Below are 100,195 nucleotides of genomic sequence, written 5' to 3' on the forward strand. Positions count from 1 at the left end.
CATATTACATGATACTTTATATCGTATACTGCATGGCTTCTTTTCGTATAGTCAACCATACTAATCACCTCTTTGATGAATAGTATGTCATTTTCCACAATATTTAAAAGGCTGAAAGCGTATACCGCCTAAAGGCGGTGGTTTTAGACCACGCGCATGGAAAATAAAGCTACAATCAAGCTCATAATAAGGTTCGCTTCAGCCACCCTCTAATAAACTTCTTCTGACTCTTATCTGCTTTACAGATAGAGATGTATCTTTCACCCTGTAAGATATTAAGTAATTGTAATAGCTCAAAACCATAAGCAGAGTTATTGACTCCCTTTAAGGTATTAGACCCAACAATTCCATCTACCTCAATCTCTTGCTCAGTTAATAGATTATAAGCCAACTGCAAATTACTAGTTGCCCTTTTGGGACCGATATGAACTGCCTGTTCAAAACATTCAATAGCAATATCTATAGCCTTAATCTTATGATAATTAAGATTAACCCAATAGTTTTGATAATAAATCCCTTTGGCTTGATCTAAGGTTAAATCCTTCATCTCCCCCTGATAACCACTCTCTCTAGCTATAGTTTCAGAGATTCCATATTTAGTCTTACCTCCTCGGTCATCCTTATCATCAGAGTATTTACCTTCAAATTGCAAAATTTTCTGAAAAGCCTTTTCAAAATTCTTATCCATTATCTGCCCCCCTCTTTATTAGGATATGATAGTATAGTTGAAAAATTATAATTATAGTTATTAAAATAAAAGCATCCTCGATATCGAGGATGCTTTTAAAGCTAAACTATTATATTATTTATATTATTAAAATTTATAGCCTACTCCCACTTCTAAGGTATGAAAATGATGATGGTCATCTTCAATAAAACCTAAAATCCCTGCTCTTAAATCAACCTTTGCATCTAAATTTATCTTTAATCCTAATTCATACATTAAAGATAAATCGCTTCTTCTTGCAGATAGATCAAACTCGTAAATTCCAGTAATATCACTATTAAACTGATGGGAACCATTGATTCCGATAAAAGGACTACTCTCAGTAACTCCACCTACTAAGGCAAAGTTTCCATCAAGTTCATACTTTACTCCTAACCTCGAAATTGGATCTCCCATTGTACCCATTAAAGCTAGCTTAGGGGTAAGACCATACTCACCACTTAATTTAAGTCCATGATCACTAACCAACATTCCTGTAATGACTCCATGATTTTGTCCAACCTGTGGACTAGTTAAAGCATAGCCAACACCAGCAAATCCTACTGTAAATACTGCTACTAAAATAACTGCAACTAATTTTTTAATTGTTAACATCCTCTCTAAGATTTAATTATAGTAAGTATAAATAAATGTAGTCTAGAAAATATCTACTATAATTATAACTCTTTTTATGAGAAAATGCTTAGGTAAATGGAGGTGTTTTTGAAAGATTTTATCTTAGATCCTTGACTGAATTTCTAATTATCAACTCTGGTTTTAAAAGCTTCTCTTTAACTACCTCTACACTATTAGTATTTAACTTATTTAAAATAAAGTTAACCGCCTCTTTTCCAAACAAAATCCCATCTTGATTAATAGTTGTTAACTTAGGACTAGTATACTGGGTTGCAGGCATATTATCAAAGCCTACTAAGGATATATCATCAGGAATTTTAAGACCTGCAGCTTTAAAGGTTCCCATGGCACCTAAAGCCATTGAATCATTAGCTGAAAGTATTGCTGTTGGCCTTTGCTTTAAACTTAAAACCTCTTGAGCAAGCCTCTCTCCACTCTCTTTAGTAAAGTCTCCTTCCCATACATAAGCAGGATTATATAGGTTTCTCTCTAGTAAATAGTCCTGATAAGCCCTAAATCTAATCTCAGATACCTCTGCTTCTTTAGTAGACTTAAAAAAACCAACCCTCTGATGCCCTAGCTCTGTCAAATAATCTAAAGCCTGATTAATACCTGTTGGGTTATCAGAGCTGATATAACCGATATTCTCTCCTTTAATCTTCAAATCTATAATAGCTACTGGAATATCTGCTTGTTTTATCTCTTCTAACTCTGGATCATTTAGAGCTAATCCAAAAAAGATAGCCCCCTCTACCCTTCTTTCCTTACAAAGCTTTAAATAGTTTACATTCTGATATAAACTACTAGTATTAGTAAACAAGAGGATATCATAACCTCTTTTATTGGCCTCCTCAGCAACCCCATCTAGTATCTCAATAGCAAAACTCTCTCTTAACCTAATCTTATCCCTACTTAAAATAAATACCCCTATCGTATTACTCTTATTCATCGATAGCCTTCTAGCTATGGGATTAGGATGATATTCCATCTCCTTAGCTACTCTTTTTATCTTGGCTTTAAGCTTATCACCTACACCCTTTCTATCATTTAATGCCTTAGATACAGTCCCTGGGGAAACCCCTAATTTATCAGCGATATCTCTAATCTTAACACCCATCTCTTCACCTCATTATTAAGGGTTTTATTGCTAATTTTATTATATAAGCTAATCTTTGTCAAATAATCTAGAGATAGGTAATAAATACTCAATTATAGTTATAGCTGTCTAATCACAAAGTTAAATTTAATGAACATATTATAATTAAATTTAACTATATATAACATGAAAAATAATTTAAATTAATTTAGCAACGAATTGACGCGAATCATACGAATATGAAATCTTTATCGGTTTCTATATAGCTTAATCATACTTCTAAACCAAATCTATTAACATCAACTCAGCACCTACTTCAGTACCTATATTCAGCTCAAATTCCTCTCTTATCCGTAGACTATCGCCTTTACTTAAGTTACAATCATTATTTATAATGACTTCTCCTTTAATCACAAATAAATAGAGCTTCCGCTTACTATCATGGCGATAAGTAATCGACTCACCTGCCTCGAAGGTAGCTAGATATAGATCAATATCCTGATTAATCTTGACCGTTCCCTCCTTATCATGACCTGAAATTACAGGTAAAAGTCGATTCAATTGATCCTCTTTAGCAAACTCATTCTGCTCCCAGCTAGGTTCTAGATCCTCTACTTCAGGTTCAAACCAGAGCTGTAAAAAATGTACATCTTCATCATCTGAATAATTGTACTCCAAATGTTCAATCCCTGTCCCTGCACTTATTCTCTGTACCCCTCCAGCTTCAACTATGCCATTGTTTCCCAGACTATCTTGATACCCCAACACTCCATCTATTACATAAGTAACGATCTCAAGATTATTATGGGGATGCATCTCAAAACCTTCTCCAGCCCTAATAATATCATCATTAAAAGCACATAAACTTCCAAAACATTCACTATTAGGGATAGTATAATTCCTAAATGAGAAGCTTAAATTACTCTCTATCCAATCCCGTTTGACCTTATAACGATTCTTTGCTGGAACTACTTCTATCATCAACCACCCCTCCTTTATTATTAATCTATCCCTTTTAGTAAATTTTCATTAATCAAGCTCTGCTTAATAATATAGCAGTAAATTATAACAAAATTAAATAAATTTCTATTTTACTGTTGACATCACCAAATATCCCCTATATAATCAGTATAAAGAAACTTAGAAATTCACATCGGAATACTCGGAATTAAAGTTTGTATGATGGAGGTTGATTATATGATTGAAATTAAGAATATCTATAAGAGCTTTAAACAAAAAGATGGCTCTGATTTGACAGTACTTAATAATATAGATTTTACTATCAAAGAAGGAGAATTCATCTCTTTATTAGGACCTTCTGGTTGTGGAAAATCCACTCTATTAAATATAGTGTCAGGCTTAGAGGAAGCAAATTCAGGAGAGATAATTATTGATGGTAGCCCTATTAAAGGTCCAGGTTCAGATCGAGGAGTAGTCTTTCAAGAAGCAGCCCTCTTTCCTTGGCTTAATGTTTTGGAGAATGTTAAATTTGGCTTAAAGAATAAAGGAATCTCAGAATCAGAAATCAATGAAACTGCATTAAAGTACATAAAGAAGGTACATCTAAGTAAATTTAAAGAATCTTATCCCCACCAGTTATCAGGAGGAATGAGACAAAGGGCTGCTATTGCTAGAGCCTTAGCAATGAATCCTAAGATATTATTGATGGATGAACCCTTTGGTGCTTTAGATGAACAGACTCGGATGATGCTCCATTATGAGTTACAAAAGATTTGGCTAGAGACTAGAAAGACGATCCTTTTTGTAACCCATAATATCAGAGAAGCTGTACAATTATCAGATAGAATCGTTGTCTTTGGTACACAGCCAGGTAGAATTAAGGAGATCTTTGAGGTCAAAGCAGCAAGACCTCGTAGCAAAAATAAGGGATATCTACTAGAGTTAGAAAATAGAATCTTAAATGTATTAAAAGAAGAGATAGAGAAAGTAATGAAGGAGGAGATGGGTGATGAATACCACTTTGAAGAGGGTTCTCTTCCTTGGGATCCTGATCGCGATATGGGAAGTCATATATAAGTTACAAATTTGGCCACCAATTCTCTTTCCATCACCACTGCAGGTTGGAGAAACATTATATCTAGGGATTATTGATGGCTCTTTTATCACCTCTTTAGGAGATAGCTTTAAGAGATTATTAATTGGCTATGGTTTTGCTTTAATTATCGGTACTCTTTTGGGACTGATTATAGCTTCTTCGAAATTAATGGAGGATACCTTGGGAAGTTTAGTCTTAGCTTTACAGAGTGTCCCTTCGATTGTCTGGCTTCCCTTAGCTATCTTATGGTTTGGAATGGGAGAAGCAGCAATCATCTTTGTGGTAGTCTTAGGTGGTACTTGGAATATGGTGATTAATGCCTCAACTGGAATCAAGAATGTCCGCCCACTTTTGCTTAAGGCTGCAAAAACTATGGGGATCACAGAGCACAATCTATTCTTTAAGGTCACCATTCCAGCAGCAATCCCCCATTTAATTACTGGAATGAGGCTATCTTGGGCCTTCTGTTGGCGAGCTTTGATGGCTGGAGAGCTATTAGGTAGTGGCAATGGATTGGGTCAGATTCTCATGTGGGGTCGAGAGATGGGGAATATGAGTATGGTAATTTCTATCATGATTATTATTGCTACTTTAGGTAGCTTAACTGATGGAATCATCTTCAAGCCTCTAGAAAATAAGGTACTAGAGCGTTGGGGACTAGCAAAGATATAGTAATGAGTGACGAATAACGATTAAAGAGTAAAAGAATTGATTACTACTGATTACTCGTCACTCATTACCGAATTTAAATAAGGAGGAAATAAAAATGAATAAAAAATTAATACTAATGTCAATTTTATTAATCGGTATTCTGGTAATTACCGGTTGTGGAAATAAAACTACAGATACAACTGCTGATGTTAAGGAGATTACTATCGGTTACTTCCCTAACCTAACCCATGCTCCTGGGATTGTCGGAGTAGCCAATGGAAGTTTTGAGAAGGAATTTGATGGAATCAAGATTAATGTTAAGACTTTTCCTAAGGGTTCATTATTTATGGATGCTATGGCTACTGGTCAAGTTGATATCGGTTATGTCGGTCCAGGTCCTGTATTAAATCGTTACTTACAAGGTTCAAAGGTTAAAGTCTTAGCCAGTGCCAGTGTTGCTGGTAATGTAGTTGTGGGTAATGGGGACAGTAAGATCTCCTTTCCTGCCGATTTAGCCAATAAGACCATTGCTACTCCTGGCTTTGCTTGCAGCCATGACCTTTTATTAAGAAGATTCTTATGGGATAACGAGTTAAAGATGGAGAAACGTGGTGGAAATATCAAGCATATTCTACAGAAACCCGCTACTATGATGGGACTCTTTAAGCAAGGACAGATTGATGCTGCTGCTGTCTCTGAACCTTGGGCTGCTGTGATGGAAGAGAAGATTGGTGCTAAAATCCTAGTAAATTGGGATGAGATGCCTTGGGGTGGTCAAATGCCAGCTACTGTCATCGCTACTACCGATGAATTTACCAACAATCACCCTGAATTAGTCAAAAAGTTCTTAAAGGTAAATGAAGAGGCAATTGACTTCATCGAGAATAATCGGGCAGAAAGCTTGAAGCTAATGCAACAAGAGATTAAGAGAATCACTAAACAAGAACTAGCTATCGACATCTTAGATAGAGCATTAACTAGAACCAAACTTACTTCTGCTATTGACCCTCAAATCATCCAAGAGTTTGCTAATATCTCTGGTGAATTGGGAGCAATCAAAGGAAGTACTGACATCACTGGTTTAGTTGATACCTCTTTTTTAGCAGAAATTGAATAATGGTGGATAGATAATAACGAGTAGTATCAACTACTCGTTATTATCTTGTTATATATGATGAATCTAGATTAAATAAAGATAATACTACACTCTTTATAGTTTACAGTGTACAGTTAGCAGCAGTTTACACGAAGAGTCTTATTTTTGGACTCGTAGGGACAGTTAATTTCTTTAAAATCGAAGAAAATTATTGTTTGAACGAAGCAAAAATTGAGCTGGAATTTAGAGTTTAATCAAATTTTAAATAAAGAATATAATTAATAATAATAATTAGTACTTTGGTTGCTGAGTGAGTTTAATTTTCTTCTTGATTGGATTTATCACGAAGGGTTCCCTACAGGTTTTTAATAAAAAAACCTTCCGTAATAAATTTAAGAATGAACCCGTAGGTTTGGTTACTTTTTCATCAAGGACGCCCCGTAGGCAGTAGTCTTGGGCTGAAAACGTAACCCGCCCTTAGGCGGAACCTAAGATTTTGTCTACTTTTATAAGGTAAAAACTGTCGCAATATATTTGAATAACAACATTTATATTGTATTAAAAAGAAAGGATGATCCCCATGAAAATCGCCAATAATATCATAGATTTAATAGGTAATACCCCTATCGTTAAATTAAATAGAATAGTTCCTAAAGATGCTGCTGATATTTATCTTAAATTAGAATATTTCAACCCTACTAGAAGTGTTAAAGCCCGCCCTGCTTATAATATGATTAAACAGGCTGAAATTGATGGTCTGCTCAAAGCTGGTGGAACTATCATCGAGCCTACTAGCGGAAATACTGGGATCGGTTTAGCAATGGTGGCAGCAGTTAAAGGCTATCAAGCCATCTTAGTAATGCCTGAATCAGCCTCACAAGAGAGAATCAACATGATGAGAGCCTATGGTGCTGAGGTTATCTTAACCCCTAGCGACCAAGGAATGACTGGTGCTGTTAAGGAAGCAGAAAGGCTATTAGACAAGATTAAAAACTCTTTTATGCCAAATCAATTTACTAACCCAGCCAACCCTGATGCCCATCGTCATACTACAGCTGTAGAGATAATTGAAGCCTTTGATGCTAAATTAGACATCTTTGTCAGTACTGCTGGAACTGGAGGAACAGTCTCTGGCACTGGTGAAGAGCTAAAAAAAGAGATAGATGATCTAAAAATCTATATTGTAGAATCAGAAAATTCCCCTGTTATCTCTGGTGGAGAATCAGGAAGCCATAAGATTCCTGGTACTGGGCCTGGGTTTATCCCCGAAACTCTCAATCGAAATATTTATAATCGGGTTTATCGGATTGATGATGAAGATGCTTTAGAGACAGCTCGACAGTTAGCAGCTAAGGAAGGAATCTTAGTTGGTCCCTCAGCAGGGGCAGCAGTCTGGACTGCCCTTCAAGCAGCTAAAGAACTTGGAAAAAACAAGACTATCTTAGCAATGGCTCCTGACACAGGCGAGAGATATTTAAGTACAGACTTATTTTAAAAGTTAAAATAGATTAAGAAGCCACCTTGAAGGTGGCTTCTTTCTTATCTTATATACCTAACTACTCAAGATGGTGTCTCCCTTTCTAAACATCCTCTTTAGTCAAATAAAGGAATTAAGAAGAAGAATAAAATTATTATCCAAATAAATTCATTATCACCATAGTCACCCATTACTTATCCCCCCTTTTTCTCTCAATTTAATATATCATATGAAGTAGATCCTAGTATTGTTAATTTATAATCTATTTTTTATATCTCCTCATAATCATATAAAGCAACTTGAAAGCACTCCTTCATATAAGTTAATTCTTAAAGTGGGATTAGATTGCTATCTCTAATTTAATAAAATAAACTTAATTTTCAATCACCAATTGTTTATTTCCTAAATATAATAATAATGTAATAATTATGCAGAAAGAAAGGAGGTACTATCTTGCATAGAGACCTAGCTCACTTAGTAACTACTATACAAGATTGTGAAATGGTCTGTGAGGATATGACCACTTATGTGATGAGAAGATCAGATTTTCGAAGCAGAATCAGACAGTTAGAGCTATTGAGAGATTGTGCAGACATCTGTGCCCTAACTGCCAAATTTATTGCTAGAGATAGCCATTTTGCCAGAGATATAGCTAAATTATGTGCAGATATCTGTATGGCTTGTAGCAGAGAGTGTGCTAAATTCCCTGATCAGCAATCACAATACTGTAGCGAAGTCTGTTATAACTGTGCCCAAGAGTGTAGAAGATTTGCTATGGAAAGAAGGGATAGATTTTATTCTCAGGATTAATCTATAAGTATCTATAGCCTACTGCCTCAATTGAGATAGTAGGCTATATTTTGTATAAATAGAGCAAGTTAATGATATTTTAATATAAAAAGAGAATAATAAAATAAAAAGATAATGGAGGAACTAAGATTGTTTCAAGATAAAAAATTATATCTAACTATAACACTAATAACTCTCCTTCTTGCCCTCTTAGCTTGTAGCAGAGAAGAAGAAAAGCCTCAAAAAATTATAGAAGAACAGAGAAATAATGATAAAATAAAAGTTAATCACAGAGATAAAGAAAACATTAAAAATCAACAAAAGTTAGCTGATTCTATTATAGTTAAGACTCCTAACTATACCTATACTATGCTAAAAAAGCAGCTAATAAAGCTAGAGCAGAACTATAATAATTACCTTCAACTCTCATCAATCGGTAAATCAGTACAAGGTAGAAAGCTTTATCTACTGAAAGTTGGTACTGGTAAAGAGAAGATTGGAGTTATAGGAGGGGTTCATGGCAGAGAAGGAATCACCTCTCTATTAACTCTCAAATTAGCTGAAGATTATATTAGAGCAATGATTAGAGGAGCAAAGATCAATAACTATAACCTAACAGAGATATTAAAAAAGACAAGCTTCTACTTCATCCCAATGTTAAACCCCGATGGAGTAGAGATAGCTATCAATGGAATTAAAAAATTAGATAATAAAGAGTTCTATCTAGTGGCAAATCAGAACAGCTCTGATTTTAAAAGATGGAAGGCAAATGCCCATGGTGTAGATTTAAATAAGCAGTTTAAAGCCAATTGGCAGAAACTTAAGGCAGAAAAAAGACCACATTTTGCGCACTACAAAGGACCTAGTCCAGAAAGTGAGCCTGAAAGTAAAGCCCTAGCTGAGTTGACCAGACAAGAAGAGTTTGATGCAGTGGTCGCCTTTCACAGTAGCGGAGATGTAATCTACTGGTATTATAATCAAGCAGAAGAATCTTATCAAAGAGATTATCAACTTGCTAAAGCCCTTAGTGCTAAAAATGGCTACAGGATAGTTAAAGCTAAGGAAAGCGATAAAGTAGCTGCAGGATATAAGGATTGGTTTATTAAGAAGTTTCATAGACCTGGCTTTACAATTGAGATTGGTTCAGAGATTAATGAAAAGCCCTTACCTAGCTATGAGCTAGCTAAGTACTTTCAAGAGAACAGAGAGGTACTATTAGAGTTAGCTTTGTTAATAAACACTAACTAATAATATCATTGAGGACTTATTTAATCACAAATAAGTTGCAGTTCTAGCTAAAATAATAGAAATAATTTTAATATCTTCTTTATCTTAAATATAAGCATTTAATTCTTATAAAAATAATTATTTTCAATTATAAAGAGGTAAACAAGTACAATTATCGAATATATTAAATAAACTGTATTGTATGGAGTTGATAAACTATGAAAAATAATAACATATTATTAGAAAGTGGAACTGGAGAGTTAGAAGTACTAAAGTTTAAGGTTAAAGGAGTATTTTATGCTATTAACGTAATTAAGGTTAAAGAGATTTTAAAGACTAACCTTGAATCTATTCAACCACTCCCATCACAGCCAAAAGCAGTTAGAGGAATAACTAATATTCGGGGCGAGGTTATCACCTTAATTGACTTAAGAGAATATTTAAATCAGGAAATACCTTACAACGCTAATGAAAGTGAGCTTCTAGTAATCTTAACTGAATTTAACAACATCAAACTCCTCTTTGCTGTAGACCAAGTAATCGGTATCTCTAGATTAAAATGGAGCGACATCCAAAAGCCAAACAATCTAATGGGCAACTTAGTCAATGGAATCATTAAATCCGACAATCAGCTAGTTAACTTTCTTGATTTTGAATCAATACTCACAAATATACAACCCAGCATGGTAATGAACACAAACAATTATAAAATCAATAGTACTTTAAAAGAGCAGAGGGAGAATATTACCTTAGCTATAGCAGATGATTCTCCAACGATTCGAGAAATCTTAAAAAAGACACTCTATGAAGCTGGCTATGAAGATTTAAAAATCTTTAATGATGGACAACAGTTATTAGACTATCTTTATGAACTCAAAGATAAAGGAGCAATTGTTTCTAACTATATCCAAGGGATAATAACCGATATAGAGATGCCTGAGATGGATGGACATACTCTTGTTAAACATATTAAAAATGATAAAACTTTAAGAGAGATTCCTACATTAATCTTCTCATCTTTAATTACTGGTGATTTAAGGCATAAAGGAGATGCTGTTGGAGTAGATGAACAGATCAGTAAGCCAGAGATTGAAAAGTTGATAAACATTTTAGATGATTTAATCTTATAAGAGAGAGTATTTACTGAGTTTAATTTTATCCATCTAATAAACTAAGAGCTATGACAATATTGTCATAGCTCTTAGTTTATCTTCTATTATTCAATTCCTACTACTTGATATCCTGCCTCTTCAACTGCTGCTGTCAACTTAGCATCAGCTACCTCTGCAGACAGCTCAACTATAGCTCTATTCTCATCAGCACTCACATCAGCTGATTTGACCTCATCCATTGCCTCTAATTCTTTTTGGACACGTCCTGAGCAATGTCCACAACTCATTCCTTCAATTCTAATAACCTTCTTCATAGATTTCTCCTCCTTAACAGTACTATCTTCTATATTTTTATTATCTTTAACAGTATCAATCCTATTTTGAGGTTTAAAGTTCTTTAACCTCAAAGCATTGGTCAATACTGATACTGAACTCATTGACATCGCTGCCGCTGCAATCATTGGATTGAGTAATGGTCCCCCAAAAAGGTGTAACAGACCAGCAGCAATTGGAATCCCTGCTGTATTATAAGCAAAAGCCCAGAATAGATTCTGCTTGATATTTCTAATTGTAGCTTTACTTAGCTGGATAGCTGTAACTACATCCATGATATCATCCTTCATCAAGACAATATCAGCACTCTCCATGGCTACATCGGTACCAGAACCGATTGCTAATCCTACATCTGCCTGGGCCAAAGCAGGTGCATCATTGATCCCATCACCAACCATGGCTACCTTCTTACCATTGTCTTGTAATTTCTTAACCTCGTTAGCTTTATCTTCAGGCAAAACTTCAGCTCGAACTATATCAATCCCAACCTCTTTAGCAATAGCATTTGCTGTCCGCTGATTATCACCTGTAATCATCGCAACCTCAATTCCCATCTGATGAAGGGTCTTGACTGCTGCTGCACTGCTCTTCTTAACTGTATCTGCAACAGCAATAATTCCAGCTAACTCCCCATCAATTGCCATAAACATTGGAGTCTTACCTTCATTGGCAAGTCTATTGGAATCCTCTTGTAAGGTAACTTCAATCCCTTTATCATCCATCAGCTTTATATTGCCAAGTAAGATAGCTTGATCATCTATCTCTACCTCAATTCCATGACCAGGAATCGCCATAAAGTTATCGAGCTTCTTAAACTCTAACCCTTTATCTTCTGCACCCTTAACGATAGCTTCCCCTAGTGGATGTTCAGAACCCTTCTCAGCTGAACCTGCTAACGTTAATAGCTCCTCTTCAGAATAGTTACTAGCTGCTACTATATCGGTAACCTTTGGCTTTCCTTCAGTAATAGTACCTGTCTTATCAAAAACTATTGTCTCTATCTTGTGAGCAGTTTCTAAAGGAACCCCACCTTTGATTAAGACTCCATTCTCTGCCCCTTTACCTGTACCGACCATAATTGCTGTTGGTGTTGCCAGACCTAAAGCACAGGGACAAGCAATTACCAATACCGAAATGAAGATAGTTAAAGCAAATACTGCTCCTGCTCCTGCTAAATACCAAGCAAGCCCTGCTAAAATAGCAATTCCAATTACTACAGGAACAAAGTATCCTGCAATTATATCTGCCATCTTAGCAATTGGAGCTTTGGAGCCTTGGGCCTCTTCTACTAACTTAATAATTTGGGCTAAGGCTGTATCCTTACCTACTTTAGTAGCCTTAAACTTAATAGTCCCATTCTTATTAAGCCCAGCACCAATTACCTTATCACCAACCTTCTTTTCGACAGGGATACTCTCTCCAGTTAACATTGATTCATCGACAGCAGTATGCCCCTCAACAATCGTACCATCTACAGGAATTTTCTCTCCTGGCTTGACCACGATAATATCTCCAACCTCCACCTCTTCAATAGGAATAGTCATCTCCTCACCATCATGGATAACTGTAGCTGTTTTAGCCTGTAAATCCATCAGCTTCTTAATCGCCTCTGAAGTCTTCCCTTTAGAGACTGCTTCTAAGTACTTACCAAGTAAAATTAAAGTAATGATTACTCCTGCACTTTCAAAGTATAGATTCATAGCATAACTATTATCTCCACTAGCTATTCTAAAGACAGCATAGATTCCATACAAAATAGCTGCTGAGGTACCAATAGCTATCAATGAATCCATATTAGGATGCCCTCTAAATAAGGATTTAAAGCCGACAGTATAGAACTTATAACCTGCTATCATTACTGGAATAGTTAAGAATAATTGTAGCAGAGCAAAATTCATTGGATGGACTGATGGCTCTAAAATCTCAGGAAGCGGTAAACCTATCATATGACCCATAGAGATATAAAATAGAGGTATTGTAAAGATAGCCGCAGCAATGAACTTCTTCCAAAGTGTCTCTATCTCCTGATTCTTTCTCTCTTTATCAGTATCTACTCGCTCACCTGCTTCAATCTCTAAGGGTTCATATCCTGCCTTAGTAATGGCACTTTTAATCTCAGAGATTCTAGTCTGATGGGGATTGTACTTAACTCTTGCTTTCTCTGTGGCAAAGTTGACGTTTACCTCTTCAATTCCTTCTAACTTCTTAATCCCCTTCTCTACAGCAGCAGCACAACTAGCACAAGTCATCCCACCAATTGGTATATTTATCTCTCGTAGTTCAATCTCATCATCAATACCATAACCAGCAGCTTTAACTGCTGCTTTAATATCTTCTAATCTAGCAGTTGAATCATCAAAAACCACATTTAGCTTTTCAGTAGCAAAGTTAACATTGGCTTCTTGCACACCAGCTACCTTGTTGACATTCTTCTCTACTGCAGCTGAACAGCTAGCACAGCTCATTCCTGTGACCTTAATTGTTTCTTGCTGCAATGCTTTTGTCTCTGACATCCTGACCCCTCCTTATATTTATTATCTCCTTATCTCTAAGAAAGTATTTTCCTTCTTATACCCCCTAAGGGTATTTCTTGATTAAAAGAATATCATATTCAAGCTTATCTGTCAAGGGGAGAGTGAGTATATTGTATAATAGATATGAAAGATAACCTACTTAATATTGAAAGTTAGATAATATAAAGATAAAGCGACACTTTGTGTTTTGGTGGTTGGGTAGTTAGGGGTGGTTTACACGAAGAGTCATCTTTTTAGACTCGTAGGAGGAAGTTAGGTTTAAACCAGCCACCCAACCACCTACCTCCTAGTACCCAAACTGTTGTAATATCCCCATAGACCAATACTCACCATATCAAAATTTAATTAGATAATATCTTGATTTAAACAAAGATATAAGAGAATAATCCACCAACTAAAACTATAATAAATACTTTAGTAAATAATCCTTTAATATCTAACTTTTCTTCATCATCTGTCCCATGATTCCTACTCTTATGATTCTCTCTCTGATCTTTATATAGATAAACTAATCCTCCTGCCAAAACTATAAAGAAAAGATTCATCCAAAAGGTATAATCTAGCTTAAACTGAGTCAATTGGGTAATCACTTTATTACTCTCTGGAACAATCCCACTAACAGAGAATAAACCATTTAAAATCAATGCTGTTAAGACAATACTAAGATACATAATCCCTGCAATATAAAAAGCTACCTTCTTACCATAATACTTAGCATTAACAGCAACTAAAGGTGGTACCATCAAATCTGAATAGATAAAACCCATAATCCCAGCAAAAAAGACCCCATTAGCATTTAAGACTGTTGCCAGTGGAATATTTCCCATAGATCCAATAAAGGTAAGAGCTGCTACAAAGGGAGCCACTAAAGCATTCTCAATGGCAATTAGCCAAGAAGGTAATGAATTAGTGTAATCCATCAAAAATATCTTAGCCCAAATATCATCACTAACAAAGACTGCTACAAAACCTGCAATAGTAAAGCCTATTAATATTTCCTGCCAGACCATCTTCCACTCCATCACAAAGTTCTTAGCAACTAAGTTCCAACCCTCTTTACTGGAAATTCTTTCTTTCCAATCAAAATCCTCTTCTGCTAAATCTGTATCACTCTCTACCTTCTTTCTAGCAGCTTTAATCAAGCTATCAGGATAAGTAATCTTAATTAAGATACTACTAATTGCAATCAAGACCAATCCACCAATAATTTCAGCAGCTAGAAACTCCCAGCCCAAAAAAATTAGGATTAAAATCCCTAACTCTATTACTAGATTAGTCGAAGCAAACATAAAAGCAACAATCGTGATAAAATGGGCTCCTTTATGGAACAATGCTCGTGCTGCTGCCAAGGCTGCAAAAGAACATGATGAAGAAGCACCACCAAAGATAGTAGATAATGAGATACTCTTTAAATTAGCTTCACCCATATATTTTGTTAATTTCTTCTTAGGTACAAAACTTTGAATCATGCTACTGATAAAATAACCTAAAATAAAGGCCCAACCAGCTTTCCAAAAGAAGCCTATTGCAGTGACGGCTCCTTGACCATAAAGTTTAAAAAAATTATTAATAAGTATCTCCTCCTTTATCTAAATAGTAACTATTACTATTTTATCATTTGAAGAAAAAGATAATTTTTCCTGCAAAAAAATAAAATTTTAGTTAATAAAGCCAGCTTATTGCTCATCATAAAGATAAGAGACTCCCAATCCTATTGAGAAAAAGATACCCACTAAAAAAGTGCTAAGATACTTATAGCCTTGAGGTACAGATTTAATATCAACTTTATTACTAAAATCTAGCTTATGTAAGAAATTTAGTTTGATTAGTCCAGCAGTCTTTAATCCTAAAAGTATAATAAATATTCCTCCAACTATATTGAAATATTTAATATTGTTCTTAAAAACATGACCAACTTCACTAACTAACCCACCAATTAAGGTAAATACCAGAGTAAAACCTAAAATAAAGACTAAGGTACTAATTACAATATGAGCCTTCATTTTCTTCTGTATAGTTGCCGATTGTAAATCCTCTAAAGATAATCCAGTAATTAAGGTGAAATAAACGGTACTCATCGGAATAATACAAGGTGATAAAAAAGAAAAGAAGCCAATAATAAAAGGGACTAAATATATACTTTCCACTAAGATCCCTTCTCAAAATACCTCATAGGGGTATTATTACAATAAGTATATGTTTAGCCTCTTAGAGGATATGCTTAAAATCATCTATTATCAAAACTTTATTTAGTAAATTTAAAGATAACATCCATTAATTCACTAATCACCTCGTCACCTTCTTCTCCTACATCTACTGCATCTTTGACACAACCATGAGTATGAGACTCCAAAATACTCATTCCTACCTTATTTAAAGCACCTTTGACTGCTGCAATCTGAGTCAAAACCTCTACACAATACTTTTCATCATCTATCATGTTTTGAATACCTCTTACTTGACCCTCTACTCGTTTTAATCTAGTAATTAACTCCTTCTTATTACTGCAATATGAAGACATAATCATCACCCCTTTTTTAGAATTAAAAATTGATAATACAGAATTGAGAGTTTAATAAATTAATTTTCAATCCTTAATTGTATTTATAACTTGATGCTTCTTAGTATCTACCACCGATACTGTCCCACTATTAGCATTAGCAATATAGGCATAATCCTCATTATTCTTAGACTCTAATTTCCACTTTAAAATATGGTCAACATCCCTAATATTTTTAAAAGTTATTTCTATAAATTTAATCGAGTTATTAAACAGATCTTGCTGATCGCTAACTTTAATCTTCCCTGCAGGATGATGACTAGATCTTCTTTCCCATTCCCATTTAATATTCTTTGAATTTATTTCACCTAAATTGGTTCTGACATCAATAATCTTATCAAAATCTAAACCTAATAAGTCCCCACTATGAGTAGTTAAATAGACTTGAAACTCTACAGTATCATTATTTAACTGCTTAGGATTAAAGACTGTATCAATCCAAACACCTTCGCCACTAGAACTACGGCTCCATTCTCTAGGGTTGAATTCTTCATTAGCCATTACTATACTAGAACCAAATAATATTAAAGCTAATAACATTAAAATAGATACTTTAATCTTCTTCACTTTATCAACTCCTTATTATATTTATACAATACCCCCGTAGGGTATTATATAGCTAAAAAAATAGCTTACTTCTTTAAGACTTCTTTTCTTTCTCTAAACTCTTCCTTAGTAATTAAACCTTGAGCAAGCTGTTTCTTTAACAAAGCCATAGCACTATCCTCTCTTTTAGATTTTAGAATTAACAACCGAATTATAAGATAGATTATTCCTATAAATACTCCTAAGTGTAATAACATTATTCCTATTGATTGCCAACCATTTAAACCATAGCTATATATTCCTGAACAAAGATCTGACCACATTACCTTCACCTCCTCATATTATATTAGTGAAATAAACAATTATATTCCCATCATTTTACTCGTATTTAATACAAATAAAAAAATCTAAATATATCATTAAAATTTATAATTAACAAATATAAGTATTCAATTAACAGATTAATTCTACTCTGTTAATTGAATACCATATCTATTTCAATAACTCGTCCTTAATCTCTTGAAACTCCTCTTTACTTATCTCTCCTTTGGCATACCTCTGTCTAGCAATTTCCATTGGATCTTCTACTGATTTTCCTTCTATTCTCTCAGTTCTATTGTTAGAATTATTAGAATTTCTGATAAGATAGACTCCTACAGCAATTATGGCTATCCAAAATAAACCCATCATCCAGATTCCACCTCCAAAAAAACCACCCATTCCATGCCCCCACCCATGCATCATCGGTATCACTCCTTAAAAATCAGATTATATATAGCTTATCTAAAACATGATATACAGTTATTAAAATAGCAATTACTGAAACTATTACATGTAATACTCTAAATAACTTATAGTCTAATTTAACTTTAAAATACTTCTTTAATATTCCCAGTAGAATTACTAAACTATATAAAAATAACATTATCCAGCCTGGTGAAAGGAAAAGACCATGAAATTGAGGAACAATATGAAAGAATATTACTATTAGAAGTCCAATAATCCCAACAATACAATGATAATTTAGTACCCTTCTAAAGTAATGTTTTCGTCGCTCCTTTAAACTATTACTTCTCTTCCATAGATAATAAAGGATTCCATTTAATAAAAATAATAAATAGGAAACTACACCCATGGTAATTATCCTACTTCTCTTTAATCTATAATCTTTTTTTAATTTATACCCATAATCTTGAACCTTATCTTCAACTGGGGAATCAGTATCGCCTTCTTCTTGCTCCTTAATTTCTCTGTTTTCAGCCTCTTTATTCTCTTCTTGTTCTTCTTTTATCTTTTCCTCTGGACTCTGATGAAATTCTTGACCATGGGCGATAATTAAATTCACCTCATCTTCTATAAGTAACTCTCTTTGAAATAAATAGTTGAGTTTAAAATCATCCTGCCAGCTTATTGCCTCAACAACTTTGATATTTAGAAATAATCCTAATATTAAAAAGACTAGAATAAATCTAATTAGTTTCATGCCCCTAACACATCCTTATATTGATGTTGATATACTTATTATTCACTTATCTGCTAGGGGTATATACAATCTATAATTTAATTATTAACATTATTTTCTGTTAAATTACCAAACCATCATTCTACTACCATGCATCATGTGACTTCCCATCATTCCACCACCAGCCATATGTCCTCCAAATCCTCTTCCACCCATCATACCAAAGCCCATCATTCCATGGTCTTCCATAACCTCCAATTGTTCAGCTGTTAAGATATCCCTTATCTCTAACTGCATCTCTGCCATTAACATAGACATCTTATCTCTTAATTGATTGATCTCTGCTTGTAATTTTAAGACATCATCTTTAACACCCTTATCAAAGTATAAATCTCTTAAATCTCTTCTCTTATCCCGCATATCATCCATTAAATCATCAATTTGATCATGGTATTTATCTTGTAAGTCTTCTATCTTATCCTTTTGTTCCTTAGAGATATTCAACTCATTACGGAAGTCATTATTCCTATAGTTACTTCTAGAATCTTGAGCAAACCCATTTCCACTTCCATGGGCAAAAGCATAAACTGAAACTCCTAATACCAATGTCATTACTAAAGCAAAACTTAAAATCTTTCTCATATTTATCTCCTCCTTTTTAAATTTCAGTAATCAGTAAAAAGATTAGCAAAAGACTTCTTACCTCTTACTCTGTAATCATATTATATAGGGTAAATATTAAGAAAGTATTAAGAAAATATCAAGAATCTTTAAAGCTTTTAAATGTAAAAAGAGTAGACTGAAATCAGTCTACTCTTTACTATAATCATACCACATTATATAGTTGTTCTATCTCTTCTGCTCTATCTATCCTCTTATTAAAATAGTCTCTAGCCATCTCAAACCTCTTTTGTTGTAATAAAGAGATTGATTTATCACCATAAATCTTCCATTCCTTACTATGTGTTACCTTTAAATCAGAATACCCCATAAATCCTAAGACATCTTTAAGAGGGTATCCAAAAAAGATACCAATCTCATGGGGAAACTCATTACTTCTTAATCTCTTAACAAGAAAATCTAGATATGACTTCAAATTATACTTTTGGGGATATCCATGCTCTTTCAAAAATTCTAGAACCTCTGCCTTGCGTAACTGCTGGTCTAAAGCAGCTTCATGATAAAATAGCACCTGCTTACGATTAACTTTTTCATTTAACTCTATCATTTTAATTTGATCATAGGCTAGAATTGTACTCTTGCACCTATCCCAAATCTTAGAATTATTGAATCTAATATTTCTTAATTCAGCAGGTTTTACCCCCATGATTGTCGCCCCAATATTCTTTAATATACATGTGATACAATCTCTAAAATTAACCTTGCAACCTTTATTCAATCTCATCATAGATACCCCCTTAATTACTCAATTAAATCTTAAAGTGCCCCAGTCCATTCTTTAACTGAAGTTTCCGCTTCTGCTGTTATCTCTCCATCCCATTTAAAGCCAGATTGAACCAGTTCTGCTCCTCTTTGCTCTAACTTCTCTTCTAACATATCTACCGCTTGGCAGAACATATCTCCATAGGCTGTGTCCCCTGGTCCAAAAACTGCAGCCCTCTTATTAGCTAAATCAACCTGATCTAAATTATCATAAAAGTCATAAAAATCATCCTGTAACTCTCCTGCGCCCCAAGTAGATGAACCAAATACAATTAAGTCAAAATCCTTCAATACTTCTACCTTTACATCAGTAACATTTTCAATAGTAGTCTCATAATTATCACTCAATACCTCTTCTACCTTAGTCGCCAAGGCCTCAGTGTTTCCCATAGTTGAACCATAAACAATGATAGCTTTCTCCACAACATATCTCCCCTTTTTTAATTATTTGTTTTATTTAATGTTTTGTACTGCTTTGATGAGTATTAGTCAGTACTTTAATATGTATTATTATAAAACTAGATAATGAAAATGATTTTCATTATCTAGTTTTATAATATCATCCATGTAAATGAATGTCAATATCATTTTAAATAATAAGTAGAATTTTCTTAAAAAAAGATACAAATGTGCTCTTCTCTTAAAAAGAATAAGTTACAAGTTAGTTAGCCAAAGACCAGAAAGAGCAGCAAGAACTGACTGCTGATATTGCTAAAGCTATTAAGGGTGATGTAATAGAATTGCATTGTGGAGATTATATGGTGGTTAAAGTTTAAACTGGATTTTTTTTAAAATAATTCTAAATGATCACAATTTCATCACAAATTGATGCTATAATCAAATTATCATCACAAGATAAAGGTTGACAAACCTAAATTTCTTCTCAATTTTATACTCCTTTAAAATAAACCGTTAAAGGAATAAGCATTAAAAGTATTTACCCCATTAATAAGAAAATGGCAGCTAATAGCTGCCATTTTCTTATTATAAGTATTTTAATTAATCTAAATAACTGTAATCATTGCTCATATTATAATCTAATATCTACCTTAGTATCTTCCTTTAATCCTTTCACAAAGCTATTCCATTTAGCCTGTTGTGCCTGTTGAGTAAGTAAATTCTTGATCTTCTCTTTAGCATCTGCCAATGAAACGATCTCAGCCTCTTGCTTATCCTCCACTTTAATAATATGATAACCAAATTTTGTCTTTACAGGTTCGCTTATTTCATCGACTTGAAGGTTAAAAGCAGCTTGCTCAAATGCTGGCACCATCTGTCCTTTACTGAAATAACCTAGATCTCCACCATTTTCTGCAGAAGGTCCTTCAGAGTATTCTTTAGCTAACGTAGCAAAATCTGCCCCCTCTTTTAGCTTATTTATTACTTCTTTAGCCTTAGCTTTTGCTTCTTGGTCAGTCTTATCATCTGTTGTAACTAAAATATGTCTAGCCTTAACTCGGGCAGGACGCTTAAATTTAGACTTATTCTCTTCATAATAGTTTTCTACCTCTTCTTCTGTGATAACAACACCATCAACTACTTCTTGCTGTAATTTCTGAATTAAAATTTCATCCTTATTATCTTGCCAGATCATCTTTTTGAATTCTTCTATAGAATTAATTCCTTTACTATTTAAAGCATCTACTAACTGCTCTTCTGTAAGTTGATTCTGCTTCTTAATCGAGTCTATTTTATTATTTAACATACTATTTTTCTCATCTTCAGAGATAGTTATCTCTTGGTTTTTAGCCTCAATCTCTAGCATCTTCATATTAACTAATGAATTAAGCTTCTGCTTACGATACTCATTTAATAGTTCCTTTCCCTCATCTGAGGAGAATAGAAGTTGAGCAAAGTCACGATTTGCTTGAGCTAACTCTCTATATAACTGTTGTATATTTGTAAACTGATTTAGCTGGGCTTCTGTTATCCCTTCACCATTGACAGTTGCTACAAGATTATTATCATTATCCTCTTTAGCTCCAATTGCTATACTGCTTATTAATAGTAATAATGCCATTAAAATTAAACTGATTTTAAATTTCATTAAATATCCCCTTTCAAATTCTAATATAATCTTTTTAATAAACTCAAAGCTTGATTGAAAATTTATGTAAAAAAAGAGGTTAACTTACCTCTTCTAAATTATTTTTATAAAATTTCTGAAAGCAGCTCAACTAATTATATCATTTTTAATTACTATTTTAAACCAACTTTATCAATTATTATAGAAGATAAATTTTACAAAATTGTGACAAGAACAAAAGTTAGGAAAAAAAGTATTACATTTTATAAAAACAATTCGAGTTTTGATTCTAATAATCCTTTAAAAAGAGAGTTAATTCTCAAATAAAAGATTATATCGAATCATATAGTCTCTTAAAATATGGTATTAAATAGATAAACATTAATATTAGAGTAAAGGGAATATAAAAAACAACTGTATTAATCACACTATATTCAATATAATCGTTAGATGAAAATAGATGAGCTCTATTATAAACAAATATAGCTATAGAAGTGATCATAATTGATACTGGAATAACCAATCTTTTATAATTTCTAATATAAAAAACATCACTAACAGCCTTAATTATAGTAAAGTAGAAGATTCCAAACTTAGCAACAGTTATACTCAGCCAAGATAAGAAGATTACTATTTCAAGACCTTGTATTGGAAAAGATTTGATATAAAAGTAAAAAGGGAATTCTATCTTCATAGCTAAGTCTACACCAAAAAAAGCCAATGCTAATATAAAAACTGAATTAAATACAAGTTGAGTTCCCAAATTAGCCAAAGAACTAAACTTTATAGACCTCTTCTTATCTTTCAAATATGGTTTCCATAATAAAAGAATGAATAAAGAGGATAAAAACCAATGAATACTGATAAAACTCCCTCTAATTATCGATTCTATATTAAACTTAAAAGGATATAATAAATCCATATTAACACCTTTAAAACCAGAGGTGCTGTGACCAAAAATAATAATCGAGAATCCCGCTATATAGACTATAAACATTAGTATACTAAACCTAGCTATAATCTCTATCCCCTTATAAGAGAGATATATAGCTAATAGGACAATTCCTATAAAGAAAATTAATGGGGGATTTTCTTCTATAATTACAGCAATAATCTTTACAGAAAAATAAAAAGTTTCAATCACATTAGAAATTAAACAGATTATAATAGGGATAATTACTATACAACTTAAATAATTACCTAAAATCTTTCTAACGTCAGATATCAATCCATAATCAGAATATTTATAACTAAGCATTAAGATAATATAACTAATTGTTCCTATAATAGAACCAGCAACAGAAAAAACAAACCATCCAATACTTCCAGAAATCTCTGTGAGAAATTTAGGAAATGATAAAACCATTGTAGGAAATATAATCATAGTGGTTATAGCAAATACCTGAAATGGATCTATCTTCTTTAGCATTTTTAACTCCTTTAATGATTATTAATTTTAAATTATTCTTTACTATTCTGTTCTTAGATACAATTAGGTATGCATATTTTATCAAACTTAAAATAAATTAATAATACTTTATAATTAAACGGTTATAATACCAAAATTTTAAAAAGCCTAGTAAATAAAAGCTTCAACTTTTATTTACTAGGCTAAATATCAAAACAGACAAGTTATCTTTTAAAACTTTAAAGGCTCTAAGCTAATTTAAGTTATTGACTCTTCATTCTAGTAATTCTCATCGCATTCAACACAGCAAGTAAAGCCACCCCTACATCAGCAAATACTGCAAACCACATATTAGCCAATCCTAAAGCCCCCATTAAAAGTACAATACCTTTAATCCCTAAAGCAAAGACAATATTCTGCCAGACGACCCTACGAGTGAATTTAGCAACATTGATAGCATCAATTAAGTTACTTGGCTTATCCTTCATCAAGACCACATCAGCCGCTTCAATAGCTGCATCAGAGCCTAAGCCACCCATAGCTACACCAATATCGGCTCTGGCTAGTACAGGAGCATCATTGATACCATCACCAACAAAGAGTAATTTATCCTTACCTCTATTCTTTAATAGCTTCTCTAGCTCAGCAACCTTATCTTGAGGTAATAATTCAGCCCGATAATCATCTACCCCTAGCTCTGTAGCTACACTCTCAGCCACCTGTTGACCATCACCTGTTAACATTACTACCTCTTCAATCCCAAGGCTCTTTAACCCTCTGATAGCTGCTTTAGCATCGGTTTTAACTCTATCGGCAATTAAGATATAGCCGGCATATTGACCAGCAACAGCTATATGAACTACTGTTCCTACTTGCTTAGGAGTTAGATAAGTTACCCCTTCTCTTTTCATCAGCTTATAATTACCTGCTAAGACCTCTTTATCTGCTATAGTAACCTTCAAGCCATGCCCAGCAATCTCCTGATAGTTATCTAGCTGTGTAGAGTCAACTTTGCCTTCATAAGCATCTAAGATTGATACTGCAATGGGATGGTTAGAGTTACTCTCAGCGTAAGCTGCCAACTCCAATAACTCTTCCTTACTAAAATCTTCTGCTGGAACAATATCTGTTACCCTAAAAGTCCCCTCAGTTAAAGTTCCTGTCTTATCCATCACTACAGTCTTGACACTATTTAAAGCCTCTAAATAGTTTCCACCTTTGACTAATACTCCATGTTTAGAAGCTGCTCCAATCCCACCAAAAAAGCCTAGAGGGATAGATACTACTAGAGCACAAGGACAAGAAACAACTAAGAATACTAAAGCACGATATAACCAGTCACTAAAGGTAGCTGTAGGGATAACTAACGGTGGTAAGACAGCTAGAGCTAAAGCAGAGAATACAACTGCTGGTGTATAATAACGGGCAAACTTGGTAATAAAATTCTCAGTAGGTGCCTTTTCACTAGCTGCATTCTCTACCAAATCTAGAATCTTATTAACAGTAGATTGAGCAAAATCTGAAGTAACTCTTATAGTCAATAAGCCATCCTTATTAATAAAGCCACTTAATATCTCTTTACCTGCTCTTACCTTACGGGGAACTGATTCACCAGTTAAAGCAGAGGTATCTACCATAGATTCCCCTCCAATAACCTCACCATCTAAAGGAACCTTCTCCCCTGGTTTAACTACAATAATATCGTCAACCTTAACCTGATTGGGGTCAACCTTCTTCAGTTCACCAGCAACCTTTAAATTAGCATAATCAGGTCTGATGTCCATTAAAGATTTGATTGAGCTGCGGGAACGGTTGACAGCTATGTCCTGAAAGAGCTCTCCTACCTCATAAAAGAGCATTACCGCTACCCCTTCTGGAAATTCTTTAATGGCAAAAGCTCCAATACTAGCTACACTCATTAAGAAGTTCTCATCAAAGATTTGACCTTTAGAGATATTTTTAGCAGACTTAGTCAAGACCTTCCCACCTATAGTTAAATAAGCAATCCCATAAAGTGCTAATTCTCCCCAGAAATTCAACTTTAATAATAAAGCAGCTATAAAAAAGACTGCCCCAATTCCTAATCTAAGAAATTCAGCCTTAAAATCACTATTATCACCATGACTATGAGAATTATGATGTCCACTTTCATCTTTCTCTTCTCTAATAATTACATCTGGTTCTATCTCCTTAACTATTCTTTTAACGGCTTTTAGAGTTGAATCTAAATAGCTAGAATGATGTACTTTAATCTTTAATTTTTGGGATACAAAATTTATAGAAGCTTGGTCAACCCCATCTAAAAGACCAATCTCTCTTTCCATCTTAGCTGCACAATCAGCACAGCCCAAACCTTCCAAAATTAACTCCCTTTGAGATTCACTATCCCTTCCTTTGATTCTAACCTTTACCCCTGGCTCTACCTCATCAGCCACCTTAGCAATCTTGTCTGCTATTTCTTCTATATCACCATCAACCTCTACGTCTAAAGTCTTAATAGCAAAGTTCATTCTGCTCTTTTTGACCTCATCTAACTTAGAGACCCTCTTCTCTATCTTAGCAGCACAATTAGCACAGTTTAGCCCTTCAAGAATAAATCTTTCTCTAATTAACTTTCTTGCTTCCATAACTTTACCTCCTTCTATTTGAAATATGAGTAAGTATTCAGATATTGGTTAAAAAATATATGAGTATCTGTTCATATTTATATTATATGACTCTTGCTATATAATGTCAACAAAAATATTAAATTCTTATCTCTCTTCCATAACATGATCTAATCCTTGGCAGAAGAGCTGTAAAATATGATGATCATCTAAAGAATAATAGACAACCCTACCTTCTTTACGATACTTGACCAAATTCATATCCCTAAGCTTTCTCAACTGATGAGAGATAGCCGATTGGGTCATATCCAACAGCTCAGAGATATCACAGACACATAATTCTTTATTAGCTAAAGCATTTATAATCTTTAATCTGGTAGGGTCACCTAAGACCTTAAAAGTATCTGCTAATCTACCAATAATATTCTCAGATAATTCCTTCTCTTTGACCTCTTCAATTCTCTTAAAATTAGGGCAGTACTCTTGGCAAATAACTACATCCTCACTCTTCATCTCATCACCTCTTAAAAAATTATTAAACTAGATCACAATACCTCTGATTCTTTATCAACATTCTATTATCTCTGCTGTGTTATGTCAAGAATATATCTTGACCTTATAATATTATTCCCCATTCTACTGCTTAAATATTGATACCAAAGATGATATTACGACACTTTTTAATAGCCTCTAGCTTTATAAGTTCTTAGCTAATAGCGGATTTATCACGGAGGGTTTATGATTTTCAAACCCGTAGGAGAGGCCAGAAGCTAGTAGCTAAACTGTCGCAATATCCCTATTAACCAACACTTTCTAATATTAAAGATCTAGTTGATTTTAAATAAACATTACCACAATCAGCAATAATAAAAAAGATAATTTTTGACTAACAAACAATTTTATCAGATAATAGAGATATACTACCTTTTATAGAAAATCTTGATTTTAATAATTAATATGAAAGAACATTGAAAGGATGATTATTAATGGAACTTGATCAAAGTAGAACACCTTTATTTAGTGCTATTAAGATGATTGAAGCAAAAGGTATTACCCCCTTTGATGTACCTGGCCATAAGAGAGGAAAAGGCCTTAAAGAGCTTAAAGAGCATTTAGGAGAACAGGTCTTTGAGATGGATATTAATGCTATGGTTGAACTTGATAATATCTTCAACCCTTCAGGTGTAATCAAGGAAGCTGAAGAGCTGGCTGCTGACTTATATGGGGCTGAAAAGTCCTTCTTTCTAGTCAATGGTACCACTTCAGGTTTACAGACGATGATAATGACCCTCTGTAAGACTGGTAAAAAGATTATACTGCCTAGAAATGTCCATAGATCAATTACAGCAGGTCTAATCTTAAGTGGAGCAGTCCCTATCTATCTTAAGCCTGAGTATAATAATCAGTTAGGAATTGCTATGGGGGTTACACCTGAAAATGTAGAAAAGACAATCAAAGAGAATCCAGAAACAGAGGTACTACTGTTGACCAATCCTACCTATTATGGCGTGACTTCTAATATTAAAAAAATAATTGAGATTGCCCATTCCCATGGGCTTTATGTGATAGTCGACCAAGCTCATGGTTCTCATTTTCGTTTTCATAAAGATTTGCCCCTCTGTGCCCTTGAAGCAGGGGCTGACATGATAGCAATGAGTTTACATAAGACTGGTGGCTCTTTAACACAGAGTTCCTTACTGATGGTTAATAATAAATCCATCGATGCTGATATTGTGAGAACCTATCTAAATCTAATTCAAACCACTAGTCCTTCTCATATTCTGTTATCTTCAATCGATGTGGCTAGAAAACAACTAGCCCTTGAAGGAAATAAGTTACTTGAACAGGTCTTAGAAGTATCTAGATATGCTAGAGAAAAGATTAATAATCTCGAATCCTTCTACGCCTTTGGTCCTGATTTGCTAGGTAATGCTGGAGTCTTTGCTTTTGATGAGAGTAAATTAGGGATTTATGTCAAGGAGCTTGGATTGACAGGTTATGAAGTTAGAGATATCTTATATTATGAATATAATATTCAGATAGAGATGGCAGATTTATATAATATACTTTGCATTATCTCTTTAGGTGATGATTACAAGAGCATAGATAGATTAATTAATGCTTTAGAGGATATCAAAGAGAAACACTGTAAAGCTGCTTATGATCAGTTTTTTGAAAAAGAGCTGATTATTCCAGAAGTAATAGTCTCACCTAGAGATGCTTTTTATAGTAGAAAAAAGGTGGTAAATCTCGAAGACTCAATAGGAGAAATCAGTGGAGAGTCAGTAATGGCTTATCCTCCTGGAATCCCTATAATTGCACCTGGAGAACGGATCACAGAGGAAATTATCGAATATATCAATCTATTAAAAGAGCAAAACTCTTCAATGCAAGGTCCTGTTGACCCCCTCCTTAATCAGATTAGAGTCTTAGGTTTTTAAATTTAAATCTATATTTTTATGAGAAAACTAAAAAAGCAGCATGACTTTGGTTAAAGTCATGCTGCTTAAAATCTCTTCTCACTATCTAATTGAAAAAACACCGTAATAGAACTTCTTCTCATCAATATTTAGTTATTAACCTTTTCATTTAAAGCTTTCATCATCTTATCAAGATCAATTCCATGTACCATTACAGCTTGTTCTATTGCTTCCCCAGTAGCTGTAGGGCATCCTAAACAATGCATTCCAAAGCTCATAAATACTTCAGCAGTCTCTGGATGCTTTCTTAATACCTCTGAAATAATATCTGTCTTTTTAATCTCCATAATTAAAACCTCCTATTTTATCTCAAAATTTATTTTAGTTTCTCTAAAGGATTATATTGATATTATAATACATCTGATTTAGAGCTTATATGATATAACTCACATAAATTGAAATTATTAATCTTGTAGCAATAATCAATCTCAGTTAATAAAATATAGTAAAGCAATTAAAAGAATCTAGTGTATAAAAAAGACAATTTTATAATGGATTACATCCTTTTACAACAATCAACCCTTGCATTCACTGCTAATAATTAATACAATAATTCTTGCTTCCATTAATATCGATAGAAGGAGGGAATTTTATGAAAAAAAAGCTGGTTTTTATAATCTTATTGTTGCTGTTAGTGAGCAAATCTTCACCTACTTCTAGTATTACCTTTATCCCAATAGATAATTTATCTAAAGAGGATAATAATAAAATAAAGGATGACAATCTTAAAGAAAAGAATAAAGAAAGTTCTTCAAAACAACCTCTTGAGGAAATTAGACCTATTGCTAAGAAGCAAACAGAGCTAAATAATCCTTTAAATAAATTGGTCTTGGTCAATAAAAAACAAGGACTTTCTGCTGAATTCACACCTGAGGATTTAGTAGTTCCAGATATCCCCTTTGCCTTTGCAGAAGATCATCCCAAAAAGCAGATGAGAGCAGTAGCTGCTCAAGCACTCGAAAGACTCTTTGCTAGAGCTAAGGCAGAGCAGGTCGAGCTTGTTGGAGTGTCAGGATACCGTTCTTTTAAGCGACAGCAGGAAATATTTAGCCATAATGCTAGACTGAAAGGGGTCGAAGCTGCCAATCAATATAGTGCTAAAGCTGGACATAGCGAACATCAAACAGGATTAGCTATGGATGTTTCCAGTCCAACTGTTAACTATGAACTGGTCGAAGAGTTTGGCGAGACTAAAGAAGGAAGATGGTTGTCCAAGATGGCACCTGAATATGGTTTTATTATCAGATACCCTAAGGGAAAAGAAGAGATTACTGGGTATCAGTACGAACCATGGCATCTTCGCTATGTTGGAGTTAAGCATGCTAAAAGAATTGCTTATAATCAATCTACCTTGGAGGATTATTTATATGGTTAATTAAATAAGAGACTTTTAAAAGTCTCTTATTTAATTTGATTAAAGATCTAAATCAATGTCCTGATTAGCAAGTAACTCCTGCAAGTTATTTTTAAGCTCTGCTAGATTATCTTTATTTTTAATATCATTATCTTGGTCTATATTATTTAATATATCAGCAATTCCACTATCTGCTAAAAAATTGGAGAACTCCTCTTGATTACTCATATACATATCAGAAAGATTCTTTACTAACTCTAGATTATCATCACTTAAATTATCTGCTCCTAATTCTTTAATAACTTCAGGATCGAGACCAGTAAGCTCTGATAACCTTTTTAGCTTTTCATCACTCATTCTACCCCTCCTCTTCTTATCTTTTACTTTATTATATCTATGTTTGATTCTAGTATTTCTTGCATACAATCAGGATATTTTTTAATAAAAAACTTCTTCTTTAAAAGAAAAAACTGACAATTAATTGTCAGTTTAAACTTCAACATTATTATATTCACTTCCGCCCATCTCTGCTTGATACTTATCACGAGGAACGAAGGTCTTACAACAACTTTGATAACATTCATCGACTGGTGATGATCCTAAATCATCAACAATCTGATTAGTATTTTCTACATCCATTTCATTTGGAAGCTTTTTAGCAAATTCATCACTGACTACTAGTATCTTTTCAGCTATACATAGATTTGGACCTTCCCACCATTGACAATTATTAACTGTACAATGTACGTGTGATTTCTGTGAGATTATACTCACCCCTTTTTTACTTTTAGTATTTTAAAAAAACTGATTTAATATACCTCTAAAAGAGAGTTTCTTTTGGTAATCCTAAATAACTATATCTATTTCTTGACAAAAACAAAATCTATAGAGATCAATCTATTTATTTCTAATTTCATAATCAGAGTATTAAAAATTGTAGAGATAACAAAGTAATATCAAGCATAAAAGTATAATCCAGTATTATAGAATTTAGTATAGATATTAATCAAGGCATCAAGCTCTAAGCTCAATTGTACTACTTTAGGATGATAACTATCATATTCTAATTTACTCAATCTAAGCTCTTCTCTTAATTTTTCAATCTTATCTTTAATAATTTTAGTAATTTCCATCTTAATCATCCCCTTTACCCCTTATATATATAATTATAACTTAAATACTATAAAATCAAAAATTTTCAGCAAAATAATAACAGAAAAATTAAGCTTAATAAAATATTAATATAAGAGATAAAGTTAAAAATGATTGAGGATTAAGCCTTAACAGTTATAATTGTCTAGAAAATTGATTTTCTTAGATATGTAATATTGAAATAATCTTATTTCTTATATAATTTGGCTAATTGAGAAATCTCCTCCTCATTCAGTTCCATTAGCATATTAATGATATATTCCTTGTCATAAAGTTCAAAATCAAGGGTTCTTTCAATTGTTTTATCTGTAAAGATTCCCCACTTATACAATACTCTTCTTCCCCATTTAACCAAATCATTCTCAGCTTGCAGCAATCTACTCTCTACCTCCCAATAATCTAACTCATCTATTAAATCAAGCTCCTGCTCTAAGATTTCCTCTTCCCCACATTCATCGCTTAGCTCATCAATATACTGATGATATATGTCGTTAATTATCTTTTTATATCCCACTGCCAACATATACTCCTGTTGTTCTGTTGAATATTGATTAAACCTCATCTTAAATCCCTCCTTCTTCTTTATTATAGATATCCAACTTTAGAATGAATAATTAATAAAGCATAAATAATAGTTAAGTTCAAGCCCCTTAAACCTTCTAGAAAGATAAGTTTTTATTTATTCACTATTATTTATTATTTGTAAAATTGTCCCAATATCATTCTATTGTTTGATTCTAGAGTTATTTGTCTATATAGCATTTCCTACTTCAAAAGAAAATATGTAACCATATATTATAGAATTCTGAACTATAAAACAAAGTTTGATCTAGCTAGAGTAAAAAATTAAGTCTAAGTATAGCAGTTTTCTCAATCTTAACCTTAGAATTATAGTATGGTAATATCTCTATATCAAGAACATTATGAATTAGATGCCATAAAAATCAATCTATGTTATTTATTATTAACAAAGCTATTAGCTCTACATATAATATATAAACTAGAATGAAAGGAGGAGAAAGATGAGTAAAAAGAGTTCACAAAAGTACCATGATGACTATTATCCACCAAAAAAATCTGAACGTGGAGTAGCTCCTGCTGATATCGTTAGAGAGCTAGATCCTTTGGTTGATTATGCCTTAGAGGAAGGTAGAAAAACAGGGCTTAGACATGCTATCATGGAGGTAATGCTGGTTTCATATCTAATGGGAATGGGCTTTGACTATGATACTGCTTATATGATTGTTGAATCTTGGGAAGTAAATGAAAGGTTCCCAGGAGAATATGATTACCGCTATTAAGGTAACGAGTAATAAATACTAACACCTTTATAACATTATAAGTCTTTGAATTTAAAATAAAATTTCATAGGAATAATGCGACACTTTTTCTTTGGTGGTTAGGAGTTAGAAATTTAGGTAGTTAGGCAGTTCCTAACCACCTACCCACCTGTCTACCTAATAAACAAAGTGTCGCAATATCTCTCTATAACGTCATATTTAACTTTAAATTCAAAAGTCTATATCTATAATTTCCCTCTTATATAAAAGAACAGTATGCCTATGAATAGGCATACTGTTCTTTTAAGTTAGTACTTAACAATAATCTGAGAGCTTATTCTATTGTCATAGGTCTTTAAGAAGATTCTATTTCTAGAGTATCTCAATGGTAAATCCAAATCTAAAGAGAGAACCCCCTCTTCTAGCTCAACCCTTCTCCAGCCATAACCAGAGACATATAGTTGAGCCTTTGTTATCTCTGGACTGATTTTGACTTCAACTTTTTTTAATTTATTATCTTCCACTACTTCTTGCTCTAACCACTTAGCCTTTAAATATCTATAGGATAGATTCAACTCCAAATTAGAGTTTTCTCCAATCGCAACCCTATCTAGATCAAATAGATCACTCTGCTCTGAAACTCCACCTAAATTCTGATTAAAGATAGCTCTAAATCCAAAGCCCTTAACCACTTCTTTAACTCTAGAATTATACTCTCCATAAGGGTATGAGAAGAACTCTGTTTCAATCCCTAAGTTCTGATAAATATCATCTATGCTTTTTTTGACTTCATCTCTCAACTCTTCTAAAGGTAACCTTGTTAAATGCTTATGTCCATAGCTATGACTCCCAATACTCCCATATCTGCTTATCTCCCCTAACTGCTCCCAAGTCAAAAAATCTCCATAATTATAGTTGATAGCCTTGGTATTAATAAAGATAGTAAAGGGATAGTTATACTCCTTAAATATCTCCAATCCATTCTCATAAAAGCTCTCATAACCGTCATCTATAGTCAGAGCTACAGTCTTATTAGAAATAGGCTTGCCCCATTCAACCTGATTGACCAGCTCCTCTAAACTTAAGACTCTATAATTATTATCTTTAAGGTAATCAAATACCTCTCTTAATCTCTGATTGCTGATATTGGTTGAGGGGTATCTTGGGTCATTAAAACGATGGAACACTAGAATATTGGCATCACCGTAAACTCTATGGCTTAATAAAAGTAATATAAAGATAACTATAAATAAAACAATCTTAGTACTCCTCTTCATATTCTCTCCTCCTTCTATTTTTAAGGGTTTCTAGCTTATATCTTCTAATCAAGCAAAAGAAATGATAAATTTTTTAAAACACAATACTCTAATAAAAATTTCTATATATTTTTATTAAATCCTGCTAAATCAGAAAATTTAATATAATGATACTTAAATTAGGTAGACTTAAACTTTTAAGGTATAACACATAAAAATCGTCTACTCTGATACCGACTGAAATCTCGATATCAGAGTAGACGATGAAGAAATAACATAGATTTTATCTTTTAATAAAGTATATTAAGATACTATTGCTTACCTTTTATTCAGCTATATTATCTATCGCCATACCTCCTCTAAAGTGGTTCTAAATAATTGATTTAAGCTATCATAGCCTATAGGGCTTATATCTTCAATACCTCTTACATACTCTTGGTAATAATTAAGCTGCTCTTCAATAAAGTCATTGATAATCTCTATCCTAGCTTCCATAGCTAACTTCTCTCCAGATCTCTTTCTGGCTAATAACCTCTGGATTTCATTAGACAGACTCTGATTAAAGCACTCTAGTTCTAATAGCTTCTCAAACTCCATAGGGGGAGTACTCTGATACTTTTCCATCCACTGACAGGCTAAAAGTGGTCTTAAGACATAAAAATACTTCTTTAGCTCAACCTGCTTATCTGCTAAGTACTTGCGATAGTTTCCCTTGGCCATATGTAAGTAATGATAGATATTTGCCTTAGTAGAGAAGTACTCTTTACTTAACTTCCTTAATCTATCTACTACAGAGTACTCATTTAGATAGACAATAGGAGAAGATAGCCATTCCATTAAAGAAGGATTTGATTTTCTAAATAGTTGTAAAGCCTTAGCAAGATCCCAACCACTAATATCTAATCGATCACCGATAGGATACTCGATGACATCTCTTCGCTGATCTATTGAAAGATACCAGTCAACAGGATGAATATAGATAAATCTAACATCATAGTCACTATTCTCTGAAGAAAGCCCCCAAACACGACTCCCCGCTTCCACAGCATATAAGATCTTAACCTTCTCTTCCCTTTCAATTCTCTGTAATCTCTTTAAAATTTCTTCTCTCATTTTAATCAGTCCTCTATTAATTTTAGATTTTTCTATAAATTCTTCTGCTTTTACGATAATTAATAATTATTATCCCAATCGATACCAAGAGTAAAGAAAAGAGTAGATTCAGATTCAAGCTCTCCTCTGCTAATAAAAGACTAGAGAAGAAGACACCACTGACTGGAATTACAAACTTATAGATGGTAATGTAGCCAAGGTGATTATATTTGATTAAAGTGTACCAGAGAGCAAAGCCTACTGCTGAAATCATAGCCAAATAGATTAATAATAAGAAGGTTGAAGGAGTAAAGCCCAAACTCAGCGGTTTTACTTTGGTAATCGAGATCAGAAATAAAGTCACAGAACCTAGGAGCATCTGATAGGCTGTCACTAGCATGGGTTCTATTCTCCTAGTTAAACTCTTAGCTATAATACTGGCTATAGTAGCAACTACTGCTGAGGCAATTAAAAACCCCTCACCTAATAGAGCAAAAGAAAAATCAAAGCTACCTTCCTTTAAATTAACAACTATCACTCCTAATAAGCCCACCAGTAAACCTATCGCCTTTTGGAGGTTGAGTTTATCATCCTGATAGATAAAGTGAGCTAGGATAACTGTTAAAAAGGTTCCAGTTGTGCCTAAGATTGAAGCCTTAGCTCCAGTAGTATTAGCTAGACCATTATAAAAGAAAAAGTACTGCAAAGTAGTCTGTAATAAACCTAAAAATAATAGGAATTTAAAATCAACAGCTTTTAGCTTAAAACTTTTTCTACCTCTACGTAAAGCCTGATAAGTCAACAATAATATCGCTGCAATAAAGAAGCGATAAGAGGCAAATAACAGCTTTAAAAAATAATCCTCTTTGCCTATTTTTAAAACCTCATAACTTATCTTTAAAGATGGAAAGGCAGTTCCCCATAATAGACAAGCTAAAATTGCCAATAAGGGTACTGAATATTTATTGGTGAAAATATCTCTTTCTCTCATTTATTACTCAATCCTTTGCTATATATGATCAGTGGGAGTATATATTCTGTAAGTTCAAAAATATTTAAAACTTATACTTACACTAGCACTCCCTCTATTTATTAAAGTTTAAGAAACTCTTCAATGTCCTGCTTAATTATATCTAAAGAATCTCTCCAAAAATCTATAGAATTAACATTTATTCCAATAGTTTTGGCAACATTTACTACACTCTCTTTTCCGCTAACAGCTAATAAAGAATTATATTCCTCTATAAAGCCTTGACCCTTCTCCAAATATTGAGCATAAATACCTTTAGCAAAGAGTAAACCAAAAGCATACGGGAAATTATAATAATTCAATCCTGCTGAATAATAATGGGGCTTACATAACCACATATAAGGATGTAGACAATCATGGTCTAAACCTCGACCATAGGCCTTTTTTTGAGCATCTATCATCATCTCTTTAAGCTCTTCTACTGCTAATGAAGAGTTCTTTCTTCTCTCAAAGACCTCACTTTCAAAGAGATAACGGCTATAAATATCAACTATTACCTGCCCAGCATCAGAGATTGAGCTCTCTAAAATAGTTAATTTTTCCTCTTGCGAAGCCTTCTCTAAAGTTGCCTGTTGAATGATAGTCTCACAGAAAATCGAAGCTGTTTCTGCTAAAGGCATTGGATAGTCGCTATTAATTATACTCTCATCAACTAAGCAGCTTCCATGATATCCATGCCCCAACTCATGGGCTAAGGTCAAGACATCACTTAAACTCCCTGTAAAGTTTGCTAAGATTCTACTCTCACTTATTGGATGGATATTACTACAAAAAGCTCCCCCTCTCTTCCCACTTCTAGGCTCAGCATCGATCCAATGTTTAGCAAAAGCATTATCGGCATAAGCGGCCAAATCATCGCTAAAGCTTCTAAAGTTACCTACTATAAACTTCCTAGCTTGATCATATGTAAATCTCATCTTAGCCTCACCTATTGGTGCAAAAAGTTCATAAAAAGGCAATCCAGCTTGATATCCTAATAGTTCTGCTTTCTTTCTATAATAATTGTTGAATAATGGTAGATACTCTTTAATTGCTTTAAACATCACTTCTAGGGTTTCAGTTTCCATTCTAGAATCAAGCAAGGTCTTCTCTAAAGGGCTTTGATAACCTCTCTGTTCAGAAATAGTCAGTACCTCTCCCTTAATCCCATTCAAAGCAGCTGCTATAGAGTCCTCTATCTGCTTATAGGAATTTAGCTCTGCCTGATAAGCCTTTCTTCTAAGAGCTTGCTCATCCTCATAGGCCATATTCCTGATAACTGGTAAAGGCAATTGCTTCTCTACACCATCTAGCTCTATCTTGACTAATAAAGTAGAAGTTAATAGATCATATAACTTCTCCCAAGCCTTAGAGGCAGTACTGCTCATCTTAGCAATTAATACCTCTTGCTCCTCACTTAATAAATACTTACTCTCTTTAGCAAGCTCTTGTAAGAAGAAGCTATGTTCAGTTAATAGCTTAGAAGATACTATAACTTCCTCCAAACCATCTAAAGCAGCAATCCATTTCTGAAATTTAACAGAGGGCTTTGTCAACAATACCTCCTTCTCTTCTAAACTCTCTATTACCTTTAACGCCTGTTGATTTTTGGCATCTACACTCAAAGTCAGTTGAGCAAAGTTAAAGAGCAGTTCAAATAAAGTATAAATCTCTGTCAATAAGGTTATATATTCTTCTGCCTGTAATACAGAATTGTCTGTATTATCTAAACCTTCTTCACTCAGTTGATTGATCTGACTGATTTTCTGATCTAACCTCTTAAGATCACCCTTAAATCTTTTAGAATCAAAACTAGGATATAATTCCTTCAAACTCCATCTTAAATTCATCTCATCAACTCCCATCTCTCTTCTATATTACTAGCATAGTATAGAAAAATTGATTTCTTGTCAAGAAAAAATTACTTTTACTAACGACTCTATCTATCCCTAAATTGATAATTAAAACTATACTACTCTTCTTATTTTATGCTAATTAGACTTTAATATAGGAGCTATATTCTAAAATCACATCTATAACTATACTCTAGCTTCCATTCATTCTTTGCTAATTATTCAAATATATATAATTGAGTCTAACTATAATAAGGAGGAGTCAATCATGAAAGTAGCTATTTTGACTATGTTCAATGGGTTAAGTCGTACCTACTCTCTAGTAAATGTAGTAGCAGAGCAGCTAAAAATGCTGCTTAATAATGGGATTGAAACTAAGGTATTGGTCAGTGAGCATTGCCCTGATAATCAAAGAGCTGGCATTTATACAGATGATAGGATTGAATGGGTTAAGGTCTGTAATAGCATTGATGGTAAACTGATTCATTGGAAGGACTATTCTCAACCTACTGGCAAGGTACATGATACCTTCTTTGAGGAGGTTGAAATAGTAGCAGAGGATTTTGTAGATAAACTATCTGATGTAGATGTCTGTATTATCCATGATATTCATTATCAAGGCTGGCATCTACTCCATAATGTTGCCCTTAGAAAAGCCCAGAAGCAGCTATCTAAGGTCAAGTTCATTGCTTTTACTCATTCATTTCCAGTTAATCGACCACCACAGGTAAAGTGGCCCTTTTCTGCCCGCTATACACCAATGGAGAATACCACCTATATCTACCCTACCTATTCTGGCATTCCAGCATTAGCTAAACAATACAATGTTCCAGAAGGAAGGTGTCGAGTCATTAATAACAGCTTAAATCTCTTAGAGGATATGAATGAAATCACCCAAGAGATTACCCAGCAAGCCAACCTTTTGGCTAGTGATATCCTAATAGTCTATCCAGGCAGACTGACTACAGGCAAGAAATTTGAGAAGGTTGCTGCTTTAGCAGGAGCAATTAGTAAGCAGACTGAGAAGAGTGTTCAAATTATCTTCTGTGACTTCAAATCTGCCGATATCAAGCCAGTTGCATATAAGAAGATTATTATAAATACAGGAGCTAGTTTTGGACTAAGTCAGGAGAATATACTTTTTACCTCTGATTTAGGATATCCCCATGGAGTTCCTAGAGAGGTAGTCTTAGAGCTATTTACCCTCTCTAACCTCTTTATCTGCCCTTCTTATTCAGAATCCTTTGGCTTGACGGTATTAGAAGCTGCTAGTAGAGGAAACTTTGTTGTCTTAAATCAGGCTGTGCCTGCCTTAGAAGAGCTGGGTAAGAAGTTAAATGCCTATTTTATGAGATGGGATGCTAGAAACTTTGGTTACAATACCGTTGAAAAGTATCAACCCTCAGAACAGGCTTATTATGAAGAGCATGGAGAAATCATCACCAATTTGATGAGAGAGAATCCTGTAATCCATGCTAAAACTATGGTCAGACAACGCTATAGTCCAGAGTGGATTTGGAAGAATCAGCTTGAACCATTATTAGAGAAGTAGGCAAACACCTCACCACAGAAATTTCTGTGGTGAGGTGTTTTTTAATACACTCTTAAAGTACAGGTTCCTTTAGAATTATTTAAGAAAAAATCAGTTCAACTTATACAGTATGGAATAATTAATCGACATTCTTACTATAAAAAAGCCTACTTCGCTAACGCAAAGTAGACTTAACAAATTATAATTTATAATTATCTATCATCTCTCTTAACCCTAAAGCCATATTAGCTAACTCCTCAGCTGACTTATTAACTTCATCAGACATAGCCTTCATATTTGAGCTTGAATCTCTCACAAGTTCACTGCCTGAAGCCAACTCTTGAGTAGAGGCAGTGGTCTCTTCAATATAAGCTGAAGTATCTGTTACTACCTCTGCAATCTTATTCAAAGAAGCTTCTGTCTCTACAATCAGCTCTTCACCTCTTTTGGCCTCTTGATTGACAGATTCAATCGCCATTAATCCTTCTTGGGAGCTACTTTGAGTATCCTTAAGTAGAGTAATTACTTTATCAGTAGCTTTAGCTGTCTCTTCGGCTAAAGATTTAATCTCTTCAGCTACCACAGCAAAACCTTTACCAGATTCCCCTGCCCTAGCGGCTTCAATTGCTGCATTCAAGGCCAACAGATTGGTCTGCTCTGCAATTTCAGTAATCATATTTACAACCTCTGTAATCTCTTGGGAGATACTATCTAGCTTACTGATAACAGTCTTAGCTTTAGCGACCTCAATATTTATGCTCTTCATCTTAGAGATAGTCCCCTTCATCTTACTTCTACCCTCTTCGGTCTTTAAGTTAGCATCCTCAACCAGTTCTACTATCTCTTGACTACTACTAGATATCTGTTGAATACTGGCTACCATCTGATTGATACTTTCAGCTGTAGCTTCAGTGGTGGCATTTCCCTCTTGAGAAGAAGCTAGTAACTCTTGACTATAAGCTGATAAATCATCAACCACACTTAATATCTTCTGTAAAATCTCTGCTTGTCCCTGAGTGGCATGATTAAAACCTTGAGTTAATTCCCCTAACTCATCATTACTGTTAACCTCTAATTCAACGGTCAAATCTCCTTTAGCAACTCTTCTCAATCCTGTCAAGATTCTATCCATATTCTTAGTCAAATAATTTGATATCTTGACTATAATCAAGACCATAACTACTATAAAGATAGCAAATACCACAGTTAATCTAAGGATTGTATCTAATTTCATCCTCTCCATCTCTTGATAGGACTCTACCAAGGTTGCATCGATAACAGACTCATACCCCCCTGAACCTACAAACCAATCAGTACCCTCAATCGGTTCAACATAACCAAACTTTCTCTCATTCTCCTGAGTATTAGGATTTTGATAAATATAAGTAACAAAACCTCCCCCAGCTTTAGCCTCTTTAATAAACTCTTTAAGGATATAAGTTCCTTCAGAATCCTGTAAATCCAAGCGATTAATCCCTTGCAGCTCTGTAGCAGTTGGTAGAGCAATCGTCTCTCCTTGATAATCATAGATAAAGAAATAACCAGCCTCTCCAAATCTAATTAGATTATTCTTCTCAACTATCAGCTCTCTTAACTCTTCTTTAGATAGAGTAGCTTGGTTCTCCCGATAGATCTCTGCTAGATTCTGTGCCATAGTATGGACAGTGTCTTTGATTCTATCATACTCTCTAGTTATTAGTACCTCTTTAAGCAAGCTACTATTATTATCAGCTAACTTATCAAAACCTCTAATTACTACTCCACCTAAAATCAACATCATTACTAAGAAACTAAGTCCAATCCCTATTAAGATTTTTATTCTAATCTTCATATCTCTTATTTTTATCATAGCTATCATCTCCTTTCTTCAAATCTAAAAATATTATATCTAATTATACTAATTCAATTTATATAAAGCAATCCCTCTTTAAATAATTATCTTCATTAAATTACTAGCTATGACAATTTTAAAATTAAATTGTAGGTAAAATAAGAAGAAGTATAAATTCACATCAAATCTCTTTTTTCATTCACAATCACAAGCAAAAAGAGCAGCCAGATTTGGCTACTCTTTTATAGCATCATTACAAATCTAATAACAAATCATTCTCTCTAATCAACCCTTGCCTACGCATAAATTCAGCAATTAACCAAGTCAAAATAGCTGGCAAGATAAAATGTAGGAGAATAATAGAAAAGATTGCTCCACTTCCCATGGCTTCAATCGTTCCAAACTGTCCAACCAAACCTGCTGTTCCCATCCCTGAACCGATGGGAATATTCTCCATTGGTATGATAGTTGTAGCAATTGGTCCTAAGATAGCCCCAGCTAAAGTTGGTGGAACCCAAATCAGAGGATTCTTAACAATATTAGGCATCTGTAACATCGATGTTCCCAGACCTTGACTAACAGCCCCTCCCCAGCCATTCTCACGAAAGCTCATCACAGCAAAACCGATCATTTGGGCACTACAACCAACAGTTGCTGCTCCTGCTGCTAAGCCACTTAAGCTCAACATAATTCCAATAGCTGCACTACTGATGGGCAAGGTCAATGCCATTCCCATTAAGACTGATACCAAGATGCCCATCGGAATTGGTTGCAACTCTGTTGCCCTCATAATCACTTGACCTAAGCCCTTCATCAAAGCATCAATTCCTGGTCCTACAAACTTAGCAGCTAACATACCTGTAATGATTACCGTAGCTGGAGTCAAGACTATATCAAGCTTGGTCTCTTTAGAAATAGCTTTACCAAACTCAGTACCGATTACCGCTGCAATAAAAGCTCCTACAGGACCACCCAACGCTGCACCAGCAGCACCTGTTACTACCGATGTAAAGATTACCAAAGGTGGCGCTTCCAATCCATAAGCAATTGCTACACCAATGGCAGATCCCATCATCCCCATGGCAGTCTTACTAAACTCAAGCAAAATTGTAAGATGTAAGCGCTGCCCTAAAACCTTTAAGATTAAACCTACAATCAATGACGCAAAAAGTCCCTGTGCCATAAATCCTAAAGCCTGCACTCCATAACGCTCCAAGGAAAATTCTATGTTCTTTCTTGCTAAAAATCCTTTTTTATTTTTGGACATTCAAATTCTCCTCTCTAAAAATTCAAACTAATATCTAAAGACTTAATACTGTGAGTCAAAGTTCCTAAGGAGATTACATCTACCCCTGTTTTGGCTATCTCAACTATATTCTCAGCAGTTATTCCACCAGAAGCCTCTATAATCGCTTGCTCTCCAATCAGCTCTACTGCTTCTCTCATCAGCTGAGCATCCATATTATCAAGCATAATGATATCAGCTTTAGCTTCTAAAGCCTCTTTAACATCTGCTAAGCTCTCTGTCTCTACCTCTATCTTCATTGTATGAGGAATATTGGCCCTAGCTTGACTTACTGCTTTTAAGATACTGCCTACTGCAGCAATGTGATTATCCTTGATCATTACTGCATCATAAAGTCCAAAACGATGATTGGCTCCACCACCGACTCTGACAGCATACTTTTCTAAGATCCTTAAACCTGGGGTAGTCTTGCGGGTATCTACAATCCTAACCTTATAATTTGCTACCAGACTCTTATAATAATTTGTCTTAGTAGCTATCCCTGACATCCTCTGTAACAAGTTAAGGGCCAATCGCTCTGCTGTTAAAATTGAACTGCTCAAGCCAGAGACTTTAGCCAGCTCTGTACCAAAGTCTACTTCAACCCCTTCTTCTACCAGAGGCTTAAATTCTATCTCTTTATCTACCTGTTCAAACACTAAAGCAGCCACCTCTAAACCAGCAATTACCCCTTTGTCTTTGGCTAAGATAGTCGCTGTTACTTCTTCTCCCACTCCGACAACTGCTGCTGTAGTTATATCTCCAGTACCTACATCTTCTCTTAAAGAATTATCTATAATCTCTAAAATCCTATCTCTATTCAAACTCAATAGCCAACTCCTCCCACTCTCTATCCTTCTGTAAGATAATATGTTTCTCCCAAGCAGTCTCTACTACTGGGAAGTCTTTGCGATAATGTGCCCCTCTACTCTCTTCTCTGTATAAAGCACCTTTAAAGCTTAGATGAGCTAAAGTAATCAGATTCTGTAGCTCAAAGTCATGTACATTAGATAAATCATAATTTAAATAAGCAAGTAGGTTATCTGCTTCTGCCAAACCCTTTTCCAATTCAGTTCTCTCTCTAACTATCCCTAGTTTAGCTGACATCAACCCTTTAACCCTTTCTTTTGAAGGAATTTTCCCTATATCTTCTATAGTACTTTGAGCCTCATATTTTAAGCTAATCCCTTTAGAAAAATCACCTTGATTTAGATAAGTAGTTGCTCTATCAGCTACCCGCTTACCAAAGACCAATCCATCTAATAAAGAGTTACTAGCTAACCTATTAGCCCCATGAATTCCTATACAGGCAGTTTCTCCACAAGCAAATAACCCTTTAATATTAGTCTCTCCATGCAGATTGCTAAGAATTCCTCCCATCAAATAATGGGCTGCTGGAGCTACTGGAATATAATCCTGACTGATATCTATCCCATGGTCTAAACAGGTGCGATAAATTGTAGGAAATCTCTTCTTTATAAAGGCAGAATCTAAGGCTGTTACATCTAAATAAACATGATCAGCACCACTTACTTTCATCTCCTGATAGATAGCACGGGCCACTATATCTCTAGGAGCTAAGTCAGCCAATTGATGGTACCTGGTCATAAATCTATCACCAGCTTGATTTCTAAGTACTCCACCTTCACCTCGCACAGCTTCAGAGATTAAAAAGTTATCTACACCCTCTAGCTCTAAGGTTGTAGGATGAAATTGAACAAACTCTAAATCAGTTACCTTAGCTCCTGCCCGATAGGCTAAAGCAATCCCATCACCTGTAGCTACTGAAGGGTTACTAGTAGCATGATAGATCTGTCCCGCTCCACCAGTAGCCAAGACTACTACCTTACTTAAATAAAGCAGATACTCCTCTTGCCTTCTATCATAAGCTAAGATTCCATGGACCTCTTGATTATCAGTAAGTAGATCTACAGCAAAGATTCCATCTTCTAAAGTAACATTATCTTCTGAAGCTACCTGCTCAACTAAAGACTTTCTAATCTCTCTTCCTGTGGCATCACCACCAGCATGTAAGATTCGCCGACAGCTGTGAGCAGCCTCTTTAGTTAATAGTATCTGCTCACCTTTACGGTCAAAATTGACCCCTAAATCTATCAGTTCCTTAATCCGCTTACTCCCCTCATTAACCAAAATATCTACTGCTTTAGGGTTACATAAACCTGCTCCTGCCTCTAAAGTATCTTGGTAATGTGACTGGGGGGTATCTTCTTTGGCTATTACTGCAGCAATTCCACCTTGGGCATATTCGGTGTTACATTCAGCTAATCTTTCCTTACTTAAAAGAGTAACTTTTCCTGACTTAGCCAAATTCAAAGCTGTAACCAATCCTGCAATTCCTGTTCCAATAACTAGAAAATCACTCTCTTCTTTTCTTAATTTAGCTGTATCAAAATTCTTCAAATATCTTGGGAGCATCGCTCTTCCCTCCATTATTTACTTAACTCTAACATTTTATCTAAAGCCTCTTTGGCCTTAGTTCTAGTGGCTTCATCGACACTAATCTGATACTTCATCTCTTCTAAAGCCTCTGCTACATGGTGTAAAGCAGTCTTTTTCATATTCTGACAGATTAATCCTTGATTTAAGAAGTAAAATTGCTTATCTGGACTGTCTTGCTTTAGTTGATATAAGATTCCCATCTCTGTACCAATAATCATCTTCTTAACCTCTGATTGTTTGGCATACTTTAAAATTTGAGCTGTACTGCCTACAAAATCAGCTAGCTCTACCACCTCTGGTCTACATTCTGGGTGGACTAAAATCTCTGCATCAGGATGAAGCTCTCTAACTCTATGGATACTGTCATCCTTAACTCGATGGTGAGTAATACAGAAGCCTTCCCATAGGATAATCTCCTTATCAGTCTGCTGACTCACATAATGACCTAAATTCTGGTCAGGAACGAATAAAATCTGGTCGTTATCGATAGCATTGATAATATCTATTGCATTTGAAGATGTACAGCAGACATCACTCTCTGCCTTTACCTCTGCTGAAGAGTTAACATAACAAACAACAGTAGCCTCAGGATACTCCTGCTTCTTCTTTCGCAAAGCATCTGCAGTGACCATATCAGCCATTGGACAGCCTGCATCCCTTTCTGGTAGTAATACAGTCTTATCAGGTGATAAGATAGCAGCACTCTCAGCCATAAAGTCTACCCCACAAAAGACTATTACATCGGCATCGGTCTCTGCTGCTTTACGGCTCAATCCCAAAGAGTCTCCTGTATAATCTGCTATCGCTTGTACCTCATCTATCTGATAATAATGGGCCAAAATGATTGCATTACGTTCTCTTTTAAGCTTATTTATCTTATTAACTAAATCCTCTTTCATAACATCCTCCCCAAAATAAATTTATTCCATATTAATTCACTCAGACTTGATAATGACAAATAATCAATTATCAGTAACGAGCATAATTTTAAAGCATTATGATATTTTAATCCTTTGAGTTTAACTGCTCACTCTTTACTCTTTACTTGTTACTGGCATCTAACTTAACATTAATCTAAAGCTCATTTTAAAGTTAGATGAGTATACTAGTACATATTTTATAATTCAATCAATGTTATGTCAAGTGTCTTTACACCTCTTCTTTTGATAGATAGTCATAAATGACCAATTCTAAAATGAATTTATAATTCTATAAATACACAAGTTCTATCTTTCTATTTTTATTTATAATATAGACACTTCTTTCTATTAATTTTTAACTTTTATAAGCTAAATCATTGAAATTTCTTTGTTTTTTTGCTAAAATTTCTATATAATTATATATTTTTTGCTTCACGAGACGAGGAGGATGAGATTGAGAATGGAAAAGAGAGAGACTTTTAGTGGCAAGATTGGATTTATTTTAGCATGTATTGGAGCAGCAATTGGACTAGGTAATATCTGGATGTTCCCTTGGAGGCTAGGTAGCTATGGTGGGGCAGCCTTTTTAATCCCCTACCTTTTCTTTATTCTAGTTTTAGGAACTACTGGCTTGATGGGAGAGTTTGCTTTTGGACGTAATAAGAAAAGAGGAGCTATTGGTGCCTTCAAAGAGGTCTTTGCAGAGAAAAATTTACCCTTTGGTTCCTTTTTAGGAACAATCCCTGTAATTGGAGTCAGTGGAGTATTTGTCTTCTATTTAATTGTAGTTGGCTGGATACTGAAATACTTCGTATTAGCTTTAAGCAATAGTTTTGCAACTGTAAGTATAGATAATATACCTGCTGTATTTGGTGCTTTTGCTGGTCAACCCCAGAGCATAGTATGGCATATGTTAGCTATAATCATTACCTTAATTATAATCAACCTAGGAGTCGTTAAAGGGATAGAGCAGGCTAATAAGTATATGATGCCTACCTTATTTGCAATATTGATTATTCTAGGAATTCGTTCTTTAACTTTACCAGGTGCAATTGAAGGGCTAAAGTTCTTATTTATTCCCGATTGGAGTCTATTAAAAGACCCTACTACCTGGATTATGGCTTTAGGACAATCCTTCTTTACAGTCAGCCTAGGAGGAGCGGCTATGTTGGTCTATGGTAGCTACTTAAAAGATAATGTTGATATCCCTGAATCTGCTATTCATACTGCTATCTTCAACACTTGTGCTTCCTTTCTAGCAGCTTTAGTGATTATTCCAGCAGTTTTTGCCTTTGGATTGAGTCCACAAGCTGGACCGACCTTATTATTTATTACAATTCCTAATATCTTAAAGTTGATGCCTGGAGGATATATCTTTGGTACATTATTCTTCTTAAGCATCTTCTTTGCTGCATTATCTTCAGCACTTAACTTGATGGAAGTGCCTGTTGAGGCATTGATGGATTACTTTAAAATCTCTAGAAAAAAGAGTGCTATTATTGTAGGTACTCTTGGTTTTCTAATTGGAATACCCTTAGATTTGAATATAAATTTATTTGGTAAGTTTGCTGACTTTGTCAGTATCTACTTGATACCTTTAGGTGCAGTTTTAGCAGCTGTTGTCTTCTTCTGGGTCTTTGGTGTCTCTAAAGCTAGAGCAGAGATAAATAAAGGTGCTAATAAACCTTTAGGAGTATGGTGGGATTTTCTAGCCAAATATGTATTTACTATAGTAGCTGTTGTAGTACTAGTACTTGGAGTTATCTATGGAGGCATTGGATAAAGACAGTGACGAGTAATGAGTTACTAATAATCAGTTAAAAGAGCAAGACAGGTAAAAATTTACCTGTCTTGCTCTTTTTCTATTTACTTGTAAATTATAAATTTGTGACTCTATAATTTAAATATAAAACTATATGGGTATATTGCGACACTTTAGCTACTAGCTTCTGGCCTCTCCTACGGGTTTGAAAATCATAAACTCTCCGTGATAAATCTGCTATTAGCTAAGAACTTATAAAGCTAGAGGCTAGTAGCCAATAGCTAGTAGCTATTAAAAAGTGTCGTAATATCTCTATATTCTCTCATTCCTTAATAACATACTAATTTATTAATTCTGCTTACTCTTCACTTTCCCCTTACTGTACTAAGAATTTTCACACTATTCACTAAAATAACTGAAGTTATTGAATTATACTCAGAGGTATGTTATGATTGAATTCGTGATTCTTTTAACAAAAACATTTTAGGGGGTCAAAATGGAGAAGCGTTATTTAAAGCCACAAGAAACGATTGACTATACTATTGAATCTGGAATTAAAAAGACTCATAGAAGTAATAGCATCATCTTATTATCTGCTATTATTGCAGGGATATTTATTGCTATGGGGGCTTTATCCAGTAATACTGCTGCCTATACCATCAAAAATTCTGGTGCTGCTAAGATAGTAACTGGAGCAATCTTTCCAGTAGGACTTATGTTAATTATTATTGTTGGAGCAGATTTATTCACTAGTAACTGTTTATTAATGATTGGTACTTTGGAGAAGAGAATAAAATGGGGAAGCTTTTTAAGAGTCCTAGGGATTGTCTATATTGGTAACTTCATTGGAACAGTTTTAATTGCTATTATGACCATCTCGGCAGGACAATTTGATGCTGGCAATGGTGCTTTAGGAGCTTATCATATCCATTTAGCACTACATAAGCTAGAAGCCAGCTTTGGTCAAGCTATTATCTTAGGTACTTTATGTAATATTATTGTCTGTGCTGCAGCCCTTGCTATGTATAGTGCTCAAGATATTACCAGTAAGGTCTGGGGAGGATTCTTCCCAATCTTTGCTTTTATTATTGCAGGATTTCAGCATAGTATTGCAAATATGTACTATATTCCAGCTGGCATTATAGCTAGCAAAAACCCATTGTACTTAGAGGCTGGGCACTTTACTCAAAATGAATTAGCTATGCTAACTTGGAGACACTTCTTTATTGATAATCTATTACCAGTAACTATTGGTAATATCATCGGTGGAGCAGTGGTAATTGGAGCTAGCTATTGGTATATCTTTGTCTACCAAAAGAACAGTACTGCTGTTAAAAAATCTAAACATATTGCAGCTTAAAGACAGTAAGAAGTAAGTAGTGAAGAGTAAAAACTCTCATAACCTTATTAAAGGAATTCAAATTTTTTAGTTCTTTACTCATCACTGCTCACTCTTTACTCATTACTATTCTTTATAATTCTGCTAAGATTACCTTCTGCCCTTCCTCTTCTTTAACCTCTAGAGCAAAGATAATCGGCTCTACTCCTAAAGTCATCTTTCCATCTTCTACTTTAATCTGTTTAGCACTGATTAAATTCTCATAAGTACCATCAGGTACTGGCACACTAATATCCCCTAGCTTCTGCTCTAAATTAAATACTCCAACCATTAATCTATTATTTAATTGATATGTAGCCACTACTACTCCAACTCTACCACTATCTAAAATCTCATAATGTCCTTTAGCAAAGATCTCGTCTTTCTTAATTTCCCCTAAATCTTTTAATAAATCTACATAATATTCATCAAGTAGAGTCCAATCAACTGGATCAGAATCAAATAGACTTGGAGAAATTATATCATCGGTCTCTTGACCTCCATAGATTAGAGTCAATCCTTGCTGGAAGTAATAGAATGTCGTCCAATTATATAAATCCTCTTTTACTGCTAGCAACCTTCTTGCCCGTGCTTGGTCATGGTTCTCAATGAACCTCATCTTGACATAATTAGCAGGATAGATATACTCCTGCATCCTTACCTTCTCTAAATATTGGCTAAAGGATATCTCTCCACTCTTATACTTCTTAAAGTACAGAAAGGTATCATAATCATAACTTACATCAAAGGCTTGATAGAGCTCTGCATCTGATAGACCTACAAAACCATTCTTTCTTAGAGCTTTAAGAAAGTCAGGTTCTACACTCTCAGCAAGCCAGATAACCCCCTCTTTTAATTGGGCAACCTCTGTGCGTGCCTGTTTCCAAAAATCTAGAGGAATCATCGAAGCTACATCACAGCGGAAGCCATCTACTCCAAGCTCTACCCAATATTTAAGGGCATCTATTAGATAATCCCATAACTCTTGATTATTAAAATCAAGATCTATGACATCATACCAATCACCTACCTTATTACCTACCTCTCCATCAGCAGTACGATAAAACCACTCAGGATGCTCTTCAAATAGCTTAGAATCATGGGCAGTATGATTATAGACTACATCTATCATCAACTTCATGCCCCTTTGATGTACAGCCTTAATTAAGCCTTTAAAATCATCTAAAGTACCATACTCTGGATTGATTCCTCTATAGTCTTGAATAGAGTAAGGACAACCTAACTCCCCCTTCTTATTCTTCTGCCCAATAGGATGAATTGGCATCAACCATAGAATATTGACTCCCAGCTCTTTAATATTATCTAAATCCTTGACAAGCTCATTAAAGGTACCCTCTTTACTATGATTTCTCACATAAGCTTCATAAATAATTTGATTCCTTAATTCAATCGGTGTATCAAAGGCCATCTTAACCCCTCCAGTTATATTGTATTTAATAAAGTAATTCTACATAAGAAAACCGGTTTCCTGTGTATAATCTATTCTTCATAATTATATTTTTACCCTTTTTAAGAATGGAGATACTTGATAATTTAAAATTGAAATAAAAAAACCACCAAGGTTAGCAATAAACCACAGTGGTATAATAATATTTCTAAGTTAAATAATATCCATTAGCATATTAATTCCAAAAATAACTAAAATTATCCCTCCTAGATAGTTGGCATACTTCTCAATAATTGCAAAGTTTTTAATATAATTGACTATCATCAGGGATACAGCCGTTAAGATTGCAGTGATTACTGCAATAGTTGTACCATTACTGAGTATAGGAATAATATCTAAGTTATACAATACAGAAAAGCCTACTCCAAAGGCATCGATACTCACACTAACTCCCAAAACTATATAGGTCCAAGGACTAAACTCCATGTAAACACAGGCTTCTTGATTCTCATAGCCTTCCTTCAAAAATAAGATACCGATAATTAGAATAATAGCTCCACCTATGTAATTACCAAAATCAAAGATATTACTATTAATATACCTTCCTAATTGAGCACCAAAGATTGCAAACAACCCCTGAAAGAAACCAAAGGAGAGTACAATCAAAAACTTCTCCTTAGCCCTCAACCTACTTCCACAGCCTAATCCTAAAGCCACTGCAAAGGCATCTAAAGCTAATGCTATTGCAATTAAAATAATATTTGTCATTGTAAGCACCTCTACTTTTTTTTATTATCTTTAAGAATACCCTTCTTTATAATACAAGATAAGTAGGTATATATCCTTTATTATTTGACAGGAAGATTAATTTATAACCTTTATAGGTTACTATTTATAGAATGCTAATGCTATATGTCCAGTTTAAAATTTAGTAGCTTATAAAAATACTCTTTTAATAACTTACTTAGTATTAAGATTATTCTTTATTTTTAAATTATCACAACATGCTAATATTGATATATACATAAAAAATAGGCTATGAATTCATAGCCTATTTTCAACACGCTAGCTTATATTTAAATCAAACCTTAAAATTATCCACTAAACTTTGTAACTTCTGAGCCATAGTAGCTAACTGTTGTGATGAGTTAGTAATCTCTTCTGACATATTCCCAATATCATTAGAGGAGGTCATAACTTGATCACTTTTCTGAGCTAACTGCTCAGTAGCTGCTGCTGTTTGTTGAATATGTGCAGTAGTCTGTTCACTAGAGCTTTGAATCTCAACAAATACCTCTCCTGTTCTCTTGGCAACTTCCATTCCTTCTTGAGCTTTAATATCTACTTCTTTAATAGCAGCTAAACTCAATTTTGACTTCTGTTGGGTCTCTTTCACTAATTTATTAATATCATCAATGGCTTTACTGGTCTCTGTTGCCAACTCTCGAATCTCATCAGCTACCACTGCAAAGCCTTGTCCATATTCTCCTGCCCTTGCAGCTTCAATGGCAGCATTTAATGCCAATAGATTAGTCTGCTCTGCAATATTATCAATTATCTCTACAATAGTGCCTATCTCTTGAGAATTGAGATCTAACTCATTAATAGCTACTCGACTATCCTTGACAGATTGATTGATAGCTTTCATACTAGCTAGAGTATCTTCAATATTTCTACTTCCAACTTGGGTTTGGGAATTTGATTCTTGGGCTAGACCTGTTACTTGTTGAGCACTAGCTGAAATCTCTTGAATACTAGCTGCCATATCTTCTACAAGCTGATTGGTCGTCTCTATTGTTGCATTCCCTTCCTCAGCACTAGCAGATAACTCTTCACTATAAGCTGATAAGTCCTCAACATCATTTAATAAATCAACAATAATCCCCTTTAACTTCTCTCTCATCTTATTAAGTGATTTTGATAATTTAGCAATCTCATCTTCACCTTTAATTTCAAGCTCTTCTACCTTTAAGTTACCTTCCGCTATCTCATTGGAAAAATCAACTGCCAAATTGATTCGTTTAATTATCGATTTAACGATAAAATAGATGATTATAATGGCTAGAATAATACAGATAATTGTAGTAAATAATATAATCTCTCTAAAAGAAGCCAAGCTGCCTAAATATTCTGATATAGGTATAGTAACAGCAATTATATAACCATCATATTTGTCAAAATACATCAACTTCTCTTGCTTATTAAAGGTATATAAAAAGTGTCCACTGCCTTGCTTTAAAACCTTTTGACCCCAATCATACTCAGTGATCTTCTTACCGATTAAAGCATTATCAGGGTGACTTATTATCTTACCTGCCAAATTAGTAATAAAGATATAACCTTCTTGACCAAACTTCATCCTCTTAGTTATTTCACCAATATCTATTCTGCCAACCAACTCTTGTAACTCCTCTGGTTTAACTCCAATCTGTACAATCCCCTTCTTATCCTGCCTAGCTACTCCTACATATTGGAAGAGAGTCTGGTCAACACCTCTTTTTTGTGGTTCTTGAGCCAAGCTAAAATTCTTATTATTCAGTCCTTCTAAGAAAGGTCTAGTCTGTTCTGAGCTGTTAAAGTTAAAACCAATGAACCCTGGAATATTAGTCCATTGCAATACTCCCTCTTCATCTATTATATGAACCTCTGGTATATTGAGATAACTGGCTATTTCAGTAAGCTCTTCATTTAACCTACTCTCAGGAACATCCTTAATAGCCTCTGCTACCATCTTAGTTAGCATAATTAAATATTTATTCAATGCCTTCTTAGTGATCTCTACATCCTCACTTCTCTCATCAATGCTGACCTTTACCTCTTCAATCTTGAGTTCAGCCCTATCCTTAATAAGATCATTTAAAGTATTCTTCTGTAAATTATAACCCATCACTCCCACAATAGTAGTAGCTAAAATTATCATAAATAGCGTTGGTACTAAAAATTTGATCAATATTGTTCTATTAAAAAACCTCATCGCCATCCCTCCTATTTTCTAGTTAATTGAGAATAAAAAAGAGTTAGTTATATAAGTCACCTCATTATTTTTATAATTCAACATAAAATAGCTTAAACCTCTATAGTTCTAGTAAAAAATATCAATCTTCCATTGATAATATTAGAAGAATACTTTATTCTATCTCTAGTTTACTCTACCCTATTAATAAATAAAAATCAGGGAGCAGATTGCTCCCTGATTTAAAATCTTAAATTATCAAATTAATCTACTCTTTGCTCTAAATCATCTATTAGTTTCAAGTATTTATCCTGTAATCCTTGCTGATTGGCTTCTAATTCCACTTGATGACATGCCTCTTCTACCTCTGCTAAGGACTTCTTACTTAAATTCTTCTCACCATAAGTATAGATAGCATTATCCTCTTTATCGATATGTCTATATAATAGATCTGTATAAGCAACAGCATTAGCAATAATATCTACTTTAGCTTCTTCATCACCATCTTTAACTGCTTTTAAGGCTTGCTCCAAATTGTAGATAAATAATCTACCCAAATCATGCTCTGAAAACATAGCTGAAATTGGACCACTGGCTAGAGGTTCACCTAGCTCTTCAGATAACTTCTTAAAGAGTATCTCCTCTTCTTTATTATGATGGTGCTTATCAGCATAATTTCTAATAAAATCAATTCCATCATAAAAAGATTCAAAATCTACTTCTCCACTCTCAAAGACCTTGACCGCTAATTTTCTAACAACTTTTAAGACCCTTTTGATATTATTATGCTCTGCCACCAATAACTTTATAGATTTCATCTCATCGCCTCCTTATTTATATATCCAAGTCTAAATTAATGGGTATATTACGATACTTTTAGGTTATAGGTACTAGGTTGTTAGGGGTTAGAGTTTACTACCACCTAACTCCTAACCACCAAAGTAAAAAGTTATAGTCTAATTTACCCTTTCATTTAAAGCTTTCATCATCTCATCAAGGTCAATTCCATGTACCATTACAGCTTGTTCAATTGCTTCCCCTGTAGCTGTTGGACATCCTAAACAGTGCATTCCAAAGCTCATAAAGACTTCTGCAGTCTCTGGATACTTTCTTAATACCTCTGAAATAATATCACTCTTTTCAATTTTCATAACTAAAACCCCCTGATTTATTTTAATTTCTCAATTACTTAGTTTTCCTTACTTACAATTATATTATAAAGAAGCTTGACTAAGCTTTATATGATTTTAATCACATTAGCTATAAGTATTTCTAATAATTATCATTAACCTAACTTTCTTTTTCTCTTATAGAGATTGAAACTATAATCATAGGGGTTTTGCTTATCCTTAACTCCTTGCTGACTTGAAACCTTCTCCCAAAGTTCTAAATTTATCGAGGGAAAGTAAGTATCACCTTCAAACTCCTCCTCTATCCTTGTTATATATAACTTATTTGAGTATGGTAAAAATTGCTTATATATCTCTGCCCCTCCACAGATAAAGACCTCTTCACTGCTATCTTTAAATTGATTTAAAAGCTCCTCTTTAGAATGAATTACCTCACAGCCTTGTTGAGCATAAGTTTTATTTCTTGTTAAAATGATATTTCTCCTATCTGGAAGGGGTCTACCAATAGATTCGAAGGTCTTTCTTCCCATTACTACTGGATGATTTAAGGTTTTTAGTTTAAAGTAGTTTAAATCAGAAGGCAAATGCCAAGGCATTTTATTATTATTTCCTATTAAATTATTCTTATCCATAGCTACTATTATCGATAAATTCATCTATAATCACCTCTTTTTAAATTATTAACCATTTTAATATTATTTAGTATTTTATCATATTTATCTGTAGATTAATAGGAATTATATAGAGTTATAAAAAAGGTTATCAGCAATTGCTGATAACCTTTTTTATCTTAAACATTGAATTTTTGAACCAAATCCCTTAGCTCCTCTGCCAATTGGGCCAATTCCTGGGAGGAGTAAGTAATCTCTTCTGACATACTATTAACCTCTTGGGTAGCTGTTGAAATCTTAGTACTATCTGAGGCTAATTTATGAGATAGTACCGATGACTGCTCAATTTGGGCACTAATTTCTCTACTTGACCTTTCAATCTCCGCAAATATATCACCAGTCTCAGTGGCTATACTCTGTCCATCTTCAACCTTCTTCTCAACCAACTCTATAGCCTCTAAACCTACCTTTGATCTTTTTTGAGTCTCTTTTACCAAATTTGCTATCCTCTCAGTAGCCTTGCCAGTCTCATCAGCCAATCCCCTAATCTCTTCAGCTACCACAGCAAAGCCATGTCCATGCTCACCTGCTCTAGCTGCTTCAATTGATGCATTTAAAGCCAATAAATTAGTCTGCTCAGATATGCTGGTTATCAATTTTACTATCTGCCCAATCTCCTTTGATGTATAATTAAGGTCATTGATAGCTTTAACTGTATCTACTACTGAGCTCTTTATCCCTTCCATACTAAGCAGAGTCTTCTCTATATTCTCTCTACCAGTAGTAGTTTTAGAGCTCGATTCTAAAGCAAAACTGCTTACCTCTTCACTACTGCTTGAAATCTCCTCAATACCTGCTGACATAGTTTCAATTAATTGGTTGGTAGTCTCTATTACAGCATTTCCCTCTTGGGCTGATGCTGATAGCTCTTGCCCATGACCTGAGATTCTCTCTACACTGTCTAATAAATTGATAATAATCTCTCTTAAGCTGTCCTTCATCTGATTAAGAGAAGTAATTAACTGACCTAATTCATCCTTAGCATTATACTCTAAAGACTCTAAATTCAACTCCCCTTGAGCAATCTGATTAGCAAACTCTGCTGCTTTCAAGATCGGTTTTGAGACTTTAATAGAAAGAAAATATAAGAGTATAGAGATAATAAGAGTTAAGACAACAATTATAGCACCGACATTATAAAATGATTCAGCAACCATCTTATCAACAAATTCTTTAGAAGCCCCCACATACCAAATACCTATTATCTCTCCTTGCTTATTCCTAATTGGAGTATATCCTGTCTGATATAAGTGACCTACTACATTGGCCTCACCATAAAAATCTTCTCCCTCTTTTAAAACCCTCTGTTTGACGATATCAGATACAACAGTTCCTACTGCTCTTTTACCATCCTTTTTGACATTGGTAGCTACTCTAGTATCGTAAGCAAAGATGGTCACCGTATCTTTGGTAAGGCTTCCAATATAATCAGCTATTTGATAATTGCCATTGATTAAAGTCTGACCTTTATAAAGCTGCTCACCTTCTAATCTCCAATCTCCAGGATATTTTTGATCGATAATACTATAACCTGTTGCCAAATCAGTCTTTACCTTCTCTAATACAGACTCCTTAGCATTTTTAGTAATAACAATTCTTACAGTAATCAATACACTAACTGATACTATCAACATAATAGCTAATAAGATTAAAATTAGCTTCTTCCTTAGTGACATTATTTTCCCCATAAATTGCCCCCTATCTTCTATATAAATTGATGTGATTTATTATGTAGATTCTACTTATTCTTACAATCTCCTGCTAAAAATAACAAGTTATTTATTAAATTTAGATTAGATGTATCAAAAATCTATATTCAGGATTATTTTTACAAAGTATTTACTTCTAACCGAATAAGCCCTTTTAAAAAGACAAAATGACCTCCTTTATACAGGAGATCATAGTCTAGTATCGATATTTTATTTACTTTTATCTTCAACTTCCTCTACTTCTCCATCTTCCTCTACTTCTTCATCTTCCTCTACTTCTTCATCTTCCTCTACTTCTTCATCTTCCTCTACTTCTTTATCTTCCTCTACTTCTTCATCTTCCTCTACTTCTTCAACTTCCTCTACTTCTTCAACTTCCTCTACTTCTCCATCTTCCTCTACTTCTTTATCTTCCTCTACTTCTTCATCTTCCTCTACTTCTTTATCTTCCTCTACTTCTTCATCTTCCTCTACTTCTTTATCTTCCTCTACTTCTTTATCTTCCTCTACTTCTTCATCTTCCTCTACTTCTTCATCTTCCTCTACTTCTTCATCTTCCTCTACTTCTTCATCTTCCTCTACTTCTTCATCTTCCTCTACTTCTTGCTTATTTTCAAGATTGTCATTTAACTCAATCTCTTCTAATATCTCCTCTTCTTCATAATCAGCAGCATCCACCATAAACTCTCTCTTTAGCTCTTCTTTCTTATCCTTGGGCATTGGAATAATCTTAGCCTCTTTATCATACTCCTTCTTTCTCCACCAAACCGCTGCTAAAAGTATTCCACCCAATACAACAAGAGTTATAATTATAGCTTCCATCAGTAGAATCACCCTGCTAAGCGGGCAATTCCTTCACCCCCCTCAATAAATTTACACTCTTATAATGTTTATAAGATTTAAGGAAGGAATATTCCACTCACAAATAAATTTTCCTATATTTTCATATCAAATCCTTTTCTGAAATACCAATAAAAAAGAAGAGATTAAAACCTAATCGGTTTTAATCTCTCAAAGCCCACTCTCGAGCAAAAGAATCTATATCTCCCGCACCTAAGAATAGATAGATTCCTTGATTATTCTGTTGGTATTGATCTAGCCAGACCTCTAAATCTTCAAAGCAATTATAGTAAGTAGTATCACCATCACTGATCGTCTGGGTTAAAGTACTGCCTAACTGCTCTAAATCATAATTCTCTACCGTCTCTCTAACCTTATAAATCTTTAATATTACCTTTTCGTCTATCTCTTTATCTAAAATCCCCTTATAATCTTCAAATAGGCTCTTAGTTCTAATATACTGATGGGGTTGAAAGATTAAGACCTTCTTCTTATCAGTTTTGATCCTCTCTAAAGTCCCAGCTACCGCTTCTAGCTCACTTGGATGATGAGCATAATCACTGATAACAATTTTATTTTCCCTATCACTTAGAATTTCAAAACGCCGTTTTACTCCTTGCCATAGCTCCAAACCTTTCTTTATTACTTCAAAGGATAAACCACAGTATCTAGCTACTGCCATTGCTTCTAAAGCATGCTTAACATTATAACTACCTAATGCATTGATCTTAAACTCACCAATCTCCTTATCTTGATACTCAACACTAAAATAAGAGCATAACTCCTCTTCTCTGATCTTGATAGCGTTAAAATCAGCCTGATTATCATCAATTCCTACTGTAATTAATTCAATATCCATCTCTTCCATATCCAAGGCAAGTTGATTAATCACCTGTTGATTGGTTACCAGACACTCTGTTAACCCATCTACATATTGGTGATAAGTATCTAATACCTCTGCCATATCTGCATAGATATCTGGATGATCAAACTCAATATTAGTAATAACTCCGATATCAGAAGGATACTTTAAAAAAGATTTGTTATATTCATCACCCTCAAGTACAAAATACCTTCCTTGATTGGCTCTAAAGTTACTAGCAAAGTTATTTAAAATCCCTCCAATGATAAAGCTTGGCTCTAGCCTTCCCTCTTCTAATAGATAAGCAATCATTGAAGAAGTAGTCGTCTTACCATGGGTTCCAGAAGCTGAAATCACCCTCTTCTCCTTGGTAATCCAAGCAAGGGCATCAGATCGACCTAATAAATCTAAACCATACTCCTTCGCCTTTATCATCTCAACATTAGATTCAGGAATAGCATCAGAGCAGATTACCTTCTCTATCTCTTGAGATATATTCTCTGCTTGATGTCCAATTGTGATTTCTACCCCTTGATTTCTTAATTCTTCTACTAAATCATTATGGTGCAGATCAGATCCTGTTACTTGATAACCTAATTGAATCAGGCATTGGGCAATAGCCGACATCGCAATTCCACCAATCCCAATAATATGTGCTCTCTTCATAAACAACCCCCCTCAAAAATCTCAAGAAAATACCATCTCTAATACATTATATTCTTATTGAGATTATCATATAAATTATAATTATATATCTTAGTAGTTGGATAGTATAGGAGTTAGGCAGCTAAGTTAGACCTAACCATCTAATAACTAAGGTGTCATAATAAACCTATCTATTAAAATTAAACCTAGAGATCAAATTCAAAGTTTAATTTTCAATCAGACAATTATCATTTTATCTCGTTAAGCTGCCCTTGACAAGCCATTATTCTAAATTTCTCTGATAAATATAGATTCTACTCTGTTTCTCTTCACTTGCTAAGACTAATAACTCCTCTTGATCATCACCGTTAATATCAGCTACTGCTAAATCCCTAATCTCCCCTACAAAACTCTCACTCTTCCATTTAGAGCTATATTCCTCTCCATCCCACAGAAAGGATACTAATCGACTCTCTTCCTCAATGGTTGTATGAAAGATTAGTTCTTTTTTATCTTTGAAAATTCCAATACTAGCACCATATTTATCTGGGAAAGTATACTCAAAGTTACCATCTAAATCATAGACCTTCATCCTATTGTTCCCTTTACCATCATAAGCTGAAACTATCATCTCAACCTCTCTATCATCATCCATATCCTCAAAAGCCAAACGATACCCCTCATTAGCTTTGATTTCTAACTCAAAGTCAGTCTTATAAGAAGAGGAAGCATCCTCCCAAAGATTAAATCTCAAGCGATTACGATAATCCCTAGTAATTAGATAATCTTTCCCATTTAGCTTGGCTAAAGTTTTGGGGCGATTCCGATACAAATTCTCAAGAGCCTTAGCTTCATAACCTTTTTCAGTCCAGTTAAATTTAAATGAATAATTGAAGTTCTCAGCAAAGATTTCAGCGAATCCATCTTGGTCATTATCACCGACCACTAGTTCATAATCATCATACTCTGTTAGCTGATAAGTATCTATTAGCTCACCTTCAATCAATTCCTTATCTTTATAATTAAAGGTCTGTATTGAGTCTTTATTATTTAATATAATCTCGATATCCTTATTACCATCAATATCACCAACTCCAATACTCTCACTTATAATATCAAGGAGATCACTTTTATAAAGTAAGGTAAACTCTTCTGTACTCTCTTTGCTTTTATAGTATTGCAAGAATTTATCATCTTTAGATAGAGTAATGACCTCTTCTGAACTGGTATTTTTATTCTTTTGTGAATATAATTTACTATAAACAAAGATACTATTCTTACCCTCTGAAATATCTACCAACAATAAAAGATCAAGTTTTAGCTCTCTTATCAAAAAAGCAATCTGTTCTTGACTAAGATTCTCCTTTATCCCCATTCTTTCTAGAACTTGATCGATCCTTTTACTATCAATCACTTTAAATCTATTATCATGATCTAGATAGTCATTGAAATAACTCTTTATTCGTTCTGTTAATAGACTAAACTCCTTACTATCATTAAAGGAAAGTACTCCAACCTGCTTATAACTCTCCTTTGGGACTATCTTATCTCCTCTTTCAATCTTAACTTTAGAATCAGCTCGACTTAGCTTCGTTATAGAAAACCCTTCTTTAACTTGACTAACCTCTAGTTCTCCTATCTCTCTTTCAAGCCTACCTAATATCATTTGAGTAATTGGATCCTTTAAAAGCTCATCTTCTCTAATTACCTTAAACCTCTGACCAATAAATAAGTTATCTTTATTGTCCAAATTAATGTAGATTTGCTTTCCTTTGATATCTACTACATATCCCTCTACAGGCTCAATATCTTTAAATAAAGTCTCACTAAGCTGATCTAACTCTTCTATTAGACCACTACTATTGTCAGCATAGATACTGTTACTGATAACTACTAAAAATAGAGTTAATAAAACCATTATTCTCTTCACAGCTACACCTCTTTCTATATATATTAACTAATAGATAGCAAATAAAGTACTCAATGAATCTCTTCTCATTATTAGCTTAATCTTAACTTCCTTTACTAAAATATAGATTCTATAAGCAATAAATAATTCCTCTCTCTTATCAAAAGATTTGATAATTACCACCTGAGTATAAGTTTGGTAGGTATAAATAAGATTAATGCTAGAGATGTCTCTAGCATTAATCTTCAGTAATAGATTCCTCTACTCTTTTCTTAAAATAACAACACCTGTCAGTTAAATAGACATGATATTTTAAGCGGTTGCAATAGAATCTATTATATATAAAATAGATGCAATCCCGACAGATCAATAAATCCCTCCTAACCATGAACAGATTAATAACTACTTATTTTTTGATAAATAATGATCCTTAGCTACTTTTATATACAAAAGACTTTTAAACTAAATTATTCAAGTCATACTTATATAATTATACTTTATAACTCTCTTTCATCAATTAAATCGGCTAGTACTTACTCTACTTATAAACTATAACTATGACCTTAGTCCTTAAGCTTAATCATTTATTTATATATCGACCTTCACCCTATTTCTATGCTAGAGCCACCTTAATCTTGCAATGAAATAATTTCCTAATAACACTCTAGATAGGATTTAGCTCATATTATAATAATTTTATGCTAGAAGAGTAATTGATGTAATATAGAGATAATGCGACACTTTTACTTCAGTTGATAGTGTACAGTTAACAGTTTAAAGTTAAGGTCTTTAAAACTGAAGAAAATTTTTGTTTGAACGAAGCAAGCATTCTAAAGAAAAAATAATAACAATATAATCTTTGAAGTAGAATTTTTAAATTTCATCACTTCAATAGATATTAATTGCGTAGTGAGTTACAATTTTCTTCTAGACATTTTGGTTACTTTTAGGGCAATGCTAAAAGTCACTCGGGAGAAAAGCTGATAAGCTTTCCCGAAAAATATTTTAATAATTTTGTTCGCTTTTAAAAAGCGAACGTGTCGTAATATACTCATTAATCGCCCCACCAACAATTAACTATCTATCAAAAAATAAAAGTGCTACTTAGCTTCTTAGCTAAGTAGCACTTTTATTTTACCTTAAATTATGCTTTTATCTCTGTCTCTTCATCACCATGAAGGATCTTTCTTAAAAAGTTCATTACAAGTTGAGAAAGGTCTTCCATAATATCATAGATAACTGGAACAATTACCAAGGTCAAGACTGTAGCAAGGGATAATCCACCAATTACTACAATTGCCATCGATTGTTGCATCTCAGCTCCTGCTCCAATTCCTAAGGCTAAAGGTATCATCGCTAAGATAGTTGTAAGCGATGTCATCATAACTGGTCTTAATCTGATCGGTCCAGCATTTAAAATAGCCTGTTCTCGATCTTCATATTCACGCCGTGTGTTGATATAATCTACCAGCACGATACCATTATTAACAACAATTCCCGCTAGCATAATTATCCCAATAAAACCATTGATACTCAAAGGGACACCTGTAATTGCTAAAGCAGAAATTGCTCCTACCAAAGAGACTGGTACTGTAAACATGATTATAAAGGGATGGACTAAAGATTCAAACTGAGCAGCCATTACCATATAAACTAAGATAATCGCTAGAATCATCGCCTTTCCTAACTCTTGGAAGGACTCTGCCATATCACCAGCATCACCTTGATAATTGATACTATATCCTGCTGGAAGGTCTAACTTAGCTAATCTTCCTTGAATATCTCCTAATACAGCACCTAAACTACGGTTATGTGTATCTGTAGAGATAGTAAACTTACGTTCTTGCTCTTCTCTTTCAATTGCATTTGGACCTGTTGCATATCTTATCTTAGCTATCTGTGATAATGGTACTAATCCACCTTGTGGAGAGTTAATTTTGATATTCAATAGTTTATTAACTGAATTGGTCTCGTCATCAAATAGCTTCAAGCGAATATCATACTCTTTTCCATTCTCTTTATATTTACTTACTTCTGCACCATCAATTGCAGTATCTAAGGTATTAAATAATTGTTGCTTGGTAATCCCTAGTTCTTTAGCTAAGTTCTCTTTAGGGATAATCTCCAATTCTGGTTTACTAGCCTTAGGTGTAATCGCAATGTTTCTAGTTCCTTCTGTAGCTTCAATCTCTCCTTCTATTCGCTTAGCTAAAGCTAATAGAGTATCTAAATCAGGTCCTTGAACATTAACATTGATTGCACTACCACCCTTACCTTGACGCCCCATCATTGAAGTCTGTGGTACAACATTGATCTTGGCTCCTGCTACATCCTTTAATCTAGTTCTAATTACCTCAGCAATTTCAGTAACACTACGTTCTCTATCTTCTAAATCTACTAAATCTACCTCTATTTCACCTTCATAGCTATTGCTATTAGAGCCCACTTCACTAGAAAAACTCTCTATCTCTGGAATATCATCAATCTTATGCTTCATCTCTTTGATAAACTCATTAGTATTCTCTAGCTTAGTTCCTTGAGCTAACTCAAAGTAAAGGTTTACTGTTCCTCGATCAGATTGAGGCATAAACTCAACCTGTAGAGGAATCAATTTACTCTTAAGTCCAAAAGCAAACAGGACTAGAATAACTATTAACGATAGAGCAATAGCATAACGCCATTTTAAAGATACTTTTAAAAGTTTTTGATATGCCTTTGTAATGACTCCCCTTTTATTCTTCGACTCGTCTACCTCCACTCGCAATAGCTTAGAGGATAGCATTGGAATAAAGGTTAGCGCAATTACTAAAGAAGCCAGTAGTGAAAAGGCGATAGTCTTTGACATTGGAGTAAAGATTACTCCTGCAATCCCTTCTACAAAGAGCATTGGCAAGAATACAATTACTGTAGTCATTGTAGAAGCAAAGATAGCTATACCTACTTCTGCGGTTCCTTCTTTAGCTGCTTGAACCCTACCTAACCCTTCATGATGATGGCGGTAAATATTCTCCAATACTACTACCGAGTTATCTAAGAGCATCCCAATACCTAAACTCAATCCACCTAAGGTCAAGTTGTTTAAGGTCAAACCTCCAAAGTACATCATTGCTAAAGTAGCAATTACTGAGGTTGGAATTGCAGTTGAAATAATTACTGTTGTTCTGATATTTCTCAAGAAGAGAAATAGGATGATAACTGCTAAAATTCCACCCATAAAGAAGTTCTGCTGCACACTGGCAATAGAGTCTTTAATAAATTCAGAGGTATCTGAAATGACCTTGACTTCGATATTTTCAGGAACCTCTTGCTTTAGCTTCTCTATCTGCTTATTAACTTCATCAGCTACCTCTACAGTATTAGCATCATTTTGTTTCTTTACTCCTAGAGTAATACTCCGCTTACCCTTTAAATAACTATACTGCTTTATTTCAGCATGAGTATCTTCAACTACGGCAATATCAGATAAATTTATCTTCTGACCACTAGAAGAGATTAGTTGAATAGCTCTAATCTCATCTACACTTTGAAACTCTCCTTCTCCTTTTAATGAGAGCTTTTTAGTACCATCATCTACTTCACCAACACTCATATTTAAATTAGAGCTTTTAATACTAGATGATATATCATCTAAAGTCAATCCATAACCATTTAACTTCTCTTGGTTGACTTTAATTTGAATCTCTCGGTCTAAACCACCAACAATATCTACAGCTGCAACACCAGATATCTTTTCTAGTTGTGTTTCAAATTTATCCTCTGCTAGCTGCTTTAAATAGGTTAAGTTACTTCCAGACATAGCTATTCTAACAATTGGTTCATTGGCTGGGTCAAACTGCATAATAATCGGTTCATCAGCCCCATCTGGCAGAGCATCCTTAACCATATCAACCTTATCTCTAACATCATTTTTAGCATTATCTATATCTGCACCCCAGTCAAACTCCAAAATGATTGTAGAAACACCCTCTTTACTTGTAGAGTGAATCTTATCCAATCCTTCTACTGTAGCTACAGTCTCTTCTAAAGGGTCAGTTAAGGAATCCTCTACCTCTTCTGGACTGGCACCATTATATTGTGTTTGAACAACAACATAAGGCAGATCCAAATCTGGTAATAGATCAACCCCTAATCTAGTAAAGGATACTCCACCAATCAATACGACTAGGAGTACAAACATGGTAATTGCTATTGGGCGATCTATCGAAAAATCAGAAAGCTTCATTATTGCCCACCTCCTCCTACAATTCGCACTTCATATCCTGCTGTTAATTGTTCTGAACCAACAGTAATTACTCTATCTCCTGCTTCAATTCCTGATAGAACCTCTACATCTTCTGTAGTAGTTAAGCCAGTACTTACTTTCTTTTTAACTGCCTTATTATTTTCAACTATGTAGATATAGGAATTACCATCTTCTTGAATTAGTGCTTGTTTGGGAATAACTACCTTTCCTGCACTGTAATCTATTTCAATCTTAACTTCAGCATACATTCCTGCTTTAATTAAGTTACTACTATTATCAACGTTGATTTCAACTGGAAAGCCTAACTTCTCTTGATTTAATGCTGGACTAATATTAGCAATCTTACCTTCCAATTTATGATCTAAGGCATTAAAATCTACCTCTACTGGCTGATTTAATTCCAAGTTATTAATATTCTTCTCACTAACATAGGTTTTAATCTTGATTGAACTAAGATTTATAATCGAAATTACTGGTTGTGTTCCAGCCATCTCCCCTACTTCAATATTAACCTCTGCTATTACCCCAGCAAAGGGAGCAGTAATTTCAGTCTTAGCTAAATTTAACTTAGCAGTATCTAATTTAGCTTCTGCTTGAGCTACATTAGATTTTTGGGTATTAATCGCCTCTTGAGTTGGTCCTGCTTGTGACATCTTTAAAGACTCCTGTAAGGCCTTATAATTATTTTTAGCACTGATATACTCTGTTCTAACACTCTCTAATTGCTGCTTAGAGACAGCCTCTTTATCAAATAATCTTTGATAACGTTTATAATCTCTTTCTTTCTGTTCATAGCTAGCCTTAGCTTGCTCTACTTGGGCAGTTAACTTATCGATCTCTTCTTGTCTACTTCCAGCTAAAAGCTCTTCTAAAGCAGCTTGGGCTGCCTTCAATCCTGTTTGGGCTTCAGCTACTTGTGCTTTGATATCTGCTTGATCTAACTGAATTAACTTATCTCCTGCTTCAACTCTATCACCTTCATCAACTAATACCTCTATTACCTTCTTCTGCAATTGAGGGGTTAAATCAGCTGACTTGACTGCTTTAGCTGTTCCTGTAACTGTAATATAATTGGTTATCTCACCAGTTTTTGCTGTTATGGCCTCTACTGGGATTCCAGTTACTTCTTGGGGCTTCTCTTGGGTGCTTGCCTCTTTGGCTTGCTTTGATCCACAACCTGTTAGAGCAGTAACTGTTACTCCTAATATTAATAAAACCATAATTATCCTCTTATAATCTCTTAGCATGGTACTTCCTCCTTAGATTTATTTTACTTCTGCTAAATTCTTTCCAATTACCTTATTCAATTCAGCCACTGCTAAATTATAATCATAAATAGCTTGATAATATTGAGTTCTAACCTGTTGATAAGTAGTTTGAACATCTAGTAAATCCAAACTGCTAATAATTCCTTCCCTAAACATTAACTCATTATTCTCTAAATCCTCTTGAGCCTGCTTTAAATTCAACTCATTTAATTTAATCATATCTTTAGCTGCTCTTAAATTTAATAATGTACTTTTAAGCGATAACCTAAGATCTTTTTTAGTCTGCTTTTGGTCGATCTGAACCTTCTCTAACACCTTATTTAATTGTGTTTCTTGTTCTTTATCACGGCCACCATTAAATAGATTATAACTGAGATTTAAAGTAGCCCTCCACTCACCATCACTTACTCTCAATTTATCATCACTGGCTTCATACCCCGCATTTAAACTGACCTCAGGATAGAGATTACTGTTCTTCTCTCTCTTTAAATTTAACTTGGCATTCTCTTCTTGCAAATCTAGTAATTTAAAAGCAGTTTTATTATGTAAAGCATACTCATAAGCCTCTTCTAGCTTAAACTCTGCTTCTTGCCAATCTAAAGTATCACTAATCTCCAATTCAACATTATCTTCCATATTTAAGGTATTCTTCAAGGCTAGCTTAGCAGTCTCAAAATTGTTTTTGGCAACCAATAAATCCTGCTGCGCCTGATTATAGCTGACTCTTGCCTGTAATACATCACTTTTAGTATTTATTCCTACCTCTTTATTGACTTCAGCTACTTCCACATACTCCTTATTCTGCTCTACCTGCTGCTCTCGTACCTTAAGGATCTCTTTAGCCTTTAAAATATTATAATACTCTTCTAATACCTGATAAATAAGCTCTTCTTTCTGCTGTTCTAACTCTAATTTACTGATCTCTAAAGTATTTTTAGCGATTGCATAAGCTGATCTTAATTGTCCAGCTTGATAGATTGGCTGATTTAGATCTAAGCTGACACTATAGTTATCATTAGCTCCATTTTGTTCTTCACCAAATCTAGTATATCCACTTCCCAAATCCACAGTAGGATAAAAGGCTCCTTCTGCCTCTCTTAACTGGGCTTCTGCACCTTCAATCTCTTTTCTTAATTTATTCAATTCTGAATTCTGCTCTAAAGCAATTTCAATTGCTTCCTCTTTATCAACAACATAAATATAATGTGCAGAAGCAATTGCATTAAAAGCAAATAATAGAACAATTACTAAGATATAAGCCTCTTTTCTTTTCATAAATAATCCTCCTTAATCTCTTAAACTTTAATTCCCTTAAATATAATCTTTAAAATTAAATCTGTTGTCTCTTCTACATCCTCTAACTCATAAATACTAGGATTATAAGCTCCTCCAATAGCTCCTAAGATGAAATTAGCCAACTCTTTTGCTTGAATATCTGCAACAAGTTCACCATTCTCTTGTCCTTCTTTAATTATTTTAGCTACACTATTAATTGCTACTTTCCGTAATTGCTGTATTTCCTTATAAAAGTTTTCACCTGGACTAGCGGAACACTCTTGGGTCATTTTAACAATATTTTTACCTTTCTTGAAATAACTAATATGTAATCTAATTATTGCTTCTATTTTTTCTACAGCAGTTTTGTTATTCTGCTCAGCCTCCTTAGCTAACTTATTATTAACTAATTCAGCCCCTGAAACGATAATCCCCCAAAATAACTCTTCTTTACTGCTGAAATACCAATAAACTGTCCCCTTGGCTACTCCCGCTTCATCAGCTATCTCAGCAACAGTTGTATTATGATATCCCTGCTGGGCAAATAATTTAATCGCCGCCTGAATTAACCGTTCCTTCTTCGATTTTTCTTCCATGCATCCTCCTCCTCTTCAAAAATATATATCACCTGACTGGTCAGTTTGACCTAGTAGTCAATATACTAACATAAGTTTTCCTTAAAGTCAATGATTTTCCATATTAAGAGAATGATATTAATTTTTGTAGTTTAAATTATTTTTTTATGAAGGAAGATGTTTCTTGTGAGTTTATATTATTTTAATTTTAAATGGTAAGAGGTTATGTGGAATATTAAGACAGTAACAAGTTGTGAGAAAAGCTTCTTACTCGTTACCCGTTACTCGTCACTGATTTCTAAAGTATCTTAATATCTTTATATTCTCTCACTCTTAATTCTAGAATCAATAAATTTATTTTCCTATCATCAATTTATTTCATCACTACTTATGCTAAAGTTTCTTTTTTCTACATCTATTGATAATATAGAACAAAAAATATATAATAAATAGAGCAACTAAAATAAACACAGAAAGGTAGGAAGCAGATGACTTATCATACCCATTCACTATTTGGTTTTGTTTTTGCAGTAGTTATCATCAAGATATTAGCAATATTTAATGTTATAGATTTATCTTATTTAATTGAAGGGTCAATCTTTAATGGAGACTTATGGAAGTTCTATACCGCAGCAATTATCGGTTCATTATTGCCTGATATAGATCATGCTAGTAGTAAAGCAGGGAAGGCTTTATGGTTTATTAGTAAGCCTTTGAAGTGGTTTGGAATTAAGCATCGTGGCTTTACCCATAGCTTATTAGGCTTTATATTATTTGGGTTCTTAACTAAAGAGTTGATCGACTTAAATTGGATTAGTGAATTAATCTGGTATGGACTATTAATAGGTTATATCAGCCATATCTTAGCAGATATGCTCAATGTTCATGGTATCCCCCTCTTTTATCCTAATGATAGGAGATTTAAATTTCATACAAATATTACTACTGGAAGCTGGGGAGAGCATCTTATCTTCTTAGTCATCTTTACAGCAGTGACTCTAATTATTGCTTATGAACGTGGATATGTAAACTTTAATTTTAATAACTTAATAAGTATCTTTAATTAATAGTAGAGATAACTTATTTGTATAGTCTATAAATAAAAAAATTTACTGCTTAAGCAGTAAATTTTTTTATTTAGTAAATTTTAAGACCTTATTCAAAGCATCTCTAACTGAATCTTTGAGTTCATCTTGACTATCCAAGGAATCAGAGATACAATCACATAGATTACTTTCAATCAAGGACAATCCAATCTTATTGATAGAAGATTTGATTGCGGAAATCTGTATTAAGATATCTGCACAATCCTTCCCCTCTTCAATCATCCGCTCTATACCACCAATATGCCCTTTGACTGTTCTCAAACGGGTTATTAGCTCTTTTTGTAGTTGATTTTCAATCTTTGCCATTACACCACCCCTAAAAAGAGTGTAAATATAATAAAAGGTGGTTAACCACCTTTTATTATAAACTATTTATCTTATTCTCCAAATCACCTTTAGAAGAGAACCCAATCTGTCTATCAACTGCTTCTCCACCTTTAAAGAATACTAGATTTGGAATACTTGCTACTTGATATTCAGTAGCTAACTCTTGGTTATCATCAACATTGACTTTAGCAACCTTAACCTTACCAGTATACTCTGCACCTAACTCTTCTAAAACTGGAGCAATTGCTTGACAAGGTCCACACCAAGGTGCCCAAAAATCAACTACTACTGGCATATCAGAGTTCAATACCTCTTCTTCAAAGTTATCTTTATTTACTTCAACTGTATGTTGTCCCACTAAAATCACCTCACTATTATTTTTTTACCCCTCCCCAAGGGGTCTGGCTATATTATATATATTTTCTGCTAATCTGTCAAGAAGGTCTACAGCTAAACTTACTTCACATATAATAATTTGACTCCAACTGCTAATAATAAGAGTCCCACTAGTTGTATCCAATGAAACTCTATCTTCTCTAAACCAAAAAGCCCAAAATGATCTACTAAAACTGCGGTTAGAACCTGTCCAGCTACTATAGCAGTAGTAGCATTGGCTACTCCAAGATGAGGTATACTATAGATTACCCCATAAAGAATAATAACATTAAGTAGTCCTCCTAAATAAGTATACCAAGGTGCTTCTGCTAATTGGGACCAATCACCTTTGCCTAAAGATAGAGCAAACAAAAGTAAAGCTACCAACACTGTAGCTATAATATGAACTACAAAGGTAGCCTCTAACTGCCCTACCACTTTACCAAGTACAGAATTTAATGATCCCTGTATTGCCATAGCTAAACCTGATACAGCTGCAACAATGATAAATATAATACCTTCCATTGATTGTCTCCTTAAATAAAGATTATTTTCTTTAGTTTAAGGAATTTTAAAGATTTTATTCTTTATTTTTTTAAGCTCCCAAAATTCTTTAATAGTAATTTGCAACTAAGCAAAGATATTAAAGCAAGATATTTCTATAAATCTTTACTTCTCCATAAACTCTTTTTTGAATAATTTTAAATTTTCAATCATATTCTTATATCCGCTCTTTACTGAGTCTGATAAGCTAGGGTCAGCTAATTTAGCTTTATACTTCTCCAGCAGAATATCGATTTCAATAATCTTATCCATATCCATCTCTTCGCCTCCCTTTTTAATAAAACCCAATTATAAGGTATGCTTTAAACTTAATATATGTAAAATAATAAATAAAAATCACACTAACCTCTAATCACTAATGTCAGCTTAGGGACTATTAATTAATAACTATTTTCAATAATCAGTTGATTTACAAGCAAGAAATCTATATAATAAATATTGGAGAAAATATAGATACTATAATGAAACCATGTATTTGAGAAGGGAGAATCGGATTATGACAGAAGAAAGCTACATACAGAATCTATTTGCTGAGAGAATTGGAGGAAGTAAGTTCGGTAAGGATACTACTATTTACAAATTTGAAAAAATTAAAAGAGCTAAAAGAGCTGCTAAGGCAGCGCATCCTGATATAGAGTTAATTGATATGGGTGTTGGTGAGCCAGATTGGATGGCTGATAAAGAAGTAGTAGAGACATTATATGCAGAGGCTCAAAAACCAGAAAATCGTTTCTACTCTGATAACGGTATTGAAGAGTTTAAAAAAGCTGCTGCTGAATATATGGAGAAGGTGTTTGGTGTAAGTGGATTAGACCCAGAGACTGAGATCAATCATTCTATTGGTTCTAAACCAGCTCTAGCAATGTTACCAAGTGCTTTTATCAACCCTGGTGATATCACTATTATGACAGTACCAGGCTATCCTGTAATGGGAACACATACCAAATGGTTAGGTGGAGAAGTTGTTAACCTTCCATTACTTAAAGAGAATAATTTCTTACCTGATTTAAGTACTTTAACTGAAGATCAGAAGAAGAGAGCTAAATTATTATACTTAAACTACCCTAATAATCCAACAGGAGCTAGTGCAACTAAAGAGTTCTTTGAATCAGTAATTGAATTTGCTAAAGAAAATGATATCATTGTAATCCATGATGCTGCTTATGCAGGATTGGTATTTGATGATAATAAACCTTTAAGCTTCTTGTCAATTCCTGGCGCTAAAGAGGTAGGTATTGAGATTCAATCATTATCTAAATCCTTTAATATGACTGGCTGGAGAATGGCCTTTGTAGCAGGTAATGCCAAAGTAGTTAAAGCCTTTGCTACAGTTAAGGACAATAACGACTCTGGACAGTTTATTCCAATCCAACTGGCAGGAGCTTATGCATTAAGACATCCAGAGATTACTGAAAAGACTTCTGAAAAATACTCCCGTCGCCATGAATTATTGGCTGAAGCTTTAAAAGAGGTTGGTTTTGATGCAGTAAAGCCTAAAGGTTCTTTCTACTTATATGTAGAGATTCCTAAAGGAACTAAGAGTGGAGCAGAATTTGCTAATGCTGAGGAGTTCTCTCAATTCTTAATCAAAGAAAAACTAATCTCTACAGTACCTTGGGACGATGCAGGAAACTTCGTTCGTTTCTCTGTTACTTTTGTGGCAGAAGATGAAGAGGATGAAAAACGAGTCCTTACAGAGGTTAAGAAGAGATTATCTGATATTGAATTTATATTCTAATAAAAAACCCCGCAGCTGCGGGGTTTTTACTTTAATTATAACATTATCATCATTTTTATAATTGATAATTTTATTGTTCAACCATAGACAAATTATTTTTTATTAATTATTTTATTGAACAATAATATTCTTTTCATGTTTATCAAACTATTTGAATATAAAGATTATGTTATTGTCTCCATGCAGGCATCATATCATATACTTGATTATTAATTAATTTAATACTATTACTGCCATCTGCATTAATTAAATATAAATCACTACCACCATCACTATCATCATCAGCTGAAAAGACTATCTTATCTCCCTGTGAGGACCAAGAAACCACAGACCAAATATCCATTAAATAATTATTTGTTAACTTAATTTTATCATCTCCATCTACATTTACTACATATAAATCATATATATAATTATTATCATCAATACCTGATAAAAATGCTATTTTACTTCCATCTGGTGACCATACTGGATTTATATTATTCAATAATTTATCATTGGTTAAATTTATTTGATTGCCCCCATTTTCATCCATTATATACAAATTATAATTTGCATCATTATCCTCAGATAAAAAAGCTATCTTGCTTCCATCTGGTGACCATATTGGAGATTCTTTATATACTACACTATTTGTTAAATTGATTCTATTCCCTCCATCTGAATCTATTATATGTATATCTCCGTCAGAATCAAAAGCTATCTTATCTCCATCTGGTGACCATGCTGGGCATTCATTATCTGTATCTACATCATTAGTTAACTTAATTTCATTACTCCCATCTACATTAATCGTGTATATATCATAATTACCATCCTTTTTAGATGCAAAAACTATCTTATCCCCATCTGGAGACCAACTTCCTGGGAAGATAGCATAAATTGAATGGTTAGTTGTCAATTGAATTTTATTACTACCATCTGCATCCATTATGTATAAGTTATAAACCTTATTACCATTATTATCAGATAAAAAAGCTATCTTTTCTCTATCTGGTGACCAAACTGGATTTATATCAAGTGAACTATTATTTGTCAAGTTATCTATATTAGTACTATCTTCATTTATCTTATATATATCCAAATCACCTTCAGTACCTGATACAAAAACTATTTCCCTGTAAACTGTAAGAATAATGCTTGAATTAGTAATTCCACCATTAGCATCTTCAACACTTACTTCTGCTATGTACTTACCTGCTGTAATTGGTGCAGTATATGTAACTGAATTACCAGTTCCCTTTATAGTGCCACCAGTTGCACTCCAAGTAAATGTTAAAGCTTCTTGATTATCATCAAAAACATCAACTGATATATTTATATCTTCCTTTGGTTGTAAGTCTGTTTTTGAGGCTGTTATCTCTTTTATTATAGGAGCTTCGTTAGAATTTTGATCATCATTGTAAACTGTAAGAATAATACTTGAATTAGTAACTCCACCATTGACATCTTCAACATTTACTTCTACTGTATACTTACCTGCTGTACTTGGTGCAATATATGTAACCGAATTACCAGCTCCCTCTATAGTGCCACCAGTTGCACTCCAAGTAAATGTTAAAGCTTCTTGATTATCAGCAAAAATATCAACTAATATATTTATATTCTCCTTTGGCTGTAAAACAGTTTTTGAAGCTGTTATCTCTTTTATTATAGGAACTTTGTTAGAATTTTTATCATCATTACTACACCCAATTACTCCTGTTAGTAATACCAGTATTAAACATAAAATTATCTTTTTACAAAAAATATTACTTTTAATCATATTATTTCCCCCTTTAATATTTAAAAATAAAATTATCCTCATCTTAGTAAATCAGTGAATAAATTTTCTTTATAGCAAATAAAATGATGAAAAACAACTATAAAAATTCCATTAAAACTTTTAAATAAAAACTTAGTATAAGTTAATTTATCAGGAAAAGTTTTGTTCTTTACCTAGAGATAAGTTAACATCAAGCATAGTGAAAACTAAGAAAAGCTTTACTTATATTAATATTATCTAATACCATCAATATTTTTAGCCGATAGCGATTGTTTAAATTTCTTGATAAATCTATATTTTCCTGCCTAAAAAACAAACTATATAGCAAAAATTCTAAAAATCACAAAAAAACTTCTGAAAAAGTACTCTCGTCACTATAAATTATTGGCTGAAGCCTTAAAAGAGGTTGGTTTTGATGCAGTAAAGCCTAAAGGTTCTTTCTACTTATATGTAGAGATTCCTAAAGGAACTAAGAGTGGAGCAGAATTTGCTAATGCTGAGGAGTTCTCTCAATTCTTAATCAAAGAAAAACTAATCTCTACAGTACCTTGGGACGATGCAGGAAACTTCGTTCGTTTCTCTGTTACTTTTGTGGCAGAAGATGAAGAGGATGAAAAACGAGTCCTTACAGAGGTTAAGAAGAGATTATCTGATATTGAATTTATATTCTAATAAAAAACCCCGCAGCTGCGGGGTTTTTTCTCTATAATGCTCTTTTAATAACTTTAGCCAAAGACTTTATTCCCTTTTCAATCTTATCTTCAGCTACATTTGAATAATTCAACCTTAAAGTATTCTTGCCTCCTTGATTAACATAGAAAGGGCTACCTGGAACGAAAGCAACCTGCTCTTTAATTGCCATCTCAAATACATCTAATGAAGATAACTCTTTAGGTAAGGTAATCCATAAGAACATTCCACCCTCTGGCTCAGTACAGCTTACTTCTGGGGGAAAATACTCTTTAATACTGTTAACCATTGCCTCTCTTTGTCGTCCATAGGCCTCTTTAATTTTATTGATATGTTGATCAATATCATTATCAAGCAAATACTGATAGATTACCCGCTGAGCAAAATAGTTACTATGTAAATCAGCAGCTTGTTTAGCTACAATAACCTTCTCCATCTTCTCCTTGCTCATAACTATCCACCCTAATCTAAAGGCTGGAGCAACTATTTTGGAAAAAGAACCTAATAGAATAGTATTATCTTTAAGGTAATTCTTGATTGAGGGTATATCCTCTCCGATAAATCTCAACTCTCCATAAGGGTCATCCTCTACAAAAACAGTATTACTCTCTTCTAGAAGCTGAGCTACTTCCCTTCTCTTCTTATCACTATAGCTTATCCCAGAAGGATTCTGGAAATTTGGTACACCATAAAATAATTTACAATCATTTTCTGCCAAAGTATCCTTTAAAGACTCAATATCGATCCCATCATCTAATAATGGTATTGAATGAAACTTAGGTCTATAAAATGAAAAAGACTGAATTGCACCCAAATATCCTGGCTCCTCGATAATCACTCCATCACCTTCATTTAAAAAGGTCTTCCCTATTAAATCAAGCCCCTGCTGGGAACCATTAGTAATCAATATCTCCTCAGGACTGATCTTAAGACCCTGCCTTTTAAAGTATCTATCAGCAATATACTCCCTTAAAGGAAGATAGCCTTCGGTAGTACTATATTGTAAAACATTAGTACCATCCTCTGTTAATACCTTACTAGCCGCCTCTTTAATCCCTTCTACTGGAAAAAACTCTGGATTTGGTAAACCACCTGCAAAGGAGATAATCTCAGGATCATCTATCACCTTCAAGATCTCTCTGATAAAAGACTTAGGAATATCATCAACTCTCTTAGCAAATAAACTTCTCACTACTCTACTCCTCCTTAAATTTATTAAAGACCATAATATAATATATCATACGTTTGTATATTATATTGTATTGGTGATGAGTAGAATTGTCAATATAAATCTTTATATAAAAATTTATATTGTAAAGATATTGACTCTAAATCCTTCTAAAATCATAAATTATCAATCTAATAACTGATTAATGGATAATTGACTAAAACCTGAGCTTTGACCAAAAAATCACTACTATTGCGATAAGTATGTACCCTATCAGCTGCAAAAAATATAGCATCTCCCTCTTTAATCTTATATATATTATCATTTACTATCATCTCTAAGACACCTTTAGATACAACAACATACTCTTCTACACCTCTAGAATGTGCTTCAGACTCATAGCCATAATGGGGTTCAACCTCGATATTATAGATCTCAAACTTCTTCTCCTGATCAAAAGTAAATAAAGGATAAACTCTATATTTGCCATCCCCCTCTACTAATGGTCTAATATTCTCTCTTGAAATAATGGATACCTTCTCCCTATCCTCTTCAATAAAATAAGAAAAAGAGACATCAAGTCCTTTAGCAATCTTCCACATAGTATTAACTGTGGGATTGGATTCATTTCTTTCAATTTGACCAAGCATTGACTTACTTACTCCAGTCATCTTTTCCAGATCGCTTAAGCTAAGATTTCTTTTTCTTCTTAGCTGTCGTAATTTGATTCCGATACTAAGATTTATATCATCCATTAATTAGCCTCCTTGTTATAATATAATTTCTTCTTGTATATTATAACATATTTTAGTATAATATATTACAATAGATTTCGTATTATATAAAATACAATTAGATAATATAACATACTAGTTTATAATTAAATTTAATTATGACGTTATATAGAGAGGTTACGATACTTTTTCTTTGGTAGTTGGGTAGTTAGAGGTTAGGTAGTTAGGTTTAACCTAGCCACCAAACCACCCATCCACCTAATACCTAAAATGTTGCAATATACCCATTAGATCTCACTTAACTATATATAATCAAGAAAGGATGTGTCAACAGGCATGAATAATAATGAAAATACTGGCGTATTGAAGAAAAATATGGTTATAAAGAATTCATCTCTTCTAGTAGGACTTAAAGCTGGAATCCCTATTGCTATCGGTTATATCCCTATTGCTATCGCCTTTGGCTTAGTTGCCAAAAGCAATAATATTCCTAATCATATCAGTATTGCCATGTCTTTAATAGTCTTTGCAGGAGCAAGTCAGTTTATTGCTGTCAATCTATTATCTTTAGCAACAGGTTATCCTGAAATTATTATGACAACCTTTATCATTAATTTAAGACACTTTTTAATGACCGCTGCCCTATCACAGAAGTTAAAGAAGTGTCTATCAAAAAAATATCTCTTACTACTCTCCTTTGGAGTAACTGATGAAACCTTTGCTATGGCTTCTTTACAGGAAAAGAAGCTTGCTGGTGATTTTATATTGGGATTAAACCTAATAGCTTATTTGGCTTGGACTGGTGGAACAGCAATTGGAGTCTTCTTAGGAGCAGGATTGCCAACAATCATCCAAAGCAGTATGGGCATTGCCCTTTATGTAATGTTTATCGGCTTATTAGTTCCAAACCTTAAGAAGTCTAATTCCTTATTGACAGTAACTTTTATAGCTATTACAATCAGTTCTACCCTATATTATCTGCCTTTCTTTAAAGCTTTATCAACTGGATGGATGATAATTATTACAACAATACTTGCTTCTATTATTGGTGCAATTTTATTTCCAGAGGATGGTGGTAATGATGAATAATATCTGGTTACTCTTAATAGCAATGGGAGCTGTCACTTATATCCCTAGAATGCTTCCAATGATCTTCTTACAGGATATCAAACTACCACCTTTTCTTAAACGAGTTTTAGAGTTTATCCCCATAGCAGCTTTAAGCGCCTTGATCTTTCCAGGAATTATCTACTCCACTGATAGTATAAATTCAGCTATTACAGGTGGAGTTATCGCTGTGATATTGGCATGGCTTGAAGTAGACTTATTAGTGGTAGTAGGTGGGGGAATTGGAGGAGTATTATTAGTAGAATTGCTATTATAAAGAAAAAAAGTTGCCTTTCGGCAACAAGACTAGATCTAAGACTGAGTGAATTTTTAATTTTATAACTGAATTTATCATTGCTTAAGCTCATCCTTAGACTCAAACTAATTTAAAGATAATCATGTAAACTATTACCTTTAAGCATTTGTAGTTTTTGAGTTAGCAAGATCTAAATCAAGCTCCCCCTCTGATGAAGCTACTATTACAGTAGCTGCACTATCGCCAGTTATATTGGTAACAGTACGGGCCATATCCAAAATACGGTCAATTCCTGCAATTAGTGCAACCCCTTCTAAAGGTAGACCCACACTCTTTAAAGTAAGAGTTAACATAATCAATCCTGCCGATGGTACTCCAGCAGTTCCAATTGAAGCTAAGGTTGCTGTCAATACTACAGTAAGCTGTTGAGCAAGACTTAGCTCCATCCCATATACTTGTGCTACAAATAATGCACAGACCCCTTGATAAAGTGCTGTTCCATCCATATTGATAGTAGCTCCTAGTGGTAAGACGAAACTACTGATTTTATCAGAGACACCTAGATTATCTCTACAGCACTTGGTAGTAACAGGTAGAGTCCCAGAACTACTACAGGTACTAAAGGCAAAGATTTGAGCACTAGCAATACCTTTAAAGAATCTTCTGATACTCAACTTAGTAAAGAGTTTGATTGCTCCTCCATAAGTAATAACCCAATGGATCAAGCAACCAAGATAGACAGCAATAATTACTTTTAATAACGGCAACAACACAGCCAAGCCAAAAGAACCGACAACAGAAGCTATTAATGCCAAGATTCCATAGGGAGCAAACTCCATTACTAGAGCAGTCAATTTGTACATAATCTCAGCAAAGGAATCAAAAAATGCTAAGACCGGCTCTCCTTTATCACCAATCAAAGAGATTGTCAGACCTATAAATAGAGCAAAAACAATAATCTGCAACATATTCCCCTGCTCTAAGGCTACAATAGGATTTTTGGGGACAATGTTAAGTAAAGTCTGGCTTACTGGAGGTGCATCCTTAGCCTCCATCGCTACATTACCTACATCTAGCTTCAAGCCAAAACCTGGCTGAATCACATTTCCTAAGATCAATCCAATAATTACAGCAAAAGCTGTTGTACATAGATAAAAAGCAATGGTCTTACTCCCAATTCTCCCTAAACTTTTAGGGTCTCCTACACTAGCTGCCCCCACAATTAAAGAAGAAAAGACCAAAGGAATGATAACCATTCTAATCAACCTGATAAATAACTCCCCTATAGGTTCAATGACTACAGTCTTTTCACCAAAGATCACCCCGATAATTATTCCTAAGATCAAACCAATTAAAATCTTAGTATGCAATTCTAGATTATTCCATCTTTTCAATAACAATATAAGAAACCTCCCCTAACTTTTTAACCCTCTTATTCTATCGATAGTTTATAAAATCATAGGTTTATTAAATATGTATTGTAATAGCTGATATTATATGAATTTAATTATAATTATCAACTTTAAAGTAAAATTTAAAGTATAGCTAACTAAAAGCTCAAGAAACCTGTTATATATTGATCCATAACATAAAAAACCTAAGAAGGTAAAGACCCACTTAGGTTTTTTATTTAGTTCTTATATAAATTTTCAATTTGCCTATGCTACTGCTTTGACATCTTCTTCCTTCTTCTCTTGTTTGACTAAGAATAATGCTAAAGCTCCAACAGCAGCTAAGACACCAACTATTGTTGAAATTGGACCTTGAATCCCAAAGCCTTCTGGTGCAATAATAATGTAAGAGATAGAGACTGCTGTCATAAAGGTTGCTGGAATAGTAGCAATCCAATGGAACTTACCATGTTGGAGTAAATAAGCTGCTCCAGCCCATAAAGCAATCATCGCTAAAGTCTGATTAGACCAAGCAAAGTAACGCCAGATGATACTAAAGTCCATTTGAGATAAGACAATCCCTACTGCAAATAGAGGAATAGCTAACTTAAATCTGTTAGTCTTATCTGTCTGCTCTAAATCAAAGATATCAGCCAAAATCAATCTAGCACTACGAAAAGCAGTGTCACCAGAGCTGATTGGTAGAGCCACAACTCCTAGCATCGCTAGAATACCACCAGTTATACCTAACATATTATCACTAATTAGCTTAACAATTCCTGCTGGTCCTCCATTTTCAGCCATAGCAGTTGCTAAACCATCAGTTCCTCCAAAGAAGGTCATAGCTGCTGCAGCCCAAATTAAAGCAATCACACCTTCAGCAATCATCGCTCCATAAAATACCTTTCTTCCATCCTTCTCATTCTCTAAACAGCGAGCCATTAGTGGTGATTGAGTAGCATGAAAGCCACTGATTGCACCACAAGCAATGGTTACAAATAACATTGGCCACATTGGTAGTTCGCCAGGATGAAGATTGGTTAATGTTATCTCTGGAATTTGATAGTCTCCAAGAACCAATCCCCCACCGATACCAATTGCCATAATCAATAGTGAACCACCTAAAACAGGATAGAATTTAGCAATAATCTTATCTACTGGTAAAACAGTAGCTAAGAAGTAATAAACGATAATAATCGCTAGCCAGATATTCAGACTCATGCCAGTCATATTAGCTAATAAGCCAGCTGGACCAGTCATAAATACAGTGCCAACTAAGACCAATAAAACGATAGAAAAGAGTCTCATAAATTTACGGGCACCTTCACCTAAATACTCTCCAACTACCTCTGAAATACTTGCTCCTTCATTACGAATAGATAGCATCCCTGCTAAATAATCATGGACAGCTCCAGCAAAGATAGACCCAAATACGATCCACAAAAATGCGGCTGGTCCAAATAAAGCACCAGCAATTGCTCCAAAAATAGGACCTAATCCTGCAATATTCAAGAGCTGAATTAAGAAGACACGAGCCCAATTAATCGGTACAAAATCAACACCATCTTCTTGCAAATAAGCTGGAGTCTCTTTATCTCCATCGACTCCAAAAATTCCCTCTACAACCTTACCATAAACCATATACCCCACAACTAATGCAACTAATGAGATAATAAAAGATACCATATTATATCTCCCCCTTTAATTTTTAGAGTGTTAACTGATTATAGGGGTTATAAACTTATTGCTAACTTGTACTTAAATTATAGAATAAATTTGCTATTTTGATAAGTAATTTACTCTAAATAACATAAATTAAGGGTTCAATTGCATTATATTGCTCTAAGCTGTATTAGATTAACTAAAAACATATCAATCTAACTTAAATGTGAAACTATATGAGTATATTATGATACTTTTTTATTAGATAGTTAGGGATTGGGTGGTTAGGTAGTTGGATTTTGCTAAACCCTACCCACCTATCTACCTGACAACCCAAGTGTCGCATTGTCTCTCTTTAGTTTTACTTTAAAGTTAAACAATCATATCCCAAATACTTTTTGTAAATCTTTCACTTTAGCACGGCTGACAGGAACCTCCATCTGTCTATCATCACCCATTAAGACCTGATATTTTCCTTTAAACCAAGGAACTATCTCTTTAATCTTGTTTAGATTGATTAAATAACTGCGATGCACTCGCAAAAATTCAGCTTGCTTTAATCTATCCTCCAATTCACTCAAGGATAGGTCTATCTGATACTCTTGGTCATAGGTTTTGACATAGACCTTAGAATCATGGGTATATAAGAGTATAATATCATTATACTCTAGTAATTTGAGATTCCCCTTATTTGTTCTCACAGCCAATTTCTCAATCTTAGAAATTCTACCTTTATCTCTTATCTTCTCAATTAGATCTGTTAGCTTCTCCTCTATAGCCTGTTCTTTAAAGTAGAGGGGTTTAATTCTATTTATTAACTTTACAAGCCTCTCTTCTTCATAAGGCTTTAATAGATAATCAACTGCATTGACTGTAAAGGCATCTAAAGCATATTCATCATAAGCTGTTACAAAAACAATTATAGGCTCTAGCTCTAAGTCCATAAGCTCCTTGGCAACTTCCAAGCCAGTCTTTCCTCCCATTTGAATATCTAAAAAGACTAAATCAGGACTTTTTTCTTTAATAAGCTCTAAAGCTTGAATCCCATCCTCTGCTACTCCTACCAGTTGAATATCATCTATCCCTTCTAATAAAAACTCCAGTTCACTCCTTGCTGGAAATTCATCATCTGCTATTATTGTTCTAATCTTCTCCATTAGCTTCCCTCCCCTGAAGTAAGTATGGAATTTGAATTCTAACTCGAGTCCCCTCTTGCTGCCGACTACTAATCTCTAAACCATATTCAGTACCATATATCTTTTGAATTCTCTGTTTAACATTGCTCAAGCCAATTCCACATCCCTTTCCATACCCTGCTTCTATCACACAATTTAGATACTTATCTGGAATTCCTACCCCATTATCTATTATCTCTAATACTAAGATTTCATCTTTATCCCTTGCTTTAACCAATACCTTACCAAGACCAACTTTAGAAGAAAGACCATGCTTAATAGCATTCTCTACAATCGGCTGTAAGACAAAACTGGGAACCTGACAGCCTAATAATTGCTTAGGAATATCTATCTCGACCTCTAAATTGGAACCAAAACGAGCCTTCTCTATCTCAACATAATAAGAGGTATACTCCAATTCCTTCTCTAACCTGATTAAGCTATGGTTCTCCTTTAAGGTATGACGGAAGAATTTAGATAGCTTGACCAATAAATTTCTTGCTACCATAGGGTCAGTACGACAAAAAGAGATAATAGTATTTAAGGCATTAAATAAGAAATGGGGATGAACCTGAGACTGTAAAGCCTTCAGCTCAGCTTGAGTAGACAGCTGTGCCTCCTTCTCTAAACTGGATATGTGTAACTGGGTAGATAATAACTCTGAAATCCCTCGGGCTAACTCTATATCTACTTCTGTAATACTACTCTCTTCAGATTTATATAACTTTAGTGCTCCAATCACCTCATCCCTTCTCTTTAAAGGGGCAATTACCGCTGACTTAAGATTACAGTCCTTTACTGGACAACCTAGCTTTTGTTTGTTAGTAGCTACCTTCAAATGACCCTCTAACAGAACCTTTTTAGTAGCCTTAGTCATTATCTGCTCTCCTGCCTGGTGGTGATCCATTCCCAGTCCATAATGGGCTAGAACCTTCTTCCGATCAGTTATTGAAACAGCTGCAACACCACTTATCTCCAAAATAATCTTTGATGCCTCTAAAGCAGAACTATAATTTAAACCTTCTTTTAAATAACCGATACTCTTGTTAGCAATCTTTAAGGCTTTATATGATTGTAAGGCCATCAGCTCTTGTCCCTTCTTCATACTATTATGGAGCACATTAATAAATAAAGTAATCCCTAGAGAATTACTTAAAATCATAGGTAGAGCTATAATTCTTACTAGTTCATAGGCTTGGCCATATGGATGGCTTAAGATCAAGACCAATCCCATCTCTAAAACCTCTATCATCACTCCTAATAGAAATGCCATACTTAAAGAGATTTTATCAAAAGGTCGATAGTAATAGATTATTCCACCAATTAACCCTGCTAAAGTGGTAGATAAAGCACAAGCAAAGGCTGTAAATCCACCTAGGAAATAACGATGAAGTCCTCCAATTAGACCAGCCAAAAGTCCTACCAAAGGTCCTCCCAGTAAACCACCGACAACTGCTCCAATAGCTCGAATATTGGCATAAGCATCATGGATATAAATACCCAAATAAGTGCCCAAAATTGATAATAAGCCAAAAAATATAATCAAGAAAATCTTAGATTTAAGCTTAGCCCTTCTATTAATCACTTGCGAAAAAATATCGGTTTCCATAATCAATAGTTGGGCTGCTACTGCTATAACTGCCATATTCTTGATCAGATCAAAGAGCAAACTAGCAATTAAATCAGACATAACTACTACACCTCCTCGAATTATAATGCTTAAATATCTATCTAGAGTAGTTAAATAAGTTATTTTGTATTATAATTATATCATATAGAACCCTTAGATGAGATAGCAGTTAATAAATTATTGAGAAAATAGCTCGTGAAATTTAACTATGAGGTTATATGGGTATATTGCGACAGTTTTGCTACTAGTCTCTGGTCTCTCCTACGGGTTTGAAAATCATAAACCCTCCGTGATAAATCTGCTATTAGCTAAGAACTTATAAAGCTAGAGGCTAGTAGCCAGTAGCTAGTGGCTATTAAAAAGTGTCGCATTATCTCTATTAAGTTTCACTTTAAGCTTAAATACCTATCATACCTTAAAGATAAGGAGTGGATATTATGCCTGATTTTTGGAGCCATATTGTTGCAGGAGATTTAATTATAGACAAACTAGAAGAGAATAGTTTCAAGGATATTATTAAAGAGAATAGAAAAAGCTATAATCTAGGATGCCAAGGACCTGACTTCTTCTTTTATAATGATTTTTGGCCTTGGATTAAGAAGAAACGTGGTCCTAAAATCGGATCACAGCTACACCAAACAAATATTAAATCTTTCTTTATAGAGAGTATCAATTACTTAAAAAGTAAAAATGATAGTAAGGATTTCCCGATACTACTAAGCTATTTTTGTGGCTTTTTAGCCCATTATGCAGTAGATAAGATAGCCCATCCCTTTGTCTTTGCTAAACAGAAAAATTCTGATGAGCATAAGCTCTTAGAGATTAATTTAGATACTTATCTAGTTGAAGAAATCTGGAAAAAAAGAGTCTATAGCCTCTCTCCACTTGATCAGATTGATTTAGGAAATAAGTTACCAGATATAATTATAGATTACTATAATTATATCTTAGATAAAAGTCATAATCATAATTTAGAAATAAAATTAATCAATGATTCCTACCAAGACTTCAAACAAGTAATGAGCTTCTTTTATAGTCCTTATCAGATCAAAAAGATAGTTTTTAAAACATTAAATCCTTTAGCACCACTTAACCTCAATACTTTAAGCTATCCTACTAAAATAAATTACGAAATCCTATCAAAAGAAGAGTACTTAAAGTTTAAAGAACTGATACTAGAAGGGGTTGAAGAAGCCATTAGGTTAATAGGTATATTAAAAGGCTACCTCCAAGATGAGCTTGAAAACTCACAGTTAGCAGTAGCCTTTCAAGGGATAAATTTTGAAGGGGAGCTTATTGAATAGCCTCAGCTCTCCCTTTTTCTATATCTACTCTACTTAACAGAATTATCCCTAAGATAAAGAAGGTAGCTAAGGAGATAATTCCCCATCTACTACTACCAGTCAACTGTCCAACTAGTGCAAAGATAAAGGGCCCTGTGATTGCAGCAAACTTACTAGAAACACCAAAGAAGCCATAGAATTCAGCCGACTTATTTGGAGGAACCATGATCCCATATAAGGAACGGCTCAATGCCTGTACCCCACCTTGTACTAAACCAACCATTCCAGCTAAAATCCAAAAATGGAGAGCACTGCTCATAAAATAACCTACAACAGTAATTAATAAATAAACACTAAGTCCTATGATAATTCCTCGTTTTGCCCCTATTCTCTCACCTAATTTACCAAAAAGTAAGGCAAAAGGAATCCCTATAAATTGGGTTAAGACCAAAGCACCAATCAAATCACCCTGTCCGATTCCAATTTCACTACCATAGATTGTAGCCATGCGAATAATCGTGCCTACTCCATCATTATAGATCCAAAAGGCAATCAAGAACTTAAACAATTGGCGATATTGTTGTATATTCCTAAAGGTTCTTGCTACTCTAGCAAAGCCAACTTTGATATATCTGCTGAATTTGAAGTTCTTCTTTCTTGGAAGCTCAGAAACATTTCTAAAGATAGGAATAGAGAAGATAAACCACCAAATTGCTACAGTTACAAAAGATAGTCTAGTAGCCAACAAACTATCACCTATCCCAAAGATAGTAGGCTTTTTAATCATGATTAAATTTATAACTAACAAAAGCCCCCCACCCAAATAACCAGCAGCATACCCCAAAGACGAAACATAATCCATCCTCTTTGGAGTTGTAATCTGTGGTAGAAAAGAGTCATAAAACACATTAGCACCAGAGAAGCCAATGCTTGCTAAGATAAAATAGAATGATGCCAAGAGGTAGTCACCCTCACCTATAAAGAACAATAAACCTGTAGCTGTTATTCCTAGATAAGCAAAAAATCTGAGAAAGCTCTTTTTAGAGTTAGAAAAATCGGAGATAGCACCTAGGATTGGTGATAATAAAGCAATGATTAACATTCCAATTGCTTGAGTATATCCCCAATAAGATGTAGCTACATTCTCTACCAACCCTTTTGCAGCCACTGTCCTATAAAATATTGGTAAGACTGTTGCTAAAATAGTTGTAGCAAAGGCTGAATTAGCCCAATCATACAGAACCCAAGAATAAACTTGCTTTTTATTTTCCATCAATTCACCCCATTATAAGATTTGATAGATTCTAATTCTTGAAAATTATTGGCTATTCCTTGTTAGCCAAGAGTTCTTAACAGAAATTTAACATTTTTAAAGAGAAAAAAGATTAGGTCATCCCTAATCCTCTTTCTCTTAGTTTTTACTATTTACTAAACTCTTCTTTCCAAATCTGATAAGCTATTTCATAATTTGGAACCTGAGGATTAACCACTAATGCTTTTAGGATATCATCCTTAGCTTGACTGATAGCAGCTTGGGTAGCTAAATTCCGATAATTGGCCTCTTGCTGTAATAAGCTCTTAACCTGTAAAGGAATCTCACCTACCTCTAATGCTCTAATACCACTACCATTAACGATTGTAGCTACCTCCACTATCACCTCATCAGCTATCCCCTCAAGCAGCCCATTATTGGCTATATTTAAAATAAACTCTTCATTCTTATCATTAACTATCGCTGCTATTAATGGGACTATCACATCAGAATACCAGATAGCACCCCTTTGGTAGATCAACTCTGGAATTGTCTCTGGACTCTCCTCTAAGGCTTTGGCTATCTCATCACTGGTCTCAATCAACTCTTCTGCTCTTAAGATATCCTTCCCTTTTGCCTTTTCTACTTCTATGCTATGATGGTAATAATATTTTAAATAAGGCAATGGAATCACCTCTAAATTCTTAATCCACTCTGAATTAATTCCTAGATCTAAAGAGTCTACCTCTTCAATAACTTCAGCAGTTCTATCCTCACCTCTAATACTTAACTGTTGATACCATCCTAAATGATTTAAACCAAAGTAATCATATCTAAGCTCTGCTCGATCTACATCTAACATCTTAGCAATCTTATTTAATACCCCTACTGGCAAATCACACAGGCTGATTACATTTACAGTCGTCTCCTGCTCAATCGCTTGTTGGACTATACTAGCTGGATTGGTTAAGTTGATTAATAGAGCTTCAGGGCAATACTCTTCCATCTGACTGGCCAACTCTAACATTACTGGTACAGTCCGTAAAGCATTAGCAAAGCCTCCAGGTCCTACTGTCTCCTCTCCGATAATATCATACTTTAAAGGAAACTCTTCATCATAGGCTCTAGCCTTCATCCCTCCTACCCTTATCTGGCAAAGAACCAATTCAGCGCCCTGTAACGCTTCTTGACGATCTGTTGTATATGTAACCTTGAAATCATACTCTGACTTATCTATCACACTCTGACTTAGTCTAGCTACCTTCTCCAACTTACTTGCAGTTCTACCATTTAAACAGATTTCATCAAAGTCAATCTCCTCTTGATAATTAGCTATTGCATCAAATAAAAGTGGTGTATAGAGTCCACTACCACCAATTACTGTTAATTTTATTCCCATTATCATTCCTCCTCTTATAATCTTATACTTATTATATTAAATTCTTGTCAAATTTATATTCTCCTTTTATATAATCTCTTATTATTCTTAAACCAGCCATTATCTTAGCTCTGATTATTTAGATAAAAAGGGCTAGTAGATGCATCTACTAGCCCTTTTTATCTAAATAAACTTTTCAATAAAGTTCTTAATCATTTCAGCTATATGATCTACTCCTTGCTCCAAATCCTCTTGAGCAATCTCAAGTAATACCTCACTCTCATCTAAATCCATGGCTTCTGCAAAAACTCCTAGTAGATTAGTTGCTCGACGGTCTACCTCAATCCACAATTTTAATCGGTCATCAAGTATATTATATAATAGCTCTAACTCATCTAGAGAGTTGACAAAAACTCCACCCTGTGGCTTTAACTCCAGCTCTTGGACAAAGGGATGTTTCCAGTCAAAGTCTGCCTCTTCATTAACAACCTCAGTAAGTACAAAGCCTAATTTCTCTAAAGCTCCTAATACTACCTGCATATAGGGATGGGGAACAACTGCTATCATATCCTTATCACCTGGGTCGATAGCGTTTTTAATATCTAAACCTGCATCTAGCCAGACTGGAAAGTTCTCTGTTGGAATCGGGGTCTGAGCATCTAAGATAAAGGAGAAAGGGATACTGAGCTCATCTCCAGAATTAACTGTTCTTTCAACAGGAATATCAATTACCTGTAGCTTGTAATCAACCCTATAAGAACTCTCCTCCTCATCCTCTACTGTCTTCTCATACTTTGTCATCACATTGAGATAAACTTTATCAATCTCCTGCTCTACATTACCACCTTTAATCTCAAAATGTCCTGTTACTTCTGCACCTGCTACCACATTCTCAGAGTCTAAGACTGTATCAATCTTGGTTGCACCAATTCCTACACTAGCCATCATCTTCTTAAATAAACTCATCTTGTTATCACCCCTGTTTAAATTTTTAGCAGAAACTACTATATATAATTGAACACCTAATTTACTTTTCCTTTTTAAAATGTAAAAAAGTCCACATAAATGTATAAATAACCTCTAAAGATTAAATTTACTTAAAGAATATACAATAATATAAGATCTTAATGAGGTGGGAGACTGTGGATACTAGTTAGACAGTGGGTATTTTATTTAATATGCTCCTCTAATCTTGTATAAAAATCAGAATAATTGATAATAATTTTAGTGTATTTAATAAAATCTAAAAGGAGGAATTATAATGGAGACAATTCAAGTCTTACCATCAACTTATAACGATATATCAGAGGTTAAAACAAACATGAATAATTTCAATGGGACATTCAATCTTAACAAATCAGGGTTTGATCCTAATATGCCAGGTCATTCTTCAGAGCATAATATGGTCTTCCGCCAAGAGCCTAGAACCGCTAAGATGGAGCTGGCTGGAATCGGTTTACCCCAGAATATCAGATTAGAGATGGGGCAGATGCTAGATGACCATCAATGTGCCTTAACAATAGCTTTACACCAGTATAACAAGCATCACTGGTTGACAGAGGGAGCAGAGTCTTTCTTCAGTATCCACCATATGTTAGAAGAGCATATTCAGGAGACTCAAAAGCATATTGATATGGTTGGAGAGCGAGTTGCTAGATTAGGAGTTGTACCTACTGCTCACCCTGTTACTCAGCATCAGCTCTCTTATATTAAGCATGAAGTGGAAGGGCGTTATACTATGCGTGATTTTCTACGCAATGATTTAGAGAATGAGCTAAAGATGCAGGAGATGATGAGAAAGACAATTACCCGTGCCCATGAAATCCATGACTATGGTACTGCTGAGGTTCTACAAGAGGTACTATTAAAAAGAGAAGACTTTGGATATCATATCTATAGCCTTCTTGAAGATGATACTTTGGTTAGAGGGATGAACCATCTCTTAGACCAGCAAGATGATATCATTCAAAGAAACTCAATTAATTCTCAAAACAGATTCCAGTAGAAAGCAGTGATGAATGACAGGTAATCGGTGACAAGTTAGAGGTTTAGAAATTCAAATATAGGAAAGCCACAGGTTAAAACCTGTGGCTTTCCTAATCATTTAGAAGATAACAACTTATCCTTTTTCTTATCTTGAAGATATACAATTTTAAACTTTGAACCAACCTTTGCTCGTTCATACTCTTGATCCCCTAACTTAGAACACTGATTACAAGAATTATGGGGAATGATAATAGCTCTAATTTTGCCAACAGCAGAAGGATGGGCAATAGAATCAATTATCATTAATCCTGCACAATCGGCACAGATTTTAATCTTGACCTCTTGATTCTCTGTAATATTAGCAGTATCATAATAGATATTTCGCTTGGTAGTATAATACTCCTTGCAATTGAACTTCTTTCTAATATCAACCTCATCTTTATTCTCCCAAGCTCTAAGTAACCTTTTCACATCTCTTTTAATAGTAGCAGTGATTTTTGGTGACTGCTCTTTAATCGCTGGATGATAATCTGGCTCTTTGATCTGACTATAATCTAAACCTGCCATCGCTAAGATTATACCTACATTGACATAAGGTAGAGCTGATTCAATGGAATAGCCTCCCTGTAAGATAGCTAGGTCAGGATCTAACTTAGCATTTAATTCTGCATAACCTTGGGCAGAGATATTCATATTGGTCAAGGGGTCACTATAGTGGTTATCCTGACCTGCTGCATTGATCAGCAAATCAGGCTTGAAATCATCGAGAATAGGCAAAATCAGATTATCAAGAGCATATAATAACCCTTCATCAGTGGTATTAGGTGGTAGAGGCAGATTTATCGTTCTACCATAAGCCCCTGGTCCACCTAAATCCTCGACAAAGCCTGTGCCTGGATATAAGGTTCTACCATCCTGATGTAAAGAAATATGTAAGACATTAGGATCATTATAATAGATATTCTGGGTTCCATCAGCATGATGGGCATCGGTATCAACAAAGGCAATCTTTAAATCACTACCATATTTCTGCCGTAAATGCTCAACCATGATTGCTTCATTATTAATAGTACAAAATCCCCTAGCACCATGGACTACATGAAAGGCATGGTGTCCTGGTGGTCTAATAATAGCAAAGGCCTTATCCACCTCACCTTCCATTACTAATTCTCCTGCTTTAATAGCTCCCCCTGCTGAAATCAAATGGGGCATAGTCACAATACTATCTATATCGGGAACACAGATATGGGTTCTCTCTACATCTTCTTTGCTAGCAACGATAGGATTATACTCTTCAATGCCTTCGATATCTAAAATCCCCTCTTCTAAAATCTGGTCTTTGGTATATAAAAGCCGCTCTTCCCGTTCAGGATGTGTCGGAGAGATAGCCCAATCAAAGGCAGGAAAGAAGATTAAACCTAATTTATTCTTAGCATTGATTCTCATTAAAAACCCTCCTATTTAAAGTTTTTAGTAGTTTTAACGGTTTTAATTATTCATTGTGAATTGCCCTTTCCAGCCCCGGTTTAATTTGAGCTGTAACTTCAATAATCTCACCAACTGTATTAAAACCACGTATCAGATTAAAGGATTGAGCATTAATAATTTCAATTAAAGCTTCACTATTAACTCTCTTCTTAAGCTCTTTCTTAACAACCTCTTTGGCTTGGTCTAAATTAAAATCAGTATTAACCTGCTTTCTTAGTTCAAATTCAGGAATCTGATAATACCCTTGCGAAGTGTCAGCATAAAGGGTACATTTTTGAGTAATTTGAGCTAGAGATGCTCCAATAGCATTGGCTACTTTTGACTCTCTAGGTAACTGATAAGCAAGCCCTAGCTCAGTAGATAATCTGTCTGCTAAGGCTTTGGCTGGTCCACCAATCACTACTAAATTATCTGCTTCTATCTCTTTAGAACTCAAAAGTTCATTGATAGTATAAACTGCTTGACTATTGAGTTTCTTTAAAATCTCTTCAATTTTTAACCTTATTTTCTTACAAAATCTATCAATAACCTCTTCTGCAAACTCAGTTAATGATAAGTTCAGCTCTAAAGCCAAAGGCTCTAAACTCTCTTTAGCCAGCATCTTATCACCAATTTTACTTAAGCCTAAGATCACTAAAGCATCTGTAGGAGTAGGCGCAGGTCCTCCTAAACAGGCAGCAACCCCCTTTCTTATTGGTCCAAGCTGAATACTACCCTCGTTTATTTGAACTAGACTATCTCCTCCACAAGCAATCGATTGACTAAATAACCCTCTAATTAAGGTTCTATAATCATTAATCTCTATCCCCTTGGGATTAAATAATGGTACTCCCTCGATAAATAAGGAGATATCAGTTGTAGTTCCACCAATATCTAGACCAATAGTAGTACCCCTTAGCTTATTAAGACTCAAAATTCCCATAATACTAGCAGCAGGACCAGAGTTGATCGTCTCAATTGGAACTTTAGTCGACTCCTTTAAGGGCATCGTTCCACCATCGGCCTTAAGAATATAAATCTCTTTCTTAAAGACCATCCTATCGAGCCCCTCTTTTATCTCTCTAATAAACTCTTTGTAACCTTTTTGGATAATACTATTTAAATATGTAGTTGCGACACGGCGGGGATAATTTAAGCTCCCTGATAGATGATGTCCTAGGGTAATCTCTATTTGAGGATAATTCTTCTCAATTAATCTTTTAACTTGTAACTCCTGTTTAGGATTACGATTAGAGAATTTACCACAGATTCCAAGCTGCTTAACCCCTTTTTTAAGCAACTTGCTAATTTTATCCTCTATTTCTTGTAGATTAAGCTCTTTAACCTCTCTTCCTCTATGGTCAATCGACCCAGAGATAATTTCGGTATAGGGACTATAACTATAATAGGCAGGATTTAATCCTGGTCCAGGAATTAAGATCAATCCTGTCTTGGGATAGTTACCTTCAGTAATCAAATTGGTAGCTAGAGTTGTACTTAATACAATACTATCGATTCTTTCTCTCTCTATATCGGCAATCAAATTCTGGCAACTAGTTAAGATAGTTTCACTAAGCTTATTATGATTGGTATTAATCTTAGTAGTTTTTAATATCTCTTGTTTCTCAATTAAGATCCCATCTGTATGGGTTCCTCCAATATCAATACCTAACTTCACTTAAAGTCACCTCCATAATTGATTTAGTAAAGATATAATAAAAATAATGCTGATTCTACTAGTAGAATCAGCATTATTTTTATTATTATTCTATTAATCAGAATAACCTATTAACTTTAATTTTGCAAGTCTTGTATCAACGAATATTCTATAATTATCATACCTCTTTTTAGCTTTTAAGACATCTCTAGAGATAGAAAACCACTTCTACTTTTGATGTCTTCTCTTAATTTCAAGCTCCTTCTTAATAGCAAAACTACCATACCCCTTCTTTAATTTCAATCCACTCCTCTGTATCTGACCTAAACCATGCCAATTCCTCTCATCAATCTCAAAGATATTATGGATAGTAGCTATCGCCTTTAAATTTCCTTGAGCCTTGACTGCTCTAAGATATAGTTTCTCAATCCTATTAATAACCCTCTTTAATATCTTATATAAAATCATAATAATATCATACCCTTCACCAGCAATTAATGCTAGTCTCTTAGATTTATTGGATATAAAACACCCTAGAATTTTACTAAAATAATCTAAATTTTCTCTTAACCCCCCTTAATGAACTTATGTGTTCTCATTTTAATATCCTTTAAAGTATCTCTTTAGCTAATAATATGCTTTAATTCTCACAAATATTAAATCTGAATAATTGAAAATGTAAATTTTTAATAGTTGCTTATGGAAATTCGATTATGTACTAAAACCCATCTAATCAGATAATAAAAAAGAACTATCTCCTACTAAACAAGTATCAACAGCAGACTTAGTAAACTAAGAAAGGGCTACAGGATTTTTAACCTGTAGCCCTTTCTTCAATAACATATGATAAATACCCAATATTAAAATCAAATTTATAATGTTTTTATTATCTTAATTTTACTTGTTACTCGTCACTATCAATCCTTACCCTATAGCCTCAATCTTCTCTAATTCCGCTAACCTCTTATCAATCATCAATAACACCTCTTTGGCATCCTCTTGCTTGGTTACATCATATCTATCAGCATCAATTACAAGTATCTCTGATGCATCATAGTGATTAAAGACCCAATCATCATATCTAGAATGTAAATTTCTCATATAATGCTCTAACTCTGGATTATGGTCAAACTGCTCAAAATCCCTTCCCCGCTTTTCAATCCTCTCTTCTATAGTTTCAAAAGATGCTTGTAAATAGATAAATAGATCTGGAGCTTTTTTGGGCATACCTTCTAACTCTTCCATCATATTATCCAATAAATCGAGATAACAATCAAATTCCGCTTGACTCATATTCCCATCTTCATAATTAATTCTAGCAAATAATGCATCTTCATAAATACTACGATCTAAGACATTATTTCTATCAATTAAAGCCTCTTTAATTGATTTAAATCTCTTATTTAAGAAATAAATCTGTAAAGCAAAGGCCCATCTCTTCTTATTATGATAAAACTTGTCCAATAGAGGGTTATCATCTACACTCTCATAAAAGACATCACTATCCAAATGATTAGCTATCATCTCTGCATAAGTTGTCTTCCCTACACCTATCATTCCACCTAGTACAATCACATAATCTCCCCCTTTATTCATTATCATCCAGCCCCTTTTACGTCAAAATCTATTAATTTAAGTCATAATACGATTATCACTATTATAAGTATCCTTATTCTTTTTGCAGCAGAATTTAAATTTTGAGTTGATTAATCTCCAAACAAAGAAAAATCCCTTATCTGTAAGGGAATTATTGATAATTTATAATAATTCAGTTCCAAACCTATAAATCCAAAAATTTATTGCCAAATATTTTTAACATTTTAGATTATTTGCTATTTAACAGTAATAGATAACTTCTTTCCTCTAATAATATATTATATTATAACAAAAAGTTCAACAAAAATAAAAAAAAGAGTTAGAGAATAGATACTCTTAACTCAATTTAGCAGAATAATCTTACTGATTGCTTAGTTAATCACCTAAATCTGAATTAATAAAATAAGAGTAATAAGATTAATAAGTGAAAAATAAATAATCAAGTTACTATTAACACTCATTACTCTTTTTATCATCTTCATATCTATTAGATATTAGCAAAAATCCTTAATTTTCTTGGTTCTAGGGATATCTCCAAAGGTAAGTGAGGACCTTTCTCACCATCTACATCGGAAAAATGAGGGTCGTAGGTACTATCGGTACATTCAACCTTAAAGTAATTATCCTGTAAATAAATGATATTCTTATCATTTAGGTGCTCTCCTTGGAGTATCTTGACAAATAAAGCTGCTATCTCATGTAAAGGCCTTGCCTTGATTGCTACAAACTCCAATAGACCATCATCAATAGTAGCCTTAGGAGCTAGCTTATTAAAACCTCCTGCCCCTTGACTATTTAAGATTAAGAATAGATAGACATCTTCTTCTACTCTCTTTTCTTTAGTAGTAATTTTTAAAGGAATGGGTTTTAATTTAGGTAGTTGCTCAATCCCTTTTAAGTAATAAGCCATCTTACCAAGAGTATTTTTAAACTTTCTATCAATCTCATGGGAGACAGTTGAGAGTAAGCCCCCAGCACAAACATTGATAAAGTATCTACCATTTACTTTACCTATATCCACCTCTTTAATATTTCCTTTCAGTATGGTATCAAAGCATTCTCTAAATTCAAAGGGCATATTCAGATGGGCTGCAAAATCATTTGCAGTTCCAGCAGGGACAATTCCCAAGGGAACATCTATCTTATCTGCTAACATCTTATTGATCACTTCATTAACAGTACCATCACCACCAGCAGCTACTATAGCATCATACTCATCTTCAACAACTCTCTCCAAACCCATAGGTATATCCCCTGGCTTTAAACTTCTAAATACACTCACCTCATAGCCTGCTCTTTGAAATCTATCAATAAAATCATCTAGAAAATCAGGAAATCTTCTATTGCCTGACATAGGATTATAAAGTAATTTAACCTTCTTCATAACTTAACAACCACCACCTTAGCTTATAATATTAATTTAAGTATAATTATATTTATTACTAAAGTTCATCGACTCTATCTTAATATTCTCTAGAAGCTAAATTATTCCTCTAAGATAACCTTCCGAATTCTATTTAAAATTATCACAATTATCTTGAATCTGTCAATCTCATACTAGAAAAAGGCTATAGCTATTGAAGTTTAAAAATGTCATTATAGAATGATATTGCGACACTTTTTAATAGCCACTAGCTACTGGCTACTAGCCTCTAGCTTTACAAGTTCTTAGCTAATAGCAGATTTATCACGGAGGGTTTATGATTTTCAAACCCGTAGGAGAGGCCAGAAACTAGTAGCTAAAGTGTCGCGATCTCCCCATTAACAATCAATATTTATTTTAAAATCTAATTAAAATAAAATGTTATATTAACCAAAAATTAATATACATTTAATCTCTTCTTAAAATAAATCTGATATATTTGAGTTTAGGAATAAAATCAGTCAACTAAAAGGAGGATTATAATGTTTGATAAGAAAGGTACAATTGTATCTGTAGTAGCGCTTTTAGTAGTTTTTGCTATCTTTACTATTAGTACAGCCAGTAAAGCATGGTGGATTTTTGGTGGAGATGATAGTCAAAATGACAAGATTGAAATTAGTTTTTGGCATGCAATGGGAGGACACAACAAAGAGGTAGTCGATACTTTGGTCGAAAAATTTAATCAGCAACATCCTAATATTCAAGTTAGTGCACAATATAAAGGAAGTTATCGAGAAACTTTAAATGCCACAATAGCAGCAACCCAACAAGGTAACCCACCTAGTGTAATTCAATCCTTTGAAATTGGTACTAGACAGAACGTGGATAGTGGAATCTTTATCCCCTTCCAAGATTTAACCAAGAAAGGTGAGATTGATTGGGATGATTTCCTGGAACCTGTCTTAAATTACTATAAAGTAAATGGAAAATTATATTCAATGCCCTTTAACTCTTCAAATGCAGTTCTTTATTACAACAAGAATTTATTTAAAAAAGCTGGGCTAGACCCAGAAAACCCACCAACTACCTTTGCAGAGATCACAGAAGCTAGTCAAAAGTTAGTTGCTAGTGGTGCTAGTAAAGCTGGTATTACTTGGGCCTTACATTCTTGGTTTTATGAGCAATGGATGGCAAATCTTGGTCAAAATCTAGTAAATCAAGAGAATGGACGAGCTGGCTTAGCTGATCAAGCCTATCTTACTAGTAAAAAATCAATTAAAATTATTAAATGGTGGAAGCAATTATATGATCAAGGACTATGGATTAATCCTGGTATTGAAGCTTGGGCACAAGCTGACCAAAACTTTCTCTCTCAAAGAGCAGCAATGCTGATAACTTCTACCTCTGGAGTTACAGGATTGACCAAATCGGCTAAGGATCAAGGCTTTGAAGTTGGAACTGCTCCAATTCCTATTCCTGCTGATGAGACTAGAAATGGTGTTGTCATTGGTGGAGCATCATTATGGATTGTTAAGAATAAAGATAGCAAAATTGAAAAAGCTGCTAAAGACTTTGTGAAATGGATGAGTTCAACTGAAAATCAGGTTTATTGGCATAAATCTACAGGCTATTTCCCGATTAGAAAGAGTGCCGTTGAATCATTAAAAGCTGAAGGCTGGTTTAGAGAGAATCCTAACTACCAGACAGCCTTTGACCAATTAATAGAGACTAAAAACGTTAGACCAACTCAAGGTGCTTTGGTAGGACGATTTATGGAGCTTAGAACGATAGTAGAAAAGACTGTAGAGAAGATCATTAATGATGAAACTAGTATAGAAGATGCCTTAAATCAGGCTAACCAAGATATTAATAAATCTCTAAAAGAGTACAATAAATTAATTAAATAATAAGCTTGGGGGATGCAAGTATCCCCTCTTTTTAATTGCAAGATAGATTGGAGTGAGTCAAATGCAAGTAAAATTCCGTAGCAAAGCTTTACCATATCTTTTATTATTACCTTCAATAATCGTTTCTCTACTATTCTTATATTATCCTGCCCTAAAGACCTTTGTCTTAAGCTTATATAAAACTGCTTTTATGGGGATGAGAAAGATCTTTGTAGGTGGAAGTAATTTTATAGAACTATTTACTTCAATAGAGTATTTACAAAGTATCTTAATTAGTTGTTTCTTTGCAGTTGGTGTTGTGGTAATTGGCTTAACTTTATCATTATTTATTGCTGTCTTATCCAATCAAGATATTAGAGGTGGTCGTTTATATTGCCTAGGCTTTATTTGGCCCTATGCTTTATCTCCAGCAATTGCAGGTGTCATCTGGTTATTTATGTTCAATCCCACAGCTGGAATAATTAACTATCTGACTGATTTATTATGGGGAATCAGTCCTGATTGGGTCTCTAATAAACATTTGGCTTTATTAATGGTGATAGGAGCAGCAGTTTGGAAGAATCTCGGGTATAATATCGTCTTTTATCTAGCTGCCTTGCAGAATATTCCTCAAGAGATCTTAGAAGCTGCAGAGATGGATGGAGCAAATAGTTTGCAAAAGTTCTTTCTGATTACCTTTGATTTTCTTAAGCCAACTACATTATTTTTGGTGATAATGAATTTAATCTATTCTTTTTTTGATACCTTTGGCATAATCGATATTTTAACCAAAGGGGGACCAGTCAATGCAACTACTACTATGATTTATAAGTTATATATTGACGCTTTCCAAAACTATAAGACAGGATTTGCTGCAGCACAATCGATTATTTTATTTATAATGGTGATGGGATTGACTATCGCTCAGTTTAAATGGAGTGATAGTAAGATTGATTATGGTTCATAATTTAAAAATTAGGGTGATTGACAGATGAATAAATATCTTATTAAGAAATGGACTAAAGTAGTATTAACTCATTTAATCTTATTGACTATGATGCTAATAGTGGCATCTCCTTTACTTTTTGCTATTATCAAGAGTACCCAATCAATGGGGGAAATCTTCAGTTATCCTCCTAAACTCAGCTTTGGCTCTGCCACCTTCAATAATTATAAGAAGGCTTTACTTGATTATAATCTGGCTAGGCTGATGCTCAATAGTTGTTATATTGCAATTGTCATTACCACTTTAAAGATTGTCTTCTCGATTTTGGGAGCCTTTGCTTTTGTATTCTTTAACTTTAAATATAAGAAGTTATTGTTCTGGCTGATCTTGATTACACTAATGTTACCGATTCCAGTTAGAATAATACCTTTATTTGAATTTATGAAACAGCTAAATTGGGGAGATAGCTTTCTGGCTTTAACAGTTCCCTTTCTAGCCAGTGCCACAGGAACCTTCTTATTTAGACAATACTTTATGAGCTTTCCTGAGTCTATTGTAGAAGCAGCTAAAGTTGATGGGGTAGGTCCATTAAGATTTCTATTTCAAATTTTGGTTCCTATGTCTTTAAATACTATCGGTGCCTTGGCTGTGATTGAATTAATCTATGTCTGGAATCAATACTTATGGCCATTGATTATTATCACCTCTAATCAGAAGCAGGTAGTCCAAATCGGTCTAAAATCATTAATAGGGACAGGAGATCAAGGAACAGATTGGGCTGTAGTCATGGCTGGTGCTGTGATTACCTTATTACCTCCCTTAATTGTCTTTATTTTACTCCAAGAACAGTTCATGAATGGCTTTGCTTTAAGTGAAAATAAATAAGCAATATTATTATAGTAAAACTTTATAAGTAAATATAAATACAATGATGCTAGATGACAAGTAATGAATTCAAATCAAAAAGATAAATTAGATTTTGTTATTTATATAAAATTAATGGACCTAAAATTAGGTCCATTAATTTAAAAGTCCCAAACTATCGGTTTAGACTTATCATCACTTTTATTATTATCTGCTAGATTCTTTTCCTTCTCTACTGCCGGCTTACTTTCTACTACTTCTTCTACTACTTCTTCTACTACTTCTTCTACCTCTTCACTTTCTTCCTCTCTACTTTCTGTATTATCGATATTACTATTCTCTAAGGCCTCTTCTTTAGATTCTTCTGTCCCATCTATCCCCTTTACTGATAAAGCTTGAAGTTCATCACTAGACTCTTTTAAATTAGATTCTGTCGCTAATCTATTCTCTAAATCAATCTCCATAAATCGCTGACCTGTTGCTGTTAACTCTAAATAGACCCTTCTTCCCTCTTTATTAGCTTTGAGAAAGAGACTCTCCTCTAACTCCCCTATCACCTCATTCATTCTATACTTACCTAATCTGTTAACCTCCCATAAATCTCGCAAAGTTATCTCTTGATTATTAGTAAATAACTCCAAAGAATTCCTTAAGGTATTAACCGACTCCTCTGATAGCTTAGATGATAATGCCTTAATACAGTCATCACATAATTTCATTGCTACTTCCCTCCTTTCTATATAAAATATATTTAAGCTAAAGGAAAAGTATACACAACTAAATGAAAATGAATATAACTAACAATAAATCTTTTATGAAGGAGAGCCACATATAATATAGCTTAATTGTAAAATGAACTTGAACTAATAAAAATTAATAAAAAAATGCCCATAGTAGACCAAACTGTAATATAATTAGATCACCACAAAATAAC

The 100,195-nt window shown here is 34.1% G+C and carries 89 protein-coding genes and 2 pseudogenes; 24 read left to right on the forward strand and 67 right to left on the reverse strand.

Annotated features, from left to right (window positions below):
- Positions 1-181: 181 nt before the first annotated feature.
- The 4 genes from BX659_RS10810 to BX659_RS10825 form a co-directional block, all read right to left on the reverse strand.
- The gene (locus BX659_RS10810; protein WP_097018303.1) at positions 182-688 is read right to left on the reverse strand and encodes a glycoside hydrolase family 108 protein; all 507 of its coding nucleotides are present in this window, start codon (positions 686-688) and stop codon (positions 182-184) included.
- Between the two features lie 126 nt (positions 689-814).
- The gene (locus BX659_RS10815; protein WP_097018304.1) at positions 815-1,321 is read right to left on the reverse strand and encodes an outer membrane beta-barrel protein; all 507 of its coding nucleotides are present in this window, start codon (positions 1,319-1,321) and stop codon (positions 815-817) included.
- A 118-nt stretch (positions 1,322-1,439) separates the two neighbouring features.
- Positions 1,440-2,459 (reverse strand): LacI family DNA-binding transcriptional regulator, encoded by a 1,020-nt coding sequence (locus BX659_RS10820; protein ID WP_097018305.1) that lies wholly within the window; start codon positions 2,457-2,459, stop codon positions 1,440-1,442.
- Between the two features lie 258 nt (positions 2,460-2,717).
- A complete protein-coding gene (locus tag BX659_RS10825; protein WP_097018306.1) occupies positions 2,718-3,419 on the reverse strand; it encodes a pirin family protein in 702 nt (233 codons plus the stop codon).
- A gap of 216 nt (positions 3,420-3,635) precedes the next feature.
- Between BX659_RS10825 and BX659_RS10830 the strand changes: the two genes are divergently transcribed.
- From BX659_RS10830 to BX659_RS10860, 7 genes are all read left to right on the forward strand, one after another.
- Positions 3,636-4,475 carry an ABC transporter ATP-binding protein gene (locus tag BX659_RS10830; protein ID WP_097018307.1) on the forward strand — a complete coding sequence of 280 codons (840 nt, stop codon included), beginning with the start codon at positions 3,636-3,638 and terminating at the stop codon, positions 4,473-4,475.
- Positions 4,408-5,166, forward strand: a complete 759-nt coding sequence (locus tag BX659_RS10835) for an ABC transporter permease (protein WP_097018308.1) — start codon at positions 4,408-4,410, stop codon at positions 5,164-5,166. The genes BX659_RS10830 and BX659_RS10835 overlap by 68 nt, the downstream gene beginning before the upstream one ends.
- A gap of 94 nt (positions 5,167-5,260) precedes the next feature.
- Complete coding sequence (locus tag BX659_RS10840; RefSeq protein ID WP_097018309.1) at positions 5,261-6,262, forward strand: aliphatic sulfonate ABC transporter substrate-binding protein; 1,002 nt, start codon at positions 5,261-5,263, stop codon at positions 6,260-6,262.
- A 559-nt stretch (positions 6,263-6,821) separates the two neighbouring features.
- Positions 6,822-7,736 carry a cysteine synthase A gene (cysK, locus tag BX659_RS10845; protein WP_097018310.1) on the forward strand — a complete coding sequence of 305 codons (915 nt, stop codon included), beginning with the start codon at positions 6,822-6,824 and terminating at the stop codon, positions 7,734-7,736.
- A 435-nt stretch (positions 7,737-8,171) separates the two neighbouring features.
- A complete protein-coding gene (locus tag BX659_RS10850) occupies positions 8,172-8,528 on the forward strand; it encodes a four-helix bundle copper-binding protein (RefSeq protein WP_216358804.1) in 357 nt (118 codons plus the stop codon).
- Positions 8,529-8,657: 129 nt separating this feature from the next.
- Positions 8,658-9,755: a M14 family metallopeptidase gene (locus tag BX659_RS10855; protein ID WP_253250750.1), complete on the forward strand. Its 1,098-nt coding sequence runs from the start codon at positions 8,658-8,660 to the stop codon at positions 9,753-9,755.
- 197 nt (positions 9,756-9,952) lie between these two features.
- On the forward strand, positions 9,953-10,864 hold the full coding sequence (locus BX659_RS10860) for a chemotaxis protein (protein WP_097018312.1): 912 nt from the start codon (positions 9,953-9,955) through the stop codon (positions 10,862-10,864).
- An 86-nt stretch (positions 10,865-10,950) separates the two neighbouring features.
- On the opposite strand, the gene BX659_RS10865 is transcribed toward BX659_RS10860, so the two are convergent.
- From BX659_RS10865 to BX659_RS10915, 11 genes are all read right to left on the reverse strand, one after another.
- Positions 10,951-13,692, reverse strand: coding sequence for a heavy metal translocating P-type ATPase (locus BX659_RS10865; protein ID WP_097018313.1), 2,742 nt, complete (start codon positions 13,690-13,692; stop codon positions 10,951-10,953).
- A gap of 383 nt (positions 13,693-14,075) precedes the next feature.
- Positions 14,076-15,302 (reverse strand): permease, encoded by a 1,227-nt coding sequence (locus BX659_RS10870; RefSeq protein WP_216358806.1) that lies wholly within the window; start codon positions 15,300-15,302, stop codon positions 14,076-14,078.
- Positions 15,303-15,389: 87 nt separating this feature from the next.
- Positions 15,390-15,860, reverse strand: coding sequence for a cytochrome c biogenesis CcdA family protein (locus BX659_RS10875; protein WP_097018315.1), 471 nt, complete (start codon positions 15,858-15,860; stop codon positions 15,390-15,392).
- Between the two features lie 98 nt (positions 15,861-15,958).
- A complete protein-coding gene (locus tag BX659_RS10880) occupies positions 15,959-16,234 on the reverse strand; it encodes a metal-sensitive transcriptional regulator (RefSeq protein ID WP_097018316.1) in 276 nt (91 codons plus the stop codon).
- Positions 16,235-16,300: 66 nt separating this feature from the next.
- Positions 16,301-16,840: a hypothetical protein gene (locus BX659_RS10885; RefSeq protein ID WP_097018317.1), complete on the reverse strand. Its 540-nt coding sequence runs from the start codon at positions 16,838-16,840 to the stop codon at positions 16,301-16,303.
- A gap of 65 nt (positions 16,841-16,905) precedes the next feature.
- Entirely contained in the window at positions 16,906-17,142 is a 237-nt protein-coding gene (locus tag BX659_RS10890; protein ID WP_097018318.1) for an SHOCT domain-containing protein, read from the reverse strand.
- A 169-nt stretch (positions 17,143-17,311) separates the two neighbouring features.
- Positions 17,312-17,563 (reverse strand): SHOCT domain-containing protein, encoded by a 252-nt coding sequence (locus BX659_RS10895; RefSeq protein WP_097018319.1) that lies wholly within the window; start codon positions 17,561-17,563, stop codon positions 17,312-17,314.
- Positions 17,564-17,582: 19 nt separating this feature from the next.
- Entirely contained in the window at positions 17,583-18,302 is a 720-nt protein-coding gene (locus BX659_RS10900) for a hypothetical protein (RefSeq protein WP_097018320.1), read from the reverse strand.
- A 105-nt stretch (positions 18,303-18,407) separates the two neighbouring features.
- Positions 18,408-18,923 (reverse strand): Spy/CpxP family protein refolding chaperone, encoded by a 516-nt coding sequence (locus BX659_RS10905; protein WP_097018321.1) that lies wholly within the window; start codon positions 18,921-18,923, stop codon positions 18,408-18,410.
- Positions 18,924-19,107: 184 nt separating this feature from the next.
- Positions 19,108-19,686: a DUF3793 family protein gene (locus tag BX659_RS10910; RefSeq protein WP_097018322.1), complete on the reverse strand. Its 579-nt coding sequence runs from the start codon at positions 19,684-19,686 to the stop codon at positions 19,108-19,110.
- Between the two features lie 32 nt (positions 19,687-19,718).
- On the reverse strand, positions 19,719-20,147 hold the full coding sequence (locus BX659_RS10915) for a flavodoxin (protein ID WP_097018323.1): 429 nt from the start codon (positions 20,145-20,147) through the stop codon (positions 19,719-19,721).
- Between the two features lie 254 nt (positions 20,148-20,401).
- Here BX659_RS10915 and BX659_RS19680 point away from each other — a divergent pair.
- A pseudogene (locus BX659_RS19680) lies at positions 20,402-20,500 on the forward strand (capping complex subunit for YIEGIA); the annotation flags it as partial.
- A 254-nt stretch (positions 20,501-20,754) separates the two neighbouring features.
- Here BX659_RS19680 and BX659_RS19685 read toward each other — a convergent pair.
- The 4 genes from BX659_RS19685 to BX659_RS10935 form a co-directional block, all read right to left on the reverse strand.
- Positions 20,755-21,771 (reverse strand): peptidylprolyl isomerase, encoded by a 1,017-nt coding sequence (locus BX659_RS19685; RefSeq protein ID WP_097018324.1) that lies wholly within the window; start codon positions 21,769-21,771, stop codon positions 20,755-20,757.
- A 310-nt stretch (positions 21,772-22,081) separates the two neighbouring features.
- A complete protein-coding gene (locus BX659_RS10925; protein ID WP_097018325.1) occupies positions 22,082-23,179 on the reverse strand; it encodes a GerAB/ArcD/ProY family transporter in 1,098 nt (365 codons plus the stop codon).
- Positions 23,180-23,421: 242 nt separating this feature from the next.
- Positions 23,422-25,785, reverse strand: coding sequence for a heavy metal translocating P-type ATPase (locus tag BX659_RS10930; protein ID WP_097018326.1), 2,364 nt, complete (start codon positions 25,783-25,785; stop codon positions 23,422-23,424).
- A 126-nt stretch (positions 25,786-25,911) separates the two neighbouring features.
- Entirely contained in the window at positions 25,912-26,277 is a 366-nt protein-coding gene (locus BX659_RS10935; protein WP_097018327.1) for an ArsR/SmtB family transcription factor, read from the reverse strand.
- 473 nt (positions 26,278-26,750) lie between these two features.
- Between BX659_RS10935 and BX659_RS10940 the strand changes: the two genes are divergently transcribed.
- The gene (locus tag BX659_RS10940; RefSeq protein WP_097018328.1) at positions 26,751-28,205 is read left to right on the forward strand and encodes an aminotransferase class I/II-fold pyridoxal phosphate-dependent enzyme; all 1,455 of its coding nucleotides are present in this window, start codon (positions 26,751-26,753) and stop codon (positions 28,203-28,205) included.
- A 128-nt stretch (positions 28,206-28,333) separates the two neighbouring features.
- On the opposite strand, the gene BX659_RS10945 is transcribed toward BX659_RS10940, so the two are convergent.
- The gene (locus BX659_RS10945; protein ID WP_097018329.1) at positions 28,334-28,531 is read right to left on the reverse strand and encodes a DUF1858 domain-containing protein; all 198 of its coding nucleotides are present in this window, start codon (positions 28,529-28,531) and stop codon (positions 28,334-28,336) included.
- Between the two features lie 305 nt (positions 28,532-28,836).
- On the opposite strand from BX659_RS10945, the gene BX659_RS10950 reads away from it, so the two are divergent.
- The gene (locus BX659_RS10950) at positions 28,837-29,619 is read left to right on the forward strand and encodes a M15 family metallopeptidase (protein WP_097018330.1); all 783 of its coding nucleotides are present in this window, start codon (positions 28,837-28,839) and stop codon (positions 29,617-29,619) included.
- Positions 29,620-29,658: 39 nt separating this feature from the next.
- Here the strand turns inward: BX659_RS10950 and BX659_RS10955 are convergent, their stop codons facing one another.
- The 4 genes from BX659_RS10955 to BX659_RS10970 form a co-directional block, all read right to left on the reverse strand.
- Entirely contained in the window at positions 29,659-29,955 is a 297-nt protein-coding gene (locus tag BX659_RS10955; RefSeq protein WP_097018331.1) for a hypothetical protein, read from the reverse strand.
- Between the two features lie 132 nt (positions 29,956-30,087).
- A complete protein-coding gene (locus BX659_RS10960) occupies positions 30,088-30,372 on the reverse strand; it encodes a DUF1540 domain-containing protein (RefSeq protein WP_253250752.1) in 285 nt (94 codons plus the stop codon).
- 182 nt (positions 30,373-30,554) lie between these two features.
- Complete coding sequence (locus BX659_RS10965) at positions 30,555-30,740, reverse strand: aspartyl-phosphate phosphatase Spo0E family protein (protein WP_097018332.1); 186 nt, start codon at positions 30,738-30,740, stop codon at positions 30,555-30,557.
- A 197-nt stretch (positions 30,741-30,937) separates the two neighbouring features.
- On the reverse strand, positions 30,938-31,312 hold the full coding sequence (locus tag BX659_RS10970; protein WP_097018333.1) for a hypothetical protein: 375 nt from the start codon (positions 31,310-31,312) through the stop codon (positions 30,938-30,940).
- A gap of 460 nt (positions 31,313-31,772) precedes the next feature.
- On the opposite strand from BX659_RS10970, the gene BX659_RS10975 reads away from it, so the two are divergent.
- Entirely contained in the window at positions 31,773-32,051 is a 279-nt protein-coding gene (locus BX659_RS10975) for a hypothetical protein (protein ID WP_181186435.1), read from the forward strand.
- A gap of 287 nt (positions 32,052-32,338) precedes the next feature.
- Here BX659_RS10975 and BX659_RS10980 read toward each other — a convergent pair whose 3' ends face one another.
- The 4 genes from BX659_RS10980 to BX659_RS10995 form a co-directional block, all read right to left on the reverse strand.
- Positions 32,339-33,307 carry a polysaccharide deacetylase family protein gene (locus BX659_RS10980; RefSeq protein WP_097018334.1) on the reverse strand — a complete coding sequence of 323 codons (969 nt, stop codon included), beginning with the start codon at positions 33,305-33,307 and terminating at the stop codon, positions 32,339-32,341.
- A gap of 321 nt (positions 33,308-33,628) precedes the next feature.
- Positions 33,629-34,399: a nucleotidyltransferase domain-containing protein gene (locus BX659_RS10985; RefSeq protein ID WP_097018335.1), complete on the reverse strand. Its 771-nt coding sequence runs from the start codon at positions 34,397-34,399 to the stop codon at positions 33,629-33,631.
- Between the two features lie 22 nt (positions 34,400-34,421).
- Entirely contained in the window at positions 34,422-35,369 is a 948-nt protein-coding gene (locus BX659_RS10990; protein ID WP_097018336.1) for a DMT family transporter, read from the reverse strand.
- Positions 35,370-35,470: 101 nt separating this feature from the next.
- Positions 35,471-37,237 (reverse strand): M3 family oligoendopeptidase, encoded by a 1,767-nt coding sequence (locus tag BX659_RS10995; RefSeq protein WP_097018337.1) that lies wholly within the window; start codon positions 37,235-37,237, stop codon positions 35,471-35,473.
- A 271-nt stretch (positions 37,238-37,508) separates the two neighbouring features.
- On the opposite strand from BX659_RS10995, the gene BX659_RS11000 reads away from it, so the two are divergent.
- Entirely contained in the window at positions 37,509-38,792 is a 1,284-nt protein-coding gene (locus tag BX659_RS11000) for a glycosyltransferase (protein ID WP_097018338.1), read from the forward strand.
- A gap of 178 nt (positions 38,793-38,970) precedes the next feature.
- On the opposite strand, the gene BX659_RS11005 is transcribed toward BX659_RS11000, so the two are convergent.
- The 5 genes from BX659_RS11005 to nadA form a co-directional block, all read right to left on the reverse strand.
- The gene (locus BX659_RS11005) at positions 38,971-40,620 is read right to left on the reverse strand and encodes a methyl-accepting chemotaxis protein (RefSeq protein ID WP_097018339.1); all 1,650 of its coding nucleotides are present in this window, start codon (positions 40,618-40,620) and stop codon (positions 38,971-38,973) included.
- A gap of 235 nt (positions 40,621-40,855) precedes the next feature.
- Positions 40,856-41,869 (reverse strand): PTS transporter subunit IIC, encoded by a 1,014-nt coding sequence (locus tag BX659_RS11010; protein WP_097018340.1) that lies wholly within the window; start codon positions 41,867-41,869, stop codon positions 40,856-40,858.
- A 14-nt stretch (positions 41,870-41,883) separates the two neighbouring features.
- The gene (nadC, locus tag BX659_RS11015; protein ID WP_097018341.1) at positions 41,884-42,717 is read right to left on the reverse strand and encodes a carboxylating nicotinate-nucleotide diphosphorylase; all 834 of its coding nucleotides are present in this window, start codon (positions 42,715-42,717) and stop codon (positions 41,884-41,886) included.
- Positions 42,704-44,323, reverse strand: coding sequence for an L-aspartate oxidase (gene nadB, locus BX659_RS11020; protein WP_097018342.1), 1,620 nt, complete (start codon positions 44,321-44,323; stop codon positions 42,704-42,706). The genes nadC and nadB overlap by 14 nt, the downstream gene beginning before the upstream one ends.
- 14 nt (positions 44,324-44,337) lie before the next feature.
- Positions 44,338-45,246, reverse strand: coding sequence for a quinolinate synthase NadA (nadA, locus tag BX659_RS11025; RefSeq protein ID WP_097018343.1), 909 nt, complete (start codon positions 45,244-45,246; stop codon positions 44,338-44,340).
- Positions 45,247-45,727: 481 nt separating this feature from the next.
- Between nadA and BX659_RS11030 the strand changes: the two genes are divergently transcribed.
- Positions 45,728-47,050, forward strand: coding sequence for a sodium-dependent transporter (locus BX659_RS11030; RefSeq protein WP_097018344.1), 1,323 nt, complete (start codon positions 45,728-45,730; stop codon positions 47,048-47,050).
- Between the two features lie 475 nt (positions 47,051-47,525).
- Entirely contained in the window at positions 47,526-48,389 is an 864-nt protein-coding gene (locus BX659_RS11035) for a formate/nitrite transporter family protein (RefSeq protein ID WP_097018345.1), read from the forward strand.
- Positions 48,390-48,501: 112 nt separating this feature from the next.
- Here BX659_RS11035 and BX659_RS11040 read toward each other — a convergent pair whose 3' ends face one another.
- From BX659_RS11040 to BX659_RS11105, 14 genes are all read right to left on the reverse strand, one after another.
- Positions 48,502-49,836: an alpha-amylase family glycosyl hydrolase gene (locus BX659_RS11040; protein WP_097018346.1), complete on the reverse strand. Its 1,335-nt coding sequence runs from the start codon at positions 49,834-49,836 to the stop codon at positions 48,502-48,504.
- A 192-nt stretch (positions 49,837-50,028) separates the two neighbouring features.
- Positions 50,029-50,583, reverse strand: a complete 555-nt coding sequence (locus tag BX659_RS11045; RefSeq protein WP_097018347.1) for a manganese efflux pump MntP — start codon at positions 50,581-50,583, stop codon at positions 50,029-50,031.
- Positions 50,584-50,896: 313 nt separating this feature from the next.
- On the reverse strand, positions 50,897-52,789 hold the full coding sequence (locus BX659_RS11050) for a methyl-accepting chemotaxis protein (RefSeq protein ID WP_172431918.1): 1,893 nt from the start codon (positions 52,787-52,789) through the stop codon (positions 50,897-50,899).
- Between the two features lie 242 nt (positions 52,790-53,031).
- Complete coding sequence (locus BX659_RS11055) at positions 53,032-53,586, reverse strand: hemerythrin domain-containing protein (protein ID WP_097018349.1); 555 nt, start codon at positions 53,584-53,586, stop codon at positions 53,032-53,034.
- Positions 53,587-53,724: 138 nt separating this feature from the next.
- A complete protein-coding gene (locus tag BX659_RS11060) occupies positions 53,725-53,919 on the reverse strand; it encodes a DUF1858 domain-containing protein (RefSeq protein WP_097018350.1) in 195 nt (64 codons plus the stop codon).
- A 134-nt stretch (positions 53,920-54,053) separates the two neighbouring features.
- The gene (locus tag BX659_RS11065) at positions 54,054-54,554 is read right to left on the reverse strand and encodes a dihydrofolate reductase (protein WP_097018351.1); all 501 of its coding nucleotides are present in this window, start codon (positions 54,552-54,554) and stop codon (positions 54,054-54,056) included.
- Positions 54,555-54,688: 134 nt separating this feature from the next.
- Complete coding sequence (locus tag BX659_RS11070) at positions 54,689-56,257, reverse strand: methyl-accepting chemotaxis protein (protein ID WP_097018352.1); 1,569 nt, start codon at positions 56,255-56,257, stop codon at positions 54,689-54,691.
- Between the two features lie 231 nt (positions 56,258-56,488).
- Positions 56,489-57,100, reverse strand: a complete 612-nt coding sequence (locus BX659_RS19030) for a hypothetical protein (RefSeq protein WP_172431919.1) — start codon at positions 57,098-57,100, stop codon at positions 56,489-56,491.
- 181 nt (positions 57,101-57,281) lie between these two features.
- Positions 57,282-58,646: a UDP-N-acetylmuramate--L-alanine ligase gene (gene murC / locus BX659_RS11080; RefSeq protein WP_097018353.1), complete on the reverse strand. Its 1,365-nt coding sequence runs from the start codon at positions 58,644-58,646 to the stop codon at positions 57,282-57,284.
- Between the two features lie 262 nt (positions 58,647-58,908).
- Positions 58,909-60,555, reverse strand: coding sequence for a hypothetical protein (locus tag BX659_RS11085; protein WP_097018354.1), 1,647 nt, complete (start codon positions 60,553-60,555; stop codon positions 58,909-58,911).
- A gap of 1,123 nt (positions 60,556-61,678) precedes the next feature.
- On the reverse strand, positions 61,679-64,756 hold the full coding sequence (locus BX659_RS11090) for an efflux RND transporter permease subunit (RefSeq protein WP_097018355.1): 3,078 nt from the start codon (positions 64,754-64,756) through the stop codon (positions 61,679-61,681).
- Positions 64,756-66,024 carry an efflux RND transporter periplasmic adaptor subunit gene (locus tag BX659_RS11095; RefSeq protein ID WP_097018356.1) on the reverse strand — a complete coding sequence of 423 codons (1,269 nt, stop codon included), beginning with the start codon at positions 66,022-66,024 and terminating at the stop codon, positions 64,756-64,758. Before BX659_RS11095 ends, BX659_RS11090 begins: the two co-directional genes overlap by 1 nt.
- An 18-nt stretch (positions 66,025-66,042) precedes the next feature.
- Positions 66,043-67,320 (reverse strand): TolC family protein, encoded by a 1,278-nt coding sequence (locus BX659_RS11100; protein WP_097018357.1) that lies wholly within the window; start codon positions 67,318-67,320, stop codon positions 66,043-66,045.
- A gap of 20 nt (positions 67,321-67,340) precedes the next feature.
- On the reverse strand, positions 67,341-67,916 hold the full coding sequence (locus tag BX659_RS11105) for a TetR/AcrR family transcriptional regulator (RefSeq protein ID WP_097018358.1): 576 nt from the start codon (positions 67,914-67,916) through the stop codon (positions 67,341-67,343).
- A 467-nt stretch (positions 67,917-68,383) separates the two neighbouring features.
- On the opposite strand from BX659_RS11105, the gene BX659_RS11110 reads away from it, so the two are divergent.
- Complete coding sequence (locus tag BX659_RS11110) at positions 68,384-68,962, forward strand: metal-dependent hydrolase (RefSeq protein WP_097018359.1); 579 nt, start codon at positions 68,384-68,386, stop codon at positions 68,960-68,962.
- Between the two features lie 66 nt (positions 68,963-69,028).
- On the opposite strand, the gene BX659_RS11115 is transcribed toward BX659_RS11110, so the two are convergent.
- The 4 genes from BX659_RS11115 to BX659_RS19035 all read right to left on the reverse strand — a co-directional run bounded on the left by BX659_RS11115 (position 69,029) and on the right by BX659_RS19035 (position 70,525).
- On the reverse strand, positions 69,029-69,307 hold the full coding sequence (locus tag BX659_RS11115; protein ID WP_097018360.1) for a metal-sensitive transcriptional regulator: 279 nt from the start codon (positions 69,305-69,307) through the stop codon (positions 69,029-69,031).
- A 55-nt stretch (positions 69,308-69,362) separates the two neighbouring features.
- Positions 69,363-69,686 (reverse strand): thioredoxin, encoded by a 324-nt coding sequence (gene trxA / locus BX659_RS11120; RefSeq protein ID WP_097018361.1) that lies wholly within the window; start codon positions 69,684-69,686, stop codon positions 69,363-69,365.
- A 98-nt stretch (positions 69,687-69,784) separates the two neighbouring features.
- Positions 69,785-70,228, reverse strand: coding sequence for a DMT family transporter (locus tag BX659_RS11125; protein ID WP_097018362.1), 444 nt, complete (start codon positions 70,226-70,228; stop codon positions 69,785-69,787).
- 144 nt (positions 70,229-70,372) lie between these two features.
- Positions 70,373-70,525, reverse strand: a complete 153-nt coding sequence (locus tag BX659_RS19035; RefSeq protein WP_172431920.1) for a hypothetical protein — start codon at positions 70,523-70,525, stop codon at positions 70,373-70,375.
- 238 nt (positions 70,526-70,763) lie between these two features.
- Here BX659_RS19035 and BX659_RS11130 point away from each other — a divergent pair, with 238 nt between their 5' ends.
- Positions 70,764-72,005, forward strand: coding sequence for an LL-diaminopimelate aminotransferase (locus BX659_RS11130; protein ID WP_097018363.1), 1,242 nt, complete (start codon positions 70,764-70,766; stop codon positions 72,003-72,005).
- 169 nt (positions 72,006-72,174) lie between these two features.
- Here BX659_RS11130 and BX659_RS11135 read toward each other — a convergent pair whose 3' ends face one another.
- A complete protein-coding gene (locus BX659_RS11135; RefSeq protein WP_172431921.1) occupies positions 72,175-73,770 on the reverse strand; it encodes a TolB family protein in 1,596 nt (531 codons plus the stop codon).
- A 336-nt stretch (positions 73,771-74,106) separates the two neighbouring features.
- Between BX659_RS11135 and BX659_RS11140 the strand changes: the two are divergent.
- Positions 74,107-74,442, forward strand: a pseudogene (locus BX659_RS11140) (aminotransferase class I/II-fold pyridoxal phosphate-dependent enzyme); the annotation flags it as partial.
- 31 nt (positions 74,443-74,473) lie between these two features.
- On the opposite strand, the gene BX659_RS11145 reads toward BX659_RS11140, so the two are convergent.
- Together BX659_RS11145 and BX659_RS11150 are read right to left on the reverse strand one after the other, a co-directional pair.
- Entirely contained in the window at positions 74,474-75,652 is a 1,179-nt protein-coding gene (locus BX659_RS11145) for an aminotransferase-like domain-containing protein (RefSeq protein ID WP_097018365.1), read from the reverse strand.
- 167 nt (positions 75,653-75,819) lie between these two features.
- On the reverse strand, positions 75,820-76,383 hold the full coding sequence (locus BX659_RS11150; protein WP_097018366.1) for a helix-turn-helix domain-containing protein: 564 nt from the start codon (positions 76,381-76,383) through the stop codon (positions 75,820-75,822).
- A gap of 315 nt (positions 76,384-76,698) precedes the next feature.
- On the opposite strand from BX659_RS11150, the gene BX659_RS11155 reads away from it, so the two are divergent.
- Entirely contained in the window at positions 76,699-77,451 is a 753-nt protein-coding gene (locus BX659_RS11155) for an AzlC family ABC transporter permease (protein ID WP_097018367.1), read from the forward strand.
- Positions 77,444-77,746 carry an AzlD domain-containing protein gene (locus BX659_RS11160; protein ID WP_097018387.1) on the forward strand — a complete coding sequence of 101 codons (303 nt, stop codon included), beginning with the start codon at positions 77,444-77,446 and terminating at the stop codon, positions 77,744-77,746. Before BX659_RS11155 ends, BX659_RS11160 begins: the two co-directional genes overlap by 8 nt.
- Before the next feature lie 137 nt (positions 77,747-77,883).
- On the opposite strand, the gene BX659_RS11165 is transcribed toward BX659_RS11160, so the two are convergent.
- The 4 genes from BX659_RS11165 to BX659_RS11180 all read right to left on the reverse strand — a co-directional run bounded on the left by BX659_RS11165 (position 77,884) and on the right by BX659_RS11180 (position 83,643).
- Positions 77,884-79,128 carry a dicarboxylate/amino acid:cation symporter gene (locus tag BX659_RS11165; protein WP_097018368.1) on the reverse strand — a complete coding sequence of 415 codons (1,245 nt, stop codon included), beginning with the start codon at positions 79,126-79,128 and terminating at the stop codon, positions 77,884-77,886.
- A 255-nt stretch (positions 79,129-79,383) separates the two neighbouring features.
- A complete protein-coding gene (locus BX659_RS11170; RefSeq protein ID WP_097018369.1) occupies positions 79,384-80,802 on the reverse strand; it encodes a carbon starvation CstA family protein in 1,419 nt (472 codons plus the stop codon).
- Positions 80,803-81,158: 356 nt separating this feature from the next.
- A complete protein-coding gene (locus BX659_RS11175; RefSeq protein ID WP_097018370.1) occupies positions 81,159-81,935 on the reverse strand; it encodes a LytR/AlgR family response regulator transcription factor in 777 nt (258 codons plus the stop codon).
- On the reverse strand, positions 81,922-83,643 hold the full coding sequence (locus BX659_RS11180; RefSeq protein WP_097018371.1) for a LytS/YhcK type 5TM receptor domain-containing protein: 1,722 nt from the start codon (positions 83,641-83,643) through the stop codon (positions 81,922-81,924). The genes BX659_RS11175 and BX659_RS11180 overlap by 14 nt, the downstream gene beginning before the upstream one ends.
- Before the next feature lie 377 nt (positions 83,644-84,020).
- Here BX659_RS11180 and BX659_RS11185 point away from each other — a divergent pair, with 377 nt between their 5' ends.
- Positions 84,021-84,887 (forward strand): zinc dependent phospholipase C family protein, encoded by an 867-nt coding sequence (locus tag BX659_RS11185; RefSeq protein WP_097018372.1) that lies wholly within the window; start codon positions 84,021-84,023, stop codon positions 84,885-84,887.
- Here BX659_RS11185 and BX659_RS11190 read toward each other — a convergent pair.
- From BX659_RS11190 to BX659_RS11200, 3 genes are all read right to left on the reverse strand, one after another.
- A complete protein-coding gene (locus tag BX659_RS11190; RefSeq protein ID WP_097018373.1) occupies positions 84,877-86,139 on the reverse strand; it encodes an MFS transporter in 1,263 nt (420 codons plus the stop codon). The two genes, BX659_RS11185 and BX659_RS11190, sit on opposite strands and share 11 nt — an antisense overlap.
- A gap of 148 nt (positions 86,140-86,287) precedes the next feature.
- Positions 86,288-87,517, reverse strand: coding sequence for a family 4 glycosyl hydrolase (locus BX659_RS11195; RefSeq protein ID WP_097018374.1), 1,230 nt, complete (start codon positions 87,515-87,517; stop codon positions 86,288-86,290).
- 162 nt (positions 87,518-87,679) lie between these two features.
- Entirely contained in the window at positions 87,680-88,462 is a 783-nt protein-coding gene (locus tag BX659_RS11200; protein ID WP_097018375.1) for a sporulation protein, read from the reverse strand.
- A gap of 295 nt (positions 88,463-88,757) precedes the next feature.
- Between BX659_RS11200 and BX659_RS11205 the strand changes: the two genes are divergently transcribed.
- Positions 88,758-89,501, forward strand: coding sequence for a Dps family protein (locus BX659_RS11205; RefSeq protein ID WP_097018376.1), 744 nt, complete (start codon positions 88,758-88,760; stop codon positions 89,499-89,501).
- Positions 89,502-89,596: 95 nt separating this feature from the next.
- Here the strand turns inward: BX659_RS11205 and BX659_RS11210 are convergent, their stop codons facing one another.
- From BX659_RS11210 to BX659_RS11230, 5 genes are all read right to left on the reverse strand, one after another.
- Positions 89,597-90,928, reverse strand: coding sequence for a histone deacetylase family protein (locus tag BX659_RS11210; RefSeq protein ID WP_097018377.1), 1,332 nt, complete (start codon positions 90,926-90,928; stop codon positions 89,597-89,599).
- 46 nt (positions 90,929-90,974) lie between these two features.
- On the reverse strand, positions 90,975-92,627 hold the full coding sequence (locus BX659_RS11215) for a hydantoinase/oxoprolinase family protein (protein ID WP_097018378.1): 1,653 nt from the start codon (positions 92,625-92,627) through the stop codon (positions 90,975-90,977).
- 207 nt (positions 92,628-92,834) lie between these two features.
- The gene (locus tag BX659_RS11220; protein ID WP_097018379.1) at positions 92,835-93,146 is read right to left on the reverse strand and encodes a hypothetical protein; all 312 of its coding nucleotides are present in this window, start codon (positions 93,144-93,146) and stop codon (positions 92,835-92,837) included.
- Between the two features lie 384 nt (positions 93,147-93,530).
- Complete coding sequence (locus BX659_RS11225; RefSeq protein ID WP_097018380.1) at positions 93,531-94,202, reverse strand: deoxynucleoside kinase; 672 nt, start codon at positions 94,200-94,202, stop codon at positions 93,531-93,533.
- Positions 94,203-94,689: 487 nt separating this feature from the next.
- The gene (locus tag BX659_RS11230; protein WP_097018381.1) at positions 94,690-95,586 is read right to left on the reverse strand and encodes a YegS/Rv2252/BmrU family lipid kinase; all 897 of its coding nucleotides are present in this window, start codon (positions 95,584-95,586) and stop codon (positions 94,690-94,692) included.
- Positions 95,587-96,107: 521 nt separating this feature from the next.
- Between BX659_RS11230 and BX659_RS11235 the strand changes: the two genes are divergently transcribed.
- The 3 genes from BX659_RS11235 to BX659_RS11245 all read left to right on the forward strand — a co-directional run bounded on the left by BX659_RS11235 (position 96,108) and on the right by BX659_RS11245 (position 99,282).
- Positions 96,108-97,472, forward strand: coding sequence for an ABC transporter substrate-binding protein (locus BX659_RS11235; RefSeq protein WP_216358805.1), 1,365 nt, complete (start codon positions 96,108-96,110; stop codon positions 97,470-97,472).
- A 61-nt stretch (positions 97,473-97,533) separates the two neighbouring features.
- Entirely contained in the window at positions 97,534-98,418 is an 885-nt protein-coding gene (locus BX659_RS11240) for a carbohydrate ABC transporter permease (protein WP_097018382.1), read from the forward strand.
- 24 nt (positions 98,419-98,442) lie between these two features.
- Positions 98,443-99,282 carry a carbohydrate ABC transporter permease gene (locus BX659_RS11245; protein WP_097018383.1) on the forward strand — a complete coding sequence of 280 codons (840 nt, stop codon included), beginning with the start codon at positions 98,443-98,445 and terminating at the stop codon, positions 99,280-99,282.
- Between the two features lie 140 nt (positions 99,283-99,422).
- Here the strand turns inward: BX659_RS11245 and BX659_RS11250 are convergent, their stop codons facing one another.
- A complete protein-coding gene (locus tag BX659_RS11250; protein WP_097018384.1) occupies positions 99,423-99,980 on the reverse strand; it encodes a hypothetical protein in 558 nt (185 codons plus the stop codon).
- Positions 99,981-100,195: the final 215 nt, after the last annotated feature.

The sequence above is a fragment of the Orenia metallireducens genome (genome assembly GCF_003001995.1).
GTDB classification, from domain to species: domain Bacteria; phylum Bacillota; class Halanaerobiia; order Halobacteroidales; family Halobacteroidaceae; genus Orenia; species Orenia metallireducens_B.

What these genes read in the sequence shown, in the direction of transcription:
- BX659_RS11095 (WP_097018356.1), bottom strand. Translation starts at nt 66,024, where the DNA reads ATGCTAAGAGATTATAAGAGGATAATTATGGTTTTATTAATATTAGGA.
- BX659_RS10815 (WP_097018304.1), bottom strand. Translation starts at nt 1,321, where the DNA reads ATGTTAACAATTAAAAAATTAGTTGCAGTTATTTTAGTAGCAGTATTT.
- BX659_RS11190 (WP_097018373.1), bottom strand. Translation starts at nt 86,139, where the DNA reads ATGGAAAATAAAAAGCAAGTTTATTCTTGGGTTCTGTATGATTGGGCT.
- BX659_RS10835 (WP_097018308.1), top strand. Translation starts at nt 4,408, where the DNA reads ATGAATACCACTTTGAAGAGGGTTCTCTTCCTTGGGATCCTGATCGCG.
- murC (WP_097018353.1), bottom strand. Translation starts at nt 58,646, where the DNA reads ATGAAGAGAGCACATATTATTGGGATTGGTGGAATTGCGATGTCGGCT.
- BX659_RS10830 (WP_097018307.1), top strand. Translation starts at nt 3,636, where the DNA reads ATGATTGAAATTAAGAATATCTATAAGAGCTTTAAACAAAAAGATGGC.
- BX659_RS11240 (WP_097018382.1), top strand. Translation starts at nt 97,534, where the DNA reads ATGCAAGTAAAATTCCGTAGCAAAGCTTTACCATATCTTTTATTATTA.
- BX659_RS10880 (WP_097018316.1), bottom strand. Translation starts at nt 16,234, where the DNA reads ATGTCTTCATATTGCAGTAATAAGAAGGAGTTAATTACTAGATTAAAA.
- BX659_RS11070 (WP_097018352.1), bottom strand. Translation starts at nt 56,257, where the DNA reads ATGGGGAAAATAATGTCACTAAGGAAGAAGCTAATTTTAATCTTATTA.
- BX659_RS10995 (WP_097018337.1), bottom strand. Translation starts at nt 37,237, where the DNA reads ATGAATTTAAGATGGAGTTTGAAGGAATTATATCCTAGTTTTGATTCT.
- BX659_RS11185 (WP_097018372.1), top strand. Translation starts at nt 84,021, where the DNA reads ATGCCTGATTTTTGGAGCCATATTGTTGCAGGAGATTTAATTATAGAC.
- BX659_RS11245 (WP_097018383.1), top strand. Translation starts at nt 98,443, where the DNA reads ATGAATAAATATCTTATTAAGAAATGGACTAAAGTAGTATTAACTCAT.
- BX659_RS11030 (WP_097018344.1), top strand. Translation starts at nt 45,728, where the DNA reads ATGGAAAAGAGAGAGACTTTTAGTGGCAAGATTGGATTTATTTTAGCA.
- BX659_RS11125 (WP_097018362.1), bottom strand. Translation starts at nt 70,228, where the DNA reads ATGGAAGGTATTATATTTATCATTGTTGCAGCTGTATCAGGTTTAGCT.
- BX659_RS11055 (WP_097018349.1), bottom strand. Translation starts at nt 53,586, where the DNA reads ATGAAATCTATAAAGTTATTGGTGGCAGAGCATAATAATATCAAAAGG.
- BX659_RS11225 (WP_097018380.1), bottom strand. Translation starts at nt 94,202, where the DNA reads ATGAATAAAGGGGGAGATTATGTGATTGTACTAGGTGGAATGATAGGT.
- BX659_RS10940 (WP_097018328.1), top strand. Translation starts at nt 26,751, where the DNA reads ATGGAACTTGATCAAAGTAGAACACCTTTATTTAGTGCTATTAAGATG.
- BX659_RS11035 (WP_097018345.1), top strand. Translation starts at nt 47,526, where the DNA reads ATGGAGAAGCGTTATTTAAAGCCACAAGAAACGATTGACTATACTATT.
- BX659_RS10810 (WP_097018303.1), bottom strand. Translation starts at nt 688, where the DNA reads ATGGATAAGAATTTTGAAAAGGCTTTTCAGAAAATTTTGCAATTTGAA.
- BX659_RS11045 (WP_097018347.1), bottom strand. Translation starts at nt 50,583, where the DNA reads ATGACAAATATTATTTTAATTGCAATAGCATTAGCTTTAGATGCCTTT.
- BX659_RS10905 (WP_097018321.1), bottom strand. Translation starts at nt 18,923, where the DNA reads ATGAGAAAGATTTTAAGTTTTGCTTTAGTAATGACATTGGTATTAGGA.
- BX659_RS10990 (WP_097018336.1), bottom strand. Translation starts at nt 35,369, where the DNA reads ATGAGAGAAAGAGATATTTTCACCAATAAATATTCAGTACCCTTATTG.
- BX659_RS11155 (WP_097018367.1), top strand. Translation starts at nt 76,699, where the DNA reads ATGAATAATAATGAAAATACTGGCGTATTGAAGAAAAATATGGTTATA.
- BX659_RS11000 (WP_097018338.1), top strand. Translation starts at nt 37,509, where the DNA reads ATGAAAGTAGCTATTTTGACTATGTTCAATGGGTTAAGTCGTACCTAC.
- BX659_RS10825 (WP_097018306.1), bottom strand. Translation starts at nt 3,419, where the DNA reads ATGATAGAAGTAGTTCCAGCAAAGAATCGTTATAAGGTCAAACGGGAT.
- BX659_RS10980 (WP_097018334.1), bottom strand. Translation starts at nt 33,307, where the DNA reads ATGAAGAGGAGTACTAAGATTGTTTTATTTATAGTTATCTTTATATTA.
- BX659_RS11210 (WP_097018377.1), bottom strand. Translation starts at nt 90,928, where the DNA reads ATGAGAATCAATGCTAAGAATAAATTAGGTTTAATCTTCTTTCCTGCC.
- BX659_RS11230 (WP_097018381.1), bottom strand. Translation starts at nt 95,586, where the DNA reads ATGAAGAAGGTTAAATTACTTTATAATCCTATGTCAGGCAATAGAAGA.
- BX659_RS10860 (WP_097018312.1), top strand. Translation starts at nt 9,953, where the DNA reads ATGAAAAATAATAACATATTATTAGAAAGTGGAACTGGAGAGTTAGAA.
- BX659_RS11060 (WP_097018350.1), bottom strand. Translation starts at nt 53,919, where the DNA reads ATGAAAATTGAAAAGAGTGATATTATTTCAGAGGTATTAAGAAAGTAT.
- BX659_RS11135 (WP_172431921.1), bottom strand. Translation starts at nt 73,770, where the DNA reads ATGATTAAAAGTAATATTTTTTGTAAAAAGATAATTTTATGTTTAATA.
- BX659_RS10985 (WP_097018335.1), bottom strand. Translation starts at nt 34,399, where the DNA reads ATGAGAGAAGAAATTTTAAAGAGATTACAGAGAATTGAAAGGGAAGAG.
- BX659_RS10955 (WP_097018331.1), bottom strand. Translation starts at nt 29,955, where the DNA reads ATGAGTGATGAAAAGCTAAAAAGGTTATCAGAGCTTACTGGTCTCGAT.
- BX659_RS11130 (WP_097018363.1), top strand. Translation starts at nt 70,764, where the DNA reads ATGACAGAAGAAAGCTACATACAGAATCTATTTGCTGAGAGAATTGGA.
- BX659_RS10935 (WP_097018327.1), bottom strand. Translation starts at nt 26,277, where the DNA reads ATGAAGAGTGAGGATGTAGTTATTTGCCAAGAGTACTGCCCTAATTTT.
- BX659_RS10900 (WP_097018320.1), bottom strand. Translation starts at nt 18,302, where the DNA reads ATGAAACTAATTAGATTTATTCTAGTCTTTTTAATATTAGGATTATTT.
- BX659_RS11170 (WP_097018369.1), bottom strand. Translation starts at nt 80,802, where the DNA reads ATGGTATCTTTTATTATCTCATTAGTTGCATTAGTTGTGGGGTATATG.
- BX659_RS11175 (WP_097018370.1), bottom strand. Translation starts at nt 81,935, where the DNA reads ATGGAGAAGATTAGAACAATAATAGCAGATGATGAATTTCCAGCAAGG.
- BX659_RS10945 (WP_097018329.1), bottom strand. Translation starts at nt 28,531, where the DNA reads ATGGAGATTAAAAAGACAGATATTATTTCAGAGGTATTAAGAAAGCAT.
- BX659_RS10970 (WP_097018333.1), bottom strand. Translation starts at nt 31,312, where the DNA reads ATGAGGTTTAATCAATATTCAACAGAACAACAGGAGTATATGTTGGCA.
- BX659_RS11050 (WP_172431918.1), bottom strand. Translation starts at nt 52,789, where the DNA reads ATGAGGTTTTTTAATAGAACAATATTGATCAAATTTTTAGTACCAACG.
- BX659_RS11205 (WP_097018376.1), top strand. Translation starts at nt 88,758, where the DNA reads ATGGAGACAATTCAAGTCTTACCATCAACTTATAACGATATATCAGAG.
- BX659_RS11105 (WP_097018358.1), bottom strand. Translation starts at nt 67,916, where the DNA reads ATGGAAGAAAAATCGAAGAAGGAACGGTTAATTCAGGCGGCGATTAAA.
- BX659_RS19030 (WP_172431919.1), bottom strand. Translation starts at nt 57,100, where the DNA reads ATGGAAGCTATAATTATAACTCTTGTTGTATTGGGTGGAATACTTTTA.
- BX659_RS11150 (WP_097018366.1), bottom strand. Translation starts at nt 76,383, where the DNA reads ATGGATGATATAAATCTTAGTATCGGAATCAAATTACGACAGCTAAGA.
- BX659_RS10975 (WP_181186435.1), top strand. Translation starts at nt 31,773, where the DNA reads ATGAGTAAAAAGAGTTCACAAAAGTACCATGATGACTATTATCCACCA.
- BX659_RS11090 (WP_097018355.1), bottom strand. Translation starts at nt 64,756, where the DNA reads ATGAAGCTTTCTGATTTTTCGATAGATCGCCCAATAGCAATTACCATG.
- BX659_RS19685 (WP_097018324.1), bottom strand. Translation starts at nt 21,771, where the DNA reads ATGAAATTTAAAATCAGTTTAATTTTAATGGCATTATTACTATTAATA.
- BX659_RS11065 (WP_097018351.1), bottom strand. Translation starts at nt 54,554, where the DNA reads ATGAATTTATCGATAATAGTAGCTATGGATAAGAATAATTTAATAGGA.
- BX659_RS10890 (WP_097018318.1), bottom strand. Translation starts at nt 17,142, where the DNA reads ATGTGGTCAGATCTTTGTTCAGGAATATATAGCTATGGTTTAAATGGT.
- BX659_RS11160 (WP_097018387.1), top strand. Translation starts at nt 77,444, where the DNA reads ATGAATAATATCTGGTTACTCTTAATAGCAATGGGAGCTGTCACTTAT.
- BX659_RS10925 (WP_097018325.1), bottom strand. Translation starts at nt 23,179, where the DNA reads ATGCTAAAGAAGATAGATCCATTTCAGGTATTTGCTATAACCACTATG.
- BX659_RS11180 (WP_097018371.1), bottom strand. Translation starts at nt 83,643, where the DNA reads ATGTCTGATTTAATTGCTAGTTTGCTCTTTGATCTGATCAAGAATATG.
- BX659_RS11040 (WP_097018346.1), bottom strand. Translation starts at nt 49,836, where the DNA reads ATGGCCTTTGATACACCGATTGAATTAAGGAATCAAATTATTTATGAA.
- BX659_RS10865 (WP_097018313.1), bottom strand. Translation starts at nt 13,692, where the DNA reads ATGTCAGAGACAAAAGCATTGCAGCAAGAAACAATTAAGGTCACAGGA.
- BX659_RS11010 (WP_097018340.1), bottom strand. Translation starts at nt 41,869, where the DNA reads ATGTCCAAAAATAAAAAAGGATTTTTAGCAAGAAAGAACATAGAATTT.
- BX659_RS11235 (WP_216358805.1), top strand. Translation starts at nt 96,108, where the DNA reads ATGTTTGATAAGAAAGGTACAATTGTATCTGTAGTAGCGCTTTTAGTA.
- nadB (WP_097018342.1), bottom strand. Translation starts at nt 44,323, where the DNA reads ATGCTCCCAAGATATTTGAAGAATTTTGATACAGCTAAATTAAGAAAA.
- cysK (WP_097018310.1), top strand. Translation starts at nt 6,822, where the DNA reads ATGAAAATCGCCAATAATATCATAGATTTAATAGGTAATACCCCTATC.
- BX659_RS10820 (WP_097018305.1), bottom strand. Translation starts at nt 2,459, where the DNA reads ATGGGTGTTAAGATTAGAGATATCGCTGATAAATTAGGGGTTTCCCCA.
- BX659_RS11110 (WP_097018359.1), top strand. Translation starts at nt 68,384, where the DNA reads ATGACTTATCATACCCATTCACTATTTGGTTTTGTTTTTGCAGTAGTT.
- BX659_RS19035 (WP_172431920.1), bottom strand. Translation starts at nt 70,525, where the DNA reads ATGGATATGGATAAGATTATTGAAATCGATATTCTGCTGGAGAAGTAT.
- nadA (WP_097018343.1), bottom strand. Translation starts at nt 45,246, where the DNA reads ATGAAAGAGGATTTAGTTAATAAGATAAATAAGCTTAAAAGAGAACGT.
- BX659_RS11115 (WP_097018360.1), bottom strand. Translation starts at nt 69,307, where the DNA reads ATGGCAAAGATTGAAAATCAACTACAAAAAGAGCTAATAACCCGTTTG.
- BX659_RS10930 (WP_097018326.1), bottom strand. Translation starts at nt 25,785, where the DNA reads ATGGAAGCAAGAAAGTTAATTAGAGAAAGATTTATTCTTGAAGGGCTA.
- BX659_RS11195 (WP_097018374.1), bottom strand. Translation starts at nt 87,517, where the DNA reads ATGGGAATAAAATTAACAGTAATTGGTGGTAGTGGACTCTATACACCA.
- BX659_RS11005 (WP_097018339.1), bottom strand. Translation starts at nt 40,620, where the DNA reads ATGATAAAAATAAGAGATATGAAGATTAGAATAAAAATCTTAATAGGG.
- BX659_RS11250 (WP_097018384.1), bottom strand. Translation starts at nt 99,980, where the DNA reads ATGAAATTATGTGATGACTGTATTAAGGCATTATCATCTAAGCTATCA.
- BX659_RS11200 (WP_097018375.1), bottom strand. Translation starts at nt 88,462, where the DNA reads ATGAGTTTATTTAAGAAGATGATGGCTAGTGTAGGAATTGGTGCAACC.
- BX659_RS10840 (WP_097018309.1), top strand. Translation starts at nt 5,261, where the DNA reads ATGAATAAAAAATTAATACTAATGTCAATTTTATTAATCGGTATTCTG.
- BX659_RS10965 (WP_097018332.1), bottom strand. Translation starts at nt 30,740, where the DNA reads ATGATTAAGATGGAAATTACTAAAATTATTAAAGATAAGATTGAAAAA.
- BX659_RS11100 (WP_097018357.1), bottom strand. Translation starts at nt 67,320, where the DNA reads ATGAAAAGAAAAGAGGCTTATATCTTAGTAATTGTTCTATTATTTGCT.
- BX659_RS10950 (WP_097018330.1), top strand. Translation starts at nt 28,837, where the DNA reads ATGAAAAAAAAGCTGGTTTTTATAATCTTATTGTTGCTGTTAGTGAGC.
- BX659_RS10910 (WP_097018322.1), bottom strand. Translation starts at nt 19,686, where the DNA reads ATGAGATTGAATAAAGGTTGCAAGGTTAATTTTAGAGATTGTATCACA.
- BX659_RS10895 (WP_097018319.1), bottom strand. Translation starts at nt 17,563, where the DNA reads ATGATGCATGGGTGGGGGCATGGAATGGGTGGTTTTTTTGGAGGTGGA.